Below are 111,869 nucleotides of genomic sequence, written 5' to 3'. Positions count from 1 at the left end.
GGCGTTGGTGTAGGCGACCACGTACTCGCGGAAGTCCTTGTCGTTGCTCAGCACATGGTTGATCAGGGCGCCGAGGAAGACGATGTCCGTCCCGGCCCGCAGCGGCACGTGGACGTCCGCCAGCGCACTGGTGCGGGTGAAGCGGGGGTCGACGTTGATGATCGTGGCGCCCCGTTCCTTGGCCTCCATCACCCACTGGAAGCCGACCGGATGGCACTCGGCCATGTTCGAGCCCTGGATGACGATGCAGTCGGCCTCGGCCAGATCCTGCTGAAACGTCGTGGCTCCGCCACGGCCGAACGAGGTCCCCAGACCGGGAACCGTGGCGGAGTGTCAAATCCGCGCCTGGTTCTCGATCTGGATCGCGCCCAGCGCCGTGTAGAGCTTCTTCATCAGGTAGTTCTCTTCGTTGTCCAGCGTCGCTCCGCCGAGCGAGGCGATGCCGAGCGTGCGCCGGACCGGAACACCGTGATGCGTGTCCTGCCAGGTCTGCCGACGGGTTGCGATGACCCGGTCGGCGATCATGTCCATCGCCCGGTCGAGCGGGATCCGCTCCCACCCCGTGCCGTACGGCGCCCGGTGCAGGACGGCGCTGATCCGGCCGGGACCGGTCACCAACTGCTTGCTGGCCGCGCCCTTCGGACACAGCCGGCCGCGCGAGACGGGGGAGTCCGGGTCACCCTCGATCTGGACGACCTTCTCGTCCTTGACGTAGACCTTCTGGCCGCAGCCCACGGCGCAGTACGGGCACACGGACCGCACGACCCTGTCGGCCTGCTCGGTACGGGCGGACAGCCGCTCGGTGCCGCGCGAGCGCGCCGCGCTTCCCCGGCCCAGCGCATCGTCGCCGGTGAGCTGCCGGTACACCGGCCAGCCGTTGATCCACTGCCACAGGCCCATGGCGATCTCCCGCCTCGTGCCCCTGCGCCGTCGCAGCCAACGTAACGCCGGGACCCGCCCGGGGCATGTCGAAGTCCGATCAGGCCGACGCGGTTCGCACACGGTGGGTGCCGTCCGCGAGCCGCTCGGTGACGCCCCGGTGGTCGAGCAGCTCCAGCAGGGGCACCGCGACCCGTCGCGTGGTGCGCAACGCCTGCCGCGCCTGACTGAGGGTGAACGGCTGGGGCAGTTGCGCGAGTACTACGGCGGCCCGCCTGTCACCGTCGGGAAGCAGGAAGACGCCCTCGGCCACCTTCAGCAGGCGGCCGGCCCGCACCGCGGCAGCCAACTCCCTTGCCCCGAGGTGCAGTTCCGCCATCCTCGCGGCGTCCGGCGCCGCGAACGGGGCGGCGCGCAACTCGACGGTCAGCGCGGCCACCGCCGCCTCGACAGGTCCGGGAAGCACCGCGAGGCTGCCCGGCGCACACACCCGCCCCTCCACCACCGGCAGCCCTGCCGCACCGGCAAGCCGTTCCACGACACCGGCAGCGGGCAGCCGCAGCCGTCGTCGTACCGCCTCCACGGGCATGCCTGACTCCAGCGGATGCTCGTCGCGCCACTCGTCGATCAGGGCACGCAGGGAGACGACCGACTCGCGCCACGCGCCCGGATGAACCCTTCGGCCGTCACCCACGGGATCGCCCACCTCGGGCAGCCCCATGGCCTGGAACTCGTCCGCGGTCGCGAAGCGCCGCCGACGCAGCATCGCCTCGGCCACCGCCCGTGGCGACGCATCGGCCAGAGCGGCCAGCTCCACGGCTCGCAACCGTGCGGCTCCGCGCCGACTCAGCCCGGGCGGCGCCACGTCGAGTACGTCGACACCGGCGGCGATACGGTGCCGGCCGGGATCGCGCAGCAACGCGCGGTCGCCGACGCGCAGCGGCAGGGGCCGGGCCAGCCGCAGCCGGGCGCTGCCCGCCCCCAGCGGCCGGACCCGGGCCGAGACGGACGCGGAGCCCACATGCAGCACGAGCTCGCGAGGGAGGTCACTGCGCTCGCCGGCCTCACTCCCGCTGCCGCCGGCACCGCGCAGCGCCACGTCGACCTCGGCGGTCATCAGCCAGCGGCCCGGAGTGAGGAGCGCGTCGCCGCGCCCGATCGCCCGGTGCTCGACGCCCCGCAGATTGACCGCCACGCGGGCCACGGCACGGACCTCGGGCAGGTCCCGGCCCAGCGTCTGCAGGCCGCGCACCCGCACCACCGCCCCGGTGGACGCCAGCTGAAGCTCCGCACCCCTGCGCAGAGTGCCGGCCGTCAGCGTTCCGGTGACCACCGTGCCGGCGCCGACGACGCTGAACGAGCGGTCCGCCCACAACCGCACGTCGGCGTCCGGATCGGCCGGTGGCAGGCCTCCCACCAGCCGCAGCAGTCCGTCGTGCAGCCGGTCCAGGCCCTCGCCGGTGCGCCCGCTCACCGTCACCGACTCGACCGGTCCCAGGCCGGTCGCCGCCATGCGGCCCAGCGCCTGTCGCCGGGCCGGTTCCGGGTCGGCCAGGTCGCAACGTGTCACGGCGAGCAGCGCATGCCGCACGCCCAGCGCGTCCAGCGCCTGCAGATGCTCGGCCGATTGCGGCATCCAGCCCTCGTCGGCGGCCACCACGAACAGCACGGCGGGGACCGGGCCGATACCGGCCAGCATGTTGGGCACGAACCGCTCGTGGCCCGGCACGTCGACGAACGCCACCTCCGCTCCGCCGGGGAGGGTCGTCCAGGCGAAACCCAGGTCGATGGTCAGGCCGCGACGGCGCTCCTGCTCCCAGCGGTCCGGCTCCATCCCGGTGAGCAGCTTCACCAGCGTCGACTTGCCGTGATCGACATGGCCGGCGGTCGCGATCACGTACACGGCCGCTCGCTTCCGCGGTCGTCTCCACCCGGGCGTCCGCCGCTCGTGTGCGACCGTCGTGCGGCGAGTACGGCCTCCAGCACCGCCTGCTCCTGCTCGGCCCCGACCGTGCGCAGATCCAGCAGGCACCGTCCACGCTCCACCCTGCCGATCACCGGGACCGCGCCGGTGCGCAGCGACGGGCCGTACGACGCGGGGAGGCCGACGGCCGCGCTGGGCAGGGTCTCGCCGGGCGCGCCGCCACCGCCCACGACCGCCTCCGTGCGCAGTACCTCCGCCGGTACTCCCTCGGCCCGCAGCCGCTCGACCAGCAGGGCGGCGCGCTCGCGCAGGGCGCTCTCGTCGGCGGCCAGCGCGGCACGTACGGGCGGCTCCGGACCGCGCAGGGTCGCTTCCAACGCGGCCAGGGTCAGCTTGTCCACCCGCAGGGCCCGGGCCGCGGGATGCCGGCGCAGCCGCTCCACCAGCCCCGCTTCACCCAGCAGCAGCCCGGCCTGCGGACCGCCGAGCAGCTTGTCCCCGCTGGCCGTCACGAGCGCCGCCCCGGCGCGCAGCGCGGTGGCGGCGTCCGGCTCCCGGGGGAGCGTCGGGTGCGGGCCGAGCAGACCGGAACCGATGTCCACCACCACCGGGGGGCCCAGCGCCGCCAGCTCGGTCACGTCCGCCGCCGCTGTGAAACCGCTGATCCGGAAGTTGGACGCGTGGACCTTGAGCAGGAAGCCTGTGTCAGGGCCGACGGCCTCGGCGTAGTCCCGCGCCTGGGTGCGATTGGTGGTGCCGACCTCGCGCAGCCGTGCACCGGTGGAGGCCAGCAGCTCCGGAATGCGGAACCCGTCGCCGATCTCGACCAGCTCGCCCCGGCTGATCACGATCTCCCGTCCTTGAGCCATCACAAGGGCGCACAGGAGCAGCGCGGCCGCGTTGTTGTTCACCACGTGCACCGCTCCGGCATCGGGCACGGCCTCGGCCAGCGCGGCCAGCGCCCCGCGTCCGCGGCGGGCCCGGCGGCCTTCGGCAAGGTCGAACTCGACGTCCGTGCATCCGGACGCGGCCGTCACGGCGTCCCGGGCGGCGACCGACAGCGGCGCGCGACCGAGATTGGTGTGCACCAGCACACCGGTGGCGTTGATCACCGGCCGCAGGCCGCTGGCCCGTTCGGGCAGCCCGCCGACCGCCGCCTCCACCACGTCCTCGGGAGCGATCTCGCCGGCCCGCGCGCGGCGCTGGGCCTCCGCGACGGCCGCCTTCACCAGAGGGCGCCCCAGCGTCCGGACGGCGGTGGCTATGCGCGGCTCGGCCAGGACGGCATCGGTGCCGGGGATGCGGCGGCGAGGATCGCTCATGGCACCCCTTCCGCTCACAGAGCCCATCCAGCGGGGCGTGGACGGCGGAGGCGGACGGGAATCGAACCCGCCAACGGCAGCTCCTGCCGTTCAACGGTTTTGAAGACCGGGCCGGTCACCAGGCCGGACACGCCTCCACGCGCCACGCGGCCATCCTCGCAAAAGCCGTATCCACGCGCTAACGGAACGCATCCGGAATCATGACCCGCATGACCTCACCCACGGCGCCCAGCGCATCCGTGCGCCTCACCCAGTACGCGCACGGCGGCGGATGCGCCTGCAAGATCCCGCCGGGTGAGCTGGAGGAAGTACTGCGGGGCCTGGCGGCGGCCGTGCCGGTGCGTGACCCCGGGGGCGAACTGCTGGTCGGCCTGGACGACGGCGACGACGCCTCCGTCGTACGGCTGCCGGACGGCACGGGGGTGCTGGCGACGACCGACTTCTTCACACCCGTGGTCGACGACCCGTACGACTGGGGCCGCATCGCCGCTGCGAACGCGCTGTCGGACGTGTACGCCACGGGCGGCCGGCCCCTCCTCGCGGTGAACCTGCTGGCCTGGCCGCGGGATGTCCTCCCGCTCGACCTGGCCCGCGAGGTGCTGCGCGGCGGCCTGGACGTGGCCGCGGCCGCCGGCTGCCACGTCGCCGGCGGCCACAGCGTGGACGACCCCGAGCCCAAGTACGGCATGGCGGTCACCGGCCTGGTCGACCCGGACCGCCTGCTGCGCAGCGACGCCGGAGAACCGGGTGTGCCGCTGTCCCTGACCAAGCCGCTCGGCATCGGCGTGCTGAACAGCAGGCACAAGGCCACCGGCGAGGTGTTCCCGCACGCGGTCGAGACCATGACACGGCTCAACCGCGAGGCGGCCGAAGCGGCACTGGCCGCCGGGGTCACCTGCGCGACGGACGTCACCGGGTTCGGGCTGCTCGGCCATGCCTACAAGCTCGCGCGGTCGAGCGGGGTCACGGCACTGATCGACGCGAACGCCGTGCCCTACCTCGACGGCGCCCGGCAGGCGCTCAGCGAGGGGCACGTCAGCGGCGGAACCCGGCGCAATCTCGCCTGGGTGCGTCCCCACGCCGACCTGTCGGCGGTGAGCGAGGACGAGGCGCTGCTCCTGGCCGACGCACAGACCTCAGGCGGCCTGCTGGTGGCCGGCGAAATCCCCGGCGCTCCCGTCGTGGGCGAGCTGCTGCCGCGCGGCGAGCACGTCGTGGTGCTCCGCTGAACCCGGCCGCAAGGACGACGGCGCCGTGTCGATGCGTGCTCGCAGGCGCGGCAAGGCGGCGTCCGCCGACCCGGGCCCGGCCCCGGTCGGCGGACGCCGCCGCGGAAGAGCTACTGCCCCGGGTGCAGAACCACCTTGGTGTAGCCCTCGATGCGCTTGTCGAACTTGTCGTACGCCGTGGGCGCGTCTGCCAGTGGCAGCTCGTGGGAGACGACGAAGCTCGGCCGGGCACGCCCCGAGATGATGAGGTCGCGCAGCTGCCGGTTGTAGCGCTTCACGTTGCACTGCCCGGTGCCCATACGCAGCCCCTTCTCGAAGAGCTTGCCGATCGAGACCATGAGCCGGCCGTGCTTGGCCTGCTCGTCCGGTCCGCCCGGGTCGGCCGGCACGTAGAGGCCGGGTATGCCCAGCGCTCCGGTCGGCCGGACGGTCTCGATGATCGAGTTCAGCACGGCCGCGGGCTCCTCACGGTTCTCGCCCCTGGCCATGGCCTGGTAGCCGACCGCGTCTATGCCCTTGTCCGTGCCCTCGCCGTTCGTCTGCTCCTTGATCTGCTCGACCGGGTTGCCTTCGGCGAAGTTGATCGGAATCGCACCGATCTCCTCGGCCTTCTGCAGCCGCTCGAGCACCCGGTCGACGACGAACACCCTCGACGCGCCGCGGATCATGGCCGAGTAGGCGGCCATGAGTCCGACGGGCCCGCCGCCGTACACCACGACACTCTCACCCGGGGAGACCTGGGCGAGTTCGTTGCCGTGATAGCCGGTCGGGAAGATGTCGGCGAGCAGAATGAAATCGGTCTCGTGCTCGGTGCCTTCCGGCAACTTCAGACAGTTGAAGTCGGCGTACGGTACGCGCAGGTATTCGGCCTGGCCCCCGGTCCATGGCCCCATCGCCACATAGCCGTATGCGCCACCGGCGAAGCCCGGATTCACGGTGAGGCAGAATCCGGTGTAGTCGGCCACACAGTTCTTGCAGAAACCGCAGGCGACATTGAAGGGCATGACCACGCGGTCGCCCTTCTTCAGAGAGGTGACCCCGTCGCCGATCTCCTCGATGATCCCCATGTTCTCGTGACCGAACACGATGCCGGGTTCGGCGGCGGTGCGGCCCTCGTACATGTGCAGGTCAGAGCCGCATATGGCGGTGGACGTCACCCGTACGATCACCTCGTTCGGGTGCTGGAGTCGAGGCTTCTGCACCTCTTCCACCGCTACCTCGAACGGTCCCTTGTAGACGACAGCCTTCATATGACACCTCCGATGAGCGGTGCGTGCTCGCTGCCGGAGGCCAAACAGCCGTCAACCGAACGTAGCCTGGTGCGAACGGGCAGTAGGAAGGTCGCGGCCGTTCGCCTCACGTGACCCAACTCTCATGGTCCCCCTGTAGAGGAACATGAAACGGGCCAGCTATTGTCAATTAAATTCCGATTTCAACCTCGGGTCGAATGGGAGGACGAGGAAAGTGAATCAGCGTTGCGGGACCTTGCTCGTCCCGGTGCCCGGCATCTCGGGCACCATGTACCCGCCGGGAACGCCGGTGGCCATCAGTGGCCGCGGCTCGTCCGTCGACGCCTTCGTGGACGGCGACTGGCTCCCCCTCGCCTGGTGGGAGTTCGCCGAGGGACTCTCCGAAGGCGTCCCCGACAGCTGACTCTGCCCGGGCTTGTGGACGCCTCGAGCCGGGATGATCAGCCCCGAAGAGACACGCCTCATGGCCTGTCGGCGGAAGCCTGGAAGGAGCTGGTCCGGTAACGGCCTCGGAACTCGGCCAGGAGCTCATCGGTCGCTTCGGCCCCGGCGCTCACGGCGGCGTGGACGTCACGGAAGTAGTTTTCGTAACCGGCGGGGGTGTAGAGGCACAGAGCGCGGGCGAGGACCGGTCCTGCATTGCGGAAGCCGTGCGGGGTGCCGCGGGTGGCGGCCAGCAGATGCCCGGGACCGGCGGTCACCTCGCCGTCCCCGGTGTGGAGCGTCAACTCGCCTTCGAGGACGTAGAAGTACTCGTCGTGGCCTTCATGTACGTGCGGCCTGGCACCGACGGTGCCAGGGGCGAGGCTGAACTCCTCGAAGGCGAAGTGCCCGCCCGTGTGCTCGCCGGTGAGCCGGAAGAAGTGTGCGACCCCGGCGACGTCTATGAGTTCCCCGTCCTCGGGGCCACGCAGCAGCGGACGGGCGGGAATCCGGGACTGATCATCGGTCATGGGGGCATTGTGGCCCACGGGGGTACCGCTTCCGGATCGTGCCCTGTCTGACCTGCCTCTGTGTGCGGAGCGGTAGGGAGCCGGCCACTCCAGGGGAGGGCGCCGGCCCCCTACAGGGCGACGGCTCAGCCCAGACCGAGGCTGGAGAGCGCGGTGGTCCAGTCGGTGACGATGGCGTTCTGCGCGTCGTCAAGGCTGACCTGACCGGCGCAGACGGCCTTCTTCAGCTTGTTCTCGACGGTGTCCTTCTGGGCGGAGGTGCCGTCGCCGGAGTGCGGCTCGGGCCAGAGGTTCTCCTCGCTCTTGGGCGCGCCGCCGAGTTCGAGCGGAACGAAGTGATCCTCCTCGTAGTCCGAGAGACTGGTGTCGGAGTAGCCGTACTCGGCGATCTGCTTCTTCTTCAGCGCGTTGGTGTACGAGGTGGAGGGCCGTACGGTCGCGGTCCAGCCGGAGACGCAGATGGTCGAGTCGATGGTGTCCTGGGTGACGTCGGGGTTGAGGTCGCCGGGCGTACAGACCGGGTCGGGCAGGGGGAGGTAGGCCTGGCTGCAGCTCGCGGCGTGCGCGGAACCGGTGGTGACGGTGAGGCCCGCCCCGGCGAGGGCGAGGGTGGAGAGGCTGGTCACCAGGGCGCGCGGTATTCGGGACATGTGGGGGTCTCCCGGTGTGGTGCCCGGCAGAATTCCGGGCGATCGTGAGCATGACAGCACCGGGATCATCTATGCGAGTAGACCTCTTTGCCCGACCGAGGGCTCCCTTGAGTGAACGTTTATCCGGCTGAGGTCGGTAAGGGGTGAAGTCTTGACGCTGCCTTGATGGCGGGCACGGGACGGGGGCTTCGGCGTACGTCCGCGAGGCGTGACAGCCCGTCAACTACCTGCTGTGACATGCGTAAACGCCCGCTGAACGCACAGCGTCCCGAGGTGAGGTCCCGCCACTTGGCCGATCAGGCGCGGCAGCGCAGCATCTCCAGCGGCGGGTGCGCGAGGAGGTCTGCCCAGAAGACCTCGCCGTACTCGTGGATGCCGGCTTCGGACACCTGCAGCGGAACCCACTTCACGTCACTGAACCCGGCCGCCCGCAGACACCCCTCGTAGACCTCGCGGCGCGGGACCGCGCAGACGATGCTGATCGGCCGCGGGTCGAGGAGAGCCGTGACCCGCACCCGCGGACCCGTCTCGATCTCCTCGCCGGTCGGCTCGCAGAGAAATCCGTACTTGTCCAGCGACGGGCAGTCGAACCGATAGTCGGGCTTCTGGGCGAACACGAAGAACTCTCCACCCGGCACCAGGCTCCGGTGGATGTTGCGGCACATCCGCTCCATCTTCGCCGTGTCCGCAGCGTAGTTGAGGCACTGCACTCCCAGCGCCGCGTCGAATCGCCGCTCAGAGACCGCAGTTCGGCCACGTCACCGACCTCGTAACGGACACCCAGCGGGTCACGCTGCTCGAACTCCCGCGCGGCGGCGATCATCTCTGCGGAGATGTCGACACCGAAGACATCCGTGGCGCCGCGCCGGCCCTCCGGAAGCAGAGGCTCGCCGGGCCGCGGTCTTGGCAGAGAGTCTGCTTTGCCCTTGTCCGGCCGCCGTACTGGCAGATGGCACAAAGAAGTTGGCTGGGTGCCCCTCCGATCGCCCAACATCACGTCACACCGACTGGCAGAGGACGCAGCCGATGCGTGCTCTGCTGGAGCGGGACCGCCCGCATCGTCGGACGCACTCGCACGAGTGCCCGGCCGGCCTCGGTCACCGCTCCTCGGTACAGCAACCGTCCCCGGACACGGAACCCGTACCGGTCTCCAGACGGCAGAAGCAGGACGCCTCGATCGGCACGTCCGCCATCGCCGCGGCGATCTTCAGCTGCTGGGCCACGATCAGCGCCTCTGCCTGCTTGCCGAGCCGGACGAGGCATTCGTGGAGGCCGTGCAGGGCCCAGACGTTGCCCGGGTGCTGCAGCGGGCGCGGCAGCGTGTCGTCGAGTCCGAGGTCGGCGCGGTACACGGCCTCGGCATCCGCGACCAGGCCCTGTTCGAGAAGCAGCGCGCCGTATGCATGCCGGGTGGGTTGCATCCACCCCCACGGCTCGTCGTACGGAAGGCCGTCGTCCAGTTCGATCGACCGGCGCAGTGCCGCGAACGCCGTTTCGTGCTTCCCCTTGCGGTAGGCGAGCTCTCCGTCCAGCATCTGCGCGGCGATCGCCAGAATGTCCGTGCAGGTGTTGTTGAACAGCGTTCGCGTCTGCGGGACCAGTGCGGCCGCCTCGCGGAAGAGTGCACGTTCCGCGTCCGCTTCGTCGATCCGGCCGGTGGCGGAGAGTGCGACTCCGCGCGCGTACCGCAGCATCGCCGTGGTCACGCAGTACAGTTGCGCGTCGGCGGGCATGGGCAGGCGCAGGACGTCATCCCAGCGGCCGAAGCGGATGAGCACGTGCACCCGCATCGCAAGGAAGCCCTCCAGCCAGTCGGCCATGGGCGGGCTGGTCACGCGCAGCAGTTCCTCGGGCACGGCCGCCTCGAGCCGGCCCGCGGTGTCCATCGCGTCCTGGAAGCGGCCGAGGAACATCGCGCCGTAGATCTTGAAGTGGTAGTTGTGACACCGGTACAGGGTGTAGAAGTTCATCGCCCCGGCCCGGGCGTGGAACTTCTCGTCGGCCGCGATCGCGGCGGCGTTGTCGGAGACCACGCGGCGGTAGTCGCCGCAGAGCACTTCCAGGTGGGACGGCATGTGCTGGAGATGTCCCGCGTCCGGCACCAGGCCCCGCAGCCGGTCGCCCACCGGCAGAGCGGCCTCGGGGGTCGGGGACATCTCCAGCAGATGGATGTACATGTGAAGCAGGCCCGGGTGCCGCGCGCCCGCCTCTGCGGCCATCGCCCGATCGAGTACCGCCTTGGCCTCGGTGGTCCGCGAACCCGGGGCCGGCCTGCCCGTGCCGATGTCCCACAGCTGCCAGGGTGTGAGGTTCATCAGGGCGTCGGCGTACAGGGTGGCCACGTCGAGATCTTCGGGCGCGAGTCGGTGCACGGAGCCCATGCTGTCGGCGTAGGCGGCGCTCCACACGGAACAGTCGTCGGCGTCGGGGGACTGGGCCCTCGGATAGCGAGCGTGCAATGCGTCGATGAGCGCCTGCTCGACCGGGGTGGCGCCGGCCGCCTTCGCGTGGGCGCGCTGTACGGCGGCGTGCGCTCGTTCCACGCTCCGCCCCAGGTCCAGCTCGTCGAAGGCCTCCCAGGGCTTGTTGTAGTTGGGGCCGAGCGCGTAGGCCACGCCCCAGTCCGCCATGGCACAGTCGGGATCCGCCGCGGCAGCGGCCTCGAAGCAGCGGACCGCCTCCTCGTGATTGAAGGCGTACGTCCAGTTCAGCCCACGGTCGAACCACGTCTGCGCCTCGGAGGACGACGTCGTCACGCGCCGGCCGTGGCTGCCGAGGTCGTAGTACTGCATACGGGCTCCTCAAGGCTGTCGGCCGGCCGCCGTCCCGGTTTCTGGGACGGCATGACGGTGGCTGGTGCGACGACCCTAGGCCCTGTCGTCAAATTCCCGTCTGCCCCACGACGCCTGGCACGCACTCTCGCCGCACCGGGCGAAAGCCCAAGTACGTCCAGTACGAGGACTTCCGCCCGGCACGCCGAGAGCACGCACCAGACGCCGCGAGGCCGCCCTTCGGGCGACGACGGGAATTTGACGACAGGACCTAGCGACGGACGGCGGCGATACCGCCCATTCACGCAGAAAAATACCCGGACACGGCGTCCGGGTGGAAGTGTGCACTCGGGTACCGGCGGCGGCCCTGGGCGGACACAGGTGCACGTACGGCCGGCAGAACGAAAGGCGGTTCCTCTTCGTCCGGGTGGTGGAGGACGATCGATGGACGTCCCAGTCCCAGGCGGCCCCATGAACTCCTCCAGCCGGCCGTAATCGAGCCGGACCTCGGAGTTCCGGACAGCGCGCAGATGCATGTGGAAACTCATGCCCCCCCTCGTCACGCGCGACCCGACGAGTGCGGGCCGACGAAGCCGGGAGCGTATCCCCGGGCACCGACACCAGGTCGGTGCTGCCGCGTGCAGCCGGCCGAGGCCTGTCCCGCAATTGATCTCCGGCGCTCTGCATCACGCCTCCAGCTACCCTCCGCTCATGGAGCAGGACCACCCCCTCGTCCGCGAAGTCTTCCCGGATCTCGTCGCAGAGCTGATCACTCTCCTGGAGACCGAAGGAGAACGCGAGCTGGCCATCTGCGCCTGGGATCTTCGTCTGGTCGAAGAGTGCGGCTGCGGCGACGAGTTCTGTCAGAGCTTCCAGACCGCACCACATCCGCAGGGGCAGCCGTACGGCGCCGGCCACCGCTGCGTGCCGCTCCTGCCCTCGCGGGGCATGCTGTGCCTGGATGTCGTGGACGGCCGGATCATGTACGTCGAAGTCCTCGACCGGCCACCCATGCACCGCAGGAGTTCGCGACCGTGAGGAGGGTCGGAGCGGCCGATGGCGACGGCGGGCCGCTCCTGGTTCCGGCTCGGTGACCCCTTCCTGTCCTCCGGCGACTGCTTCGGCCGGGTCGTGGTGAACTCGGCGGTGCATTTCGTTCCCGACATCAACTGCTGCCAGGGCGGGCAGGTTCCGTCCCACGGTGTCCCGGGACGCGCGACGCGCCGTCCCGAGACGACGCGGGACGATCCGGGACACGGGACGGTCGGCGGTGCGGGACGATCCGGGACAAGGGATCGTTCGGAGGCGCGGGACGCTCCAGGGTGCGGGACGCGCTGTCCCGAGACGGCGTGGGACGGTCGGGGGAGCCCTACGGAGCGCGAACGGCCCACTACGCTCGCCACCGAATCGACCAGAGTCTCCGGGGGAACCCATGTCAATCAAGCATGCCCGTAAGGCAGTTGTGACCGCGGTCGCGGTTGGGGCACTCACTCTGGCCAGTGCGGGCACCGCGTCCGCCGACGGCAATGTGACCTGGCACCATCGGCCGTCCGACAACTGCCTGGCCCTCGTCATCAACGGCGCAGGCCAGCCGTACGACGTGGGCATGAACGGGTGCGACGTCGGCTACGGCTGGTACGAGCAGTACAACAGCAACGACGACACCTGGCTGATGAAGCCGCAGGCCCAGTCCTGGCGCGGTTACTGCCTGACGGCCTACTCCAACGACGACGTGTACATGGAGCCCTGCCAGGCGAACAACGACTGGCAGCGCTGGTACGAGCGCTGGACCGGCTCCTCCTGGAAGCTCCAGCACAAGCAGACCGGTCGCTGGCTCGACAGCAACGGCAGGAGCGTATACCTCGGCCCGGGGGGCTGGAACAACGACAACAAGTACCAGCTCTGGTACTGAGCCGTCGGTTCTTTCCCGTACACCTTTCCGACCACGAACAACGACACACAGGGGGATTACCCATGCGCATCAACACCGCCCGCATAGCCAAGGTTCTCGGAACCGCCGCGCTCGCACCGGTCCTGGCGCTGACCATGTCCACGGCGGCGCACGCCGACGGCGACGTGCACTGGGTGCACCGCGAGTCGGGCAACGCCCTGCAGATAAAGTGGGCCAACGACCACCCGGACGACGTCACGGTCGGCTGGGACTCGGACACCTTCACCCGGTGGCACGACGTGCACCTGAGCGACGGCAGCTGGCTCGAGAAGAGCTTGGCGGACACCGGCTACTGTCTGACGGCCTACACCGACCACGACGCCTACATGGAGCCGTGCAGCGGCAACAACTACCAGCGCTGGGACGAGATCAGCGCCGGGGGCGGCAACTGGAAGCTGCGTAACCGGCAGACCCACGAGTGCCTCGACAGCAACGGCAGCTCCGTCTACATGCACGAGTGCAACGACGGCAACAAGTACCAGCTCTGGTACTGAGCGCCGAAGCCCTGCCCAGGGGCCGGTACTGGACGGCGCATCGTCCGGTACCGGCCCCTCGGCCGTGGTCCTCGGACCGGCTGAACCCGAGCCGCTTCCACCCGCTTCCATGGCGCCGATGACGTCCCTGACCGGGTTGGCCAGGCCTGTACGGCCGAAGACCGGCCTGCGCCGTAGGCTGAATCTCGCCCATGGTGGAGAGGAAGCTGAGGTGGCCGAACGACGCTGGCCGAGGTGATGGCCGAGCCGGGCGAGCTCGAGGACCCCAAGGCACGCGCGGTGAACGAGAAACACGGTGACGATCACGGCGTGAACCTCAGCAAGCCTCGCGCGCTCGCGAAGCGGCTGACTCTGGTCTTGCAGATCCGGATCCGGTGGTCGCGAGTGCCGGCCGGGCGCTGACCACCGAACGCGTGGCGAAGAAGCCCGAGGGCCTCGACCTCGCGGGACTGCTCGACGTCATCGAGGCGGAGATGAAAGACGCGCCGGATCGCCTGCAATGCTGTGGATCACCGAGATGGTGCGCCGACAGGACGACAGGACCGGGGCTTGATGACGGTACTCGCGCCGATGGTGCTCATGGCCGTCTCGGGTCGCATGCGCCGGCGGTTGTCGCGGCACCCGTCCACCTCTCCTGACGTCATGTCCCGTGCCCCCTCATGATCGGACAGCAGGACGGACGTGCTCCTCCAGGAACGCCGAAACCGTCTCGGTGAACGCCTCCGGGGCCGCGTGGTGGATCAGGTGTCCTACCGCGATGGTGACCGCTCGTGCGCCGGGAATGCGGCGGGCGAGCTCGGCGACCCCGTCCTGGGAAACATGGCTGTGTGGACCGCCGGCAATCACGAGGGTCTTGGCGCTGATCCGGCTGAGCCGCTGCAGCCACCTGGGATCAGGCGTGTCGATCTGCCGCCGGACGGCCGGCACCATCTCCCAGTCGAAGGTCAGGGCGCCGTCCGGCCTGGTCGGGGTGGTCCGCTCCCGGGGCCGCGGGACGGGAACGTCCTCCAGGACGAGTCGGGTCACCCGTTGCGGACAGTCCTGAGCGAGCAGGTAGGCGACGACCCCGCCCATGGAGTGCCCGATCAGATCCACTGAGCCAAGTGCCAGTGCGTCCAGGAACCCGAGCACATCGGCCTGCATGAGTTCCAGCGAGTAGTCTCCCGGCCAGTCGCTTCGGCCGTGACCGCGAAGATCGAGGGCGTACACCCGTCGGCTCCGGGCGAAGGCCGGAGCAACCGCCTCCCAGTCGGCGGCGTTCTCGCCCATCGCATGCAGCAGCATGAGCGGCGGAGCATCCGGGGCACCCCACATCCGACAAGCCAGCCGAACCTCGCCGACGTCGACGATGCGTTGCTCAACCATGGCCGGAGGATAAGCGGTCCGACCCTGCCGGAGGATCGGCGTTCACCAGCGGCCGAAACACCGACCCGGTCCGCAACCCGGCCCCTCGGCCACATGGTTCCGGGCCCCTGGTACCTGCTGCTGATGATCCACATGTCAGGATTCACGGGGCTGAACAACCGGCGCGCTCATCTTGCCGGTTGAAGAGCGTCTGCGCTGGTCACCTCGGTGAGGCTCGTACGACCGCTCGTCAGCCCGTCCGGATCGGCAAGACAGGTAGGCACCGCCCATGACTGATGAGTGGTACGTCCTCATCGAAGAGGACACGCGACTGACAGAGCGCGTCGAAGGCGTGGAACTGAAGCTGCATCGCTGGATGCTGGTGGGTACTCACCACATCGAGGGCGACGAGGCACAGGCTGCGGCAGCGGCCGAGGATGCGGCCCTGCACCACGTGCCACAGGTTCTCGCCCGGCATGCCCGACCGGGAGACGAGCCGGCGCGGCATGCCCTCCTCACCTCGGACGGTGCCTGGGTGGTGCTGGTGAGGCAGCGGCACCGGGAGTGCCATGTACGAGTGACCACGGCGCGGCTCATGCATTCACGGGAGGAGAAGGAAGCCCCGCCCAAAAGCCTGAAGGAGAAGTTCCGCAGCGCCTGGGACGGACCGTCGCCTGCCGCGAAGCCGTGGACGCCGCCCGGCAGGGCATGAGCGACGTATCCGGAGACGTACCTGCGGAGAGGGCAGGATTCGAACCTGCGTGGGCCTCGTGAGGCCCGACCTTGAGGCGTGCTCGCTGGTCCCCGATCAACCACTCCGGGCACCTCTCCCTGCTCCCGGCTTCGGGGTGACCCGCGCCGTTCACGTGAACAACAGTGGCAGACCCCACTGACGGCGGGCTGACGTGTCTCTGATGGGGCCCCTCACGCTTGCGGTCGCACGTCCCACGCCGGCCGATGCGACGCCGGCTGTTGCGTCGTCCTGGAGAAGCGTCCGCCGGAGACCGGCCATGTGCCGGTCGGCTGGTGGGGGAGGGGTGGACCGGACTCCGGTGCGGACGGCGACCGGAACCTCTGGTTCCCTGAACTGTGGTCATACGGGGGATGTACTGCCTGGTAACTTCTGCTGGTGATCAATTCCTCCCGCTTAAACCGTCTGGCACGCGTCACGCTGATATCGGCGCTCTCCCTGGCCGTGCTGCCCGCCGCACCCGCCACCGCCGCCGACTCGGCGACCCCTCATCTCGACGCCGTGGAAAGCGCGTTGCGTGAGGTCTCGCCCGGCCTCGAAGGGGACGTGTGGGAGCGGACGAGCGGCAACCGGCTCGACGCCGCGGACGGCGACCCCGCCGGCTGGCTGCTCCAGACGCCCGGCTGCTGGGGCGACGCAGACTGCAAGGACCGCGTCGGCACCAGGCGGCTACTGGCGAAGATGACCGACAACATCTCGCGGGCGACGCGGACCGTCGACATCTCAACTCTCGCGCCCTTCCCGGACGGTGCCTTCCAGGACGCCATCGTCGACGGTCTGAAGTCCTCCGTGGCCTCCGGCCACAAGCTCAAGGTCCGCGTCCTCGTCGGGGCCGCACCCCTGTACCACATGAACGTGCTGCCCTCGAAGTACCGGGACGACCTGCGCAGCAAACTCGGGCCGGCGGCCGACGCCGTCACGCTCAACGTCGCCTCGATGACCACGTCGAAGACCGCGCTCTCGTGGAACCACTCCAAGCTCCTGGTCGTGGACGGGGAGTCCGCGATCACCGGCGGCATCAACGACTGGAAGGGCGACTACCTCGACACCGCCCACCCGGTCACCGACGTCGACCTCGCCCTGACCGGCCCCGCCGCCGGCACGGCCGGCCGGTACCTGGACCAGCTGTGGAGCTGGACCTGCCGCAACCGGAGCAACATCGCCAGCGTCTGGTACGCCACCTCCGGCGGAGCGGGCTGCATGGCGACCATGGAGCGGGACACGAACCAGCGGGCCGTCCCGGCCACCGGCGACGTACCGGTGATCGCCGTCGGCGGTCTCGGCGTGGGCATCAAGGACGCCGATCCCGCCTCGACCTGGCATCCGGCCCTGCCGTCCACGTCCGGCACCCGGTGCGGGGTAGGGCTGCACGACAACACCAACGCCGACCGCGACTACGACACGGTCAATCCCGAAGAGAGCGCGCTGCGTTCGCTGATCTCCAGCGCGAGCAGCCACATCGAGATCTCGCAGCAGGACCTCAACGCGACCTGCCCGCCGCTGCCCCGCTACGACACCCGTGTCTACGACGCCCTCGCCGCGAAGCTCGCGGCAGGCGTCAAGGTGCGCATCGTCGTCAGCGACCCTGCCAACCGCGGCGCGGTCGGCAGCGGAGGCTACTCGCAGATCAAGTCCCTCTCCGAGATCAGCGACGTACTGCGCAGCCGGCTCACCCAGGTCACCGGTGACGAGCACAGCGCCACGGCGGCGCTCTGCTCCAACCTGCAGCTCGCGTCCTTCCGCGGCTCCCCGAGCGCGAAGTGGGCCGACGGACACCCCTACGCCCAGCACCACAAGCTGGTCTCGGTGGACGGTTCCGCGTTCTACATCGGCTCGAAGAACCTCTACCCGGCGTGGTTGCAGGACTTCGGGTACATCGTGGAGAGCCCCGGCGCCGCCCGGCAGCTCGACACCCAGCTGCTGAGCCCGCAGTGGTCCTACTCCAAGGAGTCCGCCACGGTCGACTACGAGCGGGGGATCTGCCAGATCTGAAGTCCCGCTGTCCGCACGGGAGTCCACGGACAGTCCGGACACTCACCGGCTCAAGGCCGTCTCGATCGGCCTGATCACCGAGCTGCGAGCTACTCGTCGATGCCCCGCGTGAGCAGGACCATCGTGACGAAGGTGCGGTACAGGCGGACGGGGTCGTCGTCGCTCAGGCGGACGGTGACTTCGTCCGCACGGACCACACCGTTGATCCAGGTCACCATCTCGGCAAGGTCGGCGTTGCGGAAACGGACGGTCAGGGTGGCCGGCAGAGCGATCGCCGGCAGTCGGGCGTCCGCCAGCCACCGCACCGCGGCACCGGCGGCCTCCCTGATGACCTCACGAGCCTGCTCCGGGTGCAGGCTGTCGGCGGCGAAACGGGAGACCGACGTCTTCACCACCGCCGCCCGGACACCGGGGCAGAACGGCTCGATCTGCGCGGCGGTGACGTCGTCGCCGGTGATCAGTACGACCGGTACCCGATGCCCCAGCGCGACCAGGGCATTGATCCCGGCCTCCCCGGTCGGCACGCCGTTCAGCCGGACCTCGGCGATGGCACGCGGGTTGTAGGTGTGCGACAGCGTGGCCGGGGCGCCGGACATGGATCCGTGGTACGAGACGAAGAAGACCGCGTCGAACGACTCGTCGAGCCCCTGCATCATGTACAGCGGCTTGTGCCGGCCGGACAGATGGCGTGCCCGGTGCGCCAGGCGGTCCGGCCGCAGATTGGACATCGCCGAGTGCGAGTCGTTGACCAGGAACTGCTGTGCGCCGGCCGCCGCCGCGCCCTCGATCGCCGCGTTGACCTCCTGCTCCAACAACTCCCGGTAGTAGGCGTACCCGGAGCCCGACGGCCGGCACTGGTCCCAGTCGACCACCCCCGCCGTGCCTTCCATGTCCGACGAGATGAAGACCTTCATCCGTGTACTCCCCTCAACAGCACTCGACGTCCAGGGCGTTCACGATCGGATCACCGCCCGCGACCGGTCAAGACCGGCAGCCGGCCCGTGCGCACGTCCTGCGGCAGGGGGCCCGGTGGCGGATCAGACGCCGACCGGCACACCGCGAGGTGCAGCCGATGCCCGCCTCGTCAGATGCTGCCGCGCAGGCTTCGGACCCGCCCCGGGAATCATGTTGAGGTGGACCCCGATGACCTGGTCGGGGCGGATACGGCCCAGCTCGCGGGAGCCGGCCGGTCGGCCCCCTGGACGGGGGGGCCGTCTGGGACCAGGACCCCGCCCTCTGCGACGGCGACACCCTGCGCGACCTCAACCCCACCCACACCTTCGTCGGTGGCCTCCTGGTCACACCCGCGGGCGAGCGGTGAGGGGGACGGCGGCGTTGAGGGACGGCACGCGGCGTACGCGGCCGGCATCGGAGCAACCGGGCTGGGGGCTCTCCACTGCACGTACCGGCGTACTCCGTGTCGGGGCGGTGATCCATTACCCGGGGGGTAATCGCGCGGTCCGGGTGGGGCGCGGCATGGTGGGGTCATCGGGTTTCGGGCCGGCGCACTCCGGCCCGAAGCCTGAGTCGACTGCCTTGACTGGCACACCACTTCACCGGAACGGGAGTCCCGTCATGTCGATCTACGTTGCTGCTGTCACCCGTTGCTTCGAGGCGTGGAACGCCACCGACGCCGACGCTCTGGCCAAGGCGGTTGCCGTGGCGTGGTCCGAGGAGGGCACGTACACCGACCCGCTGGCCGACGTGCGCGGTCATGACGAGATCGCCGCGGTGATCCGGGGCGCGCAGGAGCAGTTCCCGGGCTTCGAGTTCAGGCCGGCCGGTGACGTGGACGGCAACCATCACATCGCCCGTTTCCGGTGGGAGCTGGTGTCCACCGCCGACGGGTCCGCTCCGGTCGCCGGCTCGGACGTGGTGACCCTGGCCGAGGACGGCCGGATCACCTCCGTCCTCGGCTTCCTCGACCGGCTCCCTCAGGCCTGAGCCTCTGCTCTACACCGCGCCGGCGAGGAAGGATCAAGTCAGCGTGGCAGGACTGTGACGCCGAGCCCTTGCAGGAAGCGGACGACACTCTCGTAGTAGGTGAGTTCCCCGGCGCTGTCCACGCTGATGGAGGCGAGCGCCTCACGGGCGACGTCCGCGTCGTGCCACACCAAGGTGAAGGGCGCCCGGAGAAGGTTGCCGCCGCACGGGCAACCCCGCAGCACCGCCCAACACTGGTTGAAGTGGTACCCCGGACCGGCGATGGCCTCGCCCAGGGCGCACATCAACCCGGGGACGTCGGTCACGTACCGCCCGTCCAGCCGGCACACCGTACCGGGTGCCTCCGGGCCCATGTGCGGCTCGGTGAACCGCAGCCACTCGTGCCGGCCGTCGGCCGGGAACCGCGCCCACCCGTTGCGCTCACGGGGACGGCCCTCGTACCAGGCGTCCCAGACCGACCGGGCTCCCGGCGGCCGTCGGTTGTCCGAGCCGTGCTGGAGGGTTATGTCGATCAGAGTGCCGCCGAGGGCGGAGGGGCGGCACTCGTCGATGCGGAGTTCCAACTTCTCCTGGACGAGGATCGGTCGCCCCGCACGGTCCAGCGCCCACAGCTCCACGGGGCTGCCGTCCCCACCGTGCCGGGGTCGCACCAGCCGGGACAGCAACGGCGGTGAGGGCTCGCAGCCGATGAGATGCAGGGGATCGGGGTCGGGGCGCTTCCGGTACAGGCCCTCCACCCGCCGGGCACGTCCGATCGGGTCGCCGGAGACCCCGTTGAAGACGCGCACGTCGGCGGCGGCGGGTTCGCAGGCCGCTGGCCCGTCGTACACCACGGCCTCGACGACGACGTCCACGAGCGCGTCATCGTCTGCCCCGGCTCTGGCGTCGACCACCAGGACATCGGCCAGCGACCACCAGTGGTCGTCGGGCCACTCGTCCTGGGTGCCGGCTGCCGCGTTCTCGACCACGAGTTCCAGGTCGCCGAGCGGCACGGGGGAGAGGCTGCACCGTTCGACGGCCTTGCGAAGCCGCCCAGCGGGCTTGCACCCGATGATGGTCAGCGTCTCCTTCGCGGGCGGGCCCTCCGCGAACAGCCCCTCAAGGTCGGCGAAGCGGGCCCACAGCGTCTGTTCGCCGTCCCACTCCTCCTCGACCAGCGCGTAACGCAACGGCAGGTCCCGGGCCCAATTGATCTGACGCAGAGAATCCCCCAAGAGAACGGCTGCACACCGATGCCTGACCTGAACGCATCATAGGCGCGCCGGCGCGAAGCACCGCTCCCGTCCGTGATCACCGGCACCGCAGGCTCCTGCGCTACCGGCCCCCATGCCGGCACCCGGAAGGGACACTCCCCTGTCAGGCGCCGACGATCAGGGCGATCCCGTAGGCGGCGACAGCCAGGCACGCGCAGAAGCACAGCACCGCCACGGCCGTGCCGATCGGCCGGCCGGCACGTCGCGTCCGCTCCCCACCGGTGCCGCCGGGCCAGGTGGCGACGCCGAGAGAGAACAGCACGACGGTGAGCAGCGTGATACCGAGGCTCACACCGAAGACGCCGGCGAAAGCACTCCAGTCGATGTGCATCGGTGGCCTCCCTCTGCCTGTGGACCGGACGGCCGCCCCGCTCACGCCGCGGGGTTCTCCGCGTGGCGGGGCAGCGCGGCGGGCAGTTCATTGACGTTGTCGGCAGTCACGGGGTGGCGGCGCGACAAGGCCCAGAATCCGGTCGCCGAGCCGACGGCCGCGGCCGCCACCAGGGCCACACCGAGAGTTCCGTGATCCGCGATCCAGGCCGCCGCGCCGCCGACGGCCGCCGCCGCGGGCAGTGTCAGCAGCCAAGACAGGGCGATGCGCCCGGCTGTGCCCCACCGTACCTCCGCCAGTTTGCGCCCCAGGCCCGCGCCGAGGATGCTGCCGGTGCACACCTGCGTGGTCGACAGAGGAAAGCCCATGTGGGAGGACGCGAGAATCACTGCCGTGGCGCTGGTCTCGGCAGCGAAGCCCTGTGGCGCCTCGATGTCCGTGAGGCCCCTGCCCATGGTGCGGATGATCCGCCAGCCACCCATGTACGTGCCGAGCGCGATCGCCAGACCGGCGGTGAGCACCACCCACCAGGGCGGCCCGGAGCCGTGGGGCAGTACCCCGGCGGAGATGAGAGCCAGAGTGATGACGCCCATGGTCTTCTGCGCGTCGTTGGTGCCGTGCGCCAGTGCGACCAACGATGCCGAACCGACCTGCCCCCTGCGGAATCCGCTCCGCGCCCGATCGGGCGCCGTCCGCCTGGTGATGACGTACGCCAGGAAGGTCGCCAGCACGGCCACGAGCCCGGCGACGATCGGCGAGAGGACGGCTGGGATCACGATCTTCTCCACGATCACCCCGAACTGCACGGCGGATCCGCCGGCACCGACCCAGACGGCACCGATCAGCCCCCCGAACAAAGCGTGCGACGAACTCGACGGCAGCCCGGCGAGCCAAGTCATCAGATTCCAGAGGAGTGCGCCGACGAGACCGGCGAAGATCATGACCAGGGACACCTTCGAGTCGTTCACGATGCCGCCGGAGATGGTCTTCGCGACAGCCGTGGACAGGAACGCGCCCGCCAGGTTGAGCACACCGGCGACCGCGACCGCGACGCGCGGTCTCAGCGCACCGGTGGCCACCGACGTCGCCATCGAATTGGCGGTGTCGTGGAACCCGTTGGTGAAGTCGAAGGCCAATGCTGTCAGAACGACGACGATGAGAAGGAACGAGACGGTACCCACTGGGAAACCTCACGAGGGATCGCCTGACCTCGCGCCTGCCGTGCGTGCCTGCCCGGACGCGCCTTGCCTCCCACGCTAAGCGGCGTCTCCGGAGCCCGCGACCTCGGGGCGGCGCACGGCTGAGGCCCAGCTCGGGCGACGTCACGCGCGAGAAGTCCGCCAACGGCGCCGCGGCCGCCGGGGGTCCGGTACTGCCACGACGCCCGCGCTGTCCGCCTGCGGCCGTGGGCGCCACGTCGGCCACTGCACCCGCCCACTGCCACGAGCTTCGTCTCGGCGGCCCGGCCCGGCCGCACGTCGGAGATCACCGCCTGCCGTCCCGCCCGGCTCACGGAGAGACCGCTCAGCGTTCACCGGCCGGCCCCGGCCACAGCGCCCGCACCGCGTCAGGTACCTCGGCCACAACAGCGGGCTGGAGCAAAGCCACTTGGAGGATGTAGCCGGGGAGGACGGAGAGCATCGTCGAAGCGATCGCCTCAGCCGTCACGTTCACGGGCAGGCTGCCCTGTTCTTGCTGGTAACGCACCATGGTGATCAGATTCGCGCGTATGCGGCCCATGAGATCGTCGAGCCTGCGCGCCAGCGAGCGGTTGCGCATGGCCTCTCCCCAGACCAGGACCGCGAGTCCGGCCACGTCCTCCTCGGCGGACTTGGTCCGAATCACGTCGAGCAGTTCCGCCAAGGCCTCCCCGATGGATTGGCCCTGCTGGTTCGTGGCGACGTCGAGCGTGATGTCGAGGACATCGCGCATGTTCTCCTCGGCGATCGCGAGGATCATCTCGTCCTTGCTGGTGAAGTGCCGATACACGGCGCCCGCGGACAGCCCCGCCTCCGCGAACAGGTCCTGCATGGACGTGGAGTGGAAACCATCACGGAGGAAGCAACGGCGCGCCGCGTCCAGGATCTGCTCGCGGCGGGCGTCCATGTGCTGCTGAGTGACCTTGGGCATGAGATCAGCCTAACAAAGAAAACGAACATTCGTGTTGACGCTTGCCCGCGCTGCAGGTGAGACTGAGATCCAAGAAAACGATCGTTCTTTTTTGTGGGAGAGTGGGTTGTGAGGAACCCCTTGTCAGGGCGCCGGGCGTGGCGGGAAGTGGCCGTTGCCGCCGTGGCGCTGCCAGTAGTGATCACTCTGGCGGTGCTGGCTTTCGCCTGGCCGGCGGGGCGGATCTCGCCGCGCGACGTCCCGGTCGGGATCGTGGGGACCGGGGCGGCCGGCCAGCACGCGGTGGAGGGACTGACCCGTGCGAAGCCCGGCGCGTTCGACTTCCACCTCTATCCCGACCAGCAGGCCGCGCGGTCGGCGATCAAGAACCGCGATGTCTACGGCGCCTTCGCCGTCTCCGGCCACAGCATCACCGTGCTGAAGGCCACCGCCGCCGGCCCTTCCGTGGCCCAGCTCTTGACCGATGTCGGACAACAGCTGGCCGACAAGGCCACCCGGCAGATCGCCGAGCAGCAGGCCGCCGAGGCGCATGACCCGGCGAAGGCCCACAGACGGGCAGCCGCCCGGCAGAAGGCTGCCCGGCAGAAGGCTGCCCAGCAGAAGGCCGCCCAGCAGAAGGCCGCTCGGCAGGGAGCCGCCGGTGCTGATTCCTCGGTGAAGGTCGTTGTGAAGGCGGTCGACGTGGTGCCCGTCTCGGCAGCGGACCCCCGGGGTGTGGTGTTCAGCTCATCGGTCTTCCCGCTCACGATCTGCGGCATCCTGATCGGGGCGTTTGTCTCGATGGCTCGCGGCCTGGCACGCCCGCTGCACCGAGTGCTGACACTTGTCGTCGCATGCGCCGTCGCGGCCCTGGGCGTCTATCTCGTGGCCCAGGGATTCCTGGGGGCGCTGCCCCGCAATCACGTGGCCACGTGGGCGATCCTGTCGCTCGACCTGCTCTCCGTCAGCGCCGCCGCTGCCGGCGTGATCCGACTCCTCGGGCCGGCGGGCCTTGGGCTGAGCGCCGGGCTCATGGTCTTCGTCGGGAACGCCTTCTCCGGCGCCACTTCTGCTCCGGAGATGCTCCCCAAGGGCGTGGGCCACATCGGCCAGTGGCTGCCCCCCGGCGCCGGAGCCAGCCTGCTCCGCGACACCGCGTACTTCGACGGCAACGCCGGTGCGGGCCACCTTGCCATCCTCGCTCTGTGGAGCGTCTGCGGGCTCACGGCAGTCATGTGCGGCCACTGGGTCACCGGGGAAGCCCGCGGCGCGAAGACCAGCGCGACGGCTTCCGGGGAATTGCTCCCGGCCCTGCCGGGGGCCGGCGACGCTCTGCCGGTTCGGCGTCACGCGCACGCCCACGCCCGTCGCCATGACGATGACGGCTGATGCCGAGCGCCTTGTGCGCGTGCCAAGCACTTCGGCCCGGTGCCGAAGGTGCATGAGGCGCTGACGCACGGCTGCTCCCTGACTGCGCGAGGTGTTGAACCGCGACGCCTCGCGCCGTACCGGAACGGACACACACCATGACCACCCCACAACACCCCCAGTCGGCACGCCGGTCCGAACATCCGCAGTCGACCGATGGTTCTCCGGCCATCACTCGGGCCTTCGCTCTGCTCAGCAGGCGCTGGAACGGCCTGATCCTCATGGCTTTGGCCAAAGGTCCGGCCGACTTCGCGCAGATTCGTAAGCGCGTCCCCGGCATCAGCGACCGCATGCTCACCCAGCGCCTCCAGGAACTGACCGCGATCGACCTGGTCGCCCAGGACGCCCCGCCCGGGCTGTCGTCGCGAGGCCGCTACGCGCTCTCACCGCACGGCAACGCATTCCTCATCCCCCTGGCCGTCTTGTTCTTGTGGGCGGAGGATCATCTTCCAGCGAGCGGCTCGCCAGAATCGGATGAGCCGGCCACGCCGGGCGGCGGCTGACCTCCCTTTCCGCTCCGGCAAGGGGAGCTGGAGCCGGACACGTGACTCCAGCGGGCGAGTCCCGCGCTGTCGCAGCGGCCTGGATCCGCTTGACGAAGCCAGGACGCGCAAGGACCAGGGGCAACGGCACTGCGTAGTGCCGTTGCCCCTGGTCCTTTCCGCTGATCACGACTCCCGTGTCTGTCGATTCAAGCCTGCAGACAGCGGCCGCGTGGGCGTCCTGGCAGGCCGGGATGTCAGGAGAGCCAGTCGGTGTAGCGGGTGGGGGCGAGGTGGGCGTCCTTGTCGGTGAGGACGTCACCCTTGACGACGGCGAACATGCCGGCACTGGGGTCGGTGACGACGGTACGGTGGTCGCCCTTGTGGGACAGGGTGATCCGGCCCAGCTCGTCCAGAGTGAAGATCTCGGGGCCTGCGATGTTGCGGATGCCGTTCAGCGGGGCGCCCGCAGCGACCTCCGCCACTGCGGCGGCCACGTCCTTGGAGGCGATGGGCTGGATCGGGGTGGCCGGGAGCCGGACGGTGTCGGCGTCGGCGGTCCAGGACAGGACCGCATCGATGAAGTCCATGAACTGCGTGGCCCGGACGATCGAGTAGGGGATCGCTCCGGCCGCGAGGAGGTTCTCCTGAAGAGTCTTGGCGCGGTAGTAGTCCAGCTCCGGCACCTGGTCCGTGCCGACGATCGAGAGGATGACGACGTGGCCGACGCCGCCCTTGCGGGCCGCGGCCAGGAGGTTGTCCATCGAGGTCTGGAAGAAGGCCGGGGAGGCTTCGTCGAAGGTCGGTGAGTTCGTCAGGTTGACGACGACGTCGGCGCCCGCCACCGCCTCGTCCAGTCCCTGGCCGCTGATGACGTCGACGCCGGTGGACTTCGAGTGCGGTACCGCCTCGTGCCCGGCGGCGGCCAGGTTCTTGACGACCTGCGACCCGATCAGTCCGGTACCGCCGATGACTGCGATCTTCATGACATACCTTTCATGGAGATTGTGTGCGAAATATGACATACGAACCGCTACGTGGGTGCGGAATGAAACGGCTCGTCGGTCGAACAAGGAGGGACGGCTTTAGAAGCCGTCGACAAATGTGACCGTCTCGTCGAGCGGCGCCCGGCCTATGCGGGCGTCCCCCGCTGTGACGTCTTCGAACCCGATCGACATGCCGCAGAAGAGGACGAGTCCGTCCGGGGGTGACAGGACTTCCGCCACGGTCTTGTGGTACTTCGCCCAGGCCATCTGCGTGCAGCTGTGCAGCCCTTCGGCGCGGAGCAGCAGCATGACGGTCTGCAGATACATGCCGGCATCAGCCCATTGGGGCAAGCCCATGTCCCTGTCGATGTAGCAGAACAGGGCGGCGGGCGCGCCGAAGCAGTCCCAGTTCGCGGCGGCCGCCCGCTGGCGCGCCTCCACGTCCTCACGTGCGATGCCGAGCGCGCCGTAGCGCTGCTCGCCGAAGGCGAACCGGCGCTCGCGGTAGGGAGACTTCAACTCGGGCGGATACATCTCGTACTCCGGCGTGTCCCAGGGGTCGCCCGCGGCCAGACGTTCGCCGGCGCGCTTCTTGAGTTCGGCCAGCGGTGCGCCGGTCAGCACGTAGGTGTGCCATGGCTGGATGTTCGATCCGGACGGCGCCCAGGCCGCCGCGGACAGTACCCGCTCCAGCGTTTCCCTCGGCACGGGCCGGTCGGTGAACGCGCGCACCGCCCGTCGACTCGTGACCGCTTCGTAGACGTCCATGACCGCCCGCCTCCATCTGCCGAACGGGCCCACCTTCATTACGTTCAATACAGTATCACTCAATACCGTATCGAGTGTAACTATCTCGAGGTGCAAATCATCCCGTGCTGTGTGCGCTGCGTGACAACCTCACTCCAGAAGGTCACGCCATCGGGGTGGGGGTCACTGGTGACGTTGGCTCCGGCCCTCATTGCCGGGTTCGCCGCGGAGGCCGTATGGAACCGGGTGCGTCTACGCCACAGGCGGCCGGCGCGCCCGCGCGCTTACGCCTCGTCGTCCGCCGGATAGGCAAGCCGGGTCAGCAGATCCGTCAGTTGCTCGGACTCGCCGGGCCCCAGTTCGGCGACCAGACGCTCAGCCAGCGGCTCCGCCGCCACATGGGCTGCATCGAAGAGCTCCAGCCCCTGAGGTGTGATCTCCACTGCGCGCACACGCCGGTCCCCTGGAACGGTCTTGCGTACGGCCAGCCCCTTCCGCTCCAGGTCGTCCACCACGCGCATGATCCCCGCCTTGTCCGACCCTGTCGCCGACGCCAGATCCCGCTGCACCGTGGGCCCGTGATTGACCAGCTCGATCAGCACCGCGAAATGCCGCAACTCGATGCCGAGCGGTCGAAGTGCCTCTGCCATCACCGCGGCCGCGCGCCAGTGCGCCCGGCGCAGCAGCAGACCGAGACCGAAAGGCGAGGTGTCCCCGGGGCGGTCGGTCGCGCGCGAGGCGGTGGGCTGGTGGGGAACGTCTGCGGCCATGAGGACAGACTACTTCACTCAATACGGTATCGCCTGAAACAAAGTGTCCTTGCCTTGTGGGGTGACGCGATGCCACATATCGTTCCGATGTATCAACTCGATATATCGGTGCGGCACTTGAGGTCGCCCGGCCAACGCGGGGAGAAGTCATGAGGACGATCGACTACGACTCGGAGCAGCATCAGGACTACGCGCGCGGCCGCGCGCTGACGCAGCAGCAACTGCAGGTATGGATGAGCGCCTTCGAAGCGGCGCTGCCCGAACGGCGTCCGCTGGCGGGGCTGGACGTCGGCTCGGGGACGGGCAGGTTCACCCCCGCGCTGGCACAGGCATTCGGGCCGGTGATCGGCGTCGAGCCGTCGGTTCGTATGCGCGAGGTTGCACAGACGCAGTCCCAGCATCCCGATGTGCGGTATCTCCCAGGCACCGCCGAGGAGATACCCGTGCCGTCCGACAGCGCCGACTACGCCCTCATGGGCTTGTCCTGGCACCACGTCCAGGACAAGCCTCAGGCAGCCCGGGAGCTGGCCAGAGTGGTCAGGACCGGAGGGCGGCTGCTCCTGCGCACGAACTTCAGCGACCACCATCCCCGGCCGTGGTGGCTGGAGTACTTCCCCCGCGGCTACGAGGCGGACGCCTCGATATTTCAGCCACTGCACGAAGTGATCGCGACGTTCACGTCGGCCGGCTGGCGCGTCGCGAGCTTCGGCACGGTCACCGAGCCGTCCTCGGGCACCCGCGGCGCCATGCTCGAACGGCTGCACCTGCGCACCCTCTCCTTCTTCGCACAGCTCACTCCCGACGAGCTGGAGGCCGGCTTCCACCGGCTGGAGAAGGCTGTCGCCGAAGACCCCGGCGCCCCGGCGCCCGTATTCGCCGAGCCGCTGCTCACGCTCGAACGGAGCTGATGCGGCTCTTCCTCAGCGCCCTCATCTGCTGCCGCAGTTGCACCAGATGGCTTGATGCCTCGCCAACGCGGGTAGGTGCGGGCCCGAGGCGGGCCCTACCCTGCCTTCCGGCGGAGCTCCTTCTCCATCAGCGTGAAGGACTTGGGCGTCCCGCTCGGCTGCGGCTTGCCCTCCTTGCCGCCCACGACGCGGTAACCGGCATGCCGGTAATAGGCGTTGAGCTGTGTATTGCCGGCCAAGCAGTCCAGGCGCACGCATGATCGTCCCACCGCGGCCACTCGCTCTTCGGCGGCGTCCAGCAGCAGCCTCCCCGTGCCGGGTGCGGCGACATCCCTGTCCACCATGAGGCGGTGTACGTATCCGGCCACGGGCGGCTGCGGGCCCCAGGCGTCTTCGTCCTCCCACCACAGCTCCCAGGCGCCGGCGATCCGCCCGCCGAGCTCCGCGAGCCAGACTTCGCCGTGCGCCATCACCCGGCGGAAGTGCTCCTCGTCCAACTCTCCCGGCAGCCACTGCCCGGTGATGCCGCGGGCGAGCATCCAGCGTGCCGCCTCGTCGCGGAGGCGGACCAGGGCGGCCAAGTCGGCCGCGGAGGCGGAGCGGACACGTAGATCGGTCATTCAGGGATCTTCGCATGTCCGAGCAGCGGTGATCCGTACGGTCAATCGATGTGATCGCTCGATCGTGAGTTCTTCCGCTCTCGCACCCGGTCCGGCGCGATGCTCGGAGAAGCGGCGCGTGACCGACGCCGTCCGGACGTGTTGTGGGTGGGGGGAAGAGCGTGACGCGAGCATCGGGATCGGGACCGCGAAGGGGGCTGGACGAGCACGCGGTGCTGCTGGTGGCCGGGCTGGCCGATCTGGCGGTGACCACGTTGGATGCGGCCGTGGGAACGGTGCGGGGCCTGCTGCGCCGCTCGGACGCCGCGGAGTTGGCGGCGCAGGCGGAGCAGGATCTCATGGCGCGTGGGCGCCTCGTGTTGGACCGGTACGCGGCTGTACCCCCGGCTCACCTGGAGATCCTCGCCCGGCACGCCCTGGCTCGACGAGCGGCGGACGATGTCTGACCGGTGGGAGCCGGCGGCGTTCAAGACCCGCGTCGACGAGGTATTGCATCGGTTCGTCGCCGGGGAGGCCGACCGGTTCGCCGCGGTCGATCCGCTGCTGGGCCCGGTGGCAGATCAGCTCGAGGCTGCGGTCGCCGACGGAAAACGATTACGCGCGGCGTTCTGCTACTGGGGCTGGCGTGCGGTGGGCCAGCCGGACAGCGACGCGCTGGTGCGGGCGGCGGCGTCCATGGAGCTGGTGCATGCCGCAGCGGTCGTGCACGACGACCTGATCGACGAGAGCCCGTTGCGGCACGGGCGCCCCACCGCACACGTCGTCCTGCGCGGTGCCGTACGGCACCGTCCGCACGCCGATGCCGCCGCGCGGTCGCTGGCGATGTTGGTGGGAGACCTGCTGACTGCGCTGGCCGGACACCTGTTCGCCACGAGCGGCCTGCCGGCCGCCTACCTCGCCCGGGCCCGTCCGTTGTGGGCGGTGATGGCCCGCGAACTGATCGCGGGGGAGTGCCTCGAAATCCTGCGCACCGGAGTCGGCCCGGACACCGAGGCGTCCCTGAAGGTGATCCGGTACAAGACCGCCAAGTACACCGTCGAGCAACCCCTGCTGATCGGTGGCGCCCTGGCCGGGGCCGGCGGGCGGCTGCGCGAGGGCTACTCCGCGTACGGGCTGCCGCTGGGCGAGGCTTTCCAGCTTCGCGACGACTTGCTCGGCTTGTTCGGAGACCCGGAACGCACCGGCAAGGCCAGCGCCGACGACGTGCGCGGACACCGGCCCACCGCCCTACTGGCAGAGACCTGGCGCCTCGCCGGTGACAACGACCGTGAACGGCTGCGCACCCTGCTGGGCCGCCCCGGCCTGGACGCGGATGCCCTGGACACGGTCCGCGAGGTGATGCGCCGGCTGAAGGCACCCGACCGCATCGAGGCCCTGATCAGCGCCCGGGTCGAGCAGTCACTGGACGTTCTGCACGAGCTGGACGTACCGGCGCACGCCGTCGGCGCGCTGACCTCGCTGGCGCAGTCGGCGACGAACCGTCTGTCCTGACCCGTGCACCGCCGCCGCACAGACCTGAGCCGACCGCGACCTGACCGACATCAGCCCCCTCCGGCCGCTCGCGGACGACCCCGCGAAAGACAAGGAGCCCCTTCATGACCTGCACCGAAGCATCGATGGACGCCCTGCGGAACGTCGGTGACGAACTCGCCGACGCCACCGTGGCCGCGCTCTTCGAACGCGGCGAGGTGGGCACCTTCAACACCCTGATGCGCTACGTCTCCACGGCAGGCGCACCCCTTCCGGAGGGGCTGCCCGACGTAGCCAGGGACTACCTCGAGGCCACTCGTGTCCCGCCGGCGTGGGTGGACTGGGCCGAGATGGAGAAGGCCCGGCTGTTCTTCATCGACAACAACGTGCACATCTCCACCGCCCTGTCCTTCGCCTCCATGCCGGCCTGCTACGTCGTCCCGCACGTGGCGAAGCTGCTGTCCGCCACCCATGGGCTGAAATACCCGTCCAAGCGGATGGCGGAGACAGGCCAGTTCACCGTCTACCTGATGCAGCCCGACGCCTTCGAAGCCGGCAGCCGCTTCATCCCCGCCGCACAGAAGGTCCGCCTCCTGCACGCCTCCATCCGCCACCACCTCAGGCGCGAGGACCGGTGGGACACCGACGCACTCGGCACGCCGATCAACCAGGAGGACATGATCGGCGGGCAGATGTTCTTCTCCATGCTCGTGCTGGACAGCCTGCACCGCCTCGGCATCCACATGTCACAGGAAGGCGCGGAGGCCTACTACTACGCCTGGCGTGTCGTCGGCGCCATGCTGGGCGTCGACCAGGACGCCGTCCCCAAGAGCCTCGACGAGGCCCGCCACTTCCTCGACCGGTACATGGTCAGGCACATGGGCCCCTCCGAGGAGGGCGCCCACCTGACCCGCCAGCTCATCGACCTCTACGAAGAAGTGGTACCCGGCACCTTCTTCGACCCGATCGTCTCCGCCCTGATCCGCTACCTCGTCGGCGACACCTGCGCCGACTGGCTCCGCGTACCGCAGACACCGTGGGACACCGTCGTCAAGGCCGTACCCCATCTCCTCGGCGTCCTGGAGACCATCGAGGACCGGTCCCCGCTCGGCGCCTGGGCCCTGGACCGCCTCGGCCACCTCACCACCGTGCTGGAACTGTCCTCCCTCACCCGCGGACGCGTCATGCACTACGCCATCCCCGAACAGCTCAAGAAGGACTACGGCATCCCCAGCGCGACGCCCCGCGCCCACCGGTGGACCCCGCCGGCCGTCACCGTGTCCTGATGATCTCACCGCACCACCAACGGCCGTTGCCGCGGGTCTCACAGTCGAATCCCCAGCCGCGTGCGCTCGTGCTTCGCCATCGCTCGCGCTTCAAGGAGGAACCGTGGGCATCCGCAGACCGGCCGTCACCGTGACCGTCGCCGCAGCTGCCGCGCTGATCGGGGCGTTCACCGTGCCGCTCGCCGGCGACACGGCGTTCGCCCGGGAGGGCGCAACCACCGTGCGCGAGGACTTCGACGGCGACGGCTACCAGGACCTCGCCGTCGCCGCCCCCGCAGCCAGGGTGGGCGGTCACCCCTGGGCGGGCTACGTCGCGATCAGCTACGGCTCGGCGGCCGGCCTCGCCCCGGCACGTACCACGATCATCACCCAGGACACCCCGGGCGTGCCCGGCACCTCCGGCGACAACCACGGCCTCGGCTACGCGCTGATCCCCCGCGACCTGGACGGTGACGGCCTGACCGACCTGGCCGTGGTGACGACGAACACCGGTCGGCGAACAACATCAGCGGTTCCGTGATCATCCTCCGGGGCAGCGGAACGGGCGTCTCCGGCACGGGCGCGATCCGAGTCCCGGCACCGGCGAACTCGTTCGTCGGTGAGGACATCACCGCCGGCGACTTCGACGGCGACGGACACCCGGACCTGTTCATGCGCAACGCCGAGGACTTCGACCTCCGTGCGGTGCTTTACGGCCCGTTCGGCCGGAACGGCGCACCAGCCCGTGAGCAGCAACTGACCGCGTTCAGCACGGACAACACGATCGAGGACCACGCCGAGGGCGGCAAGCTGTGGCTGGGCACACGACAGGGCCTGTCCACCGTCCCGCAACGGTTTCCCTCCGCTGACACCGCCGCCGTCGGAGACTTCGACACGAGACCCACCAGCCGTCCTGAGTGCTCGCTCGGACCGGCGCTTCAGCTGATGCGAGCTCCCGTGCCGCTGACGCGGACCCGCGGGTCACCCGCGCGCAGCGTCACCGTGAGTTCGCCGGGGCGGCCCAGGTCCTCGCCCTGATGCAGGGTGAGGACGGCGTCCTCGGGGACCAGGCCGAGCTCACGGGCGTACGCACCGAACGCGGCGGCCGCGGCGCCGGTTGCCGGGTCCTCGACGACGCCGCCGACGGGGAACGGGTCGCGGACATGGAAGACGGCGGCCGACTCTCGCCACACCAACTGGACCGTGGTCAGGTCCAAGTGGTGCATCAGGGCTTCGAGGCGCGTGAAGTCGTACGCGAGATCTGCGAGGCGCGCGCGTGTCGCCGCCGCGAGAACGAGATGGCGGGCACCGGCGAACGCGATCCGGGGCGGGAAGGCCGGGTCGAGATCGGCAGCCGGCCAGCCGAGCGCGGCGAGCGCCTCCGTGAGGTCGGTGTCGGCGATCTCCTCGATGTGCGGCTCGACACTGGTGAGTGTGGCCCTGACCGCCCCGCCTTCCTCGGCCACCTCCACCGGCACGACGCCGGCACGCGTGGCGAATACCAGCTGCCCTGGGCCTGTCCGCTCGGCGAGCGCGACGGCGGTCGCGATGGTGGCGTGCCCGCAGAACGGCACCTCGGCCTTGGGGCTGAAGTAACGGATGCTGTACGCACGTCCCTCCTGGCCGCCGAGGCCCTCCGGGGGCGCGGTCAGGAACGCGGACTCCGAGTAGCCGAGGTCGGCTGCGACAGCCAGCATGTCGCTGTCGTCCAGGGCCGTGGCATCGAGAACGACGCCGGCGGGGTTTCCGCCGTCAGGGGTGCTGGAGAAGGCGGTGTATCGCAGTACCTCGGGCCGCGGCGCATTCGTCGTCATGCCTGCGGCAACACGGGCCGGTCCCGCGGCTATTCCTGGCCGCGGCTGCAGATGGGGACGGGCCGCTGCGGTGAGCCGCACATCGATACAGACCGACCCTTTCCGCTTCGGCAAGTGCGGTGCCCGTGGCGTCAGGGGACATGAGGCCGTGGCACGCCGGACGAGCCAGAATCCCGCGTTCGGCGGCTTTCGCGCGTCGCCCTCCCGATGTGGACTGCAAGGGTCCGCACCAGGCGGGCGTGGCATCAAGGAGGGCCGGATCGTGGCTTTCGCCGAGTACCAGGACGAGATCTACCTGGACGGGCTGCGGGGCGTGGTGCCGGGGCTGCCCGTGACCTGCGACGAGCTGCAGCCTCTGGCGGAGGCGGCGATACCGCCCGCGGTGCGCTCCTATGTGGCCGGCGGGGCGGGCGACGAGTACACCCAGCGAGCCAACGTCAGCGCGTTCGAGCAGTGGGGCCTTGTCCCGCGCATGATGGTCAGCCCCACCCAGCGGGACCTGTCCGTCGACCTGTTCGGGACGCGGCTGCCCACGCCACTGTTCATGGCCCCGGTCGGCGTGGTCGGTCTGTGTGCCCAGGACGGCCACGGTGACCTCGCCACGGCCCGCGCCGCAGCCCGCACCGGCGTGCCGATGATCGCCTCCACCCTCACCGTCGATCCGATGGAGCAGGTCGCGGCCGAGTTCGGCGGCACCCCGGGCTTCTTCCAGCTCTACACCCCGACCGACCGTGAGCTGGCCCAGAGCCTGGTCCACCGGGCCGAGGCCGCAGGCTTCCAGGCCCTCGTGGTCACCCTCGACACCTGGATCACCGGCTGGCGGCCCCGTGACCTGGCCGTGAGCAACTTCCCGCAGCTGCGCGGCCACTGCCTGGCCAACTACACCAGCGACCCGGTCTTCCGCTCCAGGCTCGAAAAGGCGCCCGAAGACGACCCGGCCGCGGCGGTAATGCACTGGGCGAAGACGTTCGGCAACCCCCTCACCTGGGACGACCTGCCCTGGCTGCGGTCCATCACCGGCCTCCCGCTGATCCTCAAGGGCATCTGCCACCCCGACGACGTCCGTCGCGCCAAGGACGGCGGAGTGGACGGCATCTACTGCTCCAACCACGGTGGTCGGCAGGCCAACGGCGGCCTGCCCGCGCTCAACGCGCTGCCGGAGGTGGTCGAGGCCGCCGAGGGCCTGCCCGTCCTGTTCGACTCCGGCGTCCGCACCGGAGCGGACGTCGTCAAGGCCCTCGCCCTGGGCGCCACCGCCGTGGGCATCGGCCGCCCCTACCTCTACGGACTGACGCTGGCCGGCACCGACGGCGTCGTCCATGTCCTGCGTTCCCTCCTGGCCGAGGCCGACCTGCTCATGGCCGTCGACGGCTACCCCACCCTCGCCGACCTCACCCACGACGCCCTGCGCCGCCTCAATTGATACGTCGTCGGCATCTGCGCCTTCACCCCGTGGCCGACGCCGGGGACGCCGGTGTCAGGGGCGAGACGGGCGAGGGCGTGGCCGTTGAAGTGGCGCACCACCGAGTCGTAGACGCCACGGTCGGCCGGGTCGTCGAGGGCGTGCCGCTGGACGCCACCCGCGCCGGGCAGCTCCCTACAGCGCCGGACTGCCGAACCAGCGGCCGGCGGCCCGCTCGAACGCTTCACGATCAAAGGCGCTGTCGCCTGCCCAGGCGACGATGCCGTCAGGCCGGACGAGCACGGCACCGAGTCCGAGGTCGTTGCGGGCCGGCCCGGCTGCGTAGCGGATCCGCCTGTCCCAGCACTTCGCCGAGTCGTGCAGCCGGCGGTCGGTGGTGAAGTCAAGTGCGACTCCTCGCCCTTCCTGCATCAGGTCGCCGAGGCGGGTGCCGTCCTCGAGACGAAGCTCCGGGGCGTTGCGGCCGACCAGCGGCTGCTCGCTGCCGAGGTCGTAGCGGACAGACGATCCGGACAGTTTCTCGAACACGTACGTCGTTCCGTCACGGGTCCCGATCAGGTCTCGGATCAGCGCCTGAACCGCCTGGCCGTGCTGGTCCGGCCGCAGGGTCGCCACCTGTGCGCGCGTCCAGTCGAGCACCCATGCGCCGATAGGATGACGCTCACGGTTGTAGGTGTCGAGAAGCCCCTCCGGCGCGTCCCCGCGCACGGTCGCCGCGAGCTTCCATCCCAGGTTCAGGGCGTCACCGATGCCTACGTTGAGGCCCTGTCCTCCCATGGGAGAGTGAATGTGGGCGGCATCGCCCGCAAGCAGTACACGCCTCTGCCGGTACGTCGTCGTCTGCATCGCCCGATCGGTATAGGTCGAGGCCAGATGGACATCACTGAGCGTCACATCGGTGCCGGACACACGGCGCAGAACCGCCTCGAGGTGTTCGCGACTCGGCGACTGCGAGCGATCGAACGTGCCTGCGTCGAACTCCATCATGGCGATATGCCCTTGCATGGGCATTTGCACGTACAGGCCCGTCGGCGTCAGGTTGAACCCGGGGCGCAGTTTCCCGGGATCGGCGACGGTGGCGAACATGGTGTAGCCGATGAACTGCGGCTCGGTGCCGACGAAGTCGAAGCCCGCGAGCTTGCGCACCGTGCTGCGTCCGCCGTCGCAGCCCACGAGCCAGCGCGCCGCGTACTCGTGCTCACCGGCGTGCGCGACCACGGTCTCCTCGTTCTGCGTGACACCGGAGACCCTGACGCCGCGCCTGATCTCCACGCCCAGCTTCGCCGCCCGCTCGGACAGCATCCGCTCGACCGCCTCCAGGTACGTCAGCACGCCTTCCATCGCCGGGCCGGGAAGCCGGAACGGCAGGGCGGCGACGTCGACGTCGGCCGGATCGAGCACCATGCCGGCGAAGTGGCCGACCTGACGAGGGGGCGCCGGCTCGTCCGGCGAGTCGGGATAGCCGTCGACGCCGGACGCCGCCAGTAACTCCTGCAGCATTCCACGGCGGTAGAACGATTCGACCGTCGTGGCGGTCAGGCCCCGCAGGCCGAGGGGGAGTGCCGTTCGCGGTGAATGCAGCTCCGGCTCCTGCTCGAGCACAAGGACGGAGCAGTCAGAGAGGCCGAGCTCGCAGGCCAGGAACAGGCCAACCGGGCCCGCGCCCACGATCACTACGTCATGCACGAAGATCACCTTCCTGAAACGGATGTAAATGCTGAGTTGTTGGCGTTCCTGCGGCCGTCCCTCGAGCAGCTCACCGGCCCTGCCCGAACCTGGCGATCAGGCCGTGGGGCGCGTCGTCGCCGAAGAGCAGGTCGTTGAGCTGGGCGCCTTCGGCGGCGGCCGCGGCGCTGCGGCGGAACATGGCCTGCTCGTATCCGCTCAGCGCGGTCTCGATGTCGTCGGGGTGCGCGGCGATGGCCCTACCGAGTTCGGCGCCGTCGTACATGGCCAGGTTGGCGCCTTCGCCGTTCGGGGCGGCGAGATGCGCGGCGTCGCCGAGCAGCGTCACCCCCGGCGACCGGTCCCACCGGTGCTCGATCGGCAGGGTGTGGAGGGGACGCAGGACCGGCGTGGTGTCGCTGTCGGTGATCAGTGCAGTGAGCTCCGGTGCCCAGCCGTCGAACTCCCGCGCGATCCCTGCGGTCGCCGTGGCGGAGTCGGTGAAGTCGATGCCGGCGAACCACTCCACCGGCCTGGTGAGCGCCACGTAGGTGTGGAGGGTTCCGCCTCGCTCCCGGTGGGCCTGGATCCCCTTGCCCGGCGCGAGTGCGAACAGCGAACCGTCGCCGACCGTCTTCGCGGTGGCCGGGTGCCGGGTGTCGCCGTCGAACAGGTAGGTCTCGACGAACGACCGGCCGGTGTACTCGGGTTGGGCCTCGGAGAGCAGCGGTCGGACCCGGGACCATGCGCCGTCCGCGCCGACCAGCAGACTCGTGACCACGGTGGCGCCGTCGGCGAAGGACACCTCGTGGCGGCCCCCGCCCAGAGCACGGGCACTGCTGACCTTGTGGCCCCACCGGACGGTGCCGGCCGGGAGCGAGTCGAGCAGGATCTGCCGCAGCTCACCGCGCTGCACTTCGGGGCGGCCGCCCGTGCCGTCGTCGGGCACGTCGACCAGAACGGTCCCGTCCGGCGCGAGGAACCGTGTCGCCTCGCGGCCCTCCAGGACCAGACCGCGGAACTCGTCCATCAGGCCCGCCGCCTGGAGTGCTGCCTGGCCGTTGTAGTCATGGATGTCGAGCATCCCGCCCTGCGCCCGCGCCCTCGGGGAGGATTCTGCCTCGTAGACCGTGGCCGGGATTCCATGGACGTGCAGGACGCGGGCGAGAGTCAGGCCGCCGAGTCCGGCGCCGATGATCGTGACGTCATTGCTCATGGTGGCTCCTTGCCTGTCGGACGCCTGCCGGGCGGGGACCCGGCAGGACCTGATGGAAAGGTGCCGGATCCCGCCGACAAGCCGCCTACATCGGACCGACAGGCCCCCGATACGTCCGAACGACCAGGTCAACACCCCGAACCGGCGCCGGACTTCGTCGGCTGGACCTCCTGGGTCCGGTGCATGCCGTCATCCCGGCGCGCGGCCGGCTGTCCGTGCCGGTCGCGCTGATCAGGCCGGTGACGACCAGGGGGGTGGTGCCGCCGAAGAGAGAGGTCGCCAGGTTGCAGCCGATGGCCAGCCCGCCGTACCGGGCCTCGGTGGGGAAGAGTGAGGGCAGCGCGGACATGGTGCCCAGCAGGCACACCAGCGAGAGGCCGAGCATCAGCATGCCCACGGCCACGGCCGCGATGCTCCCCTGCCGCAGCAGCAGGAACGCCGGGAGCGAGAAGAAGAAGCCCGCCATTCCGCCCATGAGGAGCGGCTTACGGCCGACCCTGTCGTTGAGCCGGCCGACGAAGGTGATGGCGGCCATCAGGAGCACCATCGTCACGAGAAGGATCACCAGGCCGTGAGTCTCCGGGTGACCGAGCGTGGCGGAACAGGTTGCGGTGGCGTCTTCGCGCCTGCCATTCGTGTTCGATGACGGTTCCACCGTCGACTGATGCCACAGGCGCCGCCTCGCGAGAGTGTGTGCTGCAGTGTGCGTGGGTCGGCTCCCTCGGGGAACTCGCTCTGAGCAAAGGCCGACGGGAGCGGGCTTCAGATGTCCAACCCACAGCAACCCCTCGCGGTCGCCTCGCTCCGCCGCGCCTTGAGGTCAGCGATGTCTTGTGGTGTGGGCCGTCCTTGCGGCTGCGTCGCTGCCCACCGAGACCAGGGATTGCCATGCTCAGGAAAGGCGGAGACACCGTGCCGGCCGGATCGAGCTCCAAGCGGGAGCGGCAGTACGAACACATCAAGGAGAGCGCCGAGGACCGTGGCGAGTCGACCAGGCGGGCCGAGGAAATCGCAGCGCGGACGGTGAACAAGGAGCGGGCCAGGTGCGGTGGTCGAAGGCGCCTGAGGCCGCCGCTCTGGGCCAGTGAGCGATGCCGTTCGTCCGACTGAGTGGATCACGCGCAGGGCCGCGCACCGTCGCCACAGGGCGGGAACACCTGTCTGCTGGGCGGGACGGATCCAGCATGAAATCAACGAAAGGCGGATACGCAATGGGACATGGCGGAAATGCACTCGAGGAACTGATGACCGACCATCGTGAGGTCGAGGAGATGTTCGGCCGGATCGAGGCGATGACCGGCGGAGGGCAAGCGCTGCGTGATCTCGTGGACGAGGTCACCATCGAGCTGGTGCGTCACTCGGTCGCCGAGGAGCAGTACCTGTACCCGGCGGTGCGCGAGCACGTCGAGGGCGGTGACCGGCTCGCCGACAAGGAGCTCGCGGATCACGGCCGGGTCGAGAACCTTCTCAAGCAGCTCGAGAAGACGGACGCCGACGACGCCCAGATGAGCCCGCTGCTGCACCAGCTCATGGACGAGGTGTCCGCCCATGTTCGGGACGAGGAGAACAACCTCTTCCCGATGCTGCGCCAGGCCTGCTCCTCCGAGGCGCTCGACGAGCTCGGGGACAAGATCCGCCGGGCCAAGGCCATGGCCCCCACCCGGCCACACCCCTCCGCCCCCGACACCCCTCCGGCGAACAAGCTCCTCGCTCCGGGTGCGGGTCTGGTGGACCGTGCCCGCGACTTCGTCACCGGCCGCGGCAAGTCCTGACCCCCACCGCCGGCTCCGGGGTCCTTCCGCACACGCTCAGTGCGACCCCGGAGCCCTACGTCACGCTGTGACGCGGGTCATTCCGCGTTCCGGATCGGCTGCCTAGGCTGTTGGCACGAGCGGGGCAGCGCGGCTCCGCGAAACAGCTCGCGGGAACCGCTCACCCGGACACAGGCGAGCACGCTCCCAAGGGACCGACCGCCGTGCCCAACGATCTGACACCTGTCATAGCCGCCTCCACCCGCTGGCTCCTGGCCGCCTACCCCGCGCCCCCAGGCGCGCTCAGCCGGGCTCTCGCCGAGGCCCAGGCCCGGCAGGCCACCATGCTCGCCGCTGCCCTGCGCTACCCCACCAGCCTCGACGTGCAGCTGCTTCATCTGCTCGCACCGAGCGGGTCCCACCGCCTGGACTGGCTCACCGGATGCGACCCGCACCCTGACGACACCGCCTGGCGAACCTGGGTCGACGAAACCGTCGTCAGCTGGGCAGCTTGCCTCCTGGCCGACCCCGTGCTGGCCGCACGCGCCCATCAGGCCCTCACCGCGACCGAGCATCACGGCGAAGCCGGAGGCCTGCAGCGGCTGACCGACCCCGGTGACCGGGACGCCGAAGCCGCCGTCCTGCTCCGCCACCCCGACCTGCTCGAAGCCATCGCCTGCCTGCACCGGCCTCAGCTCATGGAAGTGCTCAGCGTCGACAGCGCCGAACTGTCGTGATCTCTGCAACGTGAGGAAAGGCGGTGGCTGAGCTGGCTCCGGTCCTCATGACGCTGAGCGTCGTATCCCGCGGCCTCTTCTTCAGTGACGGACCAGGCAGAACGGATGACCTGCGGGGTCGCTGTAGGTCCGCCAACTCCGGCCGTCCGTACCGTCGTCCAGCACCCTGGCCCCCTGGGCCAACACCTGTTCTTGAGCGCGGTCCAGGTCGGCGACACCGAAATCCAGGTGGAACTGTTGTGGCCGGCTCGGGTCCGGCCACAGCGGCGGCTGGTACTCCGCCACCCGCTGGAAGGCCAGAACGAGGCCGGACGCCGTGTGCAACGTGGCCCAGTCGTCACTGAGCGCCCACCGACGGTCCGGCTGGTCGACGGTGCCGCCTAGGAGCGACTGGTAGAACTCGGCGAGTTCACCGGGGTCGGAGCAGTCCAGCACCACGCACTGCAGATCAGCGATCACGGGGGTAGATCCTAGGCGGCAATCCGGTGGCTCGACCACTCATGACTGAGGTCGCCGAGTCAGTGCGGGCACGCCGGGTCGGCATCGTAGCGGTGAGCTTGCGCCGGTCGCGGTGCCGCAGCTGCCGTTCGTCGCCCAGGCGCAGGACGACCCGGTCATGCCGAAGTGCCGGACGAGGGCCGCGCCGCCGCCCCTCCGACTCCGGTCGCAGCCGTTTCGCGGTGACCCTGCGCAGGACGCAACGCGGCCGCCCGGTACGCCCGTGTCGCACACGTCGACCCGCCGGACGCACCGGCCACGGCTACAGGTGTTCAGTGCATCGCCAGAGCCCTCGACATCAGGCAACTCCGGCATATCTGCCCCCCGGAGCAAGCAAGGGATCGCTCGAACCGCATCGCCACCCGGCCGGTTCATGCGGCGAGCGGCGCGGTGTCCATGCCTGCCCGTTCACGCAGTCCGCCGAGAAACTCCTGGACCGCTTCCGAGGCCGAGTACCGCGGCCGCCAGCCCAGTTCAGACCGCGCGCGCGAGCAGTCCATCAACGGCAGTCGCAGGACAGCGTCGAACAGGTCCGGAGAGGCGGGTACCAGCCGAAGTCGCCAGGCCGCTGAGAGAGCGGCGCGGACCGGCGGCAGCGGGAGGCGCAGCGGCCGCGCCGCGAGGACCCGGGCGAGCTCAGCCGCGTCCAGGGGCGGCTCGGCGGCGAGGTTGAACGCGCCGCGCACACGGCCGACGACTGCCTGTGCATACGCGGCCGCGGCGTCGTCGGTGTGCAGGGCCTGGAACACCAGCCCCGGCAGATCCGGGACCGCCGGGACGAACGGCGGCCGCATCAGGTGCGCGGGAATCAGCGTCCCCGCGAAGATCCTGCGCTGCTGCGACGCTGACTCCCGTTTGAACAGGAATCCCGGACGCATGCGCACGACCCGCACATTCCGATGGTCGAGCTCGTACGCGTCCAGGTACCTCTCCATGTAGGCCTTTTCCCGGCAGTACGCCGCTTGGGGCCAGCCATGGGTCGGCCAGGACTCGTCGACCGGGCGGTCCTTCGGGCCCGGTGAGTAGGCACCTACGGACGATGCGTGGATGAGTGCGGGCACCCCGGCCTCCGCCACGGCCTCGCACACCCGGATACTGCCCAGCACGTTGGTCCGCCACGTCGTCACGGGGGCATGCGTGGGCTGGAATTTCCAGGCCAGATGGACGACCGCGTCCGCACCGGTGAAGTGGTGGACCAGATCGTCGCCGTTCGGGTCGATGTCCGCCGCCGCCCAACGCGTCCCGTCGGGATTCCAGTTCGGAACCCTGCGGGCCAGTCCGAGGACCGACTCCACCGCGGGATGGCTTCGCAGGGCTTCCACCACACTCGTACCGACATTGCCGGTCGCCCCGACGACCACGACCCGGAGCCCGCCGGCACCTCCTGCGCCACATCGCACCATGCCGTCCATGGCCACTGCCCTTCCCTGGGAGGCCCCCGGCAGGACGGGTACCCGAGGCGTCACCCCCCTATGCGGCCAGAGGTATCAGGGGGCGTTGGCTGGTCCGACGAAGATCACCGGGTAGCGAGGCCTGGGACAGCGGCCGGTGATCCACTCGCCGAGAGCCTCCGAGTAGACCTTGCGGGCCCGGCGCAGTGAGACGGCCTCGGTGCAGCCGCTCGGGGCGCAGGGGTGTTCCTGGACCAGGGCCGACCGCCGGATCAGGCCGTCGAGCGGCCCGAGCCGCGACCGCGCTTGCTCTCAAGAGCCCAGCGCGCCCGGATGCGCCGTCGTGATGCGGCCGGTGCGCAGTGCCGTCTCTCCTTCCCGCCAAGCTGCCAGCAGCCGGGTGGCCAGCCGGCCCTCCAGATGGCCGGTCGCGCGGATACCGAACAGCACGTCGGCGTCCAGCCGAGGTTCGCTCGCCAGGAGGCCGGCCACGACCTCGTGCCGTACGACCTGCTCATGCACCGCGTCCGCTTCGACGTGCTCGGTGTAGAACCGCACCGCCGCCGGGCCGGCATCCATCCGCCGCAACGCCTCGGCCAGGCGCCGGGAGGCTGGGGACGAGGTCACCTCGACCGCCGCGAAATGGCCGACGAGTGCACCGCGCAAAGCCCGGTGCAGACCGAAGAGAGACATCATGTTGACGGTGGCCAGAGCCTCGGCCGGCGCGGCGTCGACGTAGTGGCCGTATGAGGGGTCCAGATCCAGGTCCGTCATGAGGTCGGCGAACAGTTCGGCGTGGATCGCGTCTGCGCGGCCCGCGCCGAACTCGTCGAATTCCACGGCGACCATGGCTGCCTTGGCCCGCCCGCGCAGCCTGGGGATGACCCAGGCGTGCGGATCCGCCTCCTTGAGGTGGTACAGCGAACGCAGCGCCGCGTACTCACGGAAGTGATCGAGGGTGCCGTGGTTGCGGAGGAAGTGCGAGACACTGCTGCCGTCGTCACCGACCGGTTCGAGCTGGAGTTCGTCCAGTGCCCGTTCGGCGGTGTCGGACGCGTCGATCGGCACGTCGGCACGCAGTGCGCCGAGGAAGCGATCCTCCAACGCGGCGCGCAGGGAGAGGAGTTCGGGGTCCCATTCGCGGTCGTCCGGTACACCGGCGAAGCCCTGGTAGTGGAGCTCGTAGAGGACGTACAAGGTGAGTTGCAGATCGTCGCCATAGGCGTCTGTGGTGGGCGGTGGCAGGCACCGTTCCGGTCCGCGCAGTGCGTCTCCGACCGCGGCGGAGAGCGGACCGCGCGGATCGGGCAGCGGCGCCGGCCGCCGGCGCGAGAGGGCGTCGGTCATGGTGTGTCGTCCACCTCGTCCACCTCGTCCACCTCGTCCACAGCGTCCAGCTTGGTGCGGCAACGGTGGCTGGTGTCGCACCAGGGCGGCATCCGGGTACGGCGACAGGTGCAGACGGCCACCGTGAAGCGTCGCGACACAGTCACCTCACCGTCCTCGCCCACCACTTCGACCGGTCCCTCCACCAGGAGAGGGCCGTCGCGCTGGACACGGATCCGGCGAGGGCGTTCAGGGCTGTACGGCACGGATCACCACCAGCTCCTCGGTTGTGCGATCCGCCACCAGACCGCGCTCGCGCAGCCAGGCGAGCCGGGAGCGCAGCACGCGGCCGAAGGGCAGTCGGGCCCGGTCGACGACCTGCGCGCGCAGTCCGGCCGCCCGGAGCCGGGCCAGCGTCTCCCCGACGCCGCTGACCTGCGAGTGCACCATCAGCAGTATCCCCGTCGTCGGGCGCAGCACTGCCGGGGCCGCCGAACAGATGCGGTCGATCAGGAGGCGGCCGTCGGTGCCGGCGTCCCAGGCCCTGGCACGGCCCCGGGGCGGAATGTCACCCGGAGCCGGCACGTACGGCGGATTGGTGACCACTAGGTCGAAACGACGGCCCTGGACGGCGGACGTCAGGTCACCGTGGCGTACGCGCACGGTCTGCCCGTTCACCAGGGCGTTGCACCAGGCGGCGGCAAGCGCCTGCCAGGAGATGTCGACCGCGGTGACCCGAGCGCCCATCCGGGCCGCCTCCACCGCGAGTACACCGCTGCCGGTACCGAGATCCAGGACCTCGGTACGGCTGGTGATCCGCTCCCGGCGCATGGCCCGGCCGAGCAGCCGGGTGTCGGTCTGCGGGCGGTAGACCCCCGGCGGGATCCAGCAGCGGAACCGGGGAGCGCTGGTCAGGGACTGGACAGTCATCGTGGCGCCTCTCGCCGGCCGGAGACCTTCAACGCCCTTGCCGGGGGTGAGTCGAGGTTGAGGGCGTGCGCCGTCTCCTTCTCCACCTCGTGCTCGGAAAACCGCGTGACGACAACCGCGGCTGTCGGCGACTCGGTCCGGGCAGGTTCGGGGAACTTCCCCAGCGCGCAGTTGATGACGAGGGCTTTCACGGTCCTGCTCCGAACGCCGTATGCGGATGATGTCGTGTGTGCCGGAAGCGATCCGGCCGCGTCACCCGGGTACCCGTGGCCAGCGGACGTAACGATGACCGGGGCACGAGTTTCCCGTCAGGCCAGAGGACTCCGCGGCAGCGAGGCGAGCAGATCGGCCGGGTCGTCGTAGACGGCCTCCGCGCCGGCCTCCTCCAGGTCCGTACGGGGAATGCCTCCGCAGAGCAGCGCCACGCACCGGACCCCCGCACGACTGCCCGCCCGCATGTCCCACACCGTGTCGCCGACGAACACGGCACGCTCCGCCGATGCGCCGGCCAGTTCCAGTGCCCGCTCGACGGGCTCGGGCGCCGGTTTGCCCTCGGCGACGTCGTCGGCGCTCGCAGTCGCCGTGATGGCGTCGTCCGCGTCGATCGCGCGCCTCAGCGCGGACAACTCCTCACCACTGGCCGACGTGGCCAGGACCACTTTCCAGCCGTCACCGGCCAGTTTCCGCAGCAGGTGTGCCGCGCCCGGAAGTGCGGTCAGGCGCTCGAAGTACTGTGCGTAGAGCACCTTGTGGGCGGTGCTGAGGTCGTCCGCTTCGCCGTCGGCCAAGGTCGATCGGCCGCCCAGCAGATGGGCGACGAGATCGTCGGAGCCGAGTCCGACCGCCCGGTGTATCGCGTGCGTCGGTACCAGGTGTCCGGCCTGGTGGAAGGCCTCCCACCAGGTCACCACGTGCAGATGGTTGGTGTCGACGAGAGTTCCGTCCACATCGAACACGGCTGCTCGGTCCATGCCGGTGCCCGTCCGGCCCTCACTCGTGGACATGACTAGACTCCTCTGCGCGACGGGGCCCTGCGGCCCTCATGGTCAGCGGCTGTCCGACCGGGTACCCGGTTTCCGGCCTTGCTGCTCGGATGCCGCGCCTTCCCCAGCGGCCGCACGGCGGGGCCCTGGGTAATGCGGCCGTCGGGGGCGAAGCGGAAGCCGTGGCACGGGCACTCCCTTGCCTGCTCCGCGCATGCCTGCTTCGCGCGGTTGAAGCCGACGAGACAGCCGAGGTGGGTACAGCGGGCCGAGACGGCTTGGAGCCGGCCGCTGTCGGCGGCGGGGGGCGTACACGAGGGTGTGCTGTGCGGTCAGCTCGGCCGTCGTGTGCCCGGTGCCCCCCGGCGACGATCCGGTCGGCTTCCAGCACGGCGACTTCGCGGCCACGCCGAACGAGCTCCCGGGCGGGTGCTGAGCCCCGCGGTGCCGCCGCCGACCTCCGCGACATCGACGGAGACGCCGCCGGACGGTGGGGGAGCGGGGGGCGCCGCCCGGCGCGATCTCGAGCCAGTACGACCCGTGTGTCGGGGTGCCTTGAGACCCTCGAAGGTCTTCGCTCCGCTTTCCCGGGTACTCGGTGTATCCGGCACATGCGCCGGGGCCGGCGCTCCTGGTCCCGGCGATGAACTGACAAGGAGGGAGCCATGAGTACGGTCAAGAAGGCGGTCGACGTCGAAGTCCCGCTCGGCGTGGCGTACGGTCAGTGGACGCAGTTCGAGGAGTTCCCCAACTTCATGGAAGGCGTCGAGGAAGTCAGGCAACTCGACGACCGGCACAATCACTGGACCACCAGCATCGGCGGGGTCCGGCGTGAGTTCGACACGGAGATCGTCGACCAGCTGCCGGACGACCGGATCACCTGGCGGTCCGTCGCTGGGGACATCCGCCAGCGCGGATCGGTGCGGTTCGAGCGGATCGACGACATGCACACGCGCGTTGAACTCACGATGGACATCGAGCCCACCGGCGTCGCTGAGAGGGGTGCGGACGCGCTGGGCATGATCGACCGGCGGGTGAATGGCGATCTGCGCCGATTCAAGGACTACGTCGAGAGCGGTGGCGGAGACAGCGTTGGCTGGCGCGGCCGCATCCGGCCCGGAGATCCCGGCTCGACCCTGTGACGCGCGACGCGTGGGCATACATGCCCACGCGCCCACACGAGGGCGTGAGTTCCGTGGCTGACAGCACTGGGCGTCGCAGCCTCCGATGGGCCGCCCACAGTGAACGCCGCCGCGCCTGAGTTGTGGGTGGAGGTGTCGGTCTGCGAGGTGCTGCGGCACGGGCCGGCCGCAGCACCGAGACCGCCAGCCCGGCTGCCCCTTGTCGAGCAAGCCGGAGGAGCCGCCTGCCCGGAGGAACGGCATCACGGTCATCCTGCGCGCCCTGTACACGGTGAACGGGTCCTGGAGCGAGAACTCCTGGCGGCGGCCCATCGGCACAACGCAGAGCATGAGTTCGACCACGTCGCGATCGACCTCGCCCGCTGGTCCCACGAACACACCGAACGCATCGCTCCCACTGCATGACCTGTGCCGGCTTCACCTCGCCGCCACCGAGAACTCCCTGAAGGCGCGGTCGTCTGTCACCCTCAGACTCTGCGCCAGATGCGTTGACCAACACCATGATCAAGACATTGTCCCCGCAACTGCTCGCTTCGGCCCTTCGTACCCTCAGCCTTTGCGCAACGTTGTCCCGGCCTTTCGGGCATGCCATTCCTCCACGACGTCCTGCTGCCGGTGGGCCCGTTCGAGGAGCGTGTCGAGTTGCTGGGCGTCCAAGCGCTTCTCGGACGGTGCGAGGCCGCGCAGCGTCTCCCATCCGGCCACCTTGCCTTCCACGGCTGTCCGCAGCGCCTCCAGCTCCAAGAAGGTGCTGAGCGGCGAGCGCCGTACGAAGCGGCCGTTGCCCTTCAGCCTGGCCATCTTCTCGGCCGTCCAGCCCGCGCAGATCTTGTACCGGCGTACCGGGACGCCGAGGTTGTGCATGATGCCGAGCAGAGCCTTGCGGTCCTGGTCGATCTCGGCGCTGACGGGGCCGAGAGCTTCGGCGAGCGCCGAGTCATGGGTCGAGCGCACCAGATGGCGGGCCCTCTCGGTACCGGCGGTGGCGCCGAGCAGGTGGTCGTTGAGGTAGATGCCCAGCAGGGCCAAGTCGGTGCCGCGGGAGTCCTGGGACTGCTGTGTGCCGGAGTGTGATCGATCGTTCATCACGTGTTGCCTTCGTCGGTTCGCGGTGAGGCGGGGCGGGTCCCCGCCGCTCTTTGTAGCGGGTACCCGCAGCCAGGCCATGCGTACTGTGACGGCGACGTACGCGGGGAAGAACCTGGTGAGCGACCCGGTCAGGCTGAGGCACCGGCGTGCGGCACGCCCACCCCGGTGGCGGGGACGAGCACGCCGACCACGACTGCGATCTCAGTACCGGTCATGAACGCCTTGCCCCTGCGGTCGGCGGCCACCGGACCGGCGTAGCACCGCACCGCCCAAGCGCTGGGCGCCGCAATGACGGACGGGGCGTCGGCTGCGAATCCAGGGTGGCCGGGGAGGCGGACCGACGTCCGGCGCCATCGACTGCGCAAGCCGCGCCTGCGCACGAGTCGCCGCGCCCGCGTTGCTGCGCGGCCACACGCAGACGAACAGTTGCGCCTGGCCGCCCGGGTCGGCCGCCTTGGCCGAACCACAAATCCCGGCGGGCCGCCGACCCGGATACGGCGACGGTTGCTCACCTGAGTCGGGCTGTCACCGGCCCCTCTGGTCCCTCAGGTGTGCTTGGCGTCGTGCTGGACGAGGAGGGAGAGCAGGTCCGCCACGGTCAGGGCCGCCTCTGCCGGGTGGCGCAGGATGGTTCCAGGCTGGATCTGGTAGACGTTGGACCGGCCTTCGCGGTTGTGGGCGAGGTATCCGTCCGCCTCCAGGTCAGAAATGATCTTCTGGACCGCGCGTTCGGTGAGTCTGCAGTGCGCGGCGATGTCGCGGACGCGGGGCCGGCTGTTGCTCGCGATCGCAGCGAGGACCCGGGCGTGGTTCGTGAGGAACGTCCACCCGGTGTGTGGCTCAGGCACTTCTCCCATGGGCCCAGTATAGGACGTACCATTCGCGCATCCAAAAGGGTGAAATAAATTTCCCGTATTCCTTGACAGGCTAGGACGGTGAGCCGAACCTGAATACGGAGACAGTGGGCGCCGGTGCAGGAGGCGGCCATGTGGGAGCTGAACCTTCCCAGGCAGCGGGCCAGGGGGGCTGAGATGGTGAGCGGATCACCAGTGAGGAGCTGCTCTGCCGTGGCCGGTGCAGCGCCGCAGAATCTCCTGATCGACGTGTCGCCCCGCGGGGGGCGCGTCCGTGTGACGATTCGCGGCGAGATCGACATCAGCGTGCAGACGGCACTCGAAGCCGCGCTGCAGGACGCCGTGGAGCGCAGCACCCACGGTGTGGATCTCGACCTGAGCGGGACAGCCTTCTGCGACTGCTCCGGCTTGAGCTGCTTCCTGGCCGCACGGCACCGGGCGCTGGCGGCGGGCAAAACGGTGACCATCCATGCTGCCAGCCCCCTGGTGCAGCGCCTGCTGGGCGTCACAGGTACTTGGCCGCTGTTCACGCTTCGGCAGCGAGCCCCGGACCATCCGGCATGCGTCCCCGGCGTGCCGACAGCAACACCCGCGGAGGATGGCCCGTTCGGTGACGATGACCCGCGCGAGGTCGTTCAGCTTCGTCGGCCCGTGCACACGCGCCCCGTGATCGATCAGGCCATCGGGGTGCTGATGGCGACGTACAGCCTCAGTGCCGGGGAGGCGTGGCGGGCGCTGGTCACGGCCTCCCACTACACGGACGCCGAACTCGCCGTGGTCGCTGAGGAATTGGTGACTGCGGTTCGGGGCCGGCCGATGTCCGACGCCGTCCAGCAGGCGGTGTGCGCGGCCGTGGCCTCGCTTCGCTCCGACCGTGCAGGTTCCGATGGGATGCCAGGGCAGCAGTCCGTCCGGGAGGAAGGTGCAGGCGACCGAACGGCGTCTTCACCGGACGAGGCATGAGGAGAAAGAGAGACGTTCAGGGTGCACGGCCCGTCGGTACCCGGTTCTGCCGGACCGCCGGCGCCGGCATCGAAGAGGTACCGGTCGAGCAGCTCCTCGGGGGTTCAACCCGTGTGTGACTCTCGGCAGGTTGTCCATGAAGCCGCCGGAGGAGTCAGTGGTGGACGACGGTCTCGGAGGTGTGTCTGCGCCTCGTGCGTTCTGCGACCTTTGCCGGGCATCCATCGCCCCTGAGCAAGCCGTGAACGAGCAGGTGAAGGACTCGTCGTTCGCTCACCCGTTTGACCCCCGGCAGGACGGCATGCGCACCGTGACCGTCTGTTGCGCGGATCACCTGGCCGAGCTCCAGCGGCAGTACGGCGAGCGGCCCTACGTCACAGAGGAACTGTGGGTGGCGAAGATCGATCGGGCGATGCAGCAGCACCGCATGGGGCTGAGCAATGAACAGCTGGTCCGGGAGACCGGGCTGACCTTGCCGCAACTTGAGGCCGCGGCGCGATGGTGCCTCGGCGCCGGAACCGGTGCCGATGGTCGGGACGGGGAAGAAGCGTGAGCAGCCGGTCTCCGGGTGGGGGCTTTGTGGAGCCGGGGAGGGGGGAGGGTTGGGCCGCGGGGGAACAGCGAGTGCTCGTGTTCCCAGTGTCCGAACGCGGTGGCCGCCCGTTCAGGGACGTATCACCTCTGTCCGCCCCTACTGCTGATGCGGGAGCGGGTGGTAGAGGCCTTGGGCGCGGGTCAGGTCGGCGGGTCCGTCCTGGTCGAGGTGGAGAAAGTAGTTCACCTGCCATGCCTGCGTGATGCGGGCCTGTCGGCTGGTCGTGGTCACCCACGGCGGGTACACGCGGAAGCCGCGCTTCCCGCCCGCGCCGGCGCGGGAGACGATGCCGTGTTCGCACAGCACCTCGCCAGGGAACACGAACTGTCCGAAGCCGTCCTCGTGGCGGCTGCTGATGACGAAGAGGTCCACGTTGTCGTCGGTGTCGAAGGGGCGGATCGGCCCTTTCTCGGACCGCTGCCACACGGTGACGAACTGGCCGACTTTCGTCGGGGTGGTCTTGGCCACGCGAAACCGGATCGAGCGGCCATCGAGAGTGAACGCGCAGGCTGCGTACTCGGCGCTTTCGAGTTCCGGCACCGGCAGCGAGCAAGCGAACTCACTGGCGTCGTAGACCAGCGCCTTTGCCGTTTGCAGATCACCGTGAAGCCCGGCCCACGGCTGATTCGTCACCATGCCGCCATCCTGCCACCGACTTCGCCACTCCTCCGTCCTCCTCAGGCTCCGAACAGCTCATCACTTCCGATCATCCGACAAGCGCATTGGGTGGCTGTCCGATCATCTTGGGTCGCTTTCGGGCAGACTTATCGCTCGCTGTGCCGGCGCGCTTACGGTGCGGTTGCGGGCGGGTGAGGAACCGGAGCCCGCCGCAACCGACAACCAAGGGGAAGCGCCGATGGCGAGTGTGGAAGTGGCCCTGAAGGAAATGATGACCGGGATCGAGGGGGCACAGGGGGCGGCCGTCGTCGACTACACCAGCGGCATGGCCCTCGGTACCTTGGGCGGTGGCCGAGACCTGGACCTGACGGTCGCCGCGGCCGGGAACACGGACGTGATCCGCGCCAAGGTTCGCACGATGGAGCATCTGGGCCTCAAGAGCCAGATCGAGGACATCCTGATCACGCTGGAGGGGCAGTACCACATCATCCGGCTGGTGACCGGCCGCAGCGGCAACGGCCTGTTCGTCTACGTCGTCATCGACAAGGACCGCTCGAACCTGGCCATGGCCCGCCATCAGCTCAAGCGGATCGAAGAGCAACTCGAGGTCTAGGCCGCCCCCAAAGGACCGGGCTGACATGCGCCCATGAGTTGAAAACTTCTTCAAGCCATCACATGGAGAGGATGACAACTCATGAACGAGGGGAGTCCGGACCGAGAAGAATGACCAGGCACGACACGGATCGCGGTGGCGTCCTCAGGGCGCCACCGCGACACGAGAAGACACCTCGACAGGCAGGAAGCGTGCTATGCAGGTCCCTCTCTACCAAGCCAAGGCAGAGTTCTTCCGAATGCTCGGACACCCGGCGCGAATCAGGGTCCTGGAACTGCTGCAGCACGGCCCGGTCCCGGTGCGGGACCTGCTCGCCGACATCGAAATCGAGCCTTCGAGTCTCTCGCAGCAGCTGGCGGTCCTGCGTCGTGCAGGCATCGTCGTATCCACGCGAGAGGGATCCACCGTCAAGTACGAACTCGCCGGCGGCGACGTGGCCGAACTCCTGCGCTCGGCCCGCCGCATCCTGACCGAGCTTCTGGCCGGGCGGAACCAGCTCCTGGCGGAACTCCAGCAGACCGACATCGCCCCGCCTCGGACAACAGCGGCAGTCAGTACTTCGGCGAGGTCTGCATAAAGAGCGGTGCAAGTGACCGTCACAAACTTCTTGCCGCGCTTCCAGACCGGGAAATGGTGGCTTCATCTGCTCGGATGCCACAGTGCGCCGCCAACAGCACGGCCAGTTCGTCATAGCGGGCGTCGATCGCGTTCCACCTGGTGAAGATCGCCCACTGCTCGCGCTCCCACTTCACTGCAGCCTCGCCGGCGGGCCAGACCCGATACTCCTCGGTCGCACCTGAACTGATCTGTTGCTGAGGGTAGTTGTCAGCATGTCAGCAGACAGTTCCGGTCTCGTGTCCCCCCACCATCGTGCCGGTGGCTCCGGTGATATGTGCACGCGACCTCGGTTCCGCTCCCGCCCTTGTCGACCGGCGGAGTCGAACCACCGTTCACGGGCAGCCACCAGTCGTCCGATCCGGTCGAAGAATCCCTCGCACAGGTTTCCGGTGAGTGCATGAGCCGACCCATCGGCACGCCCCGCTGGAACCGCCCGCCCCCTGTGCTCGTCTTGTGCGCTGATTGTGTACGAAGCAGGGATGTGGGGGGCGTTGTGACGCGGAACGTGAGGAAGACCGGTCTCCTGGTGGTGGCCATGGCGACGGTGCTCGGGGTTACGGCCTGCGGTGGGGAAGCCGGCGCGGCGGCCGGGGGGAGTGGTGGGAAGCTCCCCGGGCACGTGAAGGGGGAGTCCGTCGCACTCTCCGGGGACGCCGCGCCGTCCGGTTCGGCGCCGAACTCTCTCGGCAGCGTGGGGAAGTTGTCCCAGACCGCGCAGACCGGCGTGTCTCCCATCACCCGGCACGTGCCGTGGAACCTGGACATCCTGGACCAGCGGTCGCGGCCGCTGAACGGGAAACTCACCACCACCGCCACGGGCAAGGGCGTGCACGTCTACGTGATCGACACCGGAATGGACATCGCCCACAAGGAGTTCGGCGGACGCGCCCACCTCGGCGCCGACTTCGTGGGCCCGAAGGACTCCGGTGACTGCTTCAACGAGGCCGGGATGGGCCACGGCACGTTCGTCGCGGGCATCATCGGCGGGGCGAAGTACGGGGTGGCGCCCAAGGCGGACCTCGTACGGGTCCAGGGTGTCCTGTGCGAGAGCGAGGGCGGTGGCTCCCCGGCGGCGGCCGAGGCGGCCGTGGTGAAGTCGGTCAATTGGGTCACCGCGCACGCGCAGAAGCCTGCGGTGGTCAACATGTCCCTCAACTTCGACCACCGGTCGGCGGCCGTGGAGTCCGCCGTGAAGAAGATGGTCGGCGCGGGGATCCCGACGGTGGTGTCGGCCGGTAACTTCCATGACGACGCCTGCAAACACTCCCCGGCCGGCGTCCCCGGCACGATCGTCGTGGCGGCCTCCACCTCGAACGACCGCGCGTGGAGCGACACCGACTCCTACGGATCGGGCTACGGACGGTGCGTGGACCTGTACGCCCCCGGGCAGAAGGTGACCGCCGCCCTTGCGGGCGGCGGCACGACCACGGAGACCGACGGCGCGACGTCCTGGGCCGCGCCGCATGCGACAGGAGTGATCGCGTTGTACCTGTCGGCACACCCCCACGCCACGGCCAACGAGGTCCACGTCTGGCTCGACCACGCGGCCACCCGCGGTGTCCTGCGCGGCATCCGCTCCGACACTCCCAACCGGCTGCTCAACACCGGCGGCCTCTGACCTGCCCCGGCCGCCCCGGCAAGGTACAGCCCGGCGAAATGCAGCCGGGGCGTGCTCCCATCCGCCGTGCCTCGATGCCGACGATCGAGGCACGGGGCATTGCGTGGTTTCGTGCGGCTGAGGCTCAAGCCTTGTCGGCGACGAGCGGCGTCTTCGCCTGCTCGGCCCCGGCCGGTGCCACCGCCTGCACGCGGCCGCGGGGAAGGATCACGGCCACGACGAGCGAACCGGATGCGGCCACGCACACGCCGGCGATCATCGGTGGTGGCACGTCGTTCAGCGCCCCCGTCGACGTCGTGCTCGCCGCGGCACCCATGATGGCGATGCCCAGGGCTCCGCCGAGGTTCATCGCGACGTCGGCGACCGCCGAACCCGCGCCCGACTGCTCCGGCGGACCAGCACCTACGACCGAGTCGACCGAGGTAGGGGCGCCGAAACCGATACCGAAGCCGAGGATTCCGAGCGAGACGAGAATCCGCAGGCTCGACGGGGAGTCTCCGAACGCCAGGACCGCCATGGACACGGCGACCATCAACGGGCCGAGCGCGGACACCGGTCCCAGCCCGAACCGCTGCACCAGCTTCGGTGCCACCGGCGCGATGAACATGACCGTGCACATCCCGAGCATGGCAGGCCCGCGGTCAGCGGACGGTAGTGCAGGGTGAACTGCAGGTACTGGGTGATGACGAAGAGGCTGCCGAAGACCCCGAGGAGACGATCGTTCTGCGAGAACTAGAGGGCGTTCTCCGCAGGGATGATTCCGAGGATCTCGCCTTCGACGTCAGCTGTTTCGATCTCGGTCTCACCTCTCTCGGACGCACCGCGGCCGGCTGGACCGGTCATCCGGCGGAGAGGGCAGGATTCGAACCTGCGTGGACCCCGAAGGATCCGACCTTGAGGCGTGCTCACTGGTCCCCGATCAACCACTCCGGGCACCTCTCCTCGCTCCTGGCCCCGGGGTGGTGCCCCGTTGCCTTCGCGTGGAAAAGACTGGCAGGAATCACTGACGGGGCGCTGACGGGCCGCTGACGGGCCGCTGATGCGCGCCGTGCCAGGTGCAGCCGCCGTGCCACGCCGTCTGCCGCTGGTCTGGGCAGAGCGGGTGGAGCTTAGCCCCCGCGTGGCCCGCCGCCCCGGGACCGGCGGGCCGGCGTCCCCAAGGACGCCGACGCGGGGTAAGCGGAACCTACTCCTCCGATTGCTGAAACGGAAGCCCTTACTCCCATTGACCCTCGGCCTGCACAGATGCAGCCTGAGCTCCACGCGCAGCGAGGGAGCACAGCATGAGCCGAGCCACCGACACACATCGCGTCATCGAGTACTGGACGGACAAGGACACCCACGTGATCTTTCCCGTCCAACGAAGCGAAGAAGTCGACCGCATGAGCGATGCCCAGTTGATCTCGAAGTACGGGAACCCCGAGGACGGGGCAGCCACGCACATCGTTCACTAGGTGATGTCCGGGCAGGCAAGCCGGCCTCACTGCGGGCGGAGCGCTGAAGCTCATGGCAGGTGATGGTCGGTGCGGTGGCGGCTCGGCGGTGTTCCCCATTGACGCGTGAAGGCCCGGGAGAACGCCGATACCGAGGTGTAGCCAACGCTCCTGGCCACGGACGGCAGCGCGTCGGCGGTGTCACGGAGGCGTCGGCCGGCCAGTTCCAGGCGCCGGCGGGTGAGGTAGGCCAGTGGTGGCTCGCCGACAAGTTCCGTGAAGCGCCGGGAGAGCGTGGCGCGGGAGACGCCGACCCGGTGTGCCAGTTCCTCGACGGTCCAGGGCTGCGCCGGGCCCTCGTGCAGGAGTGAGATAGCGGCAGCCACCTGCGGGTCTCGCAGGCCCAGGACCCAGGAGGCGCCGTGATCGCCCTGCTCTGCGGTCCACCGACGCACGATGTGGACGAACAGCACGTCGGTCAGCCGGTCGACGACCGTCCGGGAACCGGGCCGGGGCTCGGCAAGCTCGGCTCTGAGCATCCTGAGGGTGTCGTCGAGTTCGCTCCGCTCGTGTGCTTCGCCGGCGGCAGCGGGCAGGACCAGCACCGGTGGGAGGGTGAGCAGCGGGCGGGAGACACGTCCGTCGAAGCGGTAGCCGCCGCAGATGATCTGGGTACGGGGCCCAGGGCCGGGGATATGGACCTCCGACTCCCGGTGTCCGGGGTGTGCGGCGACGAGGTCGTCGTAGGCGGTCGCCGGCCGGCTCGGTGCGCCGGACATGACGTGGCCGGCGCCGACGGGCAGCAGGACCAGATCACCAGTGGCGAGCCGGATCGGCTGGGCCCCCGGGCGGCGCAGCCGGCAGGAGCCGTCGACGACGGTGTGGAAGACGGCGATCGGCAGCTTCGGAGACTCGATGCCCCAGGGCGCTGCCACATCGACCCGGGCGAGCACGGTGCCGCCGATCTTGGCCAGTACACCAGCGGCCGGGTGCGCGAGCCCTACCTGCCGACCGGGAGGCTGGGCAGGCTGCTGGCGCCGCTGCCGCCTTTCCACGTCCGGGCCGGTCTCCGGCGCATGTTCGACCTGGGACCCGAGCGGCTGCACGCGGGCCATGGCGGCGTGCCTGACCTTGACCGGGTGCGGCGGTGGGTGGTGAGGCAGCAGCGACGGCTGGAGCGGCTGGAGGCGAGGGGACGGACGGGGCCGCTACAGGAATTTGATCTCCACCTCAGGCGGCCCACGACCAGTACAAACACCTCGGAGCGGCATCACCGGGCCGGGATCGGCTGGGTGATGTTCAACGGGTTGCCGTCGGGGTCCTGGATGTGGGCGACGCGCTGTCCCCACGGCATGTCGTTGGGGCCGCCGCGGACCGAACCGCCCAGTGCCGCCACCCGGCCGAGAGTCTCGTCGACGTCCTCGACACCGATGCTGAGCAGGATCCGCGGTGCCGCCCCGGTCAGCGGGTCCGTCTTGGCCACCAGCCCGAGGTCGGTGTCGCCGATGCGCAAGCCGAGGTAGAAGGCCGGGCCTTCCGCCGGTACCCGGAAGATCTCCTCGGCGCCGAACAGTTTCGTATAGAAGCCGAGCAGAACGTCCTGGTCGGCGGTCACTATCACTGGCTGGATGGTGGACATGGCACTCCTGTGGAGAACGGTCGTGTCGCTGGGTAGACCGTTCGAAGAGGGTGAACTCATCGGAGTGATCACGCAGTCCTTCATCTGTTCCATCACGCTGAGAGGTCGTCCTTGTTCATCGGAGCCGGCATGGCCTCGACGGTGCCCCGGTCGACGTCCCGGTCATGGACGACCTGGCTGTGTGCAGCGGGTCCGGAGACTGGAGCTCCGCTGGCCGTCAGGAAGCCGGTAAGCGACGCGAAATAACCGATCGACACCCCGGTCTCGACCGGGTTGGCTGAGCCGCATGCCCGAACTGCGTACTGACCGTCTCCTCCTGCGCCGGTGGCGGGAGTCCGACCTCGCACCGTGGGCGGCTATGAACGCCGATCCCGAAGTCCGAGAGCATCTGGGGGAGTTGCTGACGCGTGAGCAAAGCGATGCCGTGGTGGCGGAGATGCAGGCCGCGTTCGACGAGCGGGGCTTTGGGTGGTGGGCGCTGGAAGCGCGGGAGTCCGGCGAGTTCATCGGTCGTGTCGGCTTGGACGAGGTGGGCGAGGACATGCCGTTCGCGGGGGTGGACATCGGTTGGCGACTGGCGCGTGCGGTGTGGGGCCACGGTTACGCCACCGAGGCTGCCCTGGCCTGCCTGGCTTTCGGCTTCGAGACCCTGGGACTGACGGAAGTGGTTGCGTCGACAACCGTCAACAACCTTCGTTCCCAGGCGGTGATGCGCCGTATCGGCATGACCCGCGACCCGGCCGACGACTTCGAGGATCCAAGCGTGCCCGAAGGGCCACTCCGCCAGTGCGTGCTGTACCGGACCACCGCAGCGATGCGCACGGCCTACACCATGCGTCGGACGTGATCGGCGGTCTCGTTCCGCGGCTTGGTCGGCCGGCGAAAGCGGTATCGGCGCCCGGCTGCGGCTCCGTACCAGGTGATCCGGGGCAAGGTGAAGCCCTCACTGCGCGACCGGCTTCCGCTGATGGGGGATCTGCTCGCCGGCTTCGATCGCCACCTGGAGCCGGTTCTCGGCGAGTGCCAGCGGGCATGTTCCGATGTTGTACCCGGCGACGCTGCGGCTGTTCTTCCACAGATCCCAGACGTCCGCCGTCCAGTCGTCGTGGCGTCCGAAGTCCCCGTAGACCACGACCCGGCCGAATGGGGCCAGCACCTCCAGACTCGCCCGCCGCACCGGCCCGCCGACCGGGTCCAGCACCAGGTCGACCCCGCGTCCCCCGGTTACTTCCAAGATCGAGGCCGCGAAGCCTTCGCGGTCGAACAACGCGTCGTAGCCAAGAGCGCCGGCCAGTTCGCGCTTCTCGGCGGAGCCCACTGTGCCCAGGACGAGGTTCGCGCCGAGCGCGCGTGCGATCCGAGCTGCGGCCGATCCGATTCCGCCCGCGGCGGCATGGATCAGCACGGTCTCGCCGTCGCGCAGCCGTCCTGCGTCCGCCAGCACCCCGTAGGCCGTCGGACACACGCATGGCACTCCCGCCGCGTGTGCCAAGGGGAGCGCGCCCACCGGCCGGACGAAGTCCTTGTCCGCCACGGCGAACTCGGCGCCGCCGAAAGCCGGAAGGTAGGCGGCGACACGCTCGCCGACAGCCGGTCCTCTCGCCCCGGTGCCGAGCGCGACGACCTTGCCGGAGACCTCCAGGCCGGGCACGTCGTAGCCGCCCGTGGCCGTCGGGCCCGCCGAACTCGCCACGCCGGTGCTGCACCTCGGCGAAGTTCACCCCGGCGTACGCGACCTCGATCAGCACCTGTCCGGACCTGGCACCGGGGTAGGCGTCTGGATCTCCTCCAGGACCTCAGGGCCGCCATTCGACTTGAACCCATATGCACGCACGCGGTGTCCACCTCAACCGTTGTGTCGGGCTGGAAGCCGAGAGCCCCGGGTCTCCACGAAGGAGGTTCGTGCCAGGGGACGCCGCTCGCCGGAGGCGCTCTCGGTTCAGTGATGGGCGAAGGGGACGCACCAACCGGATCCGGAGGTGTTCGTGGACCAATGCCGACTTGGCGATCGCCCGGAAGTCATACGTCTCGGCGAGGCCCGTCGTCAGCTCTCCCTGTCCGCAATGCAAGACCTGTCCGGAAGTTCTTGACCGACGTGGTGGACGTCTGCTGAACTCCCGTTTCATGAACCCGCGCGTGGACCTGACTCGGCGGCGCCACATCGATCTGGCGCACGTCTCCAGCGCGTTTTGTTGTCGCTGATCCGGCAAGTGGTCCCCAGCAGCAGCCGGTGTGCACCGACGGTGCGCCGGGCACAGGCGGTGCGAAGCCGCCCGTAATGCGGTGCTGTTCTGTGGGATCGCCGTATCCGCCTCCTGAACTCCTCTTTCTCCGGCTCCGCCGCACATCTCTCCATCCCGGCTGTGGGGAGAAGTGTCCGCGGAACCGGGGATCGCACGGGCAAGGAGGCTGTTCGAGCAGGCCGGAGCGGTCGCTGAAGACAGTCGAGCCGTCAGCCGGTTAGGGCCGACCAAGCAGCGTGCCATCAGGTTCGGCGGGTCAGCGCCGTCCGACCGGCGGCTCGATCTGCCTCGGGTGCTGTCCGCGTAGCCGTCGGTCGCCCCTGCGCCGCGACCGCACCGCATCCGCATACCCGGTGATCGGCCCGCCTGTCGATCGTTCACTCCCACCCTCCACCCCTCAGCACCCGGTGGTGCGCCCGCTTCCCCCGAGAAGGACCGCCCCATGTCTCTGTCCATCCGTAAGCTCACCGGCCGCGTCGGTGCGGTCGTCGAGGGCGTCGACCTCACGGCGCCGCCCGATCCCTCGACGGTCACGGCACTCCGTGACGCGCTCAACGAGCACAAGGCGATCGTCTTCGACGACGTCGACCTCGACAACGCCGGTCAGGAACGCGTGGCCCGATGGTTCGGCGAACTCACCACCGCCCATCCGAACGTGCCGGCTGCCGACGGTACGACCCACGTGCTCGCCGTCGACAGCGAGACGTCCAAGGCCGACGAGTGGCACACGGACGTCACCTTCGTGGTCAACCCGCCGCAGCTCACGACGCTCAGGTCCATCGTGACCACGCCCTACGGCGGCGAGACGCTCGTCGCGAACGCCGGCGCTGCCTACCGCGACCTGCCCGAACCGCTGCGGTCCCTCGCGGACTCGCTGCGCGTCGTGCACACCAACCAGTACGACTACGCCCGCCCCGACGCCACGACGCAGCAGCGGCAGGAGTACGACCGGATCTTCGTCGCGACGCCCTACGAGGCCGAGCACCCGGTCGTGCGGGTGCATCCGCTGACAGGCGAACGCGGGCTGTTCATCGGCGGGTTCGCCAAGCGGATCGTCGGCCTGTCGAGCAGCGAGTCGGCCGACCTGCTGCGCATCTTCCAGTCGTACGTGACGCGCCCGGAGAACATCCTGCGCTGGACCTGGTCCCCCAACCAGCTGCTGATCTTCGACAACCGGATCACCCAGCACTACGGAGTGGACAACTACGACGACCACCCGCGCCGCCTCAACCGGGTGACGGTCGCGGGAGACACACCGGTCGGTGCCGACGGCCGTCGCAGCGAGCAGCTCGTCGGGGACGCCTCGCACTACAGCGGCGCGCCGGCGGTGGCGGCATGACCGAGGTACGCATCCTGGCGCCGGCCCTCACCAAGGGCCCCGACGCCGAGAAGACGGGCGCGCGGGAACGCGAGGTGTTCCTGCCGCGCGACGCCCGCCGCCGGACGCCGATCAGCACACTCCGCGAGCGACTGCGCTGGCCATTGGGCATCTACACGACGCCGGTCGTGATCCTCATCGCCTGGGAGGTCCTCGCCAGGGCCGGAGTGCTGGCGAAGACCTACGCTCCGGCACCGACCGCGATCGTGAAGTCCGCCGCCGATCTGTGGCAACAGGGCGTCCTCGGCCCGGATCTGGCCATCTCGCTGCAACGGGCCGGCATCGGTCTCGCGATCGGCCTGACAGCAGGCATCGTCACCGGTGTGCTCGGCGGGCTGCTGCGCAGCGGTGAGTACCTGTTCAACGGCGTCGTGCAGGTGCTCAACACGATCCCCCTCCTTGCGGTGCTGCCGCTGATGATCGTGTGGTTCGGCATCGACGAGCTCACGAAGGTGCTGCTGATCTCCTTCGGAGCCGGCGTCCCGATCTACCTCAACCTGTTCGCCGCGATCCGGGGCGTCGACCAGCGGCTGATCGAGATGGCACGCGCAACGGGCGCGGGTACCTGGCGCCTGGTGACGCGCGTGCTGGTGCCCGGGGCCCTGCCGGGGTTCCTCGTCGGTCTCCGGTCCTCTCTCGCGTACAGCGTCCTGGGCCTCGTCGCAGCCGAAACGGTCAACGCCGACAAGGGACTCGGCTTTCTCATCACTCAGGGGCAGACCTACCTGCAGACCAACCAGGTCTTCGTGGGGCTGGTGATCTACTCGCTCCTCGGTCTGCTCGCCGACCAGTTCGTCCGGGTTCTCGAGCGGGTGCTGCTGCGGTGGCGACCCAGTTATGAGGCGTCATGAGCAGCGCAATTGCGACGGAGCCCGGTCGGCGGACCGGGGTCGTCGTCGAGCAGGTGGTCCGTCAGTTCGGCGACCGAGTGGTGCTCGACCAGCTCGACCTCGCCATCGCCGACGAGGAGTTGGTGATCCTGCTCGGCCCCTCCGGCTGCGGCAAGAGCACCCTCCTGCGTCTGCTCGCCGGACTGGACCGGCCCGACGGAGGGCGCGTGGAGGTCCCGGCGAAGCGGGCGATCGTCTTCCAGGCCGACCGGCTGCTGCCGTGGCAGCGCGTCCTGCGCAACGTCACGCTCGGCCTGCACGGACCCGACGCGGAACAGCGGGCCCGCGACGTGCTCGCCGAGGTCGGGCTCGCGGGCCGTGAGAAGGCATGGCCCAAGGAGCTCTCCGGCGGCGAGGCCCAGCGGGTGTCGCTCGCGCGGGCACTGGTCTCGGAGCCCGAACTCGTCTTGCTGGACGAGCCGTTCGCCGCACTCGACGCCATCACACGACTGCGCATGCACGACCTCGTACGCAGGCTGCGGACCAAGCACCACGCCGCCATGTTGCTCGTCACCCACGACGTCGACGAGGCGATCGCCCTGGGGGACCGCATCGTCGTCATGAGCAACGGCCGTATCGGCACCTCGCACGAGGTCCACCTCTCAGCCACGGACCGCGAAGCGAGTGTCGCCCGCGAGGAACTGCGCGCCCGCCTCCTGGAAGACCTCGGCCTCGCCGGCCAGCACTGACCTGCCCGAACACCCTCACCCAGCACAGAAGGCACGACAGACATGCGTACCAGAACCACCAAAGTCATCGGCACCGTCGGCCTGCTCGCCCTGGCGGGCACCCTCGTCGCCTGCGGATCGGAGTCGGACACCGCCGCACCACTGAGCAACGCCGGCGCGGCGAGCACCGCCAAGCACCCCGAGTGGAGCAAGTACACCTTCACCATCGGCGACAACGGCGGTGACGGCAGCCAGGCCCTGGCGAAGCTGACCGGAGTGTTCGACAACGCCTCCTACAAGGTCAGGTTCGCCCGCTTCACCTACGGCCCGCCGCTCGTGCAGGCTGCCGCGTCGGGCGACATCGACCTGGGCAGCGTCGGTGATGTACCGCCGATCACCGGGGCCGCCAAGGAGTACGGCTTCAAGGTCGTCGCCGTCAATCGCTCGCTCACGCCCGACCAGGCGGTGGAGAACATCATCGTGCCGAAGGGCTCGCAGCTGAAGACGGCCGCCGACCTCAAGGGCAGAAGGATCGCTGTTCCGCAGGGCAGTTCGGCTCATGGTCTGGCCCTGAACGCACTGAAGAGCGTCGGTCTCACCCCCAAGGACGTGAAGCTGGTCTTCCTCGACCCGGCGGCCGCCGCCACGGCGTTCAACACCGGCAAGGTGGACGCCTGGTCGATCTGGAACCCGCAGTCGGCGATCGCGGTCAAGAACGGCGCCCGGATCCTGGTGAAGGGTCTCCCGCCGATCGACCAGACGAGCAGCTACTACGTCGCAAGCGTCACGTCGCTGAACGACAAGGCCAAGCGCGCGGCTCTCACGGACGTCCTGGAGAGGCTCTCGCGAGAATTTGCCTGGGCGGTCAAGAACCCCGACAAGTACGCGCAGGCGCTCTCGCAGGAGCAAGGCATCCCGCTGGCCGACGCCAAGACGTCCCTGGCTGCTTACTCGAACCGGGTGACTCCCGTCGAGCAGTCGGACATCGCGCTGGAGCAGAAGCTCGCCGACGCCTTTCTGGCGGCGGGGCAGATCACCAAGAAGGTCGACGTCGCGTCGATCACCGACAACCTGCTCCCGGCCGGCTACGACAGCTCGAAGCTCAAGGTCGACTGAGCCTCGCCGTCCACCTCGAAACGTAAAGGAGAGAACCCATGAGCCCGAGACGGCGACAGCTCCATCTCAACGCCTTCCTCATGGAGGCGGGCCACCACGAGGCAGCGTGGCGGCTACCGCACAGCAATCCCCGGGCGGACTTCGATCTGCGGCACTGGATCGAGCTGGCACAGCTGGCCGAGAGCGCCAAGTTCGACTCGCTGTTCCTCGCGGACGGCCCGGCTCTCATCGGCACCGGCGAGTTCCGGCCGCCGGGCCAGCTCGAGCCGTTGACACTGCTGACCGCGCTGTCCCAGGCGACCAGCAGGATCGGCCTCATCGCGACCGTATCGTCGACGTACAACGAGCCGTACAACCTCGCCCGCCGGCTCGCGTCCGTCGACCACGTCAGCGGTGGCCGCGCCGGCTGGAACATCGTCACCTCGGCAGGGGCGGACGAGGCGGCCAACTTCGGCCTGGATGACCGCCCCGACCACGCCGAGCGCTACGCCCGCGCCGACGAGTTCCTGAAGATCGCCAAGGCGCTGTGGGACAGCTGGGAGTCCGAGGCCGTCGAGGCGGACAGGACCACGGGCCGCTACGCCGACCCCGCGCGCCTGCACCGGATCGGCCACCAGGGCAGGTACTTCAAGGTGGCCGGCCCGCTCAACGTCGAGCGTCCGCCGCAGGGCTACCCGCTGCTCGTCCAGGCGGGCTCCTCCGAGGACGGCAAGGACTTCGCGGCCCGTCACGCCGAGGCGATCTTCACCGCGCACACGACCTATGAGCGCGCGTCCGCTTTCTACGCCGACATCAAAGCGCGGACCAGGACTGCGGGGCGCGACCCGGAGGGCGTCATCGTCCTGCCGGGCATCGTCCCGTACATCGGGTCGACCGAGGAGGAGGCCCGGGCACTTGCGCAGGAGTTCGACGAACTGCGCGTCCCGGAGTATGGACTGCGCCAGCTGGCCGCCGTGTTCGAGACCGAGCCCACGGTCTTCGAACTCGACGCGCCCCTGCCGGACTTCATCCTCGCCAGGCCCAAGCTGGAGGGCTCGCAGAGCCGTTCCGACCTCATCATCGATCTCGCGGTGCGCGAGCGGCTGACGGTCCGGCAGATCATCTCCCGGCTCGGTGGCGGGCGCGGCCACTTCGAGTTCGTCGGCACGCCCGAACAGGTCGCAGACACGATCATCGCCTGGTTCGAGGGCGGTGCCGCGGACGGGTTCAACATCATGGCGCCCGCCCTGCCGTCGGGCCTCGCGGCCTTCGTCGAGCACGTACTGCCGATCCTGCGGGGCAAGGGGTTGTTCCGCGAGGAGTACGAGGGCACGACCCTGCGCGAGCACTACGGGCTCCAGGTCCCGGCGAACCAGTTCCACGACTGACCCAACCGGCGACTCCCGCCGCTTCCCGCAGCGGCGGGAGTCCGCCCGCGCCGGCTCGCCTACCGGCATCGTCCGCCCCGCCACCGGCACCCTCTCCGTCTGCGGCCACGACCATCGAAGTCGGCAGTCCTACCCGAGGCTTGCGGTTCCCTTGCGGGACGGGCGCGTTCGGAGGCGGACCCGGAAGTGGGCCGACCCGGTGTGAAGACCGGGCGGAGCGCGGACTCGTCCCTCCGGGTGGACCCGGCAGGGTCCTTCCGCTACGCCCTGTACCTGTAGCGGATCCGTCCGCGGGTCAGGTCGTAGGGGCTGAGTTCCACGAGCACCCGGTCGTAGGGGAGGATCTTGATGTAGTTCTTCCGGATCTTCCCGCTGATGTGAGCGAGCACTGTGTGCCCGTTCTCGAGTTCCACCTTGAAGGTGGCATTGCGAAGGCATTCGACGACTGTGCCTTCGACTTCCACACCCCCTGATGTTTTTGTCATGGTCTCTCACTTCTCCTGTTCTGTGACGGTGTATTCGGTGGGAAACGAACGCGGTGCGCGCTCGGCACGGTCGCTCTGCGCGACATGAGGGAACATCAGCTGCGGACGAGCTCCAGGGTGCCGGCTGCGCGCCGGGCACCGATGCTCTCGAAGAGCGCGGTAGCCGCCGCGTTGGACTCGTTCACCTCAGCCCACGCCGACGTGGTCCCGGAGCGGTGCAGCGAACCCAGAGCGTGGGCCAGCAGCGCCCGGGCGATGCCGTGGCGTTGCCAGTCGGCTCGGACCGCGATCAGCCCGATCCGTGGCTGCCGGGTCAGCGGTGCCACCCGGACGAGCCCCACGTACTGGTCGGAGTGCCGCGCGACCGCGTACTTGGACGGATCGACCACGGTGGTACCCGCCGGCCGTGGCAGCACCTCCGCCGGCATCGTCTGCCATCCGACGGCGGCTTCGACCTCGTCGCGGATGATGCGGTCCAGGGCGCGCAGCGGGCGTTCCTCCGCCTCACCGGCGGGCACGATCGTCACGCCCGACGGGGGCCGAACCGAACCGAGCCCGGTGACCTGTGGGTCGGTGGTCACGTCATAGCCCCACTCGCGTCGTACAGCGGCGAAGCCGGCCCGCTCCCAGGCGGACCTCGAGTCGTGGTCGGCCTCGTCGACGACGGTGTAGAGCGGTGCCTTCAGGTCCGCCAGCATCGCATCGGCGATGCGGTCGAAGACCGCGCCGTGCCACGCGTCGACACTGATGAAGAGCCGCCCGTCGGGTCGACGTGAGGCGTCGCCACGGCCGATCGCCTGATCGTCCTCCACGGCGGCCCACTGCATGTCCGAAGTCCGCGTGACCACGACCGCGTGGTTGGGTGTGCCCGGAGTGGAATGCGCAAAGTTCATAGGTGTTGCCTCTCGGGAGTGCCTTGTCCGAGGCGCTCCCGGCGACACCTAAGTCAACCGCCCACCGTGACGAAAAGGGGGAGCACCCACACCGATACAGCCTTCATGGGTCTCACCTCCTCGCGTTCTCTCACGGCTGCCCAGACGGTACCAGTGGGTGCCGGTCCGACCAACCCATTTAGGTTCCATCACGTCGTCACAGCGGCCGTCAAAGGAACGTTGGCAGCTGCTCCCCAGCGTTTCTGGTGCATCGGTCACCGATCAACGACAGGGTGGAGTAAGCATGTTGTTCCGTACACGAGACAAGGGCAAGATTGCTTCCTTATCCGCCGGGGTGAACACGCCTCGGCGGCGGGGCGAGGTCGTAGCCGGGGTGCTCGCGTGTGTGTCCGTGGTGGCGCTGGGGACGTCCACCGCGGCCTCGCAGCCGACGCAGGCGGCTGTGCCGACGGCTTCGGCTGCCGACTCGGCGCGTGAGCACCCGCACCCGGCTGCCTCCGACTTGGTCCGGGCGAGTCGGATCACGGTGAGTGGTCCGTCAGTCCTCCAGGCGGACCGGCATCAGGATCGAGAAGGTGCTCTCGTCGTCGGGCCGGCGGATCGCGATCGGCACTGTGGGGGTGCCGAGCTCAAGAATCAGTCGGTCCCGGCCCCCGGCGGCCAGCGCGTCCAGCAGGTACTCACGGTTGACGGCGACGTGGTTCGGGTCTGCGTCACCGTCTGTGCAAAGGGTAGCCGTGCCGCCATCCTCGACCCTGATCACGCTGAGGTCGGGCGCGCCGGCCTCAGCGGAACGGACAGGACCGGTCTCCAGGGCCTTCCGGAAGGCCGCCACCTCGACGACGGCGCGTCGCCCTGTGGCCCGGGGGAGGAGACGACGGTAGTCGGGGAAGCCGTGGTCGAGGCACGCACCGGCTGCCTGCCTGTCTTCCGCCTCCAGCGTCACGCGGTCACCGTCGACCGACAGCCGTACTGGTCCCTCGCCGTCCAACAGCGCCCGCATCGCGTCGACGAGCGGGGTGGGCACGATGACCTGCACTCGGCTCCCGTCGTGCCCGGCGATACCGGCCTGCGCGACAGCCATTCGGTAGCGGTCAGTAGCCACGACGTGGAGTCTCTCGCCCTCGATGTCGAACAGGACCCCGCCGAGCATCGGCAGTTCAGGGTCGGTACTCGCCGCGAAACGGACCGCGTCCAGCGCGGCTGCCAGCTCGGGTGCGGCGCTTGACAGCCGGACGGTGGCGATGCGGAGCGAAGTCATGGCATTCTCCCGGTGATCGAGTAGTGCTCGGAGCGCGGAGAACTCGCTGCGGGCATCGGACAGTCCCTGTTCCAGGCGGCACAGGTGCGCCATGAGCAGTTTTCGGACCAGATCGGTGTCTGCGCCGGACCAGCTGGCCAGCACGAGCCTGATGTCCGGCAGTGGCATGCCGGCCCGGCGCAAGCGGGCCAGCAACAGTGCCTCTTCGAGTTGCTCGGGTTCGTACCAGCGGTAACCGCTCACCGGATCCACCCAGGCCGGGACCAGCACACCGGCACGGTCGTAGAACCGCAGGGTGCTCACGCCCAGACCGCTGTCGCGGGCCATCTCGCCAATGCTGCGCATGTCGTTCTCCACACCCAGCACTCTGGGCCCTGCACAAGGTCGAGGGTCAACCCGGCTCGGGAGCGGATCTCGCCACAGATGAATTGCCTCATCCCGGGAGTCAGATGAGTATTGGGATTGTCCCAGACCAGCACGATGGGGCCACCGAGCCGCTGGTGGGCGGCCCGGATCAGGCTGCGGTAATCGGTCCAGGCAAAGGCTCTTGCGCCCTGCAACCGCCGGCGAAGGGCCCGGAGCTGATCCCACTCACCCGCAACGAGATCCAGCGCGCGTGCCGCACGCTTGGCGTCCGGCCCGTCCACGACGCGGATCACCGTGCGTGCGGGGTCCAGTCACCCGGCGGCGGACAGGCGGCGCAGAAGCTCCTCCTGCGAGACGTCTTCCACGTGGGTCAGAAATACCCAGATGTGACCGGAAGGGTCCTTCAGGATGACGGTGCGGTCACCGTGGAACATGTCCTTCGGCGGCTGGATGATCTCAGCGCCGGCGGCTTCCGCGCGCTCTGCCAGGCTGTCGACGTCCGCCACGAAGACGTGCAGCGTGACGGACGTACCTCCGCCGAGTGAGGTCGGCGCGGCGAAGGAGGCGGCCTCCGCCTCGCCCACGCCGGCGTCGCCCAGCATCAGGGTCGACCGTCCGATGGTGATCTCCGCGTGCAGAATCCCCCCGCCCGGAGCGTCGATCCTGAAGTCCTGACGGGCGCCGAACGCCCGCTGGTAGAAATCGATCGCCGCGGCGGCGTCGCCGACCATGATGTGCGGGATCACGGCATAGCGGTAGCGGTCGGGGATCTCGATGTGGGTTGCGTGCTCGGTCACTGCGAACCTCCCTGAAAAGGCACCGCTGGTCAGTTCCTGCGGCTCTGGAAGGAACGTAGGAACTCAAGCTTGGTTGAGGTCAAGGGGTGATGTGGCCCTGCAAGTGCCTTCCTCCGACGTTTCTGTCGGCGGATGAGAACTCAAGTCGGTGTCCTGCGCGAAGCGGGATGCTGTGTCCGGGTCGGTGCCGGTGGCCGCGGCCGAGCGAAGGGAACGCCCGAGGTCTCCGGTGAGGATGCGAGGGTGTCGCCACCACCACAGGTCGGATGTCGTCGCCGTAGCCGTGCTCGATGACGTTCACCAGGGCAGCCCAGGCGTTCACTCTCTCAGCGACCGTGAAGGCCGTTCGCCAGCCGCGCTGGTGCAGCGTCCCCACCTCGGTTTGAGTAGCCACGTGCGTGAGGCTCTCACGCCCGGGCGAGGCATTGGGCCGAGCCGGTATTACGGCGCCATGGTCCTTCTTCGGACCGATTCGCTCGCCGCTCAAACGGAGGCCGCGCACCGCGCATTATCGGGAGCGCGGCTGGGCGAAGGCGTCCGATCGGCACGCGGTGCCCCTGCACGTGCGCCTGTGCGCTGTGCCGGGCACCTTTCGAGGTGGCTGCGGAGGGTGATGGTCTTCGTCAGACCGTGTCCCACGGCGCGGCGTCCCAACTCGGCGGCGTACCCAGTGAACGATGCACAGAAAGGGCACTTCGACGATGACTGCCGGGCCTTTCACCACTGATATCGAGCCCCGGGACCGCCCCGCGACGTTGGCCACTGCCCCCGGGGGTCTTCCCCTGCTCGGACATGCCTGGCAACTGCGTTTCCGTCCTCTGCGATTCCTCGACTCCCTCCGCGGACAGGCCGACCTGGTCGCCCTCCGGCTGGGCCCGATCCCGGGATACCTGGTCAGCGATCCCAGGTTGGTCCACGAGTTGCTCGTCGTACGCAACCGTGAGTTCACCAAGACCGGAAGCCCGCTGTACGAGACCGTGCGCGTCCTGGTGGGCAACGGCCTGGGTACGAGCGAGGGCGAAACGCACATGCGACAGCGCCGCACGCTCCAGCCGCTGTTCCATCCCCACCGCATGGAGCACTACGCCCAGATCATGACCGCTGTCGCCGAGGAACGCAGCACCACTTGGCGCCACGGCCGGCGCCTGCGCATCGACCGGGAGATGTACCGGATCGCCGCCACCGCCCTGACCCGCTGCCTGTACTCGGCACGCCTGCCCGACGACGCGGTCCACGAGATCACCACACACCTGCCTGTCGCCTTCGCAGGCGTCGGCAAGCGCGCTGCGCTGCCCATGCCCTGGCTCCACGCACTGCCCACCCGCGAAAACCGTGCCTACACCACCGCCGTACGCCGATTGCACGCCCTGGTGGCGCAGCTCATCGACGACCGCCGCAACGACTCCACCCCCAGCCCCGACCTGCTGACCGCGTTGCTCGCCGCCCGGGACGAACACACCGGCCGGCCCCTGCCCCAACAGCAGATCCACGACGAGGTCATGACCCTCCTCCTCGCGGGCACAGACACCACCGCCGCTCTCCTCGCCTGGACCCTGCACCTCCTGGGGACGCACCCCGACATCGACCAACGCCTCCACACCGAACTCCGCCACGAACTCGGTGACAAGCTCCCCACCCTGGACGACCTGCCCCACCTCGGCCTTCTGCGCCGGGTCGTCGCCGAGGCCCTGCGGCTGTACCCACCGGCCTGGCTCACCCCACGCCGTGCCGCTACCGACGCTCAACTCGGCGGACACAGAATCCCGGCGGGCGCCTACGTCTTCTACAGCCCCTACGCCCTCCACCATGCACCCGGCCACCACCCCCGCCCGGACGACTTCGATCCGGACCGACCCGAGGCAGAGCTGTCCTACACCGGCACCGGCTGCGCCTTCCTGCCTTTCGGCGCGGGCCCCCACAAGTGCATCGGCAATGCGTTCAGCCTCGCCGAAGTCCACCTCACCCTGGCCACCGTCCTGCCCCGCTGGCGCCTGAGCCCGGACCCGTCCCACACCGTCCGCCCCCGTGCTTTCACCACGCTCATTCCAGGACCGCTGCTGATGCGCACCGAGCAGCGCTCGTGTTGAAGGCCGTCGTCCGCAACTGTGGTTCACCGGAGATGAGTTCGATACGGCACAGGTAGCTGGGCAGGACACTTCAGGCGGCGCGGTTGCTGACGTCGGGGGACTGGTGGGTGCGTGAGCGGAAGGTGCGGCGATAGGTGTCCGGGGGGACGCCGAGGGTGCGGTTGAAGTGACGGCGCAGCGTCGTGGCGGTGCCCATGCCGGTGGCCGCCGCGATGGTGTCGATGCCGTCGTCAGTCTTCTCCAGCAGCTCCTGGGCGTGGCGGATCCGCTGGGCCAGCAGCCATTGCAGGGGAGTGGTGCCGGTTGCCGCGCGGAAGTGACGGCCCAGGTGGCGTGAGCTCATCCGGGCCTGGCGGGCCAGGTCCTCCACGGTCAGCGGTTGGTCGAGCCGCTCGATGATCCAGGGGAACAGGGCGGTGAGCGGGTGGTCGTCCTGAGAGGGCACCGGGGCGGTGACGAACTGGGCCTGGCCGCCGGACCGGTGCGGTGGGACGACCAGGCGGCGGGCGACGGCGTTGGCGACCGACGAGCCGTGGTCGAGGCGGACCAGGTGCAGGCACAGGTCCAGCGCAGCGGCCTTGCCTGCGGAGGTCAGAACGCTCCCGTTGTCCACGTAGAGCACGTCCGGGTCGACCTGCGCCTCGGGGTATCGGGTGGCCAGGACCTCGGTGTGCGCCCAGTGGGTGGTGGCGCGCTTCCCGTCCAGCAGGCCGGCTTCGGCCAGGACGAACGCGCCGGTGCACAGAGAGGCCACGCGGGCGCCCGCGTCGTGGGCCGCGCGCAGCGCGTCAACGAGTTCGGCGGGTGGGTTCACGTCGATGTCGGCCCAGCCGGGGACGATCACGGTGTCGGCGTTCTGGAGGTGGTCGAGGCCGTGGTCGGGCTCCAGGCGGAACCGGCCGAAGGGCACGATGTCCGGCCCGCAGACCGTGAGGTCGTACCAGGGGACGGTGACCGCCGCCGGGGCGGAGCCGAAGACCTCGTGGGCCACGGACAGTTCGAAGTGCAGCATCCCGTCGGTGACGGCCAACGCGACAGCTTTCATGTCTGAAACTGTACGGCACATGTCGTTCCAGACACTCATGGTTGACAGTTCAAACACGTCAGGATGGTCGCAGTCGATCGGTTCGGAACACGGGAGAGAAGTCATGGCAACGGGGCAGACGGTGACGGTGTACGGCGCATACGGGCACACCGGCCGGTTCGTTGTGGCACACCTCCAGGAGCGCGGATTCGTCCCGGTCCTGGCCGGGCGCGATGTCCACAAGCTGCAGGCGCTGGCGGACGAGTACCCCGGACTCGACGTCCGTCCTGCGTCGGTCGACGACTCGGTCTCGCTCGAGCGCGCGCTGGACGGCGTGGCAGCCGTCATCAACTGTGCGGGGTCCTTCGCAACAACGGCCGCTCCTGTGATCGAAGCAGCCCTGCGCGCTGGGATCCCGTACGTCGATGTGGCGGCCGAGATCGAGGCCAACGCCGACACCTTCGCGCACTTTGCGGACCGCGCCCACGAGACGGGCGCGGTGATCGTCCCCGCGATGGCCTTCTACGGCGGCCTCGGCGACCTCCTGGCCACGGCCGCGATGGGCGACTGGACCGAGGCCGACGAGGCACACATCGCGTACGGTCTCAACAGCTGGGAGCCCACGGAGGGGACGCGTGCCGCGGGCAAGGTCTCCGCCGAGCGGCGTGGTGGCCGCCGTGTCCGCTTCACGAACGGGCAGTTGGAGTACCACGACGATGAACTGCCCACCCTGAAGTGGCCCTTCCCCGACCCGATGGGCCCGAGGGCTGTCATGGCCGAGTTCACGATGGCCGACGTCGTCACCATCCCCAGCCATCTGTCCATCCCCGAAGTGCGTACCTACATGACGACCGAAGCAGCCGGCGGTGTCGTGGCCCCGGACACACCGGCCCCCACCGCGGTCGACGAATACGGGCGCTCCGCACAGACCTTCCTCGTCGACGTCGTCGTACGCTCCGGCGACACCGAACGGCGCGCCGTGGCCCGGGGACAGGACATCTACGCCGTCACCGCACCGCTCGCGGTGGAAGCGGTCCACCGCATCCTCACCGGCCGGACCAGGACGGTCGGCGTGGCCTCAGCCGGCGAGGTCTTCGACGCGCCCGACTTCCTGAGCGCACTGTCCCCGCACATCACCCTGGACCTGCGCCCGTGACGGTCTGCCCGCCCACACGGTGCCACACGTGGTCGGGCGAGACGAGCTGTGGGATGCGTTCCCCGAGGGATGCCACGTGGACCTGCGTGCGGGTGCGCGCGAGGACGACCCTGTTGCCGAGGCGGGGATAGGGGGCCCCGGGCGGACGGTTCGGGCCGCCGTGATCGTGGCGCTTCTCCAGGGTGCCAACATCGCGCAGCCGAGCGCCGTCGCGTGTCTGAGGCTCGCGGGCGCACGGATATCGGGACGCCTCGACCTGCGCGGCTCTCGCCTGGAAGGCGGCACTGCCTCGCGCTTCCACCGCAGGGTCACTGCCTTGTCGCTCATCAACGCCCACGTGCGCGGCGCCGTGAACCTCGGCGGCGCCGAGATCACCGCACCCGAGGAATGGGCGGTGTCCGCCGGCGGGCTCGTCGCGGAGGGCGGCGTCTACTGCCAGGACGGATTCGTCACGCACGGTGAAGTCCGTCTCATGGGGGCACAGCTGCCAGGCGGACTGCACATGCGAGGTGCACGCCTGGAACGCCCCAGCCAGCGCGGAGTGGCGCTCGCCCTGGACAACGCCGTGGCCTCGACGCTCGACTTCTCCGGCGGGTTCATCGCGACAACGAGCACAGCTGGCCGGACGTGGTGGAGTTGGACGGCTTCGTCTACGGCTCCATCAAGGTGGACGGGGCCGGCGAGTCCGGAGCCGTGCTCGGTTACCCGGCGGGCGATCAGCGGCTCGACCCCGAGATCCCAGACGCCTCCCGGAGCCGAGGGCGTGCCGAGCGTTCCCGCTCGGCAGCCCTGCCCGGTTGTGCGAGTGGATCAGCGCAGTCCGGCGAAGAGGTCGTTCTCGGGCACGGCCGCTCCGGTGGTGTCCTGGACACGTACGAAAGTCTCGACGCCCATCAACTCGGTGAACCTCTCCCGGCCCATCTTGAGGAAGAAGATGTTCTCGCCCTGGCTCGCATGTGCGGCCAGCGCATCGAACTTCTGGCCGCCGAACGCGCTCGTGTCCACCCAGGTGGTGATCTCCTCGTCGGGGAGTCCGATCTCGGCCATCGCGGCGGTCTCGGCGGGATCCGGCTCCCGCGCGTCCGCGCCGAACTCGCGCATGACCTCCCCGAACCGCTGCATCATCGAGCGGGGCGCCGTCGTCCAGTACACCTTCGGTGTCAGCGCGGTCATCGCCAGTGCCGCCATCGTGATGCGGTTGGCCTGGATGTGGTCGGGGTGGCCGTAGAAGCCGTTCTCGTCGTAGGTGACGACCACATCGGGCTGGTAGCGTCGCAAGAGTTCCGCAAGCCTCGCAGCGCCCTCCTCCACAGGTGTCTGCCAGAAGGAGCCGGGGGCGTCATTGGTGGGCCAGCCCATCATCCCGGAGTCGGCGTAGTCCAGCATCTCCAGATGACTGACCTTCAGGACTTCGCAGCTTGCCTCGAGTTCCTGACGCCGCATCGACGCGACGGCCGTCGGATCGTGCCCGGGATCGCCCGGCTTGACACCCCCCGGTCCGTCACCGCAACCGCCGTCGGTGCAGGTCACCAGGACCGTGCGAATGCCCTCCGCCGCATACCGTGCGAGGACACCTCCTGTGCCGGTGGCCTCGTCGTCGGGGTGGGCGTGCACCGCCATGAGCGTCAAGGGCCGGTCATTCATAAAACAGTCCTCCTGTGTGAAAAAGGCCTAGGTCCGACTGTGCGGCGGACGTATGGGCGGTCGTCCCTCAATATCAGATCCCGGATGAGGGGGAACCGCGGACCCGAAGGCCCCGGGTCACGTCCGGACGGCCTGTTGGTCTCCGTGTTCCCCGCTCGCGTGGCGCCGGTGTCCTTGACGGTGCAACAGTCTCGGCCCGGCCGGCTGTTCCCGCTGTACACCGGAACACCTCTGGACCTTGGCCTTCGCGTCATCGGCCGACGCGGGTGGGGTCGGCTGGATAGTCGGGCAGGACCACGGTGCTGCTGACTCTCTCCCCGAGCCTGAGCATTGCGTTCAGGAACAACGGACGGGACAACAGGGTGTTGCGGAAGCGTATGCCGGCGGCGGTGCCGGGTGCGAAGAACTTCCCGGTGCGGTCACCGCCTGCCTGACAGCCCTTGGCGTACTTGCGGAGCCTGCTCTCGTACCGGGCGAAGGCCACCCGGTGGTCGCCCTGGGCTCGTGCGAGTTCACCGGCCAGCACATAGGCGGCGACCACCGCAGTCCCCGTGCCCATGCCGCCGATCGTGGCTCCGCAGGCGGCGTCGCCGACCAGGCACACTCGCCCTGTGGACCAGGTATCCACGTCCGCCCGGCTTATCGAGTCGAAATACGGGTCCTGAGCCTGGTGCAGCGTGCCGAGAAGGTGGGGCACCTCCCAGCCGAGGCCGGAGAACGCGTTGCGGATGAGACGCTTCTGCTGTTCCGGGTCGTGGCGGTCGTACGACAGCTGCGGCGAGGCGAATACGAAGAACGCCCCCGCCCTGGCCGGGTCCCGGTGGTCGGCGCCGACGGAGGCGAACCGACCCGGGGCGGTGTAGCCGATCGACCCCTTTTCCAGGCCCAGGTCGTTGGGCAACTGCCAGGTGGCGGCGTAATAGCCGAGGTGGCTCACATAGTCCTCCTCCGGGCCGAAGGCGAGACGACGGACGTTCGAATGCAGTCCGTCCGCCCCGATGACCAGGTCGAAGTCGCGTGATGCCCCGTGTTGGAAGCCGACCCGCACGCAGGAGGACGTCTCGGCGAGGCTGGTGATCGAGTCGCCGAAGATGTACTCGGTGTACGGGAGGCTGTGTTCGTACAGCACTCGGGCCAGGTCTCCGCGAAGTACCTCTATGTCGCCGCCGGCGAACTCGGCCGGCAGATGCAGCAGGGTGCGGCTGACTTCGTCGACGAATCGCATCGGGCTGCCGCCGGTCTGGATGCGGCGTAGCTCGGGGATCAGGCCCATGCGCTCCAGCACGGTCAGATGCGCTTCACCACGGAAGTCGACGGCCTGGCCGCCCTGACGCAGGTGTGGGGCGAGTTCGACCACGGTGGGTCTGAAGCCGTGGCGTCCCAGCCAGTAGGCGAGCGCTGGGCCGGCGGTACTCGCGCCGGAGATGAGTACGTTTCTGTTCACAGGTTCCTCCGCTCCAGAAACTGTGTCCTGCGGACACTCATAATTACTGTGTACCCTGGACACAGTTGGTTCGGCAAGAACGGGGAAGGAAGGGCGGCAGACATGGGCGGCGAACACGCCGAGGTGGTGCGGCTGTTGTGGGGTCCGCATCCCAAGCCCGCGCGGGGTCCCCGACCGAAACTCGACCTCGATCGCATCGCGCAGGCCGGGACCGAGATCGCCGACTCGGAGGGGTTGGCCGAGGTGTCCATGCAGCGCGTCGCCATGCGACTCGGCGTGACCAAGATGGCGCTGTACCGGTACGTGCCGGGCAAGGCGGAACTGGTCGCTCTGATGGTGGACGCCGCGATCGGCCCGTACCCGAGCGCAGAAGCGCGGCGCGGTGGCTGGCGAGAGCAGATGGAGGAATGGGCCCGCCAGCTGATCACCGTATTTCGCCGTCACCCCTGGGCGCTGGACGCCACCGTCGGGCCGCGGACCCCGGGGCCTGGAGAGCTGTCCTGGCTGGAGCACGCCATCTCGGCTCTGGACGGAACTGGGCTGAGCGGTGCCGAACGGATGGACGCGGCCGTTCTGCTGGTGAGTCACGTACGCGGCATCACCCAGCAGATGCGTGCAGCGGGCCCCGCGGGCAACCCCGAGGCCCAACTGGGCGCCGTGCTCGCCGATCTGATGCAGGCACACGGCGAGCGATTTCCCTCGCTCGCCGCGGCCCTCGCCTCAGTGGCCGAATCAGACGGGCACGATCAGGCATGGGAGTTCGGGCTGCAGCGCATTCTGGACGGTCTGGCCGCACTCATCGACAAGCGCGCACGTTGACCGCGGCTTGAACAACCTCTCGATGCATCGCCGGTCGCCTCAGGTGCACCCGGCCGACGCCGGTACCGGCAAACGACTATGGCACCTGATCGGCGCTACCCCCTGGGAGATCGGCAGGCTCCCCGGGGCGGGGCATGAGAAGCTGCGGTTCGAACCGGCAGAGGGGGAAGAATGGGGCTGACCTACGGCTACGACGTCTACCTGCGTCCCCGGAACGTTGCCAAGGCACTGGCCAATCTGGCCGCGCTGGCGCCACCGGCCCCTCGCGTGCCGCCGCTCGAGGTCACCCTGCCCGGCGGTGAGCGGCTCGTCCTCCCGTTCACGTCCCACTTCAAGAGCGAGCCGGTCGACTGCTCCACGAGCAGCACGCTGAGGCTCGACACATCCCTCATGTTCGACGTCGATGACGCACTGCGCGAGTACACGAAGAGGGGCGGCCCTGAACCCGACGCGGACGGGCGCATCCAGATCGGTTACGTCTACGCGGCGATCCGGTTCGAGTCCCTCCTGCACCCCGGTTACGCGTCGCTGGAGTGCTGGGCGGCGACGTCGGGGATGAGCCGCTTGTTCGCGCGGTCGCGCAACATCAGGAGGGCATTCACCGACCTCACCGCCGCAAGCGGCGGAGTGTGTTGCCTGTTCGACACCGGCGACGGCGGCCCCGAGCGAGTGTGCTGGCTCAACGGTGAGGTCACCCAGGAGATGGTCTCCGGTCCCCGCTTTCCGGATCGGCGAGCCCTTGTGGCGACTTGGTCGAAGGCTGGCTGAGTCCGCTGCCTCCAGTCGCGTCAGAGCGTCCCGTCACGGCACGTCAACTTCTCCACGCTCAGCACACGACGCCAGGGCCCATGCCGCCGTAGTAGTAGGTCGGAGAGGTGAACCACGACTCGGCGTAGTAATTCGTGCCGTCGCAGGGCTGGTTCACCGACGTGCCCTGAACGAACCCGGACGACCCCGAGACCGTGCTGCATCTCTTCGAGCCGGCCACCTCTTGCAGATTTTGGTTGAGGAGGTGGACGCACAGCGTGATGGACGTGTTGTTGCTGCCGTGGGTGCTCGCTGTGCCCCGGACGGGGTTGCTCTGGCCCATGTACCAGTTGATGCAGGTGTGCACGTACAGGCCGTCGGCATGCACGTCCGAGCCGCGGCACGCGTAGTCGGTAGTTGCTGCGTGTGCTCCGGCAGCTGGCCCGATAAGGCCGGCGGCCAGAGTCAGGGAGGCTGCGGCGGTTGCGGTCATTCGCCTGAAGCTGCGCACGTGTCCCCTCCTGAGTAATGGTGGCGACTGGCGTCGGAACGCTAAGGCAACGCACAGGACGCAGAACAGTGCGGAATCCGCCGTGCCGCCGGTGGGAGACCTCTGGTTCTTCTGGTCATTCGACGGACACGCTGAGGAGCGGCATTCCTTGAGACTGGACGACAGCCGAATCCGTGACGCTGATGAGTCATGGAGCCCGGTGATCACGCCGGATGGGCCGGGAGTGCTGCTGTGGGCCAACTCGGACTGACGAAACAACCCGCGAAGCCGCACGTGTAGTACGCCGCCGCCCCCATCGCCTCGTTGGACTTACTGGCGGAGAGGGCAGGATTCGAACCTGCGTGGGCCTCGTGAGGCCCGACCTTGAGGCGTGCTCGCTGGTCCCCGATCAACCACTCCGGGCACCTCTCCCTGCTCCCGGCTTCGGAGTGACCCGCGCCGTTCACGTGAACAACATTGGCAGACCCCACTGACGCCGCCCTGACGTGGCTCTGCCTGGCGTTGCCAGGACGTCTGCAGCACCGTTGAGGGTCAGCGAGCGCACGGAGTCCGCGCACTGCTTCTACGCCTCAGCGCTGAAGCTTCCTGAACGCCCGATACTCCTGCCAGAGGATCCTCAGAGTCGCTGAAGCGGCTGGGCGCGCCCCGTTCTTGAGGACAGAGCCACCAGCGGCCTCGACCGCCTGAAGACGCAGTCTCTGGACGGCCATCAGGGCGCGCAGGAACGGGCGATAGTGCGGCTCCACGAGCGCGGGCAGCTCCCGCGCCTGCGAGAACACTTGATCAGCAAGAGCCGCTTGGGCGTTCACCACCTTCTCCATCGCGGGCATGCATGCCTCGGGCCGCTCACGAAGATCCTCAACGTCCAGCCCCCGACGCAGCAGCTCGTCCCGGGGAACGCCGATATGACCCTGCTGCAGGTCCTCGGGCAAGTCGGCCAGGAAGTCGATGCGCTGCATCGCCTCGATGAGCTTGCGGCACCCTTGCTCGAACGCCTCGTACTGTGCAGCCCCTGGAAGTGGGCCTATGAGGCAGGCCGTGAGCATCAGGGCCGGCATCGAGTAGCGGTCCACGTAAGTCTGCAACTCGGCCTCGCTCTCGAAGCCGCGCCAGGCCGCCTCGACGGGAGTTCCGTCAAGGAAGTCGCGCACACGCTCGGCCATCTGCGCATGGCGCCGCACCGTGTCTTCCAGGGCGCGGAGCGTGTCCTGGTCGGTTTTCGCGCCGTCCAGGACCGCCCTCACCTCGCTGTTCCAGGAGCGGAGAGCCTCGTTCCGAGCACTGACGTCTCCGAGGTCGATGCGACGGTCCGTTTCGTGCATGAAGGCAACTGCGGCCAGGACGTACGGGCGAAGTCCGGCGGGAAGCAGCAGGCGAGCGGCGAGGTACTCCTCACGGCGGTAGCTCCGTACGAGCTTGCGCTGGACGTCGTAGGCGCGCCGCATCTCCTGATCGCTGACGCCGGCCTGGTTCAGGGCGGCGGACCATCGGAACAATGATCGATCTCCTCGCGTGGTGGCTGGTTGGCTCATACGGCGCAGTCAGCTGGTCAGGCGTACGGGCCGGCCGTGTGCATCAGGCTCATGACGAGCACGTCGCCCCGTTGACCGGGGCTGTTTCCTGGAGGTCCAGGAAGTCATGGGTCCCGAGCCGGCAGAGAGTTCGGGCCGCAACGCGATCTGACTACCAAGATCCTTCATACGAGTGCAGCATACGGCGCTTCCGGGGTCCCACATCTGCCGCGGGTGCATGCGAGGCCCCAGCACTACGTGTCCGGCGCCTGGCGCAGAAGCGGGTCCTCCACGCCCCAGGAAGAGAGTGTCTGTTCACAGACCTAGGTGGATGGGCGCAGACGGAGCACCAGCGGTGATCAATGCTGTCAAGAAGGTCGCGAGGTCACGAGGGGAGAACAGGTCGGTTCCGTCATAGGAAGCGATCTCGCGCGGGTGCCACCACCGCAGACCGCTGATGTTCTCCGCGGCGAGCTGGTCGTCGGACAGGGCTCCGCGTGGCTCGAACGGGGGAGTGCGTACGAGGAAGTAGTCGTTGATGACGCCGTCGTAGCCCTTGGCGTGCCCAGGGGCTACGACTTCCTGGTGCCAGACGTGCGGTGGATCGGTTGGGACGGCAAGACCGACCTCTTCCTGGAGTTCGCGCCTCAGCGCGGCAAGCGGCGTCTCGCCCGGCTCGATTCCGCCGCCGGGAGTCGCCCACACCACGGTTCCTGCCGGCTCCGGAATCGCGAACCGACAGAGAAGGATTCGCTCGTCCTCGTCGAGGATGATCGCGCGGACCGAATGACGCAGATTCACAGTCGGCATCCGGACACGCTAGCCGCCTGCAGCTTCGCCGCGAGGCGCATCGAGCGGACGTTGGCGGTCTGGGTGGCGTGAGGAAGATGCCCCGCCTTGGACTGGCTTGTCGGAAGCGGTCAGTAGCCTCGGGCACCATGGGCATACAGATCGATGTAGTGGTGGGGTACCCGATCAACGATGAGATGGAGAAGGTGCTCGGGTTGGCCGAGGTGATCGGCGAGCCCGTCTCTGTCACGTTCATGTGGGAGGGGCGTGAAGAGGCGGAACGCGCGGTGCTGGTGCCCGCGGCCACGTTGGCGCTCTGGGAGCATTGGGCACCCTCCGCCTACCCGACGAGTGTCGCTGAGGAAGAGGAAGAGGAGCAAGCTGTGGGGGAGGAGCCGGAACTGGGCCACCCGGCGGAATTCGGTGCGTTCACGCTTTTTCGTCGTCGCGTAGGAGGGCGCACGGCGGTTGCTCGCCAAGGCGTGGTGGTCGCCGAGCTGCTGGACCCCGACGAAGCGCACTGGCTCCAGGAGCAGGCCCGCACAGTCCGCCAGGGCTTCATGGATCCGAAGCAGAAGGCGGCGTTCGAGGAGTTCCTTGCCCGGCAGGCATCCCTCCCAGGCAGGTGATTCGGCTGGGGCGTCGCCCGGCTCCGGGGCCGGGGCCACCAGAAGCCGGCCGGATCCGGAGCCGGTGTCGCCGAGGAGCCGGTCGCACCGGGGTGTGAGATGCCCCGGACGGCACTGCCTGCACGCCCGCCCTCACCAGCTCCTGTACCGTCAGCGCGTACGCAGGCTACCGCTGTACACGTCCGTGCGGTTGTGCGGAGCGCCGGAGTTGGTCTCGGTCAGCACTGCCCGTACCCCGTTGCCGGCGGCGGCCAGACCCTGGTAGTCTCCGAGGAAATAGCCCCCGGCGTTGGGCGCCTGCAGCCAGTCGAAGATCCGGGAGATGCGTCGCTCTGAGCGGCGGCCCGGGTCACCGTCCGGAAGGGTGGCCAGCTGATAGGCGGTGGGCAGTGTGGTTGTGTTGCCGGGCTTGAGGAAGCGCAGGTCGTAGTAGGTGAGCGCGACCGTGCCCCGCTTGTCGACGGCGATCGACGGTGAGAAGGCAGGCACGCCCTTGGGGCTGATGAGCGCCGGAGTCCGGCTCCAGGTGCGCCCGCCGTCGGTGGAGCGCACCAATTGGACCGAGTTGTACGCGCCGTCGGAGAAGTCCGAGCCCTCGTAGGCCATGTACAGCGCGCCGGTCCTGGGATCGATGGCGGGGCTGGGGAGTGTGGATGCCGCGCGCAGCGTCTTGGCGGGGTCGTTCGGATCGACCTCCGGCACAGAGGTGTCCCGGGCCACGGTGGTCGGAGCACTCCAGGACCTGCCGCCGTCGGTTGAGGTCACCACGGCGTAGTGGGCCTCGGTGACGGTGCTCAGGTCGTCGGAGGAAGTGATCCAGTCGAAGAAGTCGTACAGCGTGCCGGTGCGCGGGTTGACGACGATCACATGGCCGATGGTCTGCGTGTTGGGCACGGTGCTGGTGTCCACGAACAGGCGTGCGTGGCTCCAGGTACGGCCCCCGTCCCGGGTGAGGGAGATGTAGCCCGGACCGTCGATCGAACTCGGTCCTGGAGGATTGTTGTCGAGGCGGTCCCAGACCTGGTAGGCCGTGCCCCGGTGGATCGGGTCGGCGGTGATCGAGGGCTTGTCGTTGAAGAACGGCTCTTCGTCGACGTGCGTGGTGGTGAGGTTCTCCCAGGTGCGGCCGCCGTTGTGGGACGTGACGGCCAGGAGGGCGCTGCGCGTGCTCTTCGTGAAGTCGACGCCTTCCCCACTGGCGTAGACGGTGCCGTCCGGCCCGGTGCTTACCCAGGGGTCGGTGGCCCGCTCGTAGTCCGCGCCGCCCGGCGCGCACGCGCTGAAGGGCAGCGTGTTCTCGTGGAAGGTCCGGCCGTCCTTCGTCCAGCCGGCCGCCAGTCCGCGCGCGCCGCCGTCTGACCAACGGTCCTGCTGGAACACGGTGACCACGCGCTTCGGATCACGCGGATCGACGGAGAGGTACGGCTCGACCTCGGTGCCGGGGTAGACGACGCTGCCGGGGGACCTGGCACCGATGGTGCAGTTGGCGTACGGGTCACCGAAGGTCACCCTGTCCAGCAGTGCACTGCCGCGAGCATGGTCGGCTGCGGCAGGAGCCGCGCCGGTGAGCGCAGTGAGCAGGAGCGCGGCGGCAACGGCAGCGGTGGTGGTCATGGGCAGGCGTACGGGCATGCAGGGTCTCCTGTGGGCCTCGGCCGCCGAGGGACGGCACTGCAGGTATCGGGGCTGCGTGAGCGCAGAGTCATGCCGGGAACGCGCGGAAGGGCGACTCCGCTCGATCTCTTTCGGCGTCATGACCGGTGGTCTTGATGGGCCGGACGGCGGAGTCCTGGGTACGGCGCCGTCATAGGCTTGAACTACAGCGCCATGCGTGGCTGTGACCGTTATCGCTTGCGGGCCAGCAGCTGCACCGCCTGCGACAGGTGGCCGTTCATCGTGGCCACCTCGATCCCGCGCTCGTCCACCAGGTCGAAATCCGACAGCAGAGCGCGCAGCTCCGCCATGTCGTGGTGTCGGCACACCGCACCGTCGTCCGTGGCGAACACCCCGTACGGTGTGCCGAATTGCCGGGCGTAGGCCGCGTAGCGGCTGTGGTTTCGCTCATCGTCCTGTAGGACCATGTCGCTGACGTACAGGAGCCCACCAGGCGCGAGGACGCGGTTGAGCTCGCGGACCAGCGCCCGCTGAGCATGGGTGTCGGGGATACACGTCAGCACTGCGAACAGCAGGACGACATCGAAGCTCCCCGAGGCGTCAATCAGGTCCGGTGGGGACTCCAGGACAGCGAAGCGCAGGTCGGAACGAAACTGGCGGCCCCGCTCGATGAGTGCGGGAGACAAGTCCACACCGGAGACATCGCGGAAGCCGTGCTCGCTCAGTTCGGCCATGACACGACCGTATCCACAGCCGTAGTCCAGGACCCGAGCGTCCCGGTCCACCCCCGCCAGCCAGCTGAGATTCACTGGATGGGTGAACGTCTTCGTCGCACCCACGCCGTCCCAGTACGCGATCTGACTACCAAGATCCTTCATACGAGTGCAGCATATGGCCCTCCCGGGTCAGTACATCAATACGTGATCCACTCCAGAAACAGGCTCTAGTCGAGAGAGCCGTGTGACCCGAGAGCCCCGGCATCACATGGTCACCTGCTGCACACCATGCTCGGGCCGGCGTCCCCGCCCGGCCGTCCCGTGCCGGGGCGTCCGGTGTCAGAAGCCCCACGGGCTGAGTTCGACGATGGCTGCGAACAGGTGCTCCCAGACGCTGTGCGCGGGCGTCTCCTCGTCCACTGAGAGCGGTTCGAGGGCGGCAACTTCACTCAGGAAGTCCCGCTCGCCGTACTCGCCGGGGTACGGGTTCCAGCAGGCGCCCATGAATCGGTACACGGTCTCCAGCAGCCGCACGAAGGTCTCGGTGTCCCGGGCGAAGGGGAACGGCCCCTGGCCGTTGCGAACCATCGACACCGTGCCCGTCTCGGGATGGACGAGCACCCGGCCGGTGTCGGCGTACGCCAGCTCGAAGGTGCCCAGGTGCAGCAGGCCGTTCTCATCGGGCTCCAGACCGTGCGCTTTCCCGTCGCTCCAGGCCAGGGTGAACGTGGCGACTCCTGCGGCGAACCACTTCGGCAGCCCCGCGGTGACGGCCAGCTCTCGTGTGGGCACGTGAGTCAGCGCGGCGGGCAGTTGATCCTGGGTCAGCAGCACCATCCCGTCCGTATCGAACGCCTCCTCGAGGCGGGCGGCGTCCAGAGGGACTTCGGCTGCCGTCGGCCCTGTGAACCATGGGCCGCCCTCGCCCCAGGAGACGGCTCCGGAGTCCGTCGGCCCGTCGGTCGCCGCGCCATTGCGCTCCAGGACCACGACGCCGCGCGGCTCGAAGAACATGACTCGGTCGCCGCCGAGGGGCACGGGCTCCTCCCAGGTGTCGGGCTGGTGGAGGCCTTGGTCGTCGTCCGGGTCGAAGAGGACCGGCCCCTCGACCGGGGCGTCGTAGGGCCGCTCTGTGAACTCGCCGTCCGCGGGGGCAGGCACGCGTATGCCGGTGGCCGGATCGAGCCAGTGCGCCTGGGTCCACTGCGACCACAGCTTCAGCAGAAGACGGCCGTCCGGCGCCTCGTGGACCTCGACACCGGCGTCCCCGCTCAAGTTCGGCTTCGCCCGGTAGGCGCCGACCGGCCGCCACCACGCCCAGACGGTTCGCCACGGCATGCCCGGCGCGGCTTCGGCGACCAGGCCGGCGTAGGCGTCGTGGCCCAGGACCTTCGCGCCGAAGTGCAGCCACGAGGCGAACTCAGCCCGGGACACCTCGGCCCCGTCGAGGATCGTGACGGCCTGGGCGTAGGCCTCGCGGCCCGCTCCACCACCTGTGGCGGGCAGGTCCCGAACGCCCTCGGGGCCGACGGCGAGCAGGGCCGCGGGGGAAGCGAACAGAGCGTCAAGATCCTTGCGAGTCATACGGACATGTTGCCAGCCACCGCTGACAGCATCACCCGAAGGCCTGGCCGGGCCTGGCCGGATCGATCGGGAGCGGAAGCACGGCGCGGCGTTCTGGCGCCGAAGGCCCGTGCCCTGAGCCGAACGCGGCTGCCCAGCGCCGCCCGGGAGTTGTACGCCTCGACTTCCGGGACCGTGCGCCTGGGCCGCCGCCTCCCCTACCGCTCACGTCAGGCCGACGCGGTGACCGCTCCGCCGAGATGCCGGGCGAAGAACCTGACCGCGCTGTCGACCTCGAACCGGGGCAGCTCCTTGTGCTTGCCCGAGTTCACGTGCAACGACTTCTCCTTCGAGGCGAAGGCGTCGAACAGCGCGAGACCCTCCTCGCGCGAGATGTGCTCGTCGTCCCACTGCATGTCGAACTCGATCGGGATGGTGATCTGCTTCGCCCTCTCGGCCAGGACATCGGGCCAGTGCTGCCCGAAGACCGCGGCGGTGATCCTGGGTTCGGCCGCGACGAACGGAATGCCGATCGCGGTGCCCATGTTGATGCCCCAGTAGCCGACCGGCCCGTCGGTGCCGATCTCGGGAAGCCCCTGCAGAGCGTCGAGCGTCGCCAGGTACTCGGGTACGGCGAGCTGAGCCAGGTGGGCGTTGTAGCGGACGACGATCGGGCCTTCCGGCTCGCCGGCCGCCCTCGCCCGGAACAGCTCGGCGATCTCTGCCTCGTCGTGTGCCGTGCGCGGCCGGTCACCGTGTCCGGGCGCGTCGATGACCGCGGCATGGAAGCCGCAACCGGTCACCAGGCGCCGGGCCCGGCCCGACATCGCCGGATGCTTCTTGTGATTGCCGCCGCCGTGGCCCATCAGGACCAAGGGCGCGCGATCGGCGCCGGAGGCCGGCGACCAGAGGACGCCGGGGACCTCGCTCACGGTGAAGTCGCGCTCGATCACGCCGTTCGACGACGACTCGGCGGTGAACTGGAGAGAGTGCACAGGTGTTGCCCTTCGGGAGTGCCTTGTTGTCGAGGCGCTCCCGGCGACACCTACGTCAATCGCCGGCCGTGAGAGATAGGGGGAGCACCCACGTCGATACAGCGTTCACGGGTCTCACCTCCTCGGGCGGTGTCACGGTCAACCGCAAGTTACCAGCTTGATCATTGTCCCTTCAACGCCTTTCTCCGCCGCATACGACAAGCTCGCCGCTAATCTGCCCTCCCCTGCAGCGCTCGAGCGTTCGGCCGCTCGCGTCCCCAAGCGGCCAGCGGCTGGAGTGCGCCGTTGAGGCGTATGCCGTCCTCGGTCAGCGAGTACTCGACGCGGGGCGGCACCTCGTCGTAGGAGACGCGGTGGACGATGCCGTCCGCTTCCATCTCACGTAGGTGGGATGCCAGCACCTTCTCGGTGATCCCCGGAAGCAGCCGACGCAACTCGCCGAAGCGGCGGTAGGGGTGCTCGTGGAGCGCCCAGAGGATCAGCACTTTCCACTTGCCGCCGATCACCTCCATCGCAGTGTCGATCCCACAGGTGTGTGCGGCGCCCGGTACCTGGACGGCGGGATCATGGCTGTCCCCCCGATGATCGGCGTCCCGGAAGCCGGCGGTTACGTTTTCTACAGCGGCTCGCGAGAGCTGTTCGAGCGACACGAAGAGACCCTGGGCGTCCCGGCCGGCACTGCCTACGTCGGCGAGGACGCGGGCTTCGCAGCCCTGTACGACGTGGCCCTGCTCAGCGCCATGTACGGGATGTTCGCCGGAGCCGCGCACGCCTTCGCCCTGATCCGCAAGGAGGACATCGACCCCGTGTCGCTCGCCCCGCTGCTTGCCGACTGGCTCGTGGCGATGGCCCCGGCAGTGCACCAGACCGCCGACCATCTGAGGAGCGGCGACTACACCAAGGGTGTCGTCTCCCATCTCGCCATGCAGGTGGCCGGCACGCCGACCTTCCTGAGTACCGCCGAGCAGCAGGGTGTCAGCCCGGAGTTGCTCAGCCCCTACTTCGAGCTGATGCGCCGCCGCCTGGCCGAGGGCAGTGGTGAGGAGGGCCTGACAGGCGTGATCGACCTGCTGGTGCGCTGACCGGCCACTTGCCGCCCCAGCAGCGACCGTGTGTGGTCACAGTCTCCCGAGCCACGCCGGTCATCCCGATCCGGTCGCCTTGCCGTCGCGTATGCCTGCGGCCGTCCGCGAAGCCCCGGGGGAGGGGCGTCGGGATCAGCTGAAGACCACGGTCCGGTTGCCGTGGATCAGGACACGGCCCTGGCAGTGCCAGTTGACGGCGCGGGCCAGTGCCAGGCGTTCGGCGTCGCGGCCGACGGTGACGAGCCGGTCGGCGCCGGCACGGTGATCGACCCGGATGATCTCCTGCTCGATGATCGGTCCCTCGTCCAGATCGGCCGTGACGTAGTGGGCGGTCGCGCCCACCAGTTTCACCCCGCGGCGGTGGGCCTGGTGGTACGGCTTGGCTCCGGCGAAGCTCGGCAGGAAGGAGTGGTGGATGTTGATGGCCCTGCCTTCGAGCCGCTTGCACAGGTCGTCGGAGAGCACCTGCATGTAGCGGGCGAGGACGACGAGGTCGACGCGGTGTTCCTCGACCAGAGCGAGCAGCCGGGCTTCGGCCTGCGGCTTGGTGTCGGCCGTGACGGGGACGTGCTCGAACGGCACGCCCTCGGCCGTCGCCAGCGGCTCCAGGTCGGGATGGTTGGAGGCCACCAGGACGATCTCGGCGTCCAGATCCTTGCTGCGCCACCGGTAGAGCAGGTCGGCCAGGCAGTGGTCGAACTTGGACACCATCACGAGCACGCGCGGCTTGCGTGCGGAGTCCCTGAGCTGCCAGTCCATTCCCCACTCGGCGGCCACGGGCGCGAAGGTGTCCCGCAGACGGTCCAGGGTCACTTCGGTGCCGGGGGCGGCGAAACCGGTGCGCAGGAACACGATGCCGTGGTCGGCGTCGTCGAACTGCTGGTGCTCGGTGATGTCGCAGCCGTGGCGGAGCAGGAACGACGTCACGGCGTGGAGGATGCCGGGGCGCTCGGGGCAACTGAGGGTGAGGACGAACTCGTTCTTCATGTCGGGCTCCTCAGCACTCGACGACGTTGAGGGCGAGACCACCGCGGGCGGTCTCCCTGTACTTGTCCTTCATGTCGGCTCCCGTCTCCCGCATGGTCTTGATCGCCTGGTCGAGGGACACGTGGTGGGTGCCGTCCCCGTGCAGGGCCATCCGCGCCGCGGTGATGGCCTTCAGAGAGGCCACCGCGTTGCGTTCGATGCACGGGATCTGGACCAGGCCGCCGACCGGGTCACAGGTCAGGCCGAGGTTGTGCTCGATGCCGATCTCCGCCGCGTTCTCCACCTGCTCCGGGGTTCCGCCGAGGACTTCGGCCAGGCCCGCCGCCGCCATCGAGCAGGCGGAGCCGACCTCGCCCTGGCACCCGACCTCGGCGCCGGAGATCGAGGCGTTCTCCTTGAACAGCACACCGATGGCGGCCGCGGTCAGCAGGAAGCGGACGATTCCGTCCGGCCCGGCGCCGCGTACGAAGCGTTCGTAGTAGTGCAGGACCGCCGGGACGATGCCGGCCGCCCCGTTGGTCGGGGCGGTCACCACCCTGCCGCCCGCCGCGTTCTCCTCGTTGACCGCCAGGGCGTACAAGGTGACCCACTCCATGGCGTGCAGGGAGTCGGTCTCGGCCTCGGACATCAGCAGCTTACGGTGCAAGGCGGCCGCCCGACGGCGGACCTTCAGCCCGCCGGGCAGCACCCCGTCCTGGCCGCAGCCCCGGCGTACGCACTCCTGCATCACCGACCAGATGTGCAGCAGGCCGGCGCGGACCTCGTCCTCGGTGCGCCAGGCCAGTTCGTTCGCCATCATGATCGAGCTGATCGGCAGCCCGGTGGCCCGGGTATGCGCCAGCAGCTCGGCTCCGGTGCCGAACGGATAGCGCACCGGTGTGCTGTCCGGGACGATCCGCGAGCCGTCGGCCGCACTGTCGTCCCCTCTCTCGTCCACGACGAAACCGCCGCCGACGGAGTAGTAGGTGCGCCTGGCCAGGCAGCCGCCGTCGCGGGCGGTGGCCTCGAAGGTCATGGCGTTCGCGTGGAAGGCCAGCCGCTTGCTGCGGTGCAGGACGACGTCGGCGTCGGCCTGGAAGGCGATGGTGTGCTTGCCCAGCAGCCGCAGGCCGCGCGTTTCCCGGATCCGGTCCATCGTCGGCTCCGCGATGGCAGGGTCGACGAGTTCGGGGGCCTCACCCTCCAGCCCCAGGACGACGGCCTTCACACTGCCGTGCCCGTGACCGGTGGCGCCCAGCGAGCCGAACAGCTCGACATGTACGCGGCTCGTCGCCTCCAGCAAACCGTCCTGCTCCAGGCCGTACGCGAAGGACAGCGCCGCACGCATGGGGCCGACGGTGTGGGAGCTGGAGGGGCCGATGCCGACCTTGAACATGTCGAAGACGCTGATGCTCATCAGGTGCTTTCCCGGTATTCCGTGCAGGCGTCGACCAGCCACGAAGCCAGGTAGGAGGCGAACGAGGAGCGGACCAGCAGCCAGACACCGGAGGCAGCTTCGCCTCGCACCACGAGGGTGACCGGTGCCTGCGCCAGCAGCGTGGTCAGGCAGGAGCCGACGGGAGTCACCCGCGGATCCAGGTCGACCGCACAGCCCTGGGCCAGCACCTTGCGGACGAGGTGCCCGGACAGGGCCAGCGTGGTGCGCTGTGCCGAGACGTCGGTGACGGTGGCGAACTCGTCACCGATCGCCGAGCGCAGCCGCGCCAGGAGGTCGTCCTGCCGGCCGTCGGGGGCCACCAGCAGCCATTCGTCCGGGCCCATCCACAACACCTGGACGTCACCAGCCAGTTCGGCGCGCAGGGGGCCCGGCAGGGTGACGCCCAGGCAGGACTCGACGGCCTTCGCCGCCGCGCCGCCGGGCTCCAGGCGGAGGGTGAGCTGGGTCAGACAGGGCAGTTCCCGCACCTGGATTCCGGTCGGCAGCTGTGCGAGGGCGTTCTGCGACTCGACGAGCGGGCTGAAGCGAGCGGGTGTCTCAACCGTCACGGCGAGCTCCCTCCTTGTCGAAGAGCACGGGGTCGGTCACGGTCACGGGGACGGTCCGGCCGTCCAGCGGGACGTAGAGGGTTTCGCCGATGCGCCGGGTTCCGGAGCGCACCAGGGCCAGGGCGAACGTCCGCTGCAGGGCGTCGCTTCGGTAGCTGGAAGTGACGTGGCCCAGCATGGGTACCGGAGGCTCCGGGATGTCGCTGGTGGCGATGATCTGGGCGCCTTCGGGAAGAAGTACGCGCTCGTCGGTCGGCAGCAGGCCGACCAGTTGTTTGCGGTCGTCGCGCTGGTTCTCCGCGCGGTTGAAGGACCGCTTGCCCACGAAGTCCGGCTTCTTCTTCGAGACGACCCACGACATGCCCAGGTCCTGCGGGGTGATGGTGCCGTCGGTGTCCTGCCCGATGATCGGGTAGGCCTTCTCGGCGCGCAGCACATGCATCGTCTCGGTGCCGTACGCCGTGATGCCGAACGCCTCGCCGGCCGTGTAGAGGGCCTTCCACACGGTGATGCCGTACCAGGCGGGCACGTTGATCTCGTAGGCGAGTTCACCGGAGAAGCTGATCCGGCACACACGAGCCGCCACCCCGGCCACGGTGGTGTCCTGCCAGGACATGAAGGGGAAGGCGTCGTTGCTCACGTCCAGGCCCGGGGCCACCAGGGCCAGCACGTCGCGGGAGTGGGGCCCGACCAGCGGGATCGTCACCCAGTGCTCGGTGACGGAGGTGAGGTGCACACGCAGGTCGGGCCACTCCGTCTGCAGCCACTCCTCCATCCATTCGAGGATCTTGGCCGCGTTGCCGGTGGTCGTGGTCAGCAGGAACTCCTGTTCGGCCACCCGGATCACCGTGCCGTCGTCGATCGCCATGCCGTCGACGCCGCACATCACGCCGTAGCGGACCCGGCCCACCTTGAGGGTGCTCATCAGGTTCGTGTAGAGCCGGTCCAGCAGCACGCCGGCGTCCGGGCCCTGCACATTGATCTTGCCGAGCGTGGAGCCGTCCATCATCGCGACGCCGGTGCGGGCGGCCCGGCACTCGCGCAGTACGGCCTCCTCCATGGTCTCCCCGGCCCGCGGGTAGTACCAGGGGCGCTTCCACTGGCCGACGTTCTCGAACAGGGCGCCCTGCTCGACATGCCAGGGGTGGATCGCGGTCACCCGGACCGGGTCGAACAGTTCGCCGCGGTTGCGGCCGGCGAGGGCGGCGAAGGAGACCGGCACGGCGGGCGGCCGGAAGCGGGTGGTGCCGAGGTCGGCGACATCCACGCCCAGCGCCTCGGCGACGATGCCCGAGGTCATCACGCCCGAGGTACGGCCCTGGTCGTGGGCGGTGCCGATCGTCGTGTACCGCTTGACGTGCTCCACCGACCTCAGGCCCGCTCCGGTCGCCCGCAGCACGTCGGAGACGGCCGCGTCGCGCTGGAGGTCGACGAACTGCAACGCGCCTTCCGGACCGTCGTGACCGTCCTCGGGGCTCGGCACCCGCCAGAGCACCCGGGTCGGCGCTCCGGCCGGGAGCGGGGCGGTGGTCGGCAGGGCGATCGTCCGACCGGTCCGGCCGAGGGCCGACAGAGCCTGACCGGCCGCCTCCACGCCGTCCGCGAGACAGCCGGAGAGGGTGAACGTACCGCCGACCGCCCCCGCCGTACGGACGTTGCCGGGCGCGTCGGCGGGGACGAAGGCGCCGATCGCGTCGTCGTAGCGCAGGGTGCCGCGGGCCTGGCTGAACAGAGCCACCGCGGGGTTCCAGCCGCCCGATACCAGCAGCAGATCGCAGTCGACGCCCTGCCGCTCGCCGAGGTTCCCCTGGCCGAAGGGGGCGACATGGGCTCGGGTGACGCGCTCGATGCCGCTGGTGCCGGTGACCACATGGCCGGCGCGGATGCCGATGCCACGCTCGTCGCAGGCGGTGCGCCAGTGCTCCGGCACCTCCTCGCGTGCGTCGATCACCGCGGCGATCCGCACGCCCGCGTCGGCCAGTTCGAGTGCGGCCGGGTAGGCGCTGTCGTTCGTGGTGAACACGACGGCCTGTCGGCCGGGCAGGACGCCGAAGCGGTTGAGGTAGGTGCGGGCCGAGCCGGCCAGCATGATCCCGGGGCGGTCGTTGTTGTCGAAGGCGACCGGGCGCTCGTAGGCGCCGGTGGCGTACACGACCTGGCGGGCGCGGATCCGCCAGATCCGCTGCCGTGACACATGGGCGGGCGCCGCTGCACCGAGGTGGTCGGTGCGCTTTTCCAGGGCCAGTACGAGTCCGTCGTCGTAGTGGCCGAAGGCGGTGGTGCGCTGCAGGATCTGTACGTCCCCGATGCCGCCGAGCTCCGCTACGGCCTCGCTGACCCACGAGAGCGCCGGTGCGCCGTCGATCAGTTCCTGGCTGCCGAGCAACGACCCGCCCGGCTGCGGGAGTTCGTCGACGAGGATCACCCGGGCTCCGGCCCGGGCCGATGCCAGGGCGGCGGTCAGTCCCGCAGGGCCCGCGCCGACGACCAGGACGTCGCAGTGGGCGTGCACGGTGTCGTAGCGGGCGGTGTCCGGCTCGCTGCTCAGCCTGCCCTGGCCGGACAGACCCCGGGCGACCAGGCCGTCGTACAGCTCCACCGTGGTGGCCGTGAGCATGGGCTCGGGGAAGGGGAACTCGATCTGCACGAGCGCGTTGGGTTCTTCGGCTCCGGCGGCCAGGAATCCGCGCGGGCGGCCGTACTTGATGCCGTTGGCCACGTGGTGCACGCCGTTGGCCAGCAGGGCCGAGGCGAGGGTGTCGCCGGGGTGGCCGGTGTAGGCGGTGCCGTCGAAGGTGAAGGAGAGGCTGGTGTCGCGGTCGACGTGACCGTGGCCGGGGGCGCGGAAGGGAGTGTTCATCGGCTGGCCTCCTGGCCCTTCGCCCGCGTCTGCGGTACGGCGGGTGCGGTGCTCGACGGGATGGAAGGGCGCTCGGCGCCGATCTCGTACACGGCGAGGAACTCGTGGGAGACGGTGTCGCGCACGGCGTTGAACCAGCGCCGGCAGCCGGCCGAGTGCACCCACCGTTCGGCGAACGGGCCCTTGGGGTTGTCACGGAAGAAGACGTACTGGGCCCACTGCTCGTCGTCGATCGCGTAGGGGTCCTCGGGGTGGGCGACGTGCGCCTGACCGCCGTAGTGGAACTCGATCTCCTCGCGGTCACCGCACCAGGGGCAGGTGATGAGCTGCATGTCGGTACTCCTCGGCTAGTGGGCGACGGCGGCTGCGCCGTGCTCGTCGACCAGGGCACCGGTGGTGAAGCGGTCGAGGGTGAAGGGCGCGTTGTAGGGGTGCGGTTCGCCGGTGGCGACGGTGTGCGCGAAGCACCAGCCGACGCCCGGTGTGGCCTTGAAACCGCCGGTGCCCCAGCCGCAGTTGAGGTAGAGGTCCGCAACGGGCGTCAGTCCGACGATGGGGGAGGCGTCCGGAGTGGTGTCGACGATGCCGGCCCAGGTACGCAGCATGTGGGCACGGGCGAAGACGGGGAAGAGCTCCAGGGCGGCCGCCATCTGGCGCTCCAGGATGTGGAACGCGCCGCGCTGCCCGTACCCGTTGTAGCTGTCGATGCCGGCACCCATGACAAGCTCGCCCTTGTGCGCCTGGGAGACGTACACATGGACGGCGTTCGACATCACCACGGTCGGGTGCACCGGTTCGAGGAGCTCGGACACCAGGGCCTGCAACGGGTGGCTCTGCAGCGGGAGCCGCAGCCCGGCCATGCCGGCCAGCACGGAGGAGTGCCCGGCCGCCGCGAGCGCGACCTTGCCGGCCGCGATGGGCCCGCGGGTGGTCTGCACCCCGCGCACCCGGCCGTCGACGATGTCGAGGCCGGTGACCTCGCAGTCCTGGATCAGATCGATGCCGTACGCGTCGGCCCTGCGGGCGAAACCCCAGGCGACGTAGTCGTGCTTGGCGATGCCCGCGCGCGGCTGGTAGGTGGCGCCGAGCACCGGATAGCGCACGTCGGGGGAGATGTTGACGATGGGACAGACCTTGGCCACCTCGTCCGGCTCCAGCCACTCGGCGTCGATGCCGTTGAGCTGGTTGGCGTACACACGGCGCTTGCTGTCGCGGATGTCCTGCAAGGTGTGGGCCAGGTTGAGCACGCCGCGCTGGCTGAAGAGGATCGGGTAGTCGAGGTCCTCTTCGAGGCTCTCCCAGAGCTTGAGCGAGTGCTCGTAGATGCCGGAGCTCTCGTCCCAGAGGTAGTTGGAGCGGATGATCGTGGTGTTGCGGGCCATGTTGCCGCCCGCGAGCCAGCCCTTCTCCAGCACGGCGACATTGGTGATTCCGTGGTTCTTGGCCAGGTAGTAGGCGGTGGCCAGGCCGTGTCCGCCGCCGCCGACGATGACGACGTCGTACGACCGCTTGGGGTCGGGGTTGCGCCAGAGGAACTCGGGGTGGTCGGGGAGGACGTCGCCGGGCGTGGCGGGAGCGGTGTCGCGGTGCATCACTGAGCAGCCTCCTCGGCCACGAGCTGCGGGTCGACGGGGTAGAGCGGGAAGCGGTCGGTCAGGACCTGGACGCGTCGGCGCAGCTCGGCGGCGACCCGGTCGTCGAAGCCGGGCAGGAAGGCCGTGGCGACGATGTCGGCGACCTCCGTGAACTCCGCCGCGCCGAAGCCCCGGGCGGCCAGGGCCGGGGTGCCGATGCGGACACCGGAACTGACCATCGGCGGGCGCGGGTCGAAGGGGACGGCGTTGCGGTTGACGGTGATGCCGACCCGGTGCAGCCGGTCCTCGGCCTGCTTGCCGTCGAGTTCGGAGTGGCGCAGGTCCACCAGGACCAGGTGCACGTCGGTGCCGCCGGTCAGCACGCTGATCCCGGCCGCCCTGGTGTCGTCGGCCAGCAGCCGCTCGGCCAGGATCGCCGCCCCTTCCAGGGTGCGGGCCTGACGCTCGGCGAACTCGGGCTGGGCGGCCATCTTGAAGGCCACGGCCTTCGCCGCGATGACGTGTTCGAGGGGGCCGCCCTGCTGGCCGGGGAAGACCGAGGAATTGATCTTCTTGGCGAGTTCGGCGGTGGAGAGGATCACGCCGCCGCGGGGACCGCCGAGGGTCTTGTGGGTGGTGGTGGTCACCACGTGCGCGTGCGGTACGGGGGAGGGGTGAAGACCGGCCGCGACCAGGCCGGCGAAGTGCGCCATGTCGACCATCAGGTAGGCGCCGACCTCGTCCGCGATACGGCGGAACTCCGCGAAGTCGAGGTGGCGGGGGTACGCCGACCAGCCGGCCACGATCAGCTTCGGCCGGTGCTCGTGGGCGAGCTTGCGGACCTGGGCCATGTCGATGCGGTGGTCGTGCTCGCCGACCTGGTAGGCCGCCACCTGGTACAGGCGCCCGGAGAAGTTGAGCCGCATGCCGTGGGTGAGGTGGCCGCCGTGTGCCAGGTCCAGCCCCAGGATGGTGTCACCGGGCTGCAGCAGGGCCGCCATCACGGCCGCGTTGGCCTGGGCGCCGGAGTGGGGCTGCACATTGGCGGCCTCGGCGCCGAACAGCGCCTTGACGCGGTCGATCGCGATCTGCTCGACGGCGTCGACGTGCTCGCAGCCGCCGTAGTAGCGGCGTCCGGGATAGCCCTCTGCGTACTTGTTGGTCAGGACCGAGCCCTGGGCCTGCATGACCGCGAGCGGCGCGAAGTTCTCGCTCGCGATCATCTCCAGGGTGCCGCGCTGCCGGGCCAGCTCCGCGTCGATCGCCGTGGCGATCTCGGGGTCGAAGTCATCGAGCTGAGCACTGAGAACCGCGGAACGGGCCGCTTGCTGGTCGGGGGCGTGGGCAGTCATGAGAACTCCCTGGAGACCGGCTGAAAGGCAACTGATATATCAACCTGCTGTTGCGATACGCTAAGAGGACGGATCGGCTCGCGTCAAGGGAGGGTTTCGCGTGGATTCGTCGACCGTCGCCGGTCAGAGTGCTGGTCAGGGCAGTGGAACGCTGGCCGACCAGGCCTACCGCGCCATCTCGGACCGTCTGGTGACCCTCCAGATCCGCCCCGGCGAGCCCATCAACGACGAGCGGATCGCCGCCGAACTCGGCTTCGGGCGCACTCCGGTCCGAGAGGCCCTCAAACGCCTGGAGCGCGAGAGCCTCATCGTCGCCTACCCCCGGCGCGGAACCTTCGCCACCGAGGTGCAGATCGCCGATCTCGGACACATCTCGGAAGTCCGCAGGCAGCTGGAGCCCCTCGCCGCGGGCCTGGCGGCGCGGCGAGCCGGTGAAACCGACCGCGCCGTCCTCGACCGGTTGCTGGCCGAGCTGGCGGACGCGTCCGGCGCCGGCGCGGACCTGATCCGGCTCGACATGACCCTGCACCGCGCCATCTACGCGGCGACTCGCAATCCCTACCTCGAAGACACGCTGATCCGGTACGACAACCTGGCCACGCGGATCTGGTGCCTGTTCCTCGACCGGTTGCCGGGCCTCGCGGGTCACGTGCACGAGCACGGGCCCCTGCTGCGCGCCATCATGGACGGCGACGCGGAGAAGGCCGCGGCGCTGGCGGAGGGGCACGTGGAAGGGTTCGAGGCGGCGATCCGCAGCGTCATCTGAGCCGCGTGCCGCAAGCTGCTCGCTGCCCCGTTCTCCGCGGCCTGCCTGCACGCCGGTTGCTGCCACGTCGCGCGCGGTCACGCGGTTCTTCGTAGGCCGCCCGTACGCCGGATGCAGGATTCGTTCTGACCTGCGGGAACCGATGCCCGGCCAGTCATCGTGGGACGATGTGAGCGGCAGGCTTTAACTGTCTTGTTGTCCTTACGTCTTGACGTCTCTTGTTGTTTCCGCGTTTGCTTCCGTCACTGGGTTGCCATGATGCTCCCTCATTCGGAAGGCACCTGACTTGAGCGCTCACACCACCTACAGGACCTCTGCACGTCATCTCGCGATAGCCCTGACCGCCTCCGCATCGGCTCTCGCACTCACCGCGTGCGGCGCCTTCGACAACGCCGGCGGGAGCGGCAGCCCCTCATCCCCGAAGAAGGGCGACGACATCACGGTGGGACTGCTCCTGCCCGACAAGGACACGGCGCGCTTCGAGAAGTTCGACTACCCCATCATCAAGAAGGAGATCGCCTCCCTCACACACGGCAAGGGCAAGGTCGTCTACGCAAACGCCGAGGCGAGCCCGGCCACTCAGAGCCGGCAGTTCCAGCAGATGGTGGATGCCAAAGCCGACATCGTTCTGGTGGACCCGCTGGACGCCAAGGCCATCGCGCCGGAAGTCCAGAAGGCGAAGGACGCCGGCATACCGGTCATCGCCTACGACCGGCTCGCGCAGGGCCCCATCGACGCCTACGTCTCGCACGACAACGAACTCGTCGGCGAGGTCCAGGGCCGAGCCATCATCGCGGCACTCGGCAGCAAGGCGGCAACCAGCAAGATCGTCATGATGAACGGCGACCCCGCGGACCCGAACACGGCGAAGTTCAAGGACGGCGCCCTCGGCGAACTCCAGAACAAGGTCCAGATCGCCGAACAGTACGACACCGACAAATGGTCGCCGGAGGTCGCCAAGGCGCACATGAAGAAGGCGATCCAGGCCATCGGCGTCGACAACATCGCCGCCGTCTACTCGGCCAACGACGGCATGGCGGGCGCCGTCATCGACGCGCTGAAGGAGGCGGGCGCCACCAGGATCCCCCCGGTGACTGGGCAGGACGCGAACTTGGACGCGGTGCAACGGGTCGTCTCGGGCGAGCAGTACATGACTGTCTACAAGTCGTTCCTGGACGAGGCCACCCATGCCGCGGAGATGGCGGTTTACAAGGTCCAGGGCAGCGACATCCGGTTCGACGCGCTGACCCGCGACACGGTCGACAGCCCGACGGAGAAGAAGATCCCCGCGATGCTCGTGCCGGTGGTTGCCCTCACGAGGGACACCATCAAGGACACGGTGATCGAGGACGGCGTCTACTCCGTCAAGGACATCTGCACCCCGAAGTACGAAGCGGGCTGCGCTGCAATCGGCCTGAAGTAGCAGCCATCCTCCGCCGGGCGCCATCGCCGGCCTCCTCCGGAAAGCCAAGGCCCCTGACGTCCGCTTGCGGTCCATCTGCCGCACTGCGCCGCGGTGTTGCTGAACTCGCCGTAGCCTTCTGACGATCGTCGCCCTGTGTCGGCGCTCTGCGGCATGATGATCGGAGTGAACACCGAAACACTGATAGACGTCTGGCAGCGGCTTCTCGCCGACCCTCGCAAGTCGTGGGTGCTGTTCGAGCATGGCACTTGTGTCGTGCTGACGACTCCGGAAGGGGAGCTTGCTGAACAGGCCATCGACCTCCTGAAGAAGTTCGGCCCGGCGCATGCCGGATCTTCGGCAGGAGACTTCGGGGTGATCAACCCGACGGACGTCGAGGGAGGGGTCGTCACCGGCCATCACCACGACGTCCTCACCTATGTCGGCCCTGATGAGCCTCAAGACCAGTCGGATATCGCTGTCGGGCTTTTCGGACGTGCCAAGCGCCACCGGGATGGCACCGAACTGCACGTCGTCCACGTCGAGGACCGGCGTGGTTCAGGGAGTCCTGCGTAAAGCAGTGGCTGGTCCCCGTCGTTCCTGATGTGAGACAGGACGGGATCGGTGTGACACTGGGCGCGGAAGGGGTGATCCCCGTGCCGGACCCACCGCACGCGTCCTCCGGCCCCGACACCGCCGTCGACGAGCATCGGCTGGAAGAGCTGATCATCGAGGCGCAGACTGCTCTGCCGGTCGAACTGCCGGCCCTGGCGAACCGGTGCGCCTCGGCCCTCGGTCTGGGCACTGCGCTGATCTACCTCGTCGACCTGCAGCAACGGTTGCTCATCCCGCTCGACGAGACCCTGGATCCGCTGCCGGTGGACCGCTCGTCGGCCGGCTGGGCGTACCGAACGGTCTCCCCGCGCGTGGCCGAGGCCGACGAGGGGTTGATCGTCTGGACGCCTCTGGTCGACGGTGCGGAGCGGCTGGGCGTGCTGGAGGTGAGGACCGCCTCACTCGACGGAGCACGGATGCGCCGCACCCGGATGCTGGGCCATCTGTTCGCCATGCTGATCACCTCCAAGCGTGCCTACAGCGACTGGCTCGCCGCCCGCACCCGCACCGCGACCATGCGGTTGCCCACGGAGATGCTGCGGGCCTTCCTGCCACCCCACACCATCGGCAGCACCAGATGCGTCTCGACCGCGGTCCTGGAACCGGCCTACGACGTCGCCGGCGACGCCTTCGACCACTCGGTGGTCAAGAACATCCTGCACACCATGATCCTCGACGCCATGGGCCATGATCTGACCGCCGGCCTGACCACCTCGGTCGCCATGGCTGCGGCGCGCAACGCCCGCCGCGGCGGTGGAGACACGGCCGACGTCGTAGGCTCCGTCGACCAGGCGCTCGCCCGGTGGGCGCCCGACCACTTCTGCACCGGTGTGCTGTGTCGGCTCGACGCCGAGACCGGAGTGCTGCGCTGGGTCAATTGCGGTCACCCTCCACCGCTGCTGATCCGTGCCGAACGGGTCGTCCCCGGGGCACTGGACAGTCCTCCACAGCCGCCGATCGGCCTGGCCGGTCCGCTCGCCCCGGCAGCCCGGCAGGTCCACGAGACGACATTGGAACCGGGCGATTGCGTCCTGCTCTACACCGACGGTGTCGTGGAGGCGCGTGACGAAGACGGGGCGGAGTTCGGCCTCGACCGGTTCACCGACTTCATCATCCGCTCCAACGCCGCCGGCGAGCGCCCGGCCGAGGTGCTACGGCTGCTCATCCACGCCATCCTCGACTACCAGCGCAAGCAACTGCGGGACGACGTGACCATCCTGCTCTTCGAATGGCGCCCGCAGCACTGATGACCTGGTATTGCGCCCTACCAGGCGGCTCGCTCACCGCAGGGACGACGCTTCACAGACGTTTGAACCGCGCCGTGGCGTGCACGCGCCCGGTATGACCCAATCGAAGCGGGAGACAGAACGAAAATACGAAGCCCCGTCGGCCGATGACACACAGTGGCTGCCGGACCTCACCGGTGTGGACGGCATCGTGTCGGTCGTCGAGAAGGGCCTCGACGAACTGGACGCCGTGTACTACGACACGGTCGACCTGCGCCTGGCCACGGCCTCGGCAGCGCTCCGCCGACGCACCGGCGGGCTTGATGCGGGCTGGCACCTCAAACTGCCCGAGTCCGGGGACAGCCGGGAGGAGGTGCAGGCGCCGTTGTCCGACGAGGTTCCGGAAACCCTGCACGACCTGGCCCTTTCCCGCACCCGAGGGGCAGAACTGAGGCAAGTGGTCCGTATCCGGTCCACCCGAAGCACGTGGCACCTGGTCGATTCTGGAGGCTCGGTCCTCGCAGAGCTGAGTCTCGACAAGGTCGACGCCGAATCCCTCCTCGGCACGGCCACACAGGCCTCATGGACTGAGATGGAGGTCGAGCTCGCCGAGGACGCTGATCCCCTGCTGCTCGGAATCGTCGACAAGACTCTACGCAAGAACGGCATCGAACGTGCCGGCCATTCATCCAAGCTGAGCCGGGCACTGGAGGAAACGGGTACGGGAGCATCACGCCCGCCGGACAGGCCTGCCGAGGGCGTCAACCCGGCTCAGCCGCCGACGAGGTCCTCAAGTACGTGGACGCGCAGGTGCACACCATGGTGAACGTCGATCCGGCGGTACGCCGAGGCCGCCCCGACTCCGTGCACAAGATGCGCGTGACCTGCCGGCGACTGCGTTGCACACTGCGTTCCTACCGGTCGGTGCTTGACCGTGAGGTCACCGATCCGATCCGTGAGGAGCTCAAGTGGCTGGGCGGGGAACTGGGTGCGGAACGCGACCAGGAGGTCCTGGTGGAACGGCTGAGCGCGCGCATCGGCGCCTCGCCCCGTGAGCTGGTCCTCGGGCCCGTCGGCGCCCGGTTGCAGGTGTGGAACGTGGCCCGCGCCTCGGAGGCGCGGCAGCGCACCCTCGACGCCCTGCTCTCACCCCGTTACCTGGCCCTACTGGGTTCGTTGGCCGGGCTCACGCAGCAGCCTCCGCTGCGTCGCAAAGCCGCTCGCAAGCCGGAGAAGGTGATGGTCAAGGCGATACTCAAGGAGTATGCCCGGCTGGCTGGCCGGGTGGCACACGCGCTGGAACTCTCCCCGGGGACGGAACGCGATGCGGCCCTCCACCAGGCCCGCAAGGCGGCCAAGAAGACGCGCTACTCCACAGAACCGGCGCGCGCCTCGCTCGGCAAACCCGCCAAACGGCTCGGCAAGCGCGTCAAAGCCGTACAGAGGTTGCTTGGCGAGCATCAGGACAGCGTCGTTGCGCGCGACGCCCTGCGGAACCTGGGCCTTGCGGCGCATGCGGCGGGAGAGAACGCCCTCACCTGGGGCCTGTTGTACGGCCAGGAGCAAGCCGAGGCGGACCGGTGTGAACGGGAACTGCCGGCCGCATGGGCCGATGCAGCGAAGCCCGGGCTGCGCAAGGCGCTCGTCCGTTGAGAGACCGCTCTTGGATCCTGACTGGCCCGGGGCGGGCGCGCCAGGGCCCCGGCCTCGTGGCGTAGAGGCCCACCGCGCGGGTCTGTTACTCCGGTGAGGGACCGGGAACTCGGCATGTGCCTCGCGTGCTGTGGCGGAGGTGAGGACAGTGACACGACAGGATGGCGAACCACCGGTGGCCCACCACCGCTCGCCGGTGGGGGGCTCTGGAGCAGCAGAGCAGCTCTCTGGATGCCGGCGAGCCGGAAGTCCTGGAAAAGCTTGAGATCAAGTACGTCGACCGCCGGGCGATCGTCCGGAACCTGGAAGCCCGACTCGACCAATTGTGTCCAAAGGCCCACCGCCTCACGGCACGATCGACCAGCTCGGCGAGCCCAAGGCCGACAGGCCCCGGCTTGCCGGGGAAGAGAGCCGAGAGGAGCAAGCACATGACGAGCCCTCATGCCGAGCCGAGACGAACCGCGGGGCTCAGACTGGGTGGCGGGATACCCCCTGGTGAAACCCCACCCGCCGAGGGGAGTACCACCTCTGGTATCTCCTTCCCGGAGCCTGAGCTGCGCAAGGGATGGGCAGCCATGCCACTCGTACTGATCATGCTGGTGGTGGCATTGATCGCAGTCGGCCTGATCGCAATGGCGGTGGCCTTGATGGTCTAGATCCCAGGCCCGCCGCCGCGTGAGAATGCGGCTGCCATCAGGCCGGCGGATCCGGGGGCGAAAACCGATGTGGCAGGTCGACGGTGTAGCCGACGGGAAGGTCGAGACATCACCAGAACCCATCCTGATCAGGCGATCGGGCGACAGGCGCTCTCCTTGCGCCCGCGCCCGCGCACAGCCCATGTCGACCGAATGCCACCCGCTCCACGTGGAGGGGGCACGGGGGGTTGTGCGACTCATCGGGAGCAATCGCCTTTGTGAGCCGGCGATGGTCGCCGCCGCTCTTACGCCGGGTACCCGCCCTCGCGGTGTGCAACGGTGCCTTTGCGTACGCTCTTCGTACGCTCCCGGGGCCCGTTCCGGCGCTCTCGCTCGACTCGGCACCAGCCGACCCTCGACGAGACCCTCACTACTACTCCGGGATGGCAGGCACCACGCAGCAGGCCGGGTTCTCCGCGGCCGTGTGCACCACGACCGGGTTCACGGAGAGAGGAGGAAGGCCCGGCCGGCCCAGCAGCCGCATGCCCGCGCTGCCACCAGATGCGCCGACAGGCCGGGCTCTGCCACGGTGCCCTAACCCGCGGCCAGGTCTCCTTCCTCAACGCCTCGACTCCGAGCCGTCTGACAGACCAGGGCCACCGGTGCCGACAGTCGAATCTCAGGCGAACGACGCCGGCATCACCCAATTCTCTCCCCGGCACACGAGCGGCCCCCGATCAACCTGGGGCCCACGTGGTCTCTACCTCTGCCGGCGGTTCACCCCCGCCACAGTACGGAGCGGCCCGCGAAGCGAGCCGAGTCACCCAACTCCTCTTCGATCCTGATCAGTTGGTTGTACTTCGCCGTGCGGTCGGAGCGGGAGAGGGAGCCGGTCTTGATCTGACCGCAGCCGGTCGCCACCGCCAGATCCGCGATGGTGGTGTCCTCCGTTTCGCCCGAACGGTGCGACATGACAGCCGTCCAGCCCGCCTGGTGGGCCGTTGCCACTGTGGCCAGTGCCTCGGTCAGAGTCCCGATCTGATTGACCTTGACCAGGACCGAGTTGCCGACGCCGGTGCGGATGCCCTCGCGCAGCAGTGTCTCGTCGGTGCAGAACACGTCGTCGCCGGTGAGCTGACAGCGGTCGCCGACGCGGGCGGTCAGCTCGCGCCAGCCGGCCAGGTCGTTCTCCGCCATCGGGTCCTCGACGGAGACGACCGGGTAGGCGTCGATGAGCTTGGCCAGGTAGTCGGCGTGCTCGGAGGGGGTGCGGCGCACCCCCTCGCCCGCGTAGTCGTACATCCCGTCGCGGAAGAACTCCGACGACGCCGGGTCCATGACCAGGCCGATGTCAGTACCGGGGCGGTAGCCGGTGCGCTGGATGGCGGTCATCACGAAGTCGAGCGCCTCCTCTGCGGTGCGCAGCGCGGGCGCGAAGCCCCCCTCGTCGCCGACGCCCGTGGAGTGCCCGGCGGCCAGCAGATCGCGGCGCAGGGTGTGGAAGACCTCGCTGCCCATGCGGACGGCTTCGGCGAAGGTGTCCGCGCCCACGGGCGCGATCATGAACTCCTGGAAATCCAGCGGATTGTCGGCGTGGGCACCGCCGTTGACGATGTTCATCATCGGCAGCGGCAGGAGGTGGGCGTCGGCGCCGCCGAGGTAGCGGTAGAGGGGTTGGTGGTGGGCCGCCGCGGCGGCCTTGGCGGCGGCGAGGGAGACGCCGAGGATCGCGTTTGCGCCGAGCCGGGACTTCGTGGTGGTGCCGTCGAGGGCGACCAGCCAGGCGTCGAGACCCGCCTGGTCAGCCGCGTCCCGGCCGCGCACGGACGCCGCGATCTCCCCGTTGACGTGGGCCACCGCTCGGTCGACGCCCTTGCCGTGCCAGCGCGCGGAGTCTCCGTCGCGCAGTTCCACGGCTTCCCGGGCACCGGTGGAGGCGCCGGAGGGCACAGCCGCGCGCCCCAGGGACCCGTCGGCCAGGAAGACATCGACCTCGACCGTGGGGTTTCCCCGGCTGTCGATGATCCGGCGGGCGGTGACGGTCTCGATGGTGGCGTCGACGGTTCCGACTGCCTTTGCGGACATGGGAGGTCCTTCCCGTTGTCGTATGCCGTGGCCCCGGCTGCGACAACGCTGACGCTGGGCCCGACAACGCCAAACCCTACAGCAATGCTGCTCAGTTCAGCTGTACAGATTTGCTGTACAGCATTGCTGTGCAGGTCAGGTGCACAGCTCTGCTGACCAACGGGGTAAAGTGCCCTATGCCCACCTCGGAAGCCGCCGCCATCGCCGCCGAACTGCGCACCGCGATGGGCAAGCTCACCCGGCGCGTCAACCACGAGGACCGCATCCCGCTGGGCCAGGTGGCCGTGCTGGGTGCACTCGACCGCGACGGCGCCATGACCACCAGTGATCTCGCCGCCGATCAGCGCGTACGCCCCCAGTCGATGGCCCGGGCGGTGGGACTGCTCATGGAACAGAAACTCATCACGCGCCGGGCGCATCCCACGGACGGCCGGAAGTCGCTGGTCGAGCTGTCGGACGCGGGCCGGGCCGTGCTCGAAGCGGAGCGCGGCCGCAGGGTCGGTTGGCTCGCGCAGGCCATCGAAGCCGAACTCACGGATGAGGAGCGGGAGTTGCTGGCCCGAAGCGCCGCCCTGCTGGAGCGGCTCGCCACTCGCTAGTTCGCCGAAGGCCTCTGCGACTTCGCAATCGCTCGTACTGCCGGCGCCACGGTCGGCCTGACCGTCATGGCCCAGGCCGACGCCGACGAGAGCCTCGAATGGGTGGTCCCGGTGGACTCCACGACCGTGCGGGCTCACCTGCAAGCGGCCGGGGCCCGCCGGAAGGGGCCCCGGCCGGCGAGCCCGACGCAGGCATGTTCTTCGGGTCCGCCCGGTGATCCAGACGAACCGCGACCTAGAACCGGTCCATCAGCCAGGTGCACAGCTCCTCGGTCGGAAGGGTGTGCGGGGTCGTCGTGGACGAGCAGCGGAACTCGTCCACGCCGCTCTGGGAGGGGTCAAGGCCGTCGACCCTCGCGTACAGGTCCTCCTGCCGCCCGAAGTCCAGGATGTCGACCGCGCTGACGGACGGGACGAAGCACACGTGCGGATGCCGCAGGTCCGCCTCGCCGCTGGCCTCGATCATCGAGTTGGCGAGGATCTGGTACGTCGCGAGGGTGCCGCCCGGTGCGCCGTCCAGCTCCGGGAAGTCGCTGGTCGTGATGGTCCGCTCGGTCGGCGGGAACTTCCGGTTCAGGTAGGCGACCGTCACGTCGTCGCCCTGCGCCTGGGCGTAGAAGGTGGTGCCGGGGTAGCGGACGTCGAGCCGCAGCGTGACCTCGCCGGGCTCGACGTCGGGCAGCCCGATGCCGTCGCCGCGGCCGTTGGCGACGGCCAGCTTGCGCGGGATCCGCGGCCACTGGCCGACCCGGTCCAACTCGTTGAGCAGCGCTGTGCGCTCAGGGGCCACCCCGATCTTCTGGGTGGTCTTGTCGTAGTGCTGCCACAGCATCTGCCGCGCGGCCGGGCTGTTCATCTGCTGCTCGAATGGATGGGGCTTGAGGTCCAGGCCGTACGGGAGCAGGTACGCGAACGCCTGGACGCCGACGGGGATGGAGGCACCGCGGTGCGGGGTGTCGAACGAGAAGTACACGCCTGTCTGGTGCTCGTCCTCGTGGAAGTCGGTCTCCATCCTGGCGAGGGTGTAGCGCGCGATGAGGCCGCCCATGCTGAAGCCGCCGACGATCAGCCGCTCGTTGCCCGTGCGACGGGCGATGGCCTCACGGATGGCCCCCTCGACCGCGTTCGTGTTGGTCAGGATGGAGTCCGTGCGGTTGTCGAAGCCGAGCAGGATCACGTCCATGCCACGCCGGCGAAGTTCGCTGATGAAGGGGTAGTCCTCGCCCTCGAGGAACTCGTAGAGCTCCTTGAGCTTGCTCTTGCCGTGGTTGAAACCGTCGGCGATGATCACCGGCCGGGTGAGGGTGTCGTTGTCCTCGCCGTAGAAAACCCAGGTGAATCCCTTGTCTACGGTCCACTCCTCGTCGAAGTCCGGTACCTCGACCGGATGAGAGGGGGAGTCGAGCGGGTCGCCGATGGTGAACGGCGTGACGGGGGCCTCGGTCGTTTCGGACACAGTCGTACTCCTCGTGGGTGGGGGAGAGGGGGACGACAACATCATGTGGCATATTCCGGGCAAATCGCCTGTCGGGGATTTCGCGGGAGCCATGCACCCCTTGCCGACCCGCGTGTGTCGTACGGCGCGTCAGGGCCTTCGGGGGGATCCGGGAGATCTGGGGATCGCGGGGCGGCGGGGCGCCAGCTGGAGGGGAGCAAACCGAGCGGCCCGGTTAAGGAACCGGCCCTCTCCGCGTATTTCGCAGCGTTTGCGCAGCTGAGCGGTTCATAAGAACACCCCACACAGCAACAGCACATCCGCGTACGGCCATGCCTCGCCCGTGCGGACCCCCAGCCGCGCGCCTGGCGACAGGTCCCTCGGTTTCTCGTGCGAGACGTACGCCAGTCGGGTGAAGCGCCGCTCCAACAGCCCTGCCGCCGTCGGCCCGCCGCCCCGCATCGGCGTCCGGTCCGGGAGCAATGACGCTTCCAGAATCCTGCCCTTCATCGCCGTGGACGAGGCTCTGACCACGCCCGTCGGCGCAACCATCGCCTGGTCGGGCACTCATGGCAGGTCGTCGCGTCCCAGCCACGCAGGCTTGATGGGCACCCCGTCCGTGTCCCGCTCGCCCGGTTGCTCCACCGCCTCGGTCGGCCGGGCAACCGGAACGGTTTGCCCTTCTGCTGCAGGTTCCGGTGCGGTGGGTGCATCGGAGTCCTGCAGCAGTTCCGCCACCGTGAACCGAGTGACGAACGACTGCCACGCCCCGTCGATGACGAGCCGGAACCCGTCACTCTGTCGCAGGAGCCGACGGCGCTTGGGGCTTCTTGGATGCTCGGGTGAATAGCTCCGCGCCCGCCGTTCCAGCTCTGCGAGCGCCTCCTCGCGCGGCCCGGTGATGTGAGCCACCACGTGTGCCTCAGTGTGTTTGCGTTCCCCGGCACCCATGGTCGTCTCGATGACCAGCCCCCACGTCGTCACGTTCCTCGCCCCTCCACCTCTCGTATCTCGCCATACCTTAGGAGAAATGACGAAACCGGCGGAGCTGCATGCCATCACTGTGAGGGCAGACCTGTCGGACGCGACTGGATGCCCGCCGAACGGCGACTGAGGATGGGCTCGGCCAGGAGCCTCGCCATCCCGCACAGGGTCTGGCCGTGCTGGGCGAAAAGTTCGTCACGCGAGTCGAAGTGGCCGAGGTCCGCCAGGACATAGGCCGAGAGATCGCAGGCGGCGCCGGCGGCCGGGCAGACCGTCGTGCCGTCCCAGTCGATCGCTGCCCTGGACAATGCCTCGAAGAGTGTCTCCGTGCCGGCGTTGGTGAAGCCCTCGCTGCTGCCTTCGCGCGGCTCGTTGACACCGCTGAAGAGTTCCGAGACCGTCGACCAGGGCGCGGTGAGGTGTTCCGTTGGTGACAGTTCGTCAAGGTGGAACTCGGGCCATGCGAGCACAACTTGGTGCGGGACGAACCGATGGATCTGCGGGAAGCGCGGATACCAGAACCTCCCGTCCACCAACAGGCCACGCACCCGCGTGGCCATCCCGGACGCCCGTGCCACGGCCTCCAGTACCGCCAGCCGCTGGCTGCACGAGCCGCGGCGGCGGCGCAGCACCTCGGACACGGGCCGCTCGTCCCTCGAATCCGCAGGGGTGTCGATCCGTCGGAGCAGTGCGGTTGCATCGGCAGACTGGACAGCCACGCTGTGACCCCCTATGTGATCGAGCAATCCAGAAGCCGCCCGTCGCTGGTGCCGATGAGCAACCGACCAGCTTCGGCGACGGCCAGTGCCGTCGGTACGGCGAGCACCGCGGCTACGGTGAGGTGCCGACGCCAACGCACCGTGCCGTCATGAAGATTCAGCCCGACGATCTCGCCGTCGTCGTAAGTGACATAGACGGTCTCCGCGTCGCAATCAAGGCCGGTGGCCTTCCGGTTCGTCCGGAAGACCCAGGCCGGCTGCCCATTCGTCGGCTGACGTCGTACGACGAACGAGCCGTCGGGCTGCAACCCGTGGCCGTGGTGGACGGTGCCGGCATGGACGAGGGCACCATCCGTGGTCTCTACTCCAGGACCGGCGAAGTGTGTCTCACCTGGTATCCAGGAGTAGGGGAACAACCGTCTGGCTGCTGCCTCTGTCGGCTCGCGCGGGCGTTCGGCAGCCGGCATCGCCTCCAGGGCGGCTGCGACGAGCCACGTTTCTCTCGCTTCGGGGTTCCGCTCGCCCTCCGCGCGCACGGTCTCGCGGAAGTAGATCCGGGTGCCGCGCCGGATGCGGAGCCTGCTCCGCTCTCCGGCTGATCCTGCGGGTGCGAGGGCTGGCATGCCGTCAGCACTGCGCACCAGAGACATCGGGGCGGAGGGAGTGAGGTGGTCGAGCTGTGTCCCGTCCTCCAGCGAGAGGCGGACCACGGCCTGAGGCAGCTTCCCCCACTCGGGCCGCATCAGACCGACCCAGGCCGATTGCTCATCTGCCGCGATGACAAGGTCCCGGCCGCCCTCGTCGTCCGGAACAGCCCACTGCCGCTGTCCCGACGGCAGCCAGGACTCCAGCCGGATCCCGTCAAGCGTTGCCAGGATCCTGCCGTCGGACAACTCCTCGACCGCGCGGACGTTGCACCGCGGATCCCAGTCCGCGCTCAGGGAGGAGACCGTCTGACGGGCGTCATCCCGGCCGTCGGGGCGCGGAGCCGTCACTCGTGGTCCGGCCAGATCGTACGAGGTGATCGATCTGGCCGATACGGCCCTCCAGTCGGGCCGACTCACCACCGTGACGTGCCCCTCGCCCCATGCGTCCTTGTCCTGCCAGTCGTCAGGCGGTGCCATCAGCACACGAAGGTCGTGTTCGTTGAGCCACTCCAGGCGCAGGACCTGGCGGCCGAGCTCGTGCTCGATGAGCGACGTGGGCATGCCCGTCTCCAAATCCAGAAGGAGCAGTTCCCCTTCGAAGAAGTAGCCGCCGTCGTAGCTGCCCGTACCGACAGCCAGGAGGGGCAGCACGGGGTGGAAGGCCATTGCGTGCACGGGGTACCGCGCACGGAGAAGCGCTCGGCAGGCCAGATCGTCGGTGCCGTAGACGCCAACCGGTGCACTGCTGCCGAACTCCTGCATGCCCGCCAGCGCCGTGTGTGTGCCCGCCACTGCCAGCAGGCGGCGCCGCTCGTCGTCGACCGCGAGAGTGGGTTCACCAACCTCGGCGAAGGGACGGTCACCGAGGATTCGGTCGATGCGCAACGGGATGGTCATGGCAATGATCTTCGCAAGGGGCGAAGGCTGCGGGAAAGCACGAACCTCAAAAGGCCGGAGAGAAGACCCCGTAGCCCCGTCGAGGTTGCATCTGGCGAACCGCGCTCTTACGTCCGGAGCCGGCGCCACATGTCGATCATGTACGACTCCAAGTCGGCGGGTATCGCGGTCTCCTCGCCCTCGCCGGTCCGCCTCACCGCTTCATCCCGCCGTGCCTGCGCGGCCGCTCCGCCGCCGAAAAACGGTGCACGACGGTGCACGCGCACCCCGAACCTCCGAGAGACAGGCCATCACGGTTCCCTCCGGCGGCTGGGAGTCGTAGTCGTCCTCGTCCCGGAGGAGGAACAGGCTGCTGCCCCATGTGGCGAGAAGTTCCGGCCACGCTGCGGCTCGCTCATCCTTCCCCCTTGACCGGCGCGTTGTGGCTCGGTCAGCGCGCCGCTGCCGGTGGCGATGCCGCCGACGGGGACGGGTGCCGGGAACGGGGGCTTGTCCTGGTGGCAGGTCGTTCCGGCCGGCGGGAGGGTGCCGTCGACGAAGTAGCGGCTCTCGTACGCCTGCACACAACTGCTGGGGTTTATCAGCGCGGTGTGACCGTACCCCTCGTGGGTGAGCAGGCGGGCATCGGCCAGTTCTCTGGCCATCGCCTGCGCGTCCGCGTAGGGAGTGGCCGGGTCATAGGTGGTGCCGATCACCAGGACGGGGTGCGCCGTCGGCCTGTTCCACGGGCCGCGGTAACGGTCGGCCGCCACGACCGGCCAGGAGATGCATGCCGCGGCGGCCCACGTCCAGTACCGTCCGGCATCGCCCGCACGAGCGGCGGCGGCTTCCTCCAGGGCGGGATAGACGGCCGGGTCACGCGGGTTGGGACTGTCGCCGCAGAACACCGCACTCGCCTGTTCATCGCCCAGGTACGGATTCGGATGCGGGACCGGCGGCGCAGACGGGAGCGGGGCCGCCGCGGGCACCTGGCCCTGCCAGAGCTTCTGGAGCCTTTCGGCGAGATTCGTCCATCCGGGGCGGAGGAAGTAGAGGCCGCTCACCACGTCGGCGACCGTACGGCCGTAGGTCCACTCGCCCACCGGGCGGGCCCGTAGCCGCTGCATCAGCTGGTCGAACTTGCCCCGGGTCGCCTGCGCGCCGCCGGCGGAGAAAGGGCAGCCGGCGGTGGTCGTGGAGCCGCACAGGGACAGGAACCGGTCCAGGACCGCTGCCGCCGCGCGGTCCGTGCCCATGCGCAGGAACGTCGTGGACCGGGGAGCCGCGTCGGACGCGTGATTCGTCCAGGCCTGCGGGTCGATGTTGCTGTCCAGGGCCATGGCGCGGATCTTGGCGGGGAACAGGTTGGCGTAGGTGGCGCCCAGGAACGTGCCGTACGAGGTTCCGAGGTAGGTGAGTTGCGGTTCGCTCACCGCCCGGCGGAGCTGGTCGAGGTCGCGAGCGGTCTCGGCGGTCGACACATGGCGCAACAACTCGGGGTCACGCCGTTCGCAGCGCTTGGCCAGATCCCGGTACGCGCCGATCAGGGACGCCCGCTGCTGTGCGCCGACCGGGACACCGACCGGTTTGCCCGCGTCCCATGCGGCGGCTTCTTGCGGATTCGCGAAGCAGTTCACCGCGGTGCTGTTGCCGACTCCGCGCGGATCCCAGCTCACGATGTCGAAACGCTCCCGCACCTCGTGCGGGAAGGACGCGTAGTTCTGCGGCATCTGCACGGTGCCGGGCCCGCCGGGTCCGCCGGGGTTGAAGAACAGGGTGCCGATGCGTCGTCCGGGGCCCGTCGCCTTCCGCTTGATCACCGCCAGCTCGATGTGGCGACCGGCGGGTTTCCTGTAGTCCAGTGGCACCACGGCGGTGGCGCAGTCGAACGGACTGCCTTGGACGCAGGCTCTCCAGTCCAGCTTCGGAGCGGGCACCGAAGGAGCCGGCGTGCTGCCGGCCGCGTTCAGGTGCGGCCCGGCCAGTACCGTCGAGCAGGTCAGCACCGCAGCGAGGGCCGCGGCACAACGTCTGCGGTCGAGCATGGGGCCAACTATGAGCATGCATCCCAAACCACCGCGATGCGGCAGGGTGCGCGAGCCAGCCGCGTCCGAATGGCGTAGCCGCAGCCTCCCCGGTCAGTTCCCGTGGCGCACGACGTAGATCATGACCAACGCCAGGGCGCGGATGCCGAAGAGGAAGCCGGGGCCACCACCGGGACATCAACCCTGCCCACCTGAAGCCTGAAGCGGCACCGCGCCGGGACGACCGCTACGACAAACTCGCCGTCCGTCACGAGGCGACGGCACTGGCCGCGGTCATCAACGAACGGCTGTGACCAGTACTGCTGACGGGGTTCTATACGACGCAGAATTCGTTGCCCTCGGGGTCCTGCAGAAGGACGGCGTAGTGCTCCATGCTCGGCTCATCCGTGATCCGCAGCACGGTGGCACCGGCCTCGGTGAGGCGCTCCACCATGGCTGTGACCCGCTGAGCGCGGACCGCCAACGGGACCTCGCGCCCTCCGCCCACCTTCAAGTCGAGGTGCATCCGGTTCTTGGTGACCTTCGGCTCAGGGACCTGCTGGAACCACACCCGCGGCCCCTGTCCCGCAGGATCGATGATCGACTCCGCCGTCTCCCCGGCACCGGCGGGCAACTCCTCCTCGGGCACCCCCATGCCCGCCCAATACTCCCGCCATGTGGAGTGCCCACCTGGCGGAGGCTCTGGCACGTATCCCAGGGCCTCGGCCCAGAAGCTCACCAGCCTCTGCGGGTCAGCACAGTCGATCACCAGCTGCAGCGTCATCTCCATACCCGGAGAATGCCAGGCAGGTCTGACATTGATGCTGATACTCAGGTTCCGGCGGTCGTGGCTCGGGGTCTGACTGACGCCCTGCTGGGCTGTCTTCGCGCTGTACTGTCCGGCCGC

General features: G+C 69.2%; 109 protein-coding genes, 1 tRNA gene and 9 pseudogenes (1 of these 119 running past the window's edge). 48 read left to right on the top strand and 71 right to left on the bottom strand.

Annotated features, from left to right (window positions below; all coding sequences use genetic code 11):
• The 4 genes from fdh to FB157_RS31105 form a co-directional block, all read right to left on the bottom strand.
• A protein-coding gene (fdh, locus tag FB157_RS31125) for a formate dehydrogenase (RefSeq protein WP_261386646.1) crosses the window boundary here: on the bottom strand, positions 1-900 show its 5' end (the start). The gene continues 2,388 nt to the left of window position 1, outside the view; only the first 900 of its 3,288 coding nucleotides appear in the window; it begins with the start codon at positions 898-900; its stop codon lies beyond the left edge, outside the window.
• A 79-nt stretch (positions 901-979) separates the two neighbouring features.
• On the bottom strand, positions 980-2,782 hold the full coding sequence (locus FB157_RS31115) for a SelB C-terminal domain-containing protein (protein WP_145883984.1): 1,803 nt from the start codon (positions 2,780-2,782) through the stop codon (positions 980-982).
• On the bottom strand, positions 2,773-4,125 hold the full coding sequence (gene selA, locus FB157_RS31110) for an L-seryl-tRNA(Sec) selenium transferase (RefSeq protein ID WP_145883983.1): 1,353 nt from the start codon (positions 4,123-4,125) through the stop codon (positions 2,773-2,775). Before selA ends, FB157_RS31115 begins: the two co-directional genes overlap by 10 nt.
• A 45-nt stretch (positions 4,126-4,170) precedes the next feature.
• Positions 4,171-4,262: transfer RNA gene (locus FB157_RS31105), tRNA-Sec, on the bottom strand.
• Positions 4,263-4,334: 72 nt separating this feature from the next.
• Here FB157_RS31105 and selD point away from each other — a divergent pair.
• The gene (gene selD / locus FB157_RS31100) at positions 4,335-5,354 is read left to right on the top strand and encodes a selenide, water dikinase SelD (RefSeq protein WP_145883982.1); all 1,020 of its coding nucleotides are present in this window, start codon (positions 4,335-4,337) and stop codon (positions 5,352-5,354) included.
• A 110-nt stretch (positions 5,355-5,464) separates the two neighbouring features.
• Here selD and FB157_RS31095 read toward each other — a convergent pair whose 3' ends face one another.
• A complete protein-coding gene (locus FB157_RS31095) occupies positions 5,465-6,604 on the bottom strand; it encodes a glutathione-independent formaldehyde dehydrogenase (protein ID WP_145883981.1) in 1,140 nt (379 codons plus the stop codon).
• 247 nt (positions 6,605-6,851) lie between these two features.
• Here FB157_RS31095 and FB157_RS47590 point away from each other — a divergent pair, with 247 nt between their 5' ends.
• Positions 6,852-7,007: a hypothetical protein gene (locus FB157_RS47590; RefSeq protein WP_186581779.1), complete on the top strand. Its 156-nt coding sequence runs from the start codon at positions 6,852-6,854 to the stop codon at positions 7,005-7,007.
• Positions 7,008-7,065: 58 nt separating this feature from the next.
• On the opposite strand, the gene FB157_RS31090 is transcribed toward FB157_RS47590, so the two are convergent.
• From FB157_RS31090 to FB157_RS31075, 4 genes are all read right to left on the bottom strand, one after another.
• Positions 7,066-7,557, bottom strand: coding sequence for a cupin domain-containing protein (locus FB157_RS31090; RefSeq protein WP_145883980.1), 492 nt, complete (start codon positions 7,555-7,557; stop codon positions 7,066-7,068).
• 125 nt (positions 7,558-7,682) lie between these two features.
• Positions 7,683-8,207 (bottom strand): hypothetical protein, encoded by a 525-nt coding sequence (locus FB157_RS31085; RefSeq protein ID WP_145883979.1) that lies wholly within the window; start codon positions 8,205-8,207, stop codon positions 7,683-7,685.
• A gap of 296 nt (positions 8,208-8,503) precedes the next feature.
• Positions 8,504-8,872, bottom strand: coding sequence for a hypothetical protein (locus tag FB157_RS48800; protein ID WP_261386644.1), 369 nt, complete (start codon positions 8,870-8,872; stop codon positions 8,504-8,506).
• 432 nt (positions 8,873-9,304) lie between these two features.
• Complete coding sequence (locus tag FB157_RS31075; RefSeq protein ID WP_145883978.1) at positions 9,305-10,999, bottom strand: hypothetical protein; 1,695 nt, start codon at positions 10,997-10,999, stop codon at positions 9,305-9,307.
• Between the two features lie 690 nt (positions 11,000-11,689).
• Between FB157_RS31075 and FB157_RS31065 the strand changes: the two genes are divergently transcribed.
• From FB157_RS31065 to FB157_RS31050, 4 genes and pseudogenes are all read left to right on the top strand, one after another.
• Positions 11,690-12,016 (top strand): hypothetical protein, encoded by a 327-nt coding sequence (locus FB157_RS31065; protein WP_145883977.1) that lies wholly within the window; start codon positions 11,690-11,692, stop codon positions 12,014-12,016.
• Between the two features lie 394 nt (positions 12,017-12,410).
• The gene (locus tag FB157_RS31060) at positions 12,411-12,890 is read left to right on the top strand and encodes a ricin-type beta-trefoil lectin domain protein (RefSeq protein WP_145883976.1); all 480 of its coding nucleotides are present in this window, start codon (positions 12,411-12,413) and stop codon (positions 12,888-12,890) included.
• A gap of 62 nt (positions 12,891-12,952) precedes the next feature.
• Entirely contained in the window at positions 12,953-13,423 is a 471-nt protein-coding gene (locus tag FB157_RS31055) for a ricin-type beta-trefoil lectin domain protein (protein WP_145883975.1), read from the top strand.
• A gap of 237 nt (positions 13,424-13,660) precedes the next feature.
• Positions 13,661-13,923: pseudogene (locus FB157_RS31050) on the top strand (hypothetical protein); the annotation flags it as partial.
• A gap of 157 nt (positions 13,924-14,080) precedes the next feature.
• Here the strand turns inward: FB157_RS31050 and FB157_RS31045 are convergent.
• Positions 14,081-14,788, bottom strand: a complete 708-nt coding sequence (locus FB157_RS31045) for an alpha/beta fold hydrolase (RefSeq protein ID WP_145883974.1) — start codon at positions 14,786-14,788, stop codon at positions 14,081-14,083.
• Between the two features lie 268 nt (positions 14,789-15,056).
• Between FB157_RS31045 and FB157_RS31040 the strand changes: the two genes are divergently transcribed.
• Positions 15,057-15,479, top strand: a complete 423-nt coding sequence (locus FB157_RS31040) for a hypothetical protein (protein ID WP_145883973.1) — start codon at positions 15,057-15,059, stop codon at positions 15,477-15,479.
• Between the two features lie 24 nt (positions 15,480-15,503).
• Here FB157_RS31040 and FB157_RS47585 read toward each other — a convergent pair.
• A pseudogene (locus FB157_RS47585) lies at positions 15,504-15,598 on the bottom strand.
• Between the two features lie 298 nt (positions 15,599-15,896).
• On the opposite strand from FB157_RS47585, the gene FB157_RS31035 reads away from it, so the two are divergent.
• The gene (locus FB157_RS31035) at positions 15,897-17,510 is read left to right on the top strand and encodes a phospholipase D-like domain-containing protein (RefSeq protein ID WP_261386643.1); all 1,614 of its coding nucleotides are present in this window, start codon (positions 15,897-15,899) and stop codon (positions 17,508-17,510) included.
• An 89-nt stretch (positions 17,511-17,599) separates the two neighbouring features.
• Here the strand turns inward: FB157_RS31035 and FB157_RS31030 are convergent, their stop codons facing one another.
• A complete protein-coding gene (locus tag FB157_RS31030) occupies positions 17,600-18,424 on the bottom strand; it encodes a M55 family metallopeptidase (RefSeq protein ID WP_145883972.1) in 825 nt (274 codons plus the stop codon).
• A gap of 661 nt (positions 18,425-19,085) precedes the next feature.
• Here FB157_RS31030 and FB157_RS31025 point away from each other — a divergent pair.
• Positions 19,086-19,454, top strand: a complete 369-nt coding sequence (locus FB157_RS31025; RefSeq protein ID WP_145883971.1) for a nuclear transport factor 2 family protein — start codon at positions 19,086-19,088, stop codon at positions 19,452-19,454.
• Positions 19,455-19,492: 38 nt separating this feature from the next.
• Here the strand turns inward: FB157_RS31025 and FB157_RS31020 are convergent, their stop codons facing one another.
• From FB157_RS31020 to FB157_RS31005, 4 genes are all read right to left on the bottom strand, one after another.
• The gene (locus FB157_RS31020; protein WP_145883970.1) at positions 19,493-20,668 is read right to left on the bottom strand and encodes a hypothetical protein; all 1,176 of its coding nucleotides are present in this window, start codon (positions 20,666-20,668) and stop codon (positions 19,493-19,495) included.
• A gap of 142 nt (positions 20,669-20,810) precedes the next feature.
• On the bottom strand, positions 20,811-21,038 hold the full coding sequence (locus FB157_RS31015) for a hypothetical protein (protein WP_145883969.1): 228 nt from the start codon (positions 21,036-21,038) through the stop codon (positions 20,811-20,813).
• Between the two features lie 41 nt (positions 21,039-21,079).
• The gene (locus FB157_RS31010; protein ID WP_145883968.1) at positions 21,080-22,219 is read right to left on the bottom strand and encodes an inorganic phosphate transporter; all 1,140 of its coding nucleotides are present in this window, start codon (positions 22,217-22,219) and stop codon (positions 21,080-21,082) included.
• A 343-nt stretch (positions 22,220-22,562) separates the two neighbouring features.
• Complete coding sequence (locus tag FB157_RS31005) at positions 22,563-23,168, bottom strand: TetR/AcrR family transcriptional regulator (protein WP_145883967.1); 606 nt, start codon at positions 23,166-23,168, stop codon at positions 22,563-22,565.
• 162 nt (positions 23,169-23,330) lie between these two features.
• On the opposite strand from FB157_RS31005, the gene FB157_RS31000 reads away from it, so the two are divergent.
• Positions 23,331-24,536 (top strand): ABC transporter permease, encoded by a 1,206-nt coding sequence (locus FB157_RS31000; protein ID WP_145883966.1) that lies wholly within the window; start codon positions 23,331-23,333, stop codon positions 24,534-24,536.
• Positions 24,537-24,673: 137 nt separating this feature from the next.
• Positions 24,674-25,078, top strand: a complete 405-nt coding sequence (locus tag FB157_RS30995; RefSeq protein ID WP_145883965.1) for a helix-turn-helix domain-containing protein — start codon at positions 24,674-24,676, stop codon at positions 25,076-25,078.
• A gap of 236 nt (positions 25,079-25,314) precedes the next feature.
• Here the strand turns inward: FB157_RS30995 and FB157_RS30990 are convergent, their stop codons facing one another.
• From FB157_RS30990 to FB157_RS30980, 3 genes are all read right to left on the bottom strand, one after another.
• Complete coding sequence (locus FB157_RS30990; protein ID WP_145883964.1) at positions 25,315-26,043, bottom strand: SDR family oxidoreductase; 729 nt, start codon at positions 26,041-26,043, stop codon at positions 25,315-25,317.
• Between the two features lie 99 nt (positions 26,044-26,142).
• Positions 26,143-26,811 carry a nitroreductase gene (locus FB157_RS30985; protein ID WP_145883963.1) on the bottom strand — a complete coding sequence of 223 codons (669 nt, stop codon included), beginning with the start codon at positions 26,809-26,811 and terminating at the stop codon, positions 26,143-26,145.
• 263 nt (positions 26,812-27,074) lie between these two features.
• Positions 27,075-27,560: a MarR family winged helix-turn-helix transcriptional regulator gene (locus tag FB157_RS30980; RefSeq protein WP_145883962.1), complete on the bottom strand. Its 486-nt coding sequence runs from the start codon at positions 27,558-27,560 to the stop codon at positions 27,075-27,077.
• A gap of 149 nt (positions 27,561-27,709) precedes the next feature.
• Between FB157_RS30980 and FB157_RS30975 the strand changes: the two genes are divergently transcribed.
• Positions 27,710-28,468: a class I SAM-dependent methyltransferase gene (locus FB157_RS30975; protein WP_145883961.1), complete on the top strand. Its 759-nt coding sequence runs from the start codon at positions 27,710-27,712 to the stop codon at positions 28,466-28,468.
• A gap of 95 nt (positions 28,469-28,563) precedes the next feature.
• Here FB157_RS30975 and FB157_RS30970 read toward each other — a convergent pair whose 3' ends face one another.
• Positions 28,564-29,088: a GNAT family N-acetyltransferase gene (locus tag FB157_RS30970; RefSeq protein WP_145883960.1), complete on the bottom strand. Its 525-nt coding sequence runs from the start codon at positions 29,086-29,088 to the stop codon at positions 28,564-28,566.
• 161 nt (positions 29,089-29,249) lie between these two features.
• On the opposite strand from FB157_RS30970, the gene FB157_RS30965 reads away from it, so the two are divergent.
• From FB157_RS30965 to FB157_RS30945, 5 genes are all read left to right on the top strand, one after another.
• On the top strand, positions 29,250-29,534 hold the full coding sequence (locus FB157_RS30965; RefSeq protein WP_145883959.1) for a polyprenyl synthetase: 285 nt from the start codon (positions 29,250-29,252) through the stop codon (positions 29,532-29,534).
• Complete coding sequence (locus tag FB157_RS30960; RefSeq protein ID WP_145883958.1) at positions 29,527-30,579, top strand: polyprenyl synthetase family protein; 1,053 nt, start codon at positions 29,527-29,529, stop codon at positions 30,577-30,579. The genes FB157_RS30965 and FB157_RS30960 overlap by 8 nt, the downstream gene beginning before the upstream one ends.
• Positions 30,580-30,683: 104 nt before the next feature.
• Positions 30,684-31,844: an oxygenase MpaB family protein gene (locus FB157_RS30955; protein WP_145883957.1), complete on the top strand. Its 1,161-nt coding sequence runs from the start codon at positions 30,684-30,686 to the stop codon at positions 31,842-31,844.
• A gap of 103 nt (positions 31,845-31,947) precedes the next feature.
• Positions 31,948-32,364, top strand: a complete 417-nt coding sequence (locus FB157_RS30950) for an FG-GAP-like repeat-containing protein (protein ID WP_145883956.1) — start codon at positions 31,948-31,950, stop codon at positions 32,362-32,364.
• Entirely contained in the window at positions 32,361-32,861 is a 501-nt protein-coding gene (locus tag FB157_RS30945; RefSeq protein WP_145883955.1) for an FG-GAP repeat protein, read from the top strand. The genes FB157_RS30950 and FB157_RS30945 overlap by 4 nt, the downstream gene beginning before the upstream one ends.
• Here FB157_RS30945 and FB157_RS30940 read toward each other — a convergent pair.
• Positions 32,762-33,637: a PhzF family phenazine biosynthesis protein gene (locus tag FB157_RS30940; protein ID WP_145883954.1), complete on the bottom strand. Its 876-nt coding sequence runs from the start codon at positions 33,635-33,637 to the stop codon at positions 32,762-32,764. The genes FB157_RS30945 and FB157_RS30940 overlap by 100 nt on opposite strands.
• A 262-nt stretch (positions 33,638-33,899) precedes the next feature.
• Between FB157_RS30940 and FB157_RS30935 the strand changes: the two genes are divergently transcribed.
• Positions 33,900-35,060, top strand: coding sequence for an alpha-hydroxy-acid oxidizing protein (locus FB157_RS30935; protein ID WP_145883953.1), 1,161 nt, complete (start codon positions 33,900-33,902; stop codon positions 35,058-35,060).
• Positions 35,061-35,234: 174 nt separating this feature from the next.
• On the opposite strand, the gene FB157_RS30930 is transcribed toward FB157_RS30935, so the two are convergent.
• The 3 genes and pseudogenes from FB157_RS30930 to FB157_RS30920 form a co-directional block, all read right to left on the bottom strand.
• The gene (locus FB157_RS30930; protein ID WP_145883952.1) at positions 35,235-36,746 is read right to left on the bottom strand and encodes an FAD-dependent monooxygenase; all 1,512 of its coding nucleotides are present in this window, start codon (positions 36,744-36,746) and stop codon (positions 35,235-35,237) included.
• Positions 36,747-36,816: 70 nt separating this feature from the next.
• Positions 36,817-37,941, bottom strand: a complete 1,125-nt coding sequence (locus tag FB157_RS30925; RefSeq protein WP_145883951.1) for an NAD(P)/FAD-dependent oxidoreductase — start codon at positions 37,939-37,941, stop codon at positions 36,817-36,819.
• Between the two features lie 202 nt (positions 37,942-38,143).
• Positions 38,144-38,527, bottom strand: a pseudogene (locus FB157_RS30920) (MFS transporter); the annotation flags it as partial.
• 326 nt (positions 38,528-38,853) lie between these two features.
• Between FB157_RS30920 and FB157_RS48795 the strand changes: the two are divergent.
• From FB157_RS48795 to FB157_RS30905, 3 genes and pseudogenes are all read left to right on the top strand, one after another.
• Positions 38,854-38,991: pseudogene (locus FB157_RS48795) on the top strand (plasmid stabilization protein); the annotation flags it as partial.
• Between the two features lie 161 nt (positions 38,992-39,152).
• Positions 39,153-39,713: a hemerythrin domain-containing protein gene (locus FB157_RS30910; RefSeq protein ID WP_145883950.1), complete on the top strand. Its 561-nt coding sequence runs from the start codon at positions 39,153-39,155 to the stop codon at positions 39,711-39,713.
• A gap of 203 nt (positions 39,714-39,916) precedes the next feature.
• Positions 39,917-40,429: a hypothetical protein gene (locus tag FB157_RS30905; protein WP_145883949.1), complete on the top strand. Its 513-nt coding sequence runs from the start codon at positions 39,917-39,919 to the stop codon at positions 40,427-40,429.
• Between the two features lie 81 nt (positions 40,430-40,510).
• Here the strand turns inward: FB157_RS30905 and FB157_RS30900 are convergent, their stop codons facing one another.
• The 8 genes and pseudogenes from FB157_RS30900 to FB157_RS30865 form a co-directional block, all read right to left on the bottom strand.
• Positions 40,511-40,888, bottom strand: a complete 378-nt coding sequence (locus FB157_RS30900; RefSeq protein WP_145883948.1) for a VOC family protein — start codon at positions 40,886-40,888, stop codon at positions 40,511-40,513.
• Between the two features lie 410 nt (positions 40,889-41,298).
• Positions 41,299-42,339: an NAD-dependent epimerase/dehydratase family protein gene (locus FB157_RS30895; RefSeq protein ID WP_261386641.1), complete on the bottom strand. Its 1,041-nt coding sequence runs from the start codon at positions 42,337-42,339 to the stop codon at positions 41,299-41,301.
• Positions 42,340-42,630: 291 nt separating this feature from the next.
• Entirely contained in the window at positions 42,631-43,665 is a 1,035-nt protein-coding gene (locus FB157_RS30890) for an iron-containing redox enzyme family protein (protein ID WP_145883947.1), read from the bottom strand.
• A complete protein-coding gene (locus tag FB157_RS30885; protein ID WP_145883946.1) occupies positions 43,662-43,910 on the bottom strand; it encodes a CDGSH iron-sulfur domain-containing protein in 249 nt (82 codons plus the stop codon). The genes FB157_RS30890 and FB157_RS30885 overlap by 4 nt, the downstream gene beginning before the upstream one ends.
• A complete protein-coding gene (locus tag FB157_RS30880) occupies positions 43,894-44,574 on the bottom strand; it encodes a HemK2/MTQ2 family protein methyltransferase (protein WP_145883945.1) in 681 nt (226 codons plus the stop codon). The genes FB157_RS30885 and FB157_RS30880 overlap by 17 nt, the downstream gene beginning before the upstream one ends.
• Complete coding sequence (locus FB157_RS30875) at positions 44,571-44,765, bottom strand: hypothetical protein (protein WP_145883944.1); 195 nt, start codon at positions 44,763-44,765, stop codon at positions 44,571-44,573. Before FB157_RS30875 ends, FB157_RS30880 begins: the two co-directional genes overlap by 4 nt.
• 117 nt (positions 44,766-44,882) lie before the next feature.
• Positions 44,883-45,545: an HAD family hydrolase gene (locus tag FB157_RS30870; RefSeq protein ID WP_145884042.1), complete on the bottom strand. Its 663-nt coding sequence runs from the start codon at positions 45,543-45,545 to the stop codon at positions 44,883-44,885.
• 35 nt (positions 45,546-45,580) lie between these two features.
• Positions 45,581-45,790: pseudogene (locus FB157_RS30865) on the bottom strand (Rieske 2Fe-2S domain-containing protein); the annotation flags it as partial.
• 432 nt (positions 45,791-46,222) lie between these two features.
• Between FB157_RS30865 and FB157_RS30855 the strand changes: the two are divergent.
• Positions 46,223-46,699 (top strand): SRPBCC family protein, encoded by a 477-nt coding sequence (locus tag FB157_RS30855; RefSeq protein ID WP_145883943.1) that lies wholly within the window; start codon positions 46,223-46,225, stop codon positions 46,697-46,699.
• Between the two features lie 549 nt (positions 46,700-47,248).
• Here the strand turns inward: FB157_RS30855 and FB157_RS30845 are convergent.
• The 3 genes from FB157_RS30845 to FB157_RS30835 form a co-directional block, all read right to left on the bottom strand.
• Entirely contained in the window at positions 47,249-47,785 is a 537-nt protein-coding gene (locus FB157_RS30845; protein WP_145883942.1) for a hypothetical protein, read from the bottom strand.
• A 131-nt stretch (positions 47,786-47,916) separates the two neighbouring features.
• Positions 47,917-48,054 (bottom strand): hypothetical protein, encoded by a 138-nt coding sequence (locus FB157_RS47580; protein ID WP_186581771.1) that lies wholly within the window; start codon positions 48,052-48,054, stop codon positions 47,917-47,919.
• A gap of 279 nt (positions 48,055-48,333) precedes the next feature.
• Positions 48,334-48,645: a helix-turn-helix domain-containing protein gene (locus tag FB157_RS30835; RefSeq protein WP_145883941.1), complete on the bottom strand. Its 312-nt coding sequence runs from the start codon at positions 48,643-48,645 to the stop codon at positions 48,334-48,336.
• Between the two features lie 210 nt (positions 48,646-48,855).
• Between FB157_RS30835 and FB157_RS30830 the strand changes: the two genes are divergently transcribed.
• Both FB157_RS30830 and FB157_RS30825 read left to right on the top strand, forming a co-directional pair.
• The gene (locus FB157_RS30830) at positions 48,856-49,605 is read left to right on the top strand and encodes an STAS domain-containing protein (protein ID WP_186581770.1); all 750 of its coding nucleotides are present in this window, start codon (positions 48,856-48,858) and stop codon (positions 49,603-49,605) included.
• A 160-nt stretch (positions 49,606-49,765) separates the two neighbouring features.
• Entirely contained in the window at positions 49,766-50,158 is a 393-nt protein-coding gene (locus FB157_RS30825) for a hypothetical protein (RefSeq protein WP_145883939.1), read from the top strand.
• A gap of 138 nt (positions 50,159-50,296) precedes the next feature.
• Here the strand turns inward: FB157_RS30825 and FB157_RS30820 are convergent, their stop codons facing one another.
• Positions 50,297-50,836, bottom strand: a complete 540-nt coding sequence (locus FB157_RS30820; protein ID WP_145883938.1) for a MepB family protein — start codon at positions 50,834-50,836, stop codon at positions 50,297-50,299.
• 220 nt (positions 50,837-51,056) lie between these two features.
• Between FB157_RS30820 and FB157_RS30815 the strand changes: the two genes are divergently transcribed.
• The 3 genes from FB157_RS30815 to FB157_RS30805 all read left to right on the top strand — a co-directional run bounded on the left by FB157_RS30815 (position 51,057) and on the right by FB157_RS30805 (position 53,667).
• Positions 51,057-51,431, top strand: a complete 375-nt coding sequence (locus FB157_RS30815; protein WP_145883937.1) for a hypothetical protein — start codon at positions 51,057-51,059, stop codon at positions 51,429-51,431.
• A gap of 196 nt (positions 51,432-51,627) precedes the next feature.
• Positions 51,628-52,008, top strand: a complete 381-nt coding sequence (locus FB157_RS30810) for a helix-turn-helix transcriptional regulator (protein ID WP_145883936.1) — start codon at positions 51,628-51,630, stop codon at positions 52,006-52,008.
• A gap of 534 nt (positions 52,009-52,542) precedes the next feature.
• The gene (locus FB157_RS30805) at positions 52,543-53,667 is read left to right on the top strand and encodes a S8 family peptidase (protein ID WP_261386640.1); all 1,125 of its coding nucleotides are present in this window, start codon (positions 52,543-52,545) and stop codon (positions 53,665-53,667) included.
• Between the two features lie 124 nt (positions 53,668-53,791).
• Here the strand turns inward: FB157_RS30805 and FB157_RS30800 are convergent, their stop codons facing one another.
• Both FB157_RS30800 and FB157_RS47575 read right to left on the bottom strand, forming a co-directional pair.
• Positions 53,792-54,286 (bottom strand): MFS transporter, encoded by a 495-nt coding sequence (locus FB157_RS30800; RefSeq protein WP_145883934.1) that lies wholly within the window; start codon positions 54,284-54,286, stop codon positions 53,792-53,794.
• Positions 54,287-54,514: 228 nt separating this feature from the next.
• Positions 54,515-54,609: pseudogene (locus tag FB157_RS47575) on the bottom strand.
• A 341-nt stretch (positions 54,610-54,950) separates the two neighbouring features.
• Here FB157_RS47575 and FB157_RS47570 point away from each other — a divergent pair.
• Entirely contained in the window at positions 54,951-55,121 is a 171-nt protein-coding gene (locus FB157_RS47570) for a hypothetical protein (protein WP_186581769.1), read from the top strand.
• Positions 55,122-55,171: 50 nt separating this feature from the next.
• Here the strand turns inward: FB157_RS47570 and FB157_RS30795 are convergent, their stop codons facing one another.
• Entirely contained in the window at positions 55,172-56,215 is a 1,044-nt protein-coding gene (locus tag FB157_RS30795) for an AraC family transcriptional regulator (protein WP_145883933.1), read from the bottom strand.
• A 155-nt stretch (positions 56,216-56,370) separates the two neighbouring features.
• Positions 56,371-56,739, bottom strand: coding sequence for a VOC family protein (locus tag FB157_RS30790; protein WP_145883932.1), 369 nt, complete (start codon positions 56,737-56,739; stop codon positions 56,371-56,373).
• Positions 56,740-57,025: 286 nt separating this feature from the next.
• Here FB157_RS30790 and FB157_RS30785 point away from each other — a divergent pair, with 286 nt between their 5' ends.
• Positions 57,026-57,586, top strand: a complete 561-nt coding sequence (locus FB157_RS30785) for a GNAT family N-acetyltransferase (RefSeq protein WP_145883931.1) — start codon at positions 57,026-57,028, stop codon at positions 57,584-57,586.
• A 96-nt stretch (positions 57,587-57,682) separates the two neighbouring features.
• Here FB157_RS30785 and FB157_RS30780 read toward each other — a convergent pair whose 3' ends face one another.
• The gene (locus tag FB157_RS30780) at positions 57,683-58,432 is read right to left on the bottom strand and encodes a zinc-binding dehydrogenase (protein WP_145883930.1); all 750 of its coding nucleotides are present in this window, start codon (positions 58,430-58,432) and stop codon (positions 57,683-57,685) included.
• Positions 58,433-59,424: 992 nt separating this feature from the next.
• On the opposite strand from FB157_RS30780, the gene FB157_RS30775 reads away from it, so the two are divergent.
• Genes FB157_RS30775 through FB157_RS30755 form a run of 5 tightly spaced genes read left to right on the top strand, consistent with a single transcriptional unit; the run spans position 59,425 to position 64,401 of the window.
• A complete protein-coding gene (locus FB157_RS30775; RefSeq protein ID WP_145883929.1) occupies positions 59,425-60,321 on the top strand; it encodes a TauD/TfdA family dioxygenase in 897 nt (298 codons plus the stop codon).
• The gene (locus tag FB157_RS30770; RefSeq protein ID WP_145883928.1) at positions 60,318-61,211 is read left to right on the top strand and encodes an ABC transporter permease; all 894 of its coding nucleotides are present in this window, start codon (positions 60,318-60,320) and stop codon (positions 61,209-61,211) included. The genes FB157_RS30775 and FB157_RS30770 overlap by 4 nt, the downstream gene beginning before the upstream one ends.
• On the top strand, positions 61,208-61,939 hold the full coding sequence (locus tag FB157_RS30765; protein WP_145883927.1) for an ABC transporter ATP-binding protein: 732 nt from the start codon (positions 61,208-61,210) through the stop codon (positions 61,937-61,939). The genes FB157_RS30770 and FB157_RS30765 overlap by 4 nt, the downstream gene beginning before the upstream one ends.
• A gap of 42 nt (positions 61,940-61,981) precedes the next feature.
• Positions 61,982-63,034: an aliphatic sulfonate ABC transporter substrate-binding protein gene (locus FB157_RS30760; RefSeq protein ID WP_145883926.1), complete on the top strand. Its 1,053-nt coding sequence runs from the start codon at positions 61,982-61,984 to the stop codon at positions 63,032-63,034.
• A 38-nt stretch (positions 63,035-63,072) separates the two neighbouring features.
• Positions 63,073-64,401, top strand: coding sequence for an LLM class flavin-dependent oxidoreductase (locus FB157_RS30755; RefSeq protein WP_145883925.1), 1,329 nt, complete (start codon positions 63,073-63,075; stop codon positions 64,399-64,401).
• Between the two features lie 260 nt (positions 64,402-64,661).
• Here the strand turns inward: FB157_RS30755 and infA are convergent, their stop codons facing one another.
• The 4 genes from infA to FB157_RS30730 form a co-directional block, all read right to left on the bottom strand.
• On the bottom strand, positions 64,662-64,886 hold the full coding sequence (gene infA, locus FB157_RS30750) for a translation initiation factor IF-1 (protein ID WP_145883924.1): 225 nt from the start codon (positions 64,884-64,886) through the stop codon (positions 64,662-64,664).
• Between the two features lie 95 nt (positions 64,887-64,981).
• Positions 64,982-65,779, bottom strand: a complete 798-nt coding sequence (locus tag FB157_RS30745) for a GNAT family N-acetyltransferase (protein WP_145883923.1) — start codon at positions 65,777-65,779, stop codon at positions 64,982-64,984.
• A 538-nt stretch (positions 65,780-66,317) separates the two neighbouring features.
• Positions 66,318-67,385, bottom strand: a complete 1,068-nt coding sequence (locus tag FB157_RS30740) for a MerR family transcriptional regulator (protein ID WP_145883922.1) — start codon at positions 67,383-67,385, stop codon at positions 66,318-66,320.
• A gap of 332 nt (positions 67,386-67,717) precedes the next feature.
• Positions 67,718-68,137: a VOC family protein gene (locus FB157_RS30730; RefSeq protein WP_145884041.1), complete on the bottom strand. Its 420-nt coding sequence runs from the start codon at positions 68,135-68,137 to the stop codon at positions 67,718-67,720.
• Between the two features lie 821 nt (positions 68,138-68,958).
• Between FB157_RS30730 and FB157_RS30720 the strand changes: the two genes are divergently transcribed.
• Positions 68,959-70,290, top strand: a complete 1,332-nt coding sequence (locus tag FB157_RS30720) for a cytochrome P450 (protein ID WP_222440980.1) — start codon at positions 68,959-68,961, stop codon at positions 70,288-70,290.
• Positions 70,291-70,360: 70 nt separating this feature from the next.
• Here the strand turns inward: FB157_RS30720 and FB157_RS30715 are convergent, their stop codons facing one another.
• On the bottom strand, positions 70,361-71,335 hold the full coding sequence (locus FB157_RS30715) for a helix-turn-helix domain-containing protein (protein ID WP_145883920.1): 975 nt from the start codon (positions 71,333-71,335) through the stop codon (positions 70,361-70,363).
• Between the two features lie 103 nt (positions 71,336-71,438).
• Here FB157_RS30715 and FB157_RS30710 point away from each other — a divergent pair, with 103 nt between their 5' ends.
• On the top strand, positions 71,439-72,470 hold the full coding sequence (locus FB157_RS30710; RefSeq protein ID WP_145883919.1) for a trans-acting enoyl reductase family protein: 1,032 nt from the start codon (positions 71,439-71,441) through the stop codon (positions 72,468-72,470).
• An 810-nt stretch (positions 72,471-73,280) separates the two neighbouring features.
• On the opposite strand, the gene FB157_RS30700 is transcribed toward FB157_RS30710, so the two are convergent.
• Positions 73,281-74,114: a PIG-L family deacetylase gene (locus FB157_RS30700; protein ID WP_145883918.1), complete on the bottom strand. Its 834-nt coding sequence runs from the start codon at positions 74,112-74,114 to the stop codon at positions 73,281-73,283.
• Between the two features lie 250 nt (positions 74,115-74,364).
• A complete protein-coding gene (locus tag FB157_RS30695) occupies positions 74,365-75,558 on the bottom strand; it encodes an FAD-dependent monooxygenase (protein WP_145883917.1) in 1,194 nt (397 codons plus the stop codon).
• Positions 75,559-75,660: 102 nt separating this feature from the next.
• Between FB157_RS30695 and FB157_RS30690 the strand changes: the two genes are divergently transcribed.
• Together FB157_RS30690 and FB157_RS30685 are read left to right on the top strand one after the other, a co-directional pair.
• Complete coding sequence (locus FB157_RS30690; protein WP_145883916.1) at positions 75,661-76,377, top strand: TetR/AcrR family transcriptional regulator; 717 nt, start codon at positions 75,661-75,663, stop codon at positions 76,375-76,377.
• A 171-nt stretch (positions 76,378-76,548) separates the two neighbouring features.
• Positions 76,549-77,145 carry a hypothetical protein gene (locus FB157_RS30685; protein WP_145883915.1) on the top strand — a complete coding sequence of 199 codons (597 nt, stop codon included), beginning with the start codon at positions 76,549-76,551 and terminating at the stop codon, positions 77,143-77,145.
• A 58-nt stretch (positions 77,146-77,203) separates the two neighbouring features.
• Here the strand turns inward: FB157_RS30685 and FB157_RS30680 are convergent, their stop codons facing one another.
• Positions 77,204-77,617 carry a hypothetical protein gene (locus tag FB157_RS30680; RefSeq protein ID WP_145883914.1) on the bottom strand — a complete coding sequence of 138 codons (414 nt, stop codon included), beginning with the start codon at positions 77,615-77,617 and terminating at the stop codon, positions 77,204-77,206.
• 100 nt (positions 77,618-77,717) lie between these two features.
• Between FB157_RS30680 and FB157_RS48785 the strand changes: the two genes are divergently transcribed.
• On the top strand, positions 77,718-77,885 hold the full coding sequence (locus FB157_RS48785; protein WP_315903849.1) for a DUF6210 family protein: 168 nt from the start codon (positions 77,718-77,720) through the stop codon (positions 77,883-77,885).
• Positions 77,886-77,948: 63 nt separating this feature from the next.
• On the opposite strand, the pseudogene FB157_RS47565 reads toward FB157_RS48785, so the two are convergent.
• From FB157_RS47565 to FB157_RS30670, 3 genes and pseudogenes are all read right to left on the bottom strand, one after another.
• Positions 77,949-78,046: pseudogene (locus tag FB157_RS47565) on the bottom strand.
• A 158-nt stretch (positions 78,047-78,204) separates the two neighbouring features.
• Entirely contained in the window at positions 78,205-79,167 is a 963-nt protein-coding gene (locus FB157_RS30675; protein ID WP_261386638.1) for a squalene/phytoene synthase family protein, read from the bottom strand.
• A gap of 294 nt (positions 79,168-79,461) precedes the next feature.
• Positions 79,462-79,956, bottom strand: a complete 495-nt coding sequence (locus FB157_RS30670) for an NUDIX hydrolase (protein ID WP_145883913.1) — start codon at positions 79,954-79,956, stop codon at positions 79,462-79,464.
• Positions 79,957-80,084: 128 nt separating this feature from the next.
• On the opposite strand from FB157_RS30670, the gene FB157_RS30665 reads away from it, so the two are divergent.
• The gene (locus FB157_RS30665; RefSeq protein WP_145883912.1) at positions 80,085-80,564 is read left to right on the top strand and encodes a hypothetical protein; all 480 of its coding nucleotides are present in this window, start codon (positions 80,085-80,087) and stop codon (positions 80,562-80,564) included.
• 150 nt (positions 80,565-80,714) lie between these two features.
• Here the strand turns inward: FB157_RS30665 and FB157_RS30660 are convergent, their stop codons facing one another.
• The 5 genes from FB157_RS30660 to FB157_RS30640 all read right to left on the bottom strand — a co-directional run bounded on the left by FB157_RS30660 (position 80,715) and on the right by FB157_RS30640 (position 85,964).
• A complete protein-coding gene (locus FB157_RS30660; RefSeq protein ID WP_145883911.1) occupies positions 80,715-82,196 on the bottom strand; it encodes a sialidase family protein in 1,482 nt (493 codons plus the stop codon).
• A gap of 212 nt (positions 82,197-82,408) precedes the next feature.
• Positions 82,409-83,056 (bottom strand): bifunctional 2-polyprenyl-6-hydroxyphenol methylase/3-demethylubiquinol 3-O-methyltransferase UbiG, encoded by a 648-nt coding sequence (locus tag FB157_RS30655; protein WP_145883910.1) that lies wholly within the window; start codon positions 83,054-83,056, stop codon positions 82,409-82,411.
• A 177-nt stretch (positions 83,057-83,233) separates the two neighbouring features.
• Positions 83,234-84,478, bottom strand: coding sequence for an SUKH-4 family immunity protein (locus FB157_RS30650; protein WP_145883909.1), 1,245 nt, complete (start codon positions 84,476-84,478; stop codon positions 83,234-83,236).
• Between the two features lie 209 nt (positions 84,479-84,687).
• The gene (locus tag FB157_RS30645) at positions 84,688-85,452 is read right to left on the bottom strand and encodes an alpha/beta hydrolase (protein WP_145883908.1); all 765 of its coding nucleotides are present in this window, start codon (positions 85,450-85,452) and stop codon (positions 84,688-84,690) included.
• A 209-nt stretch (positions 85,453-85,661) separates the two neighbouring features.
• Complete coding sequence (locus FB157_RS30640) at positions 85,662-85,964, bottom strand: helix-turn-helix domain-containing protein (RefSeq protein WP_145883907.1); 303 nt, start codon at positions 85,962-85,964, stop codon at positions 85,662-85,664.
• Between the two features lie 27 nt (positions 85,965-85,991).
• Here FB157_RS30640 and FB157_RS30635 point away from each other — a divergent pair.
• A pseudogene (locus tag FB157_RS30635) lies at positions 85,992-86,534 on the top strand (NAD(P)-dependent oxidoreductase); the annotation flags it as partial.
• A 135-nt stretch (positions 86,535-86,669) separates the two neighbouring features.
• On the opposite strand, the gene purU reads toward FB157_RS30635, so the two are convergent.
• Genes purU through glyA form a run of 7 tightly spaced genes read right to left on the bottom strand, consistent with a single transcriptional unit; the run spans position 86,670 to position 95,296 of the window.
• Positions 86,670-87,524 (bottom strand): formyltetrahydrofolate deformylase, encoded by an 855-nt coding sequence (purU, locus tag FB157_RS30630; RefSeq protein WP_145883906.1) that lies wholly within the window; start codon positions 87,522-87,524, stop codon positions 86,670-86,672.
• Between the two features lie 10 nt (positions 87,525-87,534).
• Positions 87,535-88,920 (bottom strand): L-serine ammonia-lyase, encoded by a 1,386-nt coding sequence (locus FB157_RS30625; protein WP_145883905.1) that lies wholly within the window; start codon positions 88,918-88,920, stop codon positions 87,535-87,537.
• Complete coding sequence (locus FB157_RS30620) at positions 88,920-89,510, bottom strand: sarcosine oxidase subunit gamma (RefSeq protein ID WP_145883904.1); 591 nt, start codon at positions 89,508-89,510, stop codon at positions 88,920-88,922. The genes FB157_RS30625 and FB157_RS30620 overlap by 1 nt, the downstream gene beginning before the upstream one ends.
• On the bottom strand, positions 89,500-92,370 hold the full coding sequence (locus FB157_RS30615) for a 2Fe-2S iron-sulfur cluster-binding protein (RefSeq protein ID WP_145883903.1): 2,871 nt from the start codon (positions 92,368-92,370) through the stop codon (positions 89,500-89,502). Before FB157_RS30615 ends, FB157_RS30620 begins: the two co-directional genes overlap by 11 nt.
• Positions 92,367-92,702: a sarcosine oxidase subunit delta gene (locus FB157_RS30610; protein ID WP_145883902.1), complete on the bottom strand. Its 336-nt coding sequence runs from the start codon at positions 92,700-92,702 to the stop codon at positions 92,367-92,369. The genes FB157_RS30615 and FB157_RS30610 overlap by 4 nt, the downstream gene beginning before the upstream one ends.
• A gap of 15 nt (positions 92,703-92,717) precedes the next feature.
• Positions 92,718-93,962, bottom strand: coding sequence for a sarcosine oxidase subunit beta family protein (locus tag FB157_RS30605; protein ID WP_145883901.1), 1,245 nt, complete (start codon positions 93,960-93,962; stop codon positions 92,718-92,720).
• Positions 93,962-95,296, bottom strand: coding sequence for a serine hydroxymethyltransferase (gene glyA / locus FB157_RS30600; protein WP_145883900.1), 1,335 nt, complete (start codon positions 95,294-95,296; stop codon positions 93,962-93,964). The genes FB157_RS30605 and glyA overlap by 1 nt, the downstream gene beginning before the upstream one ends.
• Before the next feature lie 100 nt (positions 95,297-95,396).
• Here glyA and FB157_RS30595 point away from each other — a divergent pair, with 100 nt between their 5' ends.
• From FB157_RS30595 to FB157_RS49495, 6 genes and pseudogenes are all read left to right on the top strand, one after another.
• Positions 95,397-96,062 (top strand): GntR family transcriptional regulator, encoded by a 666-nt coding sequence (locus tag FB157_RS30595; protein ID WP_145883899.1) that lies wholly within the window; start codon positions 95,397-95,399, stop codon positions 96,060-96,062.
• A 286-nt stretch (positions 96,063-96,348) separates the two neighbouring features.
• A complete protein-coding gene (locus FB157_RS30590; RefSeq protein ID WP_145883898.1) occupies positions 96,349-97,485 on the top strand; it encodes a sugar ABC transporter substrate-binding protein in 1,137 nt (378 codons plus the stop codon).
• 153 nt (positions 97,486-97,638) lie between these two features.
• On the top strand, positions 97,639-98,040 hold the full coding sequence (locus FB157_RS30585; protein WP_145884039.1) for a hypothetical protein: 402 nt from the start codon (positions 97,639-97,641) through the stop codon (positions 98,038-98,040).
• Positions 98,041-98,120: 80 nt separating this feature from the next.
• A complete protein-coding gene (locus FB157_RS30580) occupies positions 98,121-99,326 on the top strand; it encodes a PP2C family protein-serine/threonine phosphatase (protein ID WP_261386636.1) in 1,206 nt (401 codons plus the stop codon).
• Between the two features lie 94 nt (positions 99,327-99,420).
• Positions 99,421-100,958: pseudogene (locus FB157_RS30575) on the top strand (CHAD domain-containing protein).
• A 161-nt stretch (positions 100,959-101,119) separates the two neighbouring features.
• Entirely contained in the window at positions 101,120-101,614 is a 495-nt protein-coding gene (locus tag FB157_RS49495) for a DUF6480 family protein (RefSeq protein ID WP_315903848.1), read from the top strand.
• A 756-nt stretch (positions 101,615-102,370) separates the two neighbouring features.
• Here FB157_RS49495 and eno read toward each other — a convergent pair.
• On the bottom strand, positions 102,371-103,678 hold the full coding sequence (eno, locus tag FB157_RS30565; RefSeq protein WP_145883896.1) for a phosphopyruvate hydratase: 1,308 nt from the start codon (positions 103,676-103,678) through the stop codon (positions 102,371-102,373).
• A gap of 176 nt (positions 103,679-103,854) precedes the next feature.
• Here eno and FB157_RS30560 point away from each other — a divergent pair, with 176 nt between their 5' ends.
• Positions 103,855-104,277 carry a MarR family winged helix-turn-helix transcriptional regulator gene (locus tag FB157_RS30560; RefSeq protein ID WP_145883895.1) on the top strand — a complete coding sequence of 141 codons (423 nt, stop codon included), beginning with the start codon at positions 103,855-103,857 and terminating at the stop codon, positions 104,275-104,277.
• A 235-nt stretch (positions 104,278-104,512) separates the two neighbouring features.
• Here FB157_RS30560 and FB157_RS30555 read toward each other — a convergent pair whose 3' ends face one another.
• The 6 genes from FB157_RS30555 to FB157_RS30525 all read right to left on the bottom strand — a co-directional run bounded on the left by FB157_RS30555 (position 104,513) and on the right by FB157_RS30525 (position 111,752).
• Positions 104,513-105,733 (bottom strand): triacylglycerol lipase, encoded by a 1,221-nt coding sequence (locus FB157_RS30555; RefSeq protein ID WP_145883894.1) that lies wholly within the window; start codon positions 105,731-105,733, stop codon positions 104,513-104,515.
• 546 nt (positions 105,734-106,279) lie between these two features.
• A complete protein-coding gene (locus FB157_RS30545) occupies positions 106,280-106,663 on the bottom strand; it encodes a hypothetical protein (RefSeq protein WP_145883893.1) in 384 nt (127 codons plus the stop codon).
• A 107-nt stretch (positions 106,664-106,770) separates the two neighbouring features.
• Positions 106,771-107,385, bottom strand: a complete 615-nt coding sequence (locus FB157_RS30540; RefSeq protein ID WP_398947547.1) for a transglutaminase domain-containing protein — start codon at positions 107,383-107,385, stop codon at positions 106,771-106,773.
• A 41-nt stretch (positions 107,386-107,426) separates the two neighbouring features.
• Entirely contained in the window at positions 107,427-108,959 is a 1,533-nt protein-coding gene (locus FB157_RS49710; RefSeq protein WP_145883891.1) for a PQQ-binding-like beta-propeller repeat protein, read from the bottom strand.
• A gap of 290 nt (positions 108,960-109,249) precedes the next feature.
• Complete coding sequence (locus FB157_RS30530; protein ID WP_261386635.1) at positions 109,250-110,983, bottom strand: alpha/beta hydrolase; 1,734 nt, start codon at positions 110,981-110,983, stop codon at positions 109,250-109,252.
• 313 nt (positions 110,984-111,296) lie between these two features.
• The gene (locus FB157_RS30525) at positions 111,297-111,752 is read right to left on the bottom strand and encodes a VOC family protein (RefSeq protein WP_145883889.1); all 456 of its coding nucleotides are present in this window, start codon (positions 111,750-111,752) and stop codon (positions 111,297-111,299) included.
• Positions 111,753-111,869: the final 117 nt, after the last annotated feature.

The organism is Streptomyces sp. BK340 (assembly GCF_007827595.1).
GTDB lineage: Bacteria > Actinomycetota > Actinomycetes > Streptomycetales > Streptomycetaceae > Streptomyces.
This window is presented reverse-complemented; position numbering and strand designations above follow the sequence as displayed.

Excerpts from the sequence above, each read along its gene's own strand:
- selA (WP_145883983.1), bottom strand. The coding sequence starts at position 4,125 with ATGAGCGATCCTCGCCGCCGCATCCCCGGCACCGATGCCGTCCTGGCC.
- selD (WP_145883982.1), top strand. The coding sequence starts at position 4,335 with ATGACCTCACCCACGGCGCCCAGCGCATCCGTGCGCCTCACCCAGTAC.
- FB157_RS31095 (WP_145883981.1), bottom strand. The coding sequence starts at position 6,604 with ATGAAGGCTGTCGTCTACAAGGGACCGTTCGAGGTAGCGGTGGAAGAG.
- FB157_RS31090 (WP_145883980.1), bottom strand. The coding sequence starts at position 7,557 with ATGACCGATGATCAGTCCCGGATTCCCGCCCGTCCGCTGCTGCGTGGC.
- FB157_RS31085 (WP_145883979.1), bottom strand. The coding sequence starts at position 8,207 with ATGTCCCGAATACCGCGCGCCCTGGTGACCAGCCTCTCCACCCTCGCC.
- FB157_RS48800 (WP_261386644.1), bottom strand. The coding sequence starts at position 8,872 with ATGTGCCGCAACATCCACCGGAGCCTGGTGCCGGGTGGAGAGTTCTTC.
- FB157_RS31075 (WP_145883978.1), bottom strand. The coding sequence starts at position 10,999 with ATGCAGTACTACGACCTCGGCAGCCACGGCCGGCGCGTGACGACGTCG.
- FB157_RS31065 (WP_145883977.1), top strand. The coding sequence starts at position 11,690 with ATGGAGCAGGACCACCCCCTCGTCCGCGAAGTCTTCCCGGATCTCGTC.
- FB157_RS31060 (WP_145883976.1), top strand. The coding sequence starts at position 12,411 with ATGTCAATCAAGCATGCCCGTAAGGCAGTTGTGACCGCGGTCGCGGTT.
- FB157_RS31055 (WP_145883975.1), top strand. The coding sequence starts at position 12,953 with ATGCGCATCAACACCGCCCGCATAGCCAAGGTTCTCGGAACCGCCGCG.
- FB157_RS31045 (WP_145883974.1), bottom strand. The coding sequence starts at position 14,788 with ATGGTTGAGCAACGCATCGTCGACGTCGGCGAGGTTCGGCTGGCTTGT.
- FB157_RS31040 (WP_145883973.1), top strand. The coding sequence starts at position 15,057 with ATGACTGATGAGTGGTACGTCCTCATCGAAGAGGACACGCGACTGACA.
- FB157_RS31030 (WP_145883972.1), bottom strand. The coding sequence starts at position 18,424 with ATGAAGGTCTTCATCTCGTCGGACATGGAAGGCACGGCGGGGGTGGTC.
- FB157_RS31025 (WP_145883971.1), top strand. The coding sequence starts at position 19,086 with ATGTCGATCTACGTTGCTGCTGTCACCCGTTGCTTCGAGGCGTGGAAC.
- FB157_RS31015 (WP_145883969.1), bottom strand. The coding sequence starts at position 21,038 with ATGCACATCGACTGGAGTGCTTTCGCCGGCGTCTTCGGTGTGAGCCTC.
- FB157_RS31005 (WP_145883967.1), bottom strand. The coding sequence starts at position 23,168 with ATGCCCAAGGTCACTCAGCAGCACATGGACGCCCGCCGCGAGCAGATC.
- FB157_RS30995 (WP_145883965.1), top strand. The coding sequence starts at position 24,674 with ATGACCACCCCACAACACCCCCAGTCGGCACGCCGGTCCGAACATCCG.
- FB157_RS30990 (WP_145883964.1), bottom strand. The coding sequence starts at position 26,043 with ATGAAGATCGCAGTCATCGGCGGTACCGGACTGATCGGGTCGCAGGTC.
- FB157_RS30985 (WP_145883963.1), bottom strand. The coding sequence starts at position 26,811 with ATGGACGTCTACGAAGCGGTCACGAGTCGACGGGCGGTGCGCGCGTTC.
- FB157_RS30980 (WP_145883962.1), bottom strand. The coding sequence starts at position 27,560 with ATGGCCGCAGACGTTCCCCACCAGCCCACCGCCTCGCGCGCGACCGAC.
- FB157_RS30975 (WP_145883961.1), top strand. The coding sequence starts at position 27,710 with ATGAGGACGATCGACTACGACTCGGAGCAGCATCAGGACTACGCGCGC.
- FB157_RS30970 (WP_145883960.1), bottom strand. The coding sequence starts at position 29,088 with ATGACCGATCTACGTGTCCGCTCCGCCTCCGCGGCCGACTTGGCCGCC.
- FB157_RS30960 (WP_145883958.1), top strand. The coding sequence starts at position 29,527 with ATGTCTGACCGGTGGGAGCCGGCGGCGTTCAAGACCCGCGTCGACGAG.
- FB157_RS30955 (WP_145883957.1), top strand. The coding sequence starts at position 30,684 with ATGACCTGCACCGAAGCATCGATGGACGCCCTGCGGAACGTCGGTGAC.
- FB157_RS30940 (WP_145883954.1), bottom strand. The coding sequence starts at position 33,637 with ATGACGACGAATGCGCCGCGGCCCGAGGTACTGCGATACACCGCCTTC.
- FB157_RS30925 (WP_145883951.1), bottom strand. The coding sequence starts at position 37,941 with ATGAGCAATGACGTCACGATCATCGGCGCCGGACTCGGCGGCCTGACT.
- FB157_RS30910 (WP_145883950.1), top strand. The coding sequence starts at position 39,153 with ATGGGACATGGCGGAAATGCACTCGAGGAACTGATGACCGACCATCGT.
- FB157_RS30895 (WP_261386641.1), bottom strand. The coding sequence starts at position 42,339 with ATGGACGGCATGGTGCGATGTGGCGCAGGAGGTGCCGGCGGGCTCCGG.
- FB157_RS30890 (WP_145883947.1), bottom strand. The coding sequence starts at position 43,665 with ATGACCGACGCCCTCTCGCGCCGGCGGCCGGCGCCGCTGCCCGATCCG.
- FB157_RS30880 (WP_145883945.1), bottom strand. The coding sequence starts at position 44,574 with ATGACTGTCCAGTCCCTGACCAGCGCTCCCCGGTTCCGCTGCTGGATC.
- FB157_RS30870 (WP_145884042.1), bottom strand. The coding sequence starts at position 45,545 with ATGGACCGAGCAGCCGTGTTCGATGTGGACGGAACTCTCGTCGACACC.
- FB157_RS30855 (WP_145883943.1), top strand. The coding sequence starts at position 46,223 with ATGAGTACGGTCAAGAAGGCGGTCGACGTCGAAGTCCCGCTCGGCGTG.
- FB157_RS30845 (WP_145883942.1), bottom strand. The coding sequence starts at position 47,785 with ATGAACGATCGATCACACTCCGGCACACAGCAGTCCCAGGACTCCCGC.
- FB157_RS30835 (WP_145883941.1), bottom strand. The coding sequence starts at position 48,645 with ATGGGAGAAGTGCCTGAGCCACACACCGGGTGGACGTTCCTCACGAAC.
- FB157_RS30820 (WP_145883938.1), bottom strand. The coding sequence starts at position 50,836 with ATGGTGACGAATCAGCCGTGGGCCGGGCTTCACGGTGATCTGCAAACG.
- FB157_RS30815 (WP_145883937.1), top strand. The coding sequence starts at position 51,057 with ATGGCGAGTGTGGAAGTGGCCCTGAAGGAAATGATGACCGGGATCGAG.
- FB157_RS30810 (WP_145883936.1), top strand. The coding sequence starts at position 51,628 with ATGCAGGTCCCTCTCTACCAAGCCAAGGCAGAGTTCTTCCGAATGCTC.
- FB157_RS30800 (WP_145883934.1), bottom strand. The coding sequence starts at position 54,286 with ATGTGCACGGTCATGTTCATCGCGCCGGTGGCACCGAAGCTGGTGCAG.
- FB157_RS47570 (WP_186581769.1), top strand. The coding sequence starts at position 54,951 with ATGAGCCGAGCCACCGACACACATCGCGTCATCGAGTACTGGACGGAC.
- FB157_RS30795 (WP_145883933.1), bottom strand. The coding sequence starts at position 56,215 with ATGGCCCGCGTGCAGCCGCTCGGGTCCCAGGTCGAACATGCGCCGGAG.
- FB157_RS30790 (WP_145883932.1), bottom strand. The coding sequence starts at position 56,739 with ATGTCCACCATCCAGCCAGTGATAGTGACCGCCGACCAGGACGTTCTG.
- FB157_RS30785 (WP_145883931.1), top strand. The coding sequence starts at position 57,026 with ATGCCCGAACTGCGTACTGACCGTCTCCTCCTGCGCCGGTGGCGGGAG.
- FB157_RS30775 (WP_145883929.1), top strand. The coding sequence starts at position 59,425 with ATGTCTCTGTCCATCCGTAAGCTCACCGGCCGCGTCGGTGCGGTCGTC.
- FB157_RS30770 (WP_145883928.1), top strand. The coding sequence starts at position 60,318 with ATGACCGAGGTACGCATCCTGGCGCCGGCCCTCACCAAGGGCCCCGAC.
- FB157_RS30765 (WP_145883927.1), top strand. The coding sequence starts at position 61,208 with ATGAGCAGCGCAATTGCGACGGAGCCCGGTCGGCGGACCGGGGTCGTC.
- FB157_RS30760 (WP_145883926.1), top strand. The coding sequence starts at position 61,982 with ATGCGTACCAGAACCACCAAAGTCATCGGCACCGTCGGCCTGCTCGCC.
- FB157_RS30755 (WP_145883925.1), top strand. The coding sequence starts at position 63,073 with ATGAGCCCGAGACGGCGACAGCTCCATCTCAACGCCTTCCTCATGGAG.
- infA (WP_145883924.1), bottom strand. The coding sequence starts at position 64,886 with ATGACAAAAACATCAGGGGGTGTGGAAGTCGAAGGCACAGTCGTCGAA.
- FB157_RS30745 (WP_145883923.1), bottom strand. The coding sequence starts at position 65,779 with ATGAACTTTGCGCATTCCACTCCGGGCACACCCAACCACGCGGTCGTG.
- FB157_RS30740 (WP_145883922.1), bottom strand. The coding sequence starts at position 67,385 with ATGCGCAGCATTGGCGAGATGGCCCGCGACAGCGGTCTGGGCGTGAGC.
- FB157_RS30730 (WP_145884041.1), bottom strand. The coding sequence starts at position 68,137 with ATGGTCGGCGACGCCGCCGCGGCGATCGATTTCTACCAGCGGGCGTTC.
- FB157_RS30715 (WP_145883920.1), bottom strand. The coding sequence starts at position 71,335 with ATGAAAGCTGTCGCGTTGGCCGTCACCGACGGGATGCTGCACTTCGAA.
- FB157_RS30710 (WP_145883919.1), top strand. The coding sequence starts at position 71,439 with ATGGCAACGGGGCAGACGGTGACGGTGTACGGCGCATACGGGCACACC.
- FB157_RS30700 (WP_145883918.1), bottom strand. The coding sequence starts at position 74,114 with ATGAATGACCGGCCCTTGACGCTCATGGCGGTGCACGCCCACCCCGAC.
- FB157_RS30690 (WP_145883916.1), top strand. The coding sequence starts at position 75,661 with ATGGGCGGCGAACACGCCGAGGTGGTGCGGCTGTTGTGGGGTCCGCAT.
- FB157_RS30685 (WP_145883915.1), top strand. The coding sequence starts at position 76,549 with ATGGGGCTGACCTACGGCTACGACGTCTACCTGCGTCCCCGGAACGTT.
- FB157_RS30680 (WP_145883914.1), bottom strand. The coding sequence starts at position 77,617 with ATGACCGCAACCGCCGCAGCCTCCCTGACTCTGGCCGCCGGCCTTATC.
- FB157_RS30675 (WP_261386638.1), bottom strand. The coding sequence starts at position 79,167 with ATGAGCCAACCAGCCACCACGCGAGGAGATCGATCATTGTTCCGATGG.
- FB157_RS30670 (WP_145883913.1), bottom strand. The coding sequence starts at position 79,956 with ATGCCGACTGTGAATCTGCGTCATTCGGTCCGCGCGATCATCCTCGAC.
- FB157_RS30665 (WP_145883912.1), top strand. The coding sequence starts at position 80,085 with ATGGGCATACAGATCGATGTAGTGGTGGGGTACCCGATCAACGATGAG.
- FB157_RS30660 (WP_145883911.1), bottom strand. The coding sequence starts at position 82,196 with ATGCCCGTACGCCTGCCCATGACCACCACCGCTGCCGTTGCCGCCGCG.
- FB157_RS30655 (WP_145883910.1), bottom strand. The coding sequence starts at position 83,056 with ATGAAGGATCTTGGTAGTCAGATCGCGTACTGGGACGGCGTGGGTGCG.
- FB157_RS30650 (WP_145883909.1), bottom strand. The coding sequence starts at position 84,478 with ATGACTCGCAAGGATCTTGACGCTCTGTTCGCTTCCCCCGCGGCCCTG.
- FB157_RS30640 (WP_145883907.1), bottom strand. The coding sequence starts at position 85,964 with ATGGAGGTGATCGGCGGCAAGTGGAAAGTGCTGATCCTCTGGGCGCTC.
- purU (WP_145883906.1), bottom strand. The coding sequence starts at position 87,524 with ATGAAGAACGAGTTCGTCCTCACCCTCAGTTGCCCCGAGCGCCCCGGC.
- FB157_RS30625 (WP_145883905.1), bottom strand. The coding sequence starts at position 88,920 with ATGAGCATCAGCGTCTTCGACATGTTCAAGGTCGGCATCGGCCCCTCC.
- FB157_RS30615 (WP_145883903.1), bottom strand. The coding sequence starts at position 92,370 with ATGAACACTCCCTTCCGCGCCCCCGGCCACGGTCACGTCGACCGCGAC.
- FB157_RS30610 (WP_145883902.1), bottom strand. The coding sequence starts at position 92,702 with ATGCAGCTCATCACCTGCCCCTGGTGCGGTGACCGCGAGGAGATCGAG.
- FB157_RS30605 (WP_145883901.1), bottom strand. The coding sequence starts at position 93,962 with ATGCACCGCGACACCGCTCCCGCCACGCCCGGCGACGTCCTCCCCGAC.
- glyA (WP_145883900.1), bottom strand. The coding sequence starts at position 95,296 with ATGACTGCCCACGCCCCCGACCAGCAAGCGGCCCGTTCCGCGGTTCTC.
- FB157_RS30585 (WP_145884039.1), top strand. The coding sequence starts at position 97,639 with ATGATGATCGGAGTGAACACCGAAACACTGATAGACGTCTGGCAGCGG.
- FB157_RS49495 (WP_315903848.1), top strand. The coding sequence starts at position 101,120 with ATGGCGAACCACCGGTGGCCCACCACCGCTCGCCGGTGGGGGGCTCTG.
- eno (WP_145883896.1), bottom strand. The coding sequence starts at position 103,678 with ATGTCCGCAAAGGCAGTCGGAACCGTCGACGCCACCATCGAGACCGTC.
- FB157_RS30560 (WP_145883895.1), top strand. The coding sequence starts at position 103,855 with ATGCCCACCTCGGAAGCCGCCGCCATCGCCGCCGAACTGCGCACCGCG.
- FB157_RS30545 (WP_145883893.1), bottom strand. The coding sequence starts at position 106,663 with ATGGGTGCCGGGGAACGCAAACACACTGAGGCACACGTGGTGGCTCAC.
- FB157_RS49710 (WP_145883891.1), bottom strand. The coding sequence starts at position 108,959 with ATGACCATCCCGTTGCGCATCGACCGAATCCTCGGTGACCGTCCCTTC.
- FB157_RS30530 (WP_261386635.1), bottom strand. The coding sequence starts at position 110,983 with ATGCTCGACCGCAGACGTTGTGCCGCGGCCCTCGCTGCGGTGCTGACC.
- FB157_RS30525 (WP_145883889.1), bottom strand. The coding sequence starts at position 111,752 with ATGGAGATGACGCTGCAGCTGGTGATCGACTGTGCTGACCCGCAGAGG.